This window comes from Paenibacillus sp. J22R3 (assembly GCF_056269305.1).
In genome coordinates this window covers 1,268,771-1,384,113 of sequence record NZ_JBWDNS010000002.1, presented here as the reverse complement: position 1 = coordinate 1,384,113, position 115,343 = coordinate 1,268,771, and the positions used below count along the sequence as shown (strand labels likewise).

General features: G+C 49.4%; 106 protein-coding genes (2 of these 106 running past the window's edge). 12 read left to right on the top strand and 94 right to left on the bottom strand.

What is annotated here, in order from left to right:
• The 19 genes from AC0YN4_RS14180 to AC0YN4_RS14090 form a co-directional block, all read right to left on the bottom strand.
• Positions 1-1,083 carry the 5' portion of a hypothetical protein gene (locus tag AC0YN4_RS14180; RefSeq protein ID WP_475836041.1) on the bottom strand. Its footprint begins 606 nt before the window's first position, so the window shows 1,083 of its 1,689 coding nt (coding positions 1-1,083); its start codon is at positions 1,081-1,083; its stop codon lies off the left edge, out of view.
• A gap of 49 nt (positions 1,084-1,132) precedes the next feature.
• On the bottom strand, positions 1,133-3,199 hold the full coding sequence (locus tag AC0YN4_RS14175; RefSeq protein WP_475836040.1) for a phage tail protein: 2,067 nt from the start codon (positions 3,197-3,199) through the stop codon (positions 1,133-1,135).
• 82 nt (positions 3,200-3,281) lie between these two features.
• Positions 3,282-5,576, bottom strand: coding sequence for a putative baseplate assembly protein (locus AC0YN4_RS14170; protein WP_475836039.1), 2,295 nt, complete (start codon positions 5,574-5,576; stop codon positions 3,282-3,284).
• Positions 5,577-5,621: 45 nt separating this feature from the next.
• On the bottom strand, positions 5,622-8,705 hold the full coding sequence (locus AC0YN4_RS14165; protein WP_475836038.1) for a baseplate J/gp47 family protein: 3,084 nt from the start codon (positions 8,703-8,705) through the stop codon (positions 5,622-5,624).
• A 25-nt stretch (positions 8,706-8,730) separates the two neighbouring features.
• Complete coding sequence (locus AC0YN4_RS14160; protein ID WP_090977953.1) at positions 8,731-9,129, bottom strand: GPW/gp25 family protein; 399 nt, start codon at positions 9,127-9,129, stop codon at positions 8,731-8,733.
• Between the two features lie 32 nt (positions 9,130-9,161).
• Positions 9,162-9,875, bottom strand: a complete 714-nt coding sequence (locus AC0YN4_RS14155; RefSeq protein WP_475780334.1) for a phage baseplate assembly protein V — start codon at positions 9,873-9,875, stop codon at positions 9,162-9,164.
• Positions 9,872-10,972 carry a phage late control D family protein gene (locus AC0YN4_RS14150; RefSeq protein WP_475780333.1) on the bottom strand — a complete coding sequence of 367 codons (1,101 nt, stop codon included), beginning with the start codon at positions 10,970-10,972 and terminating at the stop codon, positions 9,872-9,874. The genes AC0YN4_RS14155 and AC0YN4_RS14150 overlap by 4 nt, the downstream gene beginning before the upstream one ends.
• Before the next feature lie 3 nt (positions 10,973-10,975).
• The gene (locus AC0YN4_RS14145; RefSeq protein ID WP_090977947.1) at positions 10,976-11,602 is read right to left on the bottom strand and encodes a CIS tube protein; all 627 of its coding nucleotides are present in this window, start codon (positions 11,600-11,602) and stop codon (positions 10,976-10,978) included.
• A 30-nt stretch (positions 11,603-11,632) separates the two neighbouring features.
• Positions 11,633-16,012 carry a hypothetical protein gene (locus tag AC0YN4_RS14140; RefSeq protein WP_475836037.1) on the bottom strand — a complete coding sequence of 1,460 codons (4,380 nt, stop codon included), beginning with the start codon at positions 16,010-16,012 and terminating at the stop codon, positions 11,633-11,635.
• Between the two features lie 49 nt (positions 16,013-16,061).
• On the bottom strand, positions 16,062-16,511 hold the full coding sequence (locus tag AC0YN4_RS14135; RefSeq protein ID WP_090977943.1) for a phage tail protein: 450 nt from the start codon (positions 16,509-16,511) through the stop codon (positions 16,062-16,064).
• Between the two features lie 9 nt (positions 16,512-16,520).
• Entirely contained in the window at positions 16,521-16,694 is a 174-nt protein-coding gene (locus AC0YN4_RS14130) for a DUF6760 family protein (RefSeq protein ID WP_256256138.1), read from the bottom strand.
• Positions 16,695-16,714: 20 nt separating this feature from the next.
• The gene (locus AC0YN4_RS14125) at positions 16,715-17,092 is read right to left on the bottom strand and encodes a hypothetical protein (protein WP_090977939.1); all 378 of its coding nucleotides are present in this window, start codon (positions 17,090-17,092) and stop codon (positions 16,715-16,717) included.
• Positions 17,093-17,244: 152 nt separating this feature from the next.
• Positions 17,245-17,679, bottom strand: coding sequence for a phage tail protein (locus tag AC0YN4_RS14120; RefSeq protein WP_090977937.1), 435 nt, complete (start codon positions 17,677-17,679; stop codon positions 17,245-17,247).
• Positions 17,680-17,846: 167 nt separating this feature from the next.
• Positions 17,847-19,589 (bottom strand): phage tail sheath family protein, encoded by a 1,743-nt coding sequence (locus AC0YN4_RS14115; RefSeq protein WP_475780331.1) that lies wholly within the window; start codon positions 19,587-19,589, stop codon positions 17,847-17,849.
• Between the two features lie 101 nt (positions 19,590-19,690).
• Positions 19,691-20,485: a hypothetical protein gene (locus AC0YN4_RS14110; protein WP_475836036.1), complete on the bottom strand. Its 795-nt coding sequence runs from the start codon at positions 20,483-20,485 to the stop codon at positions 19,691-19,693.
• 13 nt (positions 20,486-20,498) lie between these two features.
• On the bottom strand, positions 20,499-21,035 hold the full coding sequence (locus AC0YN4_RS14105) for a Pvc16 family protein (protein WP_475780996.1): 537 nt from the start codon (positions 21,033-21,035) through the stop codon (positions 20,499-20,501).
• Between the two features lie 184 nt (positions 21,036-21,219).
• Entirely contained in the window at positions 21,220-23,436 is a 2,217-nt protein-coding gene (locus AC0YN4_RS14100) for an AAA family ATPase (protein ID WP_475836035.1), read from the bottom strand.
• Between the two features lie 115 nt (positions 23,437-23,551).
• Positions 23,552-25,243 carry a methyl-accepting chemotaxis protein gene (locus AC0YN4_RS14095; RefSeq protein WP_475836034.1) on the bottom strand — a complete coding sequence of 564 codons (1,692 nt, stop codon included), beginning with the start codon at positions 25,241-25,243 and terminating at the stop codon, positions 23,552-23,554.
• A gap of 31 nt (positions 25,244-25,274) precedes the next feature.
• On the bottom strand, positions 25,275-28,460 hold the full coding sequence (locus tag AC0YN4_RS14090; RefSeq protein WP_475780327.1) for a response regulator: 3,186 nt from the start codon (positions 28,458-28,460) through the stop codon (positions 25,275-25,277).
• A 134-nt stretch (positions 28,461-28,594) separates the two neighbouring features.
• Between AC0YN4_RS14090 and AC0YN4_RS14085 the strand changes: the two genes are divergently transcribed.
• Positions 28,595-29,287, top strand: a complete 693-nt coding sequence (locus tag AC0YN4_RS14085; protein WP_475836033.1) for a response regulator transcription factor — start codon at positions 28,595-28,597, stop codon at positions 29,285-29,287.
• A gap of 92 nt (positions 29,288-29,379) precedes the next feature.
• On the opposite strand, the gene AC0YN4_RS14080 is transcribed toward AC0YN4_RS14085, so the two are convergent.
• The 21 genes from AC0YN4_RS14080 to AC0YN4_RS13980 all read right to left on the bottom strand — a co-directional run bounded on the left by AC0YN4_RS14080 (position 29,380) and on the right by AC0YN4_RS13980 (position 44,868).
• Complete coding sequence (locus tag AC0YN4_RS14080) at positions 29,380-31,551, bottom strand: EAL domain-containing protein (protein ID WP_475780325.1); 2,172 nt, start codon at positions 31,549-31,551, stop codon at positions 29,380-29,382.
• Positions 31,544-34,120, bottom strand: coding sequence for a chemotaxis protein CheW (locus AC0YN4_RS14075; protein ID WP_475780324.1), 2,577 nt, complete (start codon positions 34,118-34,120; stop codon positions 31,544-31,546). Before AC0YN4_RS14075 ends, AC0YN4_RS14080 begins: the two co-directional genes overlap by 8 nt.
• Positions 34,117-34,545 carry a chemotaxis protein CheW gene (locus tag AC0YN4_RS14070; RefSeq protein WP_091215065.1) on the bottom strand — a complete coding sequence of 143 codons (429 nt, stop codon included), beginning with the start codon at positions 34,543-34,545 and terminating at the stop codon, positions 34,117-34,119. The genes AC0YN4_RS14075 and AC0YN4_RS14070 overlap by 4 nt, the downstream gene beginning before the upstream one ends.
• A 33-nt stretch (positions 34,546-34,578) precedes the next feature.
• Complete coding sequence (locus AC0YN4_RS14065) at positions 34,579-35,013, bottom strand: hypothetical protein (protein WP_475780323.1); 435 nt, start codon at positions 35,011-35,013, stop codon at positions 34,579-34,581.
• 238 nt (positions 35,014-35,251) lie between these two features.
• Complete coding sequence (locus AC0YN4_RS14060; protein ID WP_475780322.1) at positions 35,252-35,653, bottom strand: DUF2500 domain-containing protein; 402 nt, start codon at positions 35,651-35,653, stop codon at positions 35,252-35,254.
• 38 nt (positions 35,654-35,691) lie between these two features.
• On the bottom strand, positions 35,692-36,453 hold the full coding sequence (gene hisA / locus AC0YN4_RS14055) for a phosphoribosylformimino-5-aminoimidazole carboxamide ribotide isomerase (RefSeq protein WP_475836032.1): 762 nt from the start codon (positions 36,451-36,453) through the stop codon (positions 35,692-35,694).
• Positions 36,454-36,474: 21 nt separating this feature from the next.
• The gene (locus AC0YN4_RS14050; RefSeq protein ID WP_475836031.1) at positions 36,475-37,185 is read right to left on the bottom strand and encodes a YjjG family noncanonical pyrimidine nucleotidase; all 711 of its coding nucleotides are present in this window, start codon (positions 37,183-37,185) and stop codon (positions 36,475-36,477) included.
• Between the two features lie 2 nt (positions 37,186-37,187).
• Complete coding sequence (locus tag AC0YN4_RS14045; RefSeq protein WP_475836030.1) at positions 37,188-37,631, bottom strand: VanZ family protein; 444 nt, start codon at positions 37,629-37,631, stop codon at positions 37,188-37,190.
• On the bottom strand, positions 37,621-38,238 hold the full coding sequence (locus AC0YN4_RS14040) for a hypothetical protein (RefSeq protein WP_475780318.1): 618 nt from the start codon (positions 38,236-38,238) through the stop codon (positions 37,621-37,623). Before AC0YN4_RS14040 ends, AC0YN4_RS14045 begins: the two co-directional genes overlap by 11 nt.
• 39 nt (positions 38,239-38,277) lie before the next feature.
• A complete protein-coding gene (locus tag AC0YN4_RS14035; protein WP_475780317.1) occupies positions 38,278-38,775 on the bottom strand; it encodes an N-acetyltransferase family protein in 498 nt (165 codons plus the stop codon).
• Positions 38,776-38,873: 98 nt separating this feature from the next.
• Positions 38,874-39,353 carry a TcaA NTF2-like domain-containing protein gene (locus tag AC0YN4_RS14030; RefSeq protein WP_475780316.1) on the bottom strand — a complete coding sequence of 160 codons (480 nt, stop codon included), beginning with the start codon at positions 39,351-39,353 and terminating at the stop codon, positions 38,874-38,876.
• A 41-nt stretch (positions 39,354-39,394) separates the two neighbouring features.
• Positions 39,395-39,847 carry a GNAT family N-acetyltransferase gene (locus tag AC0YN4_RS14025; protein ID WP_475780315.1) on the bottom strand — a complete coding sequence of 151 codons (453 nt, stop codon included), beginning with the start codon at positions 39,845-39,847 and terminating at the stop codon, positions 39,395-39,397.
• 128 nt (positions 39,848-39,975) lie between these two features.
• Positions 39,976-40,548: a GNAT family N-acetyltransferase gene (locus AC0YN4_RS14020; RefSeq protein ID WP_475836029.1), complete on the bottom strand. Its 573-nt coding sequence runs from the start codon at positions 40,546-40,548 to the stop codon at positions 39,976-39,978.
• Positions 40,549-40,602: 54 nt separating this feature from the next.
• Positions 40,603-41,214 carry a LysE family translocator gene (locus AC0YN4_RS14015; protein ID WP_475780313.1) on the bottom strand — a complete coding sequence of 204 codons (612 nt, stop codon included), beginning with the start codon at positions 41,212-41,214 and terminating at the stop codon, positions 40,603-40,605.
• A gap of 97 nt (positions 41,215-41,311) precedes the next feature.
• Positions 41,312-41,929: a nucleotidyltransferase family protein gene (locus AC0YN4_RS14010; protein WP_475836028.1), complete on the bottom strand. Its 618-nt coding sequence runs from the start codon at positions 41,927-41,929 to the stop codon at positions 41,312-41,314.
• The gene (locus tag AC0YN4_RS14005) at positions 41,919-42,482 is read right to left on the bottom strand and encodes a pyridoxamine 5'-phosphate oxidase family protein (protein WP_475780311.1); all 564 of its coding nucleotides are present in this window, start codon (positions 42,480-42,482) and stop codon (positions 41,919-41,921) included. Before AC0YN4_RS14005 ends, AC0YN4_RS14010 begins: the two co-directional genes overlap by 11 nt.
• Positions 42,483-42,492: 10 nt before the next feature.
• Positions 42,493-42,654, bottom strand: a complete 162-nt coding sequence (locus tag AC0YN4_RS14000; RefSeq protein WP_475780310.1) for a hypothetical protein — start codon at positions 42,652-42,654, stop codon at positions 42,493-42,495.
• Between the two features lie 28 nt (positions 42,655-42,682).
• A complete protein-coding gene (locus tag AC0YN4_RS13995; protein ID WP_475836027.1) occupies positions 42,683-43,099 on the bottom strand; it encodes a GNAT family N-acetyltransferase in 417 nt (138 codons plus the stop codon).
• A 6-nt stretch (positions 43,100-43,105) separates the two neighbouring features.
• Positions 43,106-43,840, bottom strand: coding sequence for an alpha/beta fold hydrolase (locus AC0YN4_RS13990; RefSeq protein ID WP_475836103.1), 735 nt, complete (start codon positions 43,838-43,840; stop codon positions 43,106-43,108).
• Between the two features lie 5 nt (positions 43,841-43,845).
• Positions 43,846-44,307, bottom strand: a complete 462-nt coding sequence (locus AC0YN4_RS13985; RefSeq protein WP_475780308.1) for an SRPBCC family protein — start codon at positions 44,305-44,307, stop codon at positions 43,846-43,848.
• Positions 44,308-44,343: 36 nt separating this feature from the next.
• Positions 44,344-44,868 carry a GNAT family N-acetyltransferase gene (locus AC0YN4_RS13980; RefSeq protein WP_475836026.1) on the bottom strand — a complete coding sequence of 175 codons (525 nt, stop codon included), beginning with the start codon at positions 44,866-44,868 and terminating at the stop codon, positions 44,344-44,346.
• 313 nt (positions 44,869-45,181) lie between these two features.
• Here AC0YN4_RS13980 and AC0YN4_RS13975 point away from each other — a divergent pair, with 313 nt between their 5' ends.
• Positions 45,182-45,274, top strand: coding sequence for a sporulation protein YjcZ (locus tag AC0YN4_RS13975; protein WP_090977881.1), 93 nt, complete (start codon positions 45,182-45,184; stop codon positions 45,272-45,274).
• Positions 45,275-45,348: 74 nt separating this feature from the next.
• Here the strand turns inward: AC0YN4_RS13975 and AC0YN4_RS13970 are convergent, their stop codons facing one another.
• The 8 genes from AC0YN4_RS13970 to AC0YN4_RS13935 form a co-directional block, all read right to left on the bottom strand.
• The gene (locus tag AC0YN4_RS13970) at positions 45,349-46,149 is read right to left on the bottom strand and encodes a Cof-type HAD-IIB family hydrolase (protein ID WP_475780306.1); all 801 of its coding nucleotides are present in this window, start codon (positions 46,147-46,149) and stop codon (positions 45,349-45,351) included.
• A 27-nt stretch (positions 46,150-46,176) separates the two neighbouring features.
• A complete protein-coding gene (locus AC0YN4_RS13965; RefSeq protein ID WP_475836025.1) occupies positions 46,177-46,941 on the bottom strand; it encodes a pseudouridine synthase in 765 nt (254 codons plus the stop codon).
• Between the two features lie 150 nt (positions 46,942-47,091).
• Positions 47,092-47,880, bottom strand: a complete 789-nt coding sequence (locus tag AC0YN4_RS13960; protein ID WP_475780304.1) for an ABC transporter permease — start codon at positions 47,878-47,880, stop codon at positions 47,092-47,094.
• A gap of 7 nt (positions 47,881-47,887) precedes the next feature.
• Positions 47,888-48,706 carry an ABC transporter permease gene (locus tag AC0YN4_RS13955; protein WP_475780303.1) on the bottom strand — a complete coding sequence of 273 codons (819 nt, stop codon included), beginning with the start codon at positions 48,704-48,706 and terminating at the stop codon, positions 47,888-47,890.
• The gene (locus AC0YN4_RS13950; protein WP_475780302.1) at positions 48,703-49,737 is read right to left on the bottom strand and encodes an ABC transporter ATP-binding protein; all 1,035 of its coding nucleotides are present in this window, start codon (positions 49,735-49,737) and stop codon (positions 48,703-48,705) included. Before AC0YN4_RS13950 ends, AC0YN4_RS13955 begins: the two co-directional genes overlap by 4 nt.
• Before the next feature lie 3 nt (positions 49,738-49,740).
• Positions 49,741-50,199: a DUF309 domain-containing protein gene (locus AC0YN4_RS13945; RefSeq protein ID WP_475836024.1), complete on the bottom strand. Its 459-nt coding sequence runs from the start codon at positions 50,197-50,199 to the stop codon at positions 49,741-49,743.
• Positions 50,200-51,003, bottom strand: coding sequence for a GTP diphosphokinase (yjbM, locus tag AC0YN4_RS13940; RefSeq protein WP_475780300.1), 804 nt, complete (start codon positions 51,001-51,003; stop codon positions 50,200-50,202).
• Between the two features lie 15 nt (positions 51,004-51,018).
• Positions 51,019-52,119 carry a quinone-dependent dihydroorotate dehydrogenase gene (locus AC0YN4_RS13935; protein ID WP_475780299.1) on the bottom strand — a complete coding sequence of 367 codons (1,101 nt, stop codon included), beginning with the start codon at positions 52,117-52,119 and terminating at the stop codon, positions 51,019-51,021.
• On the opposite strand from AC0YN4_RS13935, the gene AC0YN4_RS13930 reads away from it, so the two are divergent.
• A complete protein-coding gene (locus AC0YN4_RS13930) occupies positions 52,097-52,456 on the top strand; it encodes a hypothetical protein (protein WP_475780298.1) in 360 nt (119 codons plus the stop codon). The genes AC0YN4_RS13935 and AC0YN4_RS13930 overlap by 23 nt on opposite strands.
• On the opposite strand, the gene AC0YN4_RS13925 is transcribed toward AC0YN4_RS13930, so the two are convergent.
• From AC0YN4_RS13925 to AC0YN4_RS13900, 6 genes are all read right to left on the bottom strand, one after another.
• Entirely contained in the window at positions 52,453-53,859 is a 1,407-nt protein-coding gene (locus AC0YN4_RS13925) for a L,D-transpeptidase (RefSeq protein ID WP_475836023.1), read from the bottom strand. The two genes, AC0YN4_RS13930 and AC0YN4_RS13925, sit on opposite strands and share 4 nt — an antisense overlap.
• Before the next feature lie 107 nt (positions 53,860-53,966).
• Positions 53,967-55,562, bottom strand: coding sequence for an NHL domain-containing protein (locus AC0YN4_RS13920; protein ID WP_475836022.1), 1,596 nt, complete (start codon positions 55,560-55,562; stop codon positions 53,967-53,969).
• A gap of 20 nt (positions 55,563-55,582) precedes the next feature.
• Entirely contained in the window at positions 55,583-57,469 is a 1,887-nt protein-coding gene (locus AC0YN4_RS13915; RefSeq protein ID WP_475836021.1) for a FecR family protein, read from the bottom strand.
• On the bottom strand, positions 57,466-59,391 hold the full coding sequence (locus tag AC0YN4_RS13910; protein WP_475780294.1) for a CHASE2 domain-containing protein: 1,926 nt from the start codon (positions 59,389-59,391) through the stop codon (positions 57,466-57,468). The genes AC0YN4_RS13915 and AC0YN4_RS13910 overlap by 4 nt, the downstream gene beginning before the upstream one ends.
• A gap of 169 nt (positions 59,392-59,560) precedes the next feature.
• Complete coding sequence (locus tag AC0YN4_RS13905; protein ID WP_090572928.1) at positions 59,561-59,797, bottom strand: ferredoxin; 237 nt, start codon at positions 59,795-59,797, stop codon at positions 59,561-59,563.
• Positions 59,798-59,863: 66 nt separating this feature from the next.
• The gene (locus AC0YN4_RS13900) at positions 59,864-61,150 is read right to left on the bottom strand and encodes a DNA polymerase IV (protein WP_475836020.1); all 1,287 of its coding nucleotides are present in this window, start codon (positions 61,148-61,150) and stop codon (positions 59,864-59,866) included.
• 182 nt (positions 61,151-61,332) lie between these two features.
• Here AC0YN4_RS13900 and cimA point away from each other — a divergent pair, with 182 nt between their 5' ends.
• Positions 61,333-62,949 (top strand): citramalate synthase, encoded by a 1,617-nt coding sequence (gene cimA, locus AC0YN4_RS13895; RefSeq protein WP_475780292.1) that lies wholly within the window; start codon positions 61,333-61,335, stop codon positions 62,947-62,949.
• A 68-nt stretch (positions 62,950-63,017) separates the two neighbouring features.
• Here cimA and AC0YN4_RS13890 read toward each other — a convergent pair whose 3' ends face one another.
• Positions 63,018-63,578, bottom strand: a complete 561-nt coding sequence (locus tag AC0YN4_RS13890; RefSeq protein WP_475780291.1) for a TlpA family protein disulfide reductase — start codon at positions 63,576-63,578, stop codon at positions 63,018-63,020.
• A 136-nt stretch (positions 63,579-63,714) separates the two neighbouring features.
• Here AC0YN4_RS13890 and AC0YN4_RS13885 point away from each other — a divergent pair, with 136 nt between their 5' ends.
• Entirely contained in the window at positions 63,715-65,022 is a 1,308-nt protein-coding gene (locus AC0YN4_RS13885; protein WP_475780290.1) for an MFS transporter, read from the top strand.
• 44 nt (positions 65,023-65,066) lie between these two features.
• Entirely contained in the window at positions 65,067-65,513 is a 447-nt protein-coding gene (locus AC0YN4_RS13880; protein WP_475780289.1) for a M67 family metallopeptidase, read from the top strand.
• Here AC0YN4_RS13880 and AC0YN4_RS13875 read toward each other — a convergent pair.
• The 3 genes from AC0YN4_RS13875 to AC0YN4_RS13865 are packed head-to-tail and all read right to left on the bottom strand — an operon-like array spanning position 65,487 to position 68,702.
• Positions 65,487-66,221, bottom strand: a complete 735-nt coding sequence (locus tag AC0YN4_RS13875; protein WP_475780288.1) for an exonuclease domain-containing protein — start codon at positions 66,219-66,221, stop codon at positions 65,487-65,489. The genes AC0YN4_RS13880 and AC0YN4_RS13875 overlap by 27 nt on opposite strands.
• 18 nt (positions 66,222-66,239) lie before the next feature.
• Complete coding sequence (locus AC0YN4_RS13870) at positions 66,240-67,310, bottom strand: DUF294 nucleotidyltransferase-like domain-containing protein (protein ID WP_475836019.1); 1,071 nt, start codon at positions 67,308-67,310, stop codon at positions 66,240-66,242.
• Positions 67,311-67,367: 57 nt separating this feature from the next.
• A complete protein-coding gene (locus tag AC0YN4_RS13865) occupies positions 67,368-68,702 on the bottom strand; it encodes an ammonium transporter (RefSeq protein ID WP_475836018.1) in 1,335 nt (444 codons plus the stop codon).
• 430 nt (positions 68,703-69,132) lie between these two features.
• Here AC0YN4_RS13865 and AC0YN4_RS13860 point away from each other — a divergent pair, with 430 nt between their 5' ends.
• Together AC0YN4_RS13860 and AC0YN4_RS13855 are read left to right on the top strand one after the other, a co-directional pair.
• Positions 69,133-69,582: a MerR family transcriptional regulator gene (locus AC0YN4_RS13860; RefSeq protein WP_475836017.1), complete on the top strand. Its 450-nt coding sequence runs from the start codon at positions 69,133-69,135 to the stop codon at positions 69,580-69,582.
• Positions 69,583-69,610: 28 nt separating this feature from the next.
• Positions 69,611-70,291 carry a zinc metallopeptidase gene (locus AC0YN4_RS13855; protein ID WP_475780284.1) on the top strand — a complete coding sequence of 227 codons (681 nt, stop codon included), beginning with the start codon at positions 69,611-69,613 and terminating at the stop codon, positions 70,289-70,291.
• A gap of 102 nt (positions 70,292-70,393) precedes the next feature.
• On the opposite strand, the gene AC0YN4_RS13850 is transcribed toward AC0YN4_RS13855, so the two are convergent.
• The 14 genes from AC0YN4_RS13850 to cymR all read right to left on the bottom strand — a co-directional run bounded on the left by AC0YN4_RS13850 (position 70,394) and on the right by cymR (position 84,265).
• Positions 70,394-72,391 (bottom strand): methyl-accepting chemotaxis protein, encoded by a 1,998-nt coding sequence (locus AC0YN4_RS13850; protein ID WP_475780994.1) that lies wholly within the window; start codon positions 72,389-72,391, stop codon positions 70,394-70,396.
• Positions 72,392-72,791: 400 nt separating this feature from the next.
• A complete protein-coding gene (locus AC0YN4_RS13845; RefSeq protein ID WP_475780283.1) occupies positions 72,792-74,042 on the bottom strand; it encodes a peptidase U32 family protein in 1,251 nt (416 codons plus the stop codon).
• 33 nt (positions 74,043-74,075) lie between these two features.
• Entirely contained in the window at positions 74,076-75,020 is a 945-nt protein-coding gene (locus AC0YN4_RS13840) for a peptidase U32 family protein (protein ID WP_475836016.1), read from the bottom strand.
• Between the two features lie 11 nt (positions 75,021-75,031).
• Positions 75,032-76,162 carry an endolytic transglycosylase MltG gene (gene mltG / locus AC0YN4_RS13835; RefSeq protein ID WP_475836015.1) on the bottom strand — a complete coding sequence of 377 codons (1,131 nt, stop codon included), beginning with the start codon at positions 76,160-76,162 and terminating at the stop codon, positions 75,032-75,034.
• Between the two features lie 118 nt (positions 76,163-76,280).
• On the bottom strand, positions 76,281-76,580 hold the full coding sequence (locus AC0YN4_RS13830) for a DUF1292 domain-containing protein (protein WP_475780280.1): 300 nt from the start codon (positions 76,578-76,580) through the stop codon (positions 76,281-76,283).
• A 57-nt stretch (positions 76,581-76,637) separates the two neighbouring features.
• Positions 76,638-76,949 (bottom strand): DUF1292 domain-containing protein, encoded by a 312-nt coding sequence (locus tag AC0YN4_RS13825; protein WP_475780279.1) that lies wholly within the window; start codon positions 76,947-76,949, stop codon positions 76,638-76,640.
• An 8-nt stretch (positions 76,950-76,957) separates the two neighbouring features.
• A complete protein-coding gene (gene ruvX / locus AC0YN4_RS13820) occupies positions 76,958-77,374 on the bottom strand; it encodes a Holliday junction resolvase RuvX (protein ID WP_475780278.1) in 417 nt (138 codons plus the stop codon).
• 31 nt (positions 77,375-77,405) lie between these two features.
• On the bottom strand, positions 77,406-77,669 hold the full coding sequence (locus AC0YN4_RS13815) for an IreB family regulatory phosphoprotein (RefSeq protein ID WP_090983162.1): 264 nt from the start codon (positions 77,667-77,669) through the stop codon (positions 77,406-77,408).
• A 49-nt stretch (positions 77,670-77,718) separates the two neighbouring features.
• Positions 77,719-80,355 (bottom strand): alanine--tRNA ligase, encoded by a 2,637-nt coding sequence (gene alaS, locus AC0YN4_RS13810; protein ID WP_475780993.1) that lies wholly within the window; start codon positions 80,353-80,355, stop codon positions 77,719-77,721.
• 354 nt (positions 80,356-80,709) lie between these two features.
• The gene (locus AC0YN4_RS13805) at positions 80,710-81,780 is read right to left on the bottom strand and encodes an AI-2E family transporter (protein WP_475780277.1); all 1,071 of its coding nucleotides are present in this window, start codon (positions 81,778-81,780) and stop codon (positions 80,710-80,712) included.
• A 139-nt stretch (positions 81,781-81,919) separates the two neighbouring features.
• Positions 81,920-82,117 (bottom strand): hypothetical protein, encoded by a 198-nt coding sequence (locus tag AC0YN4_RS13800; RefSeq protein WP_090983156.1) that lies wholly within the window; start codon positions 82,115-82,117, stop codon positions 81,920-81,922.
• Positions 82,114-82,662 (bottom strand): PRC-barrel domain-containing protein, encoded by a 549-nt coding sequence (locus AC0YN4_RS13795; RefSeq protein ID WP_475780276.1) that lies wholly within the window; start codon positions 82,660-82,662, stop codon positions 82,114-82,116. The genes AC0YN4_RS13800 and AC0YN4_RS13795 overlap by 4 nt, the downstream gene beginning before the upstream one ends.
• 15 nt (positions 82,663-82,677) lie before the next feature.
• Positions 82,678-83,832: a cysteine desulfurase family protein gene (locus AC0YN4_RS13790; RefSeq protein ID WP_475836014.1), complete on the bottom strand. Its 1,155-nt coding sequence runs from the start codon at positions 83,830-83,832 to the stop codon at positions 82,678-82,680.
• Between the two features lie 13 nt (positions 83,833-83,845).
• On the bottom strand, positions 83,846-84,265 hold the full coding sequence (cymR, locus tag AC0YN4_RS13785; protein ID WP_090983150.1) for a cysteine metabolism transcriptional regulator CymR: 420 nt from the start codon (positions 84,263-84,265) through the stop codon (positions 83,846-83,848).
• A 246-nt stretch (positions 84,266-84,511) separates the two neighbouring features.
• Here cymR and mnmA point away from each other — a divergent pair, with 246 nt between their 5' ends.
• The gene (mnmA, locus tag AC0YN4_RS13780) at positions 84,512-85,609 is read left to right on the top strand and encodes a tRNA 2-thiouridine(34) synthase MnmA (protein ID WP_475836013.1); all 1,098 of its coding nucleotides are present in this window, start codon (positions 84,512-84,514) and stop codon (positions 85,607-85,609) included.
• Positions 85,610-85,740: 131 nt separating this feature from the next.
• Here the strand turns inward: mnmA and AC0YN4_RS13775 are convergent, their stop codons facing one another.
• The 16 genes from AC0YN4_RS13775 to AC0YN4_RS13700 all read right to left on the bottom strand — a co-directional run bounded on the left by AC0YN4_RS13775 (position 85,741) and on the right by AC0YN4_RS13700 (position 105,691).
• On the bottom strand, positions 85,741-87,090 hold the full coding sequence (locus tag AC0YN4_RS13775; protein ID WP_475836012.1) for a hemolysin family protein: 1,350 nt from the start codon (positions 87,088-87,090) through the stop codon (positions 85,741-85,743).
• 236 nt (positions 87,091-87,326) lie between these two features.
• A complete protein-coding gene (locus AC0YN4_RS13770) occupies positions 87,327-88,631 on the bottom strand; it encodes a replication-associated recombination protein A (protein WP_475836011.1) in 1,305 nt (434 codons plus the stop codon).
• A gap of 129 nt (positions 88,632-88,760) precedes the next feature.
• The gene (locus AC0YN4_RS13765) at positions 88,761-90,107 is read right to left on the bottom strand and encodes an Nramp family divalent metal transporter (RefSeq protein WP_475780271.1); all 1,347 of its coding nucleotides are present in this window, start codon (positions 90,105-90,107) and stop codon (positions 88,761-88,763) included.
• Positions 90,108-90,301: 194 nt separating this feature from the next.
• Complete coding sequence (locus AC0YN4_RS13760; protein ID WP_475780270.1) at positions 90,302-90,955, bottom strand: YdeI/OmpD-associated family protein; 654 nt, start codon at positions 90,953-90,955, stop codon at positions 90,302-90,304.
• Positions 90,956-91,708, bottom strand: a complete 753-nt coding sequence (locus tag AC0YN4_RS13755) for a tRNA threonylcarbamoyladenosine dehydratase (RefSeq protein ID WP_475780269.1) — start codon at positions 91,706-91,708, stop codon at positions 90,956-90,958. It lies immediately after the preceding gene.
• Positions 91,709-91,805: 97 nt separating this feature from the next.
• A complete protein-coding gene (gene aspS / locus AC0YN4_RS13750) occupies positions 91,806-93,623 on the bottom strand; it encodes an aspartate--tRNA ligase (RefSeq protein WP_475780268.1) in 1,818 nt (605 codons plus the stop codon).
• A 45-nt stretch (positions 93,624-93,668) separates the two neighbouring features.
• The gene (gene hisS, locus AC0YN4_RS13745) at positions 93,669-94,916 is read right to left on the bottom strand and encodes a histidine--tRNA ligase (RefSeq protein WP_475836010.1); all 1,248 of its coding nucleotides are present in this window, start codon (positions 94,914-94,916) and stop codon (positions 93,669-93,671) included.
• A 1,120-nt stretch (positions 94,917-96,036) separates the two neighbouring features.
• Positions 96,037-96,210, bottom strand: a complete 174-nt coding sequence (locus AC0YN4_RS13740; RefSeq protein WP_177186732.1) for a hypothetical protein — start codon at positions 96,208-96,210, stop codon at positions 96,037-96,039.
• Positions 96,211-96,316: 106 nt separating this feature from the next.
• Complete coding sequence (gene dtd, locus AC0YN4_RS13735) at positions 96,317-96,760, bottom strand: D-aminoacyl-tRNA deacylase (protein WP_475836009.1); 444 nt, start codon at positions 96,758-96,760, stop codon at positions 96,317-96,319.
• A 44-nt stretch (positions 96,761-96,804) separates the two neighbouring features.
• On the bottom strand, positions 96,805-98,988 hold the full coding sequence (locus tag AC0YN4_RS13730; RefSeq protein WP_475780265.1) for a RelA/SpoT family protein: 2,184 nt from the start codon (positions 98,986-98,988) through the stop codon (positions 96,805-96,807).
• A 207-nt stretch (positions 98,989-99,195) separates the two neighbouring features.
• Positions 99,196-99,708, bottom strand: coding sequence for an adenine phosphoribosyltransferase (locus tag AC0YN4_RS13725; RefSeq protein ID WP_475836008.1), 513 nt, complete (start codon positions 99,706-99,708; stop codon positions 99,196-99,198).
• On the bottom strand, positions 99,705-102,119 hold the full coding sequence (gene recJ / locus AC0YN4_RS13720) for a single-stranded-DNA-specific exonuclease RecJ (protein WP_475836102.1): 2,415 nt from the start codon (positions 102,117-102,119) through the stop codon (positions 99,705-99,707). Before recJ ends, AC0YN4_RS13725 begins: the two co-directional genes overlap by 4 nt.
• A 44-nt stretch (positions 102,120-102,163) precedes the next feature.
• Positions 102,164-103,075 carry a cation diffusion facilitator family transporter gene (locus tag AC0YN4_RS13715; RefSeq protein WP_475780263.1) on the bottom strand — a complete coding sequence of 304 codons (912 nt, stop codon included), beginning with the start codon at positions 103,073-103,075 and terminating at the stop codon, positions 102,164-102,166.
• 80 nt (positions 103,076-103,155) lie between these two features.
• Positions 103,156-104,088 (bottom strand): protein translocase subunit SecF, encoded by a 933-nt coding sequence (gene secF, locus AC0YN4_RS13710; RefSeq protein WP_475780262.1) that lies wholly within the window; start codon positions 104,086-104,088, stop codon positions 103,156-103,158.
• Positions 104,078-105,340, bottom strand: coding sequence for a protein translocase subunit SecD (gene secD / locus AC0YN4_RS13705; protein ID WP_475780261.1), 1,263 nt, complete (start codon positions 105,338-105,340; stop codon positions 104,078-104,080). The genes secF and secD overlap by 11 nt, the downstream gene beginning before the upstream one ends.
• Positions 105,341-105,430: 90 nt before the next feature.
• The gene (locus AC0YN4_RS13700; protein WP_475780260.1) at positions 105,431-105,691 is read right to left on the bottom strand and encodes a post-transcriptional regulator; all 261 of its coding nucleotides are present in this window, start codon (positions 105,689-105,691) and stop codon (positions 105,431-105,433) included.
• Between the two features lie 205 nt (positions 105,692-105,896).
• On the opposite strand from AC0YN4_RS13700, the gene AC0YN4_RS13695 reads away from it, so the two are divergent.
• Positions 105,897-107,519: a putative polysaccharide biosynthesis protein gene (locus AC0YN4_RS13695; RefSeq protein ID WP_475836007.1), complete on the top strand. Its 1,623-nt coding sequence runs from the start codon at positions 105,897-105,899 to the stop codon at positions 107,517-107,519.
• A gap of 35 nt (positions 107,520-107,554) precedes the next feature.
• Here AC0YN4_RS13695 and AC0YN4_RS13690 read toward each other — a convergent pair whose 3' ends face one another.
• Positions 107,555-108,313 carry a YetF domain-containing protein gene (locus tag AC0YN4_RS13690; protein WP_475780258.1) on the bottom strand — a complete coding sequence of 253 codons (759 nt, stop codon included), beginning with the start codon at positions 108,311-108,313 and terminating at the stop codon, positions 107,555-107,557.
• A gap of 278 nt (positions 108,314-108,591) precedes the next feature.
• On the opposite strand from AC0YN4_RS13690, the gene AC0YN4_RS13685 reads away from it, so the two are divergent.
• Together AC0YN4_RS13685 and AC0YN4_RS13680 are read left to right on the top strand one after the other, a co-directional pair.
• Positions 108,592-108,993, top strand: a complete 402-nt coding sequence (locus AC0YN4_RS13685) for a TIGR04086 family membrane protein (RefSeq protein WP_475780257.1) — start codon at positions 108,592-108,594, stop codon at positions 108,991-108,993.
• Between the two features lie 112 nt (positions 108,994-109,105).
• Positions 109,106-109,972, top strand: a complete 867-nt coding sequence (locus AC0YN4_RS13680) for a phosphatase PAP2 family protein (RefSeq protein WP_475836006.1) — start codon at positions 109,106-109,108, stop codon at positions 109,970-109,972.
• A gap of 53 nt (positions 109,973-110,025) precedes the next feature.
• Here AC0YN4_RS13680 and AC0YN4_RS13675 read toward each other — a convergent pair whose 3' ends face one another.
• The 5 genes from AC0YN4_RS13675 to AC0YN4_RS13655 all read right to left on the bottom strand — a co-directional run.
• The gene (locus AC0YN4_RS13675; RefSeq protein ID WP_475836005.1) at positions 110,026-110,886 is read right to left on the bottom strand and encodes a DUF421 domain-containing protein; all 861 of its coding nucleotides are present in this window, start codon (positions 110,884-110,886) and stop codon (positions 110,026-110,028) included.
• Positions 110,887-111,048: 162 nt separating this feature from the next.
• Positions 111,049-111,381 carry a preprotein translocase subunit YajC gene (gene yajC, locus AC0YN4_RS13670; RefSeq protein ID WP_475836004.1) on the bottom strand — a complete coding sequence of 111 codons (333 nt, stop codon included), beginning with the start codon at positions 111,379-111,381 and terminating at the stop codon, positions 111,049-111,051.
• An 18-nt stretch (positions 111,382-111,399) separates the two neighbouring features.
• Entirely contained in the window at positions 111,400-112,533 is a 1,134-nt protein-coding gene (gene tgt, locus AC0YN4_RS13665) for a tRNA guanosine(34) transglycosylase Tgt (RefSeq protein WP_475836003.1), read from the bottom strand.
• Between the two features lie 22 nt (positions 112,534-112,555).
• On the bottom strand, positions 112,556-113,602 hold the full coding sequence (gene queA, locus AC0YN4_RS13660; RefSeq protein ID WP_475836002.1) for a tRNA preQ1(34) S-adenosylmethionine ribosyltransferase-isomerase QueA: 1,047 nt from the start codon (positions 113,600-113,602) through the stop codon (positions 112,556-112,558).
• A 10-nt stretch (positions 113,603-113,612) separates the two neighbouring features.
• On the bottom strand, positions 113,613-115,343 hold the 3' portion of the coding sequence (locus AC0YN4_RS13655) for a SpoIID/LytB domain-containing protein (RefSeq protein WP_475836101.1). The gene runs 450 nt beyond the window's last position; the window shows 1,731 of its 2,181 coding nt (coding positions 451-2,181); the start codon falls outside the window, past its right edge; the stop codon is at positions 113,613-113,615.

Sequence of the window (115,343 nt, the reverse complement as noted above, 5' to 3'; positions counted from 1 at the left end):
CTTGGACAGTTGGTCTTTCGTGCCAAACGCCCCGACACGCTGCAGCAAAGATGGATTATACACATATTCGCCAAAAGGCACACGCTCGACGCCCTCGATCATATAAGTCGGCCCCATCTGAAGCAAGCTGATCTTCGCCAAACAGATGCTTTGCTCAGCAACACCGTCAATCGCTTGATCAAGCGTACGGTCAAAATAATCACGCATCATCCGCTCAACCGCCGGTTCACTAATAATCTCAACTTCATGTGCCGGGTTACTGTCAATCGGAACGCGCAGGTCGCCAATATTGAGGACGATGCTCTGGCTATCGATACGAAGCGAGGCTTTACGCCCATTCGCCCAATTTGCTGCTTTCACGGAATACGTGTATGTATATTCGGTTTCCTGTCCGTCACCCGGCTCCGAGAACGATACCAAACCGTTCTCCAGTCCAACCGGCGTCAAGCCGTCCGCTTCCACTTGATACTCAAGCGAAATACGCGGTGTTTGCAGCGTTTTCTCAACAACAAGCGTTACATCGACTACCGCTTCCTGCCCGGCATACTTTGACATTCGCTGATAGATGCGAACTTGTCCATCCTGATAGATTGGCGCAATGACCTCAGATAGACGAACATGCTCGAAGGATGCAGGATCCGGCGCCTCCTCCTTGATGAACAAACGGTAGCTCTCCAATACGCGATTATATTCGCTGACATCCTCGGAACGAACCGCAGAGTTAGCAATCGCATGTACCGGTTCTTTCCCTTTCTCATCATAAGCCGCGTAGAGATAGACATTCTTCTTATACTCGTTGTTCGTGAATCCTTCGATCATCGACAGCTTCAGCGTCGTCGGCGACGGAATAACGATTTCGCGGCCGGCATAATCGATTGCCACGCCCATCTCCACGGTAATGGATTTGTCGTCCACCGCCACAACATGCATGCCGGACACGACCCCGCTTCCAACAAGAAGCCGATTCAGCAGACGGCGTTTGTCGCCGACATATTTTTGCTCGGATTCGAAATCCCGAACCGTCAGCAGTTTCCCATAGAAATAACGATTCCGTTCAAACGGGTAATATCTGCTTTTTTTCACTCCATCAGCTCCTAATAAAATAGTCGAGGATCATTCGTCTGTTCAAGCTCTATTCCATCTCTGAATCCAAGCCTAAGCGGGTATGCAGATCAAGCCGTCTATCGCGGTCGACATCGACGATGATCGTATCGCTTGGCATCGAACGGTTCGGATCGATTCGCAGCAGCGACGGCTCCGATAACAGGGTATTGACTTCCAGATACGTATGCATATCAAGGTACATCCACGGCTGAAGCACAATCAGATGCGCGTCCGTAAACGCCGGTTTATGTTCATTCAGCATTCGCTCCAGCATGAGCCGCTGTTTCTCTGTATTCGCCTGCTCCGTCGTGACGAGGACGGAGAAGCTGCAAGGATGCATGCCGTATAGTAAATCGGTCAGCTCGCGGAGCTCCGCGGATTCCCGCATCATGCGATATTGAAAATATTCCACTATGTACGGCTTGCTGCCTGTGTAGATCTCGACCATCTTCTCAATGCCTCGGCGGGTACCTCTGTACCGATACAGCTGCGGCGCCTCGCGAATGAATCGGCGTATCTGCTCATCGCTCCAATGCTCATCCACCTCGATGCCAAGCCAGCTGCCCAGCCATTTCAAAAACGGTCCTTCCGTCAGCTCGCTGTCCAAGTGACGCGGAATATCTTGAACCTGCGTCTCGATACTATCGAACATCGTGCCGAACAAAGCTAGGAATCGTTCCGTAAAACCGGTCGGATCCTCTTGATAGACAGCTGGCAGATGACTCAGATAGGTGGTGCGAGGAAACACAACTCTCAGCTTGGAGAGGCACGGCGTTTTACGCTCGCTGCCAATCCATTCGATCTTGAGCCACATATACCGGCCTTTGGCATCGAAGAACAGTGCGTCCTTCGGATTGGTTACCGGTGCCGACCAGAACGGCTCCAGCGTTCGCGATTTCTCCAGCATGTCACGGTTCTCATCACGTATGAAATCATCCATCGCCATAAACCTGCCGCCGATGATCATCTGCTTCTGATCCGAGCAGAAGTACGAGATTCGCAGCTGCGTTTCATCCGGGATGTCAGCATCCAGCACCATTTTGTGCCAAACGGTTTCTGCTTCCGTGCTGTCTAGTGCAGTTGTGAGACAGATTCCTTCGAGAGCGCCGGTTTCCATTCGTTCCATCGTCCTTGGCTGCAGCTCGAGCACCGTAACCGTACCTTCTTCGGCGTTCAGAATATACATGCGGTCGCGTGCGTCGAACATCAGCTTGTCTGCTTTGCCCCGGGAGCCCGGCACCTTCGTAATGAATTCCCCGGTTTCGCCGAGGTTCAATACGAACCGATCGTCTTCCCCCTCATCTGCGATATGTCTGGAGTCGCCGATGTAGAGCTGGTTCATCGAATCAACAGCCAGTCCGGCAAATCTCAAGGAGGGAAGAAACATCCGAGAGAGCATTTCCCCTTCGGGAGAGAAGCCGCGCAGCGTATGCGCCTCACTATCAAACACATAAACGCTTCGCTCCTTGGATACAGCAACGTAGAAGCGCTTGTATAAATAGTGCAGCTTCACGGCCGTTGGAAGAACCCATTTCTCCTCCGTTACAATGCCTGCACATTGTCCGTTCCGATCGATCTTCACGATCCCAATACCCGTGCCTGCCGGAACGATCAGGTCCCCTTCCGGATTCCGCTGGACCGCAAGCGGTGTTACCACATAGAAGTGATGGTCATCTGAAGCCGCAGCGATGGGATAGAGCTCGACTCCGTTACATTCGCTTAAGCTCCAGTACGTCTGGGAGTTACCAATTGCATAAGCCGAGCATTGCTGCCGCTCCGGATCCGCCACAAGAAGCGTATCACCGATGACTGCGAGCAACGATCGGATGCCGAACAGTCCATGACCGCTTGGAAACAGCTTCTCGTGATGATGGTATTCCGAGTCATATAACCACACGTCACTGGCCCCATCCAGGACATAAAGTCTGCCGTAAGGCCCGATAACGAACTCGTGGACATCGCGAATGCCGTCTAATTCGTTCAGATGCAGCGTGCTGCGAATGCCGTATTTTTGCGTTTGCGTGATGCGCAGCCCGGCTTCCGTCCATTCCAAGTTAGCCTTGCCGCTTAAAGCCCAGTCACTTTCCTTATTCATTGAGAAAAATAACGTCCCCTGCTCCAGTCCGTCTCCCCCCTTACGTTTCCTAATGTCCTGCTCTGCTCCGAGGCAACTCAACTTACAGGTTCGTTCTACTGATTAGTTCGATCTCATGCCCGGCGGAGTACACCAATCCATATGGAGGAAGCTCGATATCGCCACCGGAAGTTTTGGCCCAGCCATGTCCTTCAGCGTCTAACCATAATTCCTGAATATAAGCGACGCCTTTCATCTCATTCATGAGCCCGAACAAATCTCCTTTGTATACCGTTCTGCCAAAAGGCCACCCTTTCGAACCGTCTCGGCCATCAAGCGGCCTTAACAGCCTATTAAGCGCCATGACGATCTGCATGCTTTCATCTACAAAATGAGGCTCGACGACGATAATGGCATGTACCGTGATGCCGATATATTCAGGTGCAATGACATGGACTTCCGTCGTAATCAATCTTCGCTCATCCAGATGCCGTTGCACGCTCTCCAGAAATCCAATGCTCGGAGTCGGCGTAACTGCCGGACTGTATGGCACAACCGCTACGGTCAGTTGGCCCGGCGCTTGGTTACGCGGATAATCCTTTAGCCCTTTCATGTAGAGCGGCAGCGCCTTAACTCTCGCTACCCGAAGTCCTGGCGTATGACGAACGATATGCTCGACATCATCCGCCGTAACGGCCCGAAACGGCTCATGGAGTTCTCTTCGAACGCGTTCGATGCAGGCTTCAAGCGATTCCGCTTCCGTTCCCCCTACAGCAAACTGATGATTCGTTACGGAAAGCGCTCCGAGAAGCTGCTCGCTTGACTCATTTAGCGAGACGATTTCAGTAATTAGATGGGGCTTCACGTTGCCGCGAGTTCCACCTCCCAGCAAACAGGCAATGACCCAAATATTCGGCTCATCGCATGCTTGCGGAACACTTCCGCGCTCATTATCGCCGAATCGAATCTCATGCTCCGCTGCGTCGAACAGGAAATGCCGATCCGTGGATGTCGAGTTGTCTAAGTTGTCCACTTCGGTCCAATCCTCCCACAGCCAGCTTCCGTCTTGAAGCTTCCGCCCGATCTGGAGTGTAAATCGGTTATTCTGCAACGGATAATCGTAGACAACTAACTTCTGTCTCGGCAACCCGTTGCTCTGCCCGATGATACACTGCTCACGGAATGCCTCAGTCTGGGCGATCACCCGAAGGGTTGTCTTATTTTGTTGTGGAAATGCCGGGCTTGGACTTCCCGCTCCGGCAATCAAGGTGACCACCGCTTCACCTGTTTCTATGTTCTGGTGCAGCTCGTAGTCTGTCGTTTCCCACAAATCGCTCCATCCGCCTAATCCTTGCTGGGATTGTACGCGTATGCAGCCGTTAGCGGCAAGGTACGACGAAACGATCACTTCATTGTTCTCTTCGCCGGTTAACTCAGCATGAAACAATTCACTAAATGTATATTGTTGGACGGCTTTTACCGTATTGAAGGCAATATGTTCGATCCGCGGCGGATTCTCGTAGCCCGATTGCTCAACCGTGCAGCAGAACCAATAACGTCCTCTGTCATTAGCCGGATGGACCATGACCGGTTTCATTCCATGAGGTACACGGAACGTGATCATCCCATTGTACATGAGCTGAACCGTATCATCGTGAATGAGCTCAAGCGGCATCCACGCGGATGGACCGCTACCGGCAGCGCCAATCGTACTGTCTTGTTGAATGTGCTCTGCACCGGCGAGTTCAGGAGGCGTACCGTTATTCCCATAAAACTTCCACGATACTTTAGCTGAGGGTACGATTGCCTTGCTTGCGTCGTCCACAGGGATAAGCGGAACCAACCCATCGTCGAATAACGAAATCGCCATGGTCAGCTCGTCCCCCGGCATCAGCTCAAGGTCAAAGGCGATGTACAGTCTGCTGCCTTGACGAGCTTCAGGGCCAAAAGCATAGAATGAAACGCCGACATGGTCGTTAGTAGATGTGTAATCATTCGCTTCTTTTTCTGTTCGAACGATGATGCGATCTATTCGGGCCGGATGCAGCCGGATCGCTTCTGTCGTTTCGAAGGGTTGATCCTGTGCCTGCAGCTTCGTGCCCTTCGGCAGCATGAGGGGCCGATCGGCACCTTGGAAGCTGACCTGCGTATGCGCGCGATGTGCCAGCTGCGGCTTTGCGCCGAGCAGCTTCAGAAACTTAAGTTGATTGCGCTCCGGAACGCGATTGATATAGAACTGCTGCATTTCGCTTAGCCATGCGAACAGCTCAATCATCGTAATGCCGGGATCATGCGCATTCTCGTCCGTCCACTCCGGCATAAACTTCGGAATTGCTTTACGCGCTTCCTCTACGATTTGCTGAAAGCGGCGATCATCTAAATTGGGTATCGGCAGCAAGACGTGCACCTCCTTTCTTGTTCGGTGCCGGAAGGCACGCTGGTATTAGCTCGTTGTTACTTTCACGGTATGCGTGCCGCTGCAGAGTAAAGCATGCGGGTACATGGATTGCTTGGACGGATCAATTTCGATGGTTGTGCCGTCTTCCGCCTTCAGCATGGAGATGTAGAGTTTATCGATATTTTTGATTGCACGAACAGATTTAAGCAGGGAATAGAAGAGCGATTCATGCAAGGTTTCGCCAATCTCCCAGCCTCGTCCGTCCAGCTTACCTCGTATTGGATCCAGAAATTGCGCAAGTCTTGTTTGGCACGCTGCCTCTGTAGGCAGCACATCGTCAAGCGACTCGACTGTAACGGAAACCGTAACAGATACATATAGAAATGCCGGCGCAATGACTTGAACCGACGGCAGATGAGAAACCGTGTTAGCAGCACGTTCGATCAAATATGCTTCGATTTGGCGTTTCAACGCGGGAAACAGCGCGAAACCGGAATCGCCCGGCTCCGATAATGCTACTAATGTAATCGAGCCTAGGCTGCGCTCCAGATGAACGTTCCGATTGGGCAGACATTTCACTTTAGCGAGCCCCGGATACGCCTCTCTTGCCAGCCATTCGAAGTCCTCAGCCGTTACGGCGCGACCTTGATGCTTCAGTCGCTGCGGTCCGCGAAGCAATGCTGCCTCGAGGTGCTCTGTATGGCAGCCTCCACCGGCTGCACTTGGATTGGTTGCACCGGCTATGAACGCGATGGATTGCAGCAATCCTGTAATCTCACCTGCCCCGACATTGCCTTCTGCTCCTGCCGTCACTTTGTAATTCACTCGAATACTGTCCGGACCGCCGCCTGGGACGGCGCGACCTCTAATTCCTTCACCGAAGGTAATGGTTCCTGCAGAACCGTCGAGTACATAATGACGATTCATTGCAGATGAAGTGAGGAACGATTCTACCCCGCTCCATTTAACCCATACGCGCTGCACTTGGCCTTCACTGTCATATAAGACCTCGATATCAGCAGGTACCAGCGACAGCTTCTCTTCTAATTCATGCATAGGCATCGTCTCGGTTTCATCGACCCAAACTTCCTCCGCGATGACCGGCGATCTGGATAATCGATAGACACCGCGAGTTCGCTCCGGCGTTTCTCCGGTAATCGTTCGCTGCTGCAGCACTTGAACGGCGTTCATATCCAGCCGCTTTGCAGCAGGTTTCGCTTGGTCCTCTAAATCATAACAACCGTCGCGGTTGACAGCACGTAACCAATAGCGTTCTCTGCCATAGAGCAGCGTCTGATGGAGCTCCGGCGGGCCTGCAAATTGTACGAGTCCGCTTTCTGTGAATCCGTTCGTCTCATCGATGACGGATAATGGCTTCCAATGTACCGATGTACCTTCGCGAACGAGCGCCTCCCACTCGATCCATGGCCGCTTCGAAGCGTCCCACTTCGCTGGCTGCAGCGAAACCTGCATGGTAATCGGCCCTTTTAGCGGAGGCGAATCAAATCCGAATATAACAGCAGGATAGCTGCAATCAATGGGGTCAAATGGCCGAAACGGCTTGCCGCCGCCGCTTGCTTCTCTCGTCACTTCTCTCATTGCCGCATTATTGAACACGATAGCGGATGCTGCCGGGAAAGTGCGGTCCTCGTAATGGTATCGGAGCTTCAATTCATCCATCCACGGCGTGACATAAATCATTTCCGGTGCGTACATGTTGTCCATCGCGACGACACGTACACGAATCCAATAGTCAAACTGTGCATTGACGAAGGTTTGCTCTAAATCCTGAGGGCAATGCAGGGAAACGTTGCAGTTCAGGTCTTCATGCTCGGGCAGCTCGCTAAACAAGCTCTCATAACGTTCGCTTCCGGGAATTCGTACCCATCCGCTGCCGTTCCAATACTCCCATAGGACACGCTGAATCCGAATTTTCGGCGGATCCTTCTTCTCCAGCTCCGTACGACGCATAATCATGCGCCAACGAATTTCTGGGTCCGGCGCCGTGCGCAGGGCACTCGGCAATGTTTTCATCCTGAAGCTTAGATCAAGCCTGCCATCCCGTTTGCACAATGCTTCCTCACTGCTGATATAAAAGGTCGAATACGGCGCAAAATGCTCACCGAACGGATAAAATCCGTCATGGCTCAGCTCCATATCATTATGAATGAGCATCGTTGGCGGAATGCCGTCAACACCTTGGTTCGGGTCGAAGGCTGATGTTAACGACAACTGATCCAGCTCCAAGTCTTGAGCCAGAAGCGGATTAGCGCTCGCATCCATCACTTTCAGCCTGCAGCGGATATAACGGCCTTCGACGCCGCCGATTTCCACCGGATCGATCGGTCGAACCACTGTTTTATGTAAGGAAACCGTGTTTCCCGCACTCGTAATTTCGTCAAAAGGAACCCATTCGCCTTCGGAATGATACGTCCATTCCAGCAGCTCCGTATCTGCCATAGCAGCAGCCAGCTGAGGCTGTTTATACTTCTTCGCGGAATGGAACAGATTCACACGGATTGTCGCAGGATGGGTCGCTAAGAACAGGTCATCCTCACGGAAGTAGATGGCGTGCTCCTGCAGGTTCATGCCGTAGGCTGCCTGGAAGAGCGGCACTTCACCTTTTCCCTCGGCAAGCTTCTCCGTATACGATTCCGCGGATAACGTTATTGCATCTAGTGCCGGACTAATGCTTATGACATCTGTCAGTTTAGCCGGCGTTACGAGCATGGCCCGCTCACTCTCGAAGAGAAGCTCATCGCCACCGCTTGGTGATGGAGCTGTTAATTGCGTTCCGCGCGGAATCCATACCGGCTCCGTGGCCCCTTCATTAATTCGAAATACAACATGGGTTCGTGCAGGCCGCGCCGACTGAAGCTTCGTTTCCAGCATGTTAAGGAACGCAATAAAGTTCTTCTCCGGCGTCCGGTTAAGCCGTTTCGCATTCTCTTGCAGCATGTTCGCCGCCAAATAGAATAGTGCCGTGCCGGGGTCCGGGTCTTCAGGCGAGAATCGCCACTCCGGGGTATAGAAAGGGGCTGTCTCCTTCATCCAGCGGGCAAGAGCAGCCAGATCGCGCTTATCAATTGCCTGCGGCGCGCCTGCCCCGCTTCGGGTATTGTTCATCATGGTCTCCTGCTCCACCCTTTGTCATCTACTTCGTTCCTTCCTCCAAATAGAAAGGGTAGACCTGATTGAATAGATTGTTCGTGCTCCGGACGACATACGAAATATGGAGCAGCAGCTTGCCGGCTTCAGCACCGTCATGCTCCGCGTGAACCTCGACCTCATGTACGCGCGGCTCCCAGATTCGGATCGCCTCTTGAATGTTTGTCTCCAATAATCGCAGCGTCGTTTCGTCCGTCGTCTCGAACACGAACTCGTGAATGCCGCAGCCAAAATCAGGCCGCATGACACGCTCCCCTTTATTCGTCCACAGTATAATGCGAATGGCCTCCGCGATATCGTCTTCTTTCTCGGCCGTCTTGATTCGTCCCGTGGTGGAGTCGACTTCGATGGGAAATTTCCAGCCTCTACCCAGAAATGATGCCATGACCGCCTTCCCCCTCTTCTGCCTATCGCAGCCTAATTGATTTTGACCATTGCGCCTTTAATGTTGACGATGCCGTCAGACTTGATATCGACGGTGCCGCCGCCTTTAAGGTTCAGTGCTGCACTAGCTTCTATCTTGATCTGCGTCGATTTAATCGTGACTTCTTTCGAACTCGATATCGTCACATCGCCGGTGCCGGATATTTCGATCTTGGTGGACGAGCTCGTTAAGGTCAGCTTTCCCGAGCCGCTTCCCGCGATGGTGAGATTGTTTTTGCCGCTTTTGTCGGTCAGTTTGATTTCCTCGGTGCTGTCCGTAAATTCGATCTTGCTGCCTTTCTTGGTTTGCAGCGTTACTTTCTCTTTGGAGGACGTATCGTCGAAAATAAACTCATGTCCCGCTTTCGATTTAATCTTGCGGATATTGTTGTTCTCATCGCCTGCCGGTGCCGGATTGCTCTTGTTCCACAACGAACCGATGACATACGGCTGATTGAAATCGCCCATATGAAACGCGACCAACACCTCATCGTTTACTTCGGGAACGAACAAGCTTCCTCTGTCTTTGCCCCCCATAAAGGTAAGGCAGCGCACCCAGTCTGTCTCTTGCGTAATTTCGCGATGCGGAAATTTGAGCTTCACGCGGCCGATTTTGTCAGGGTCCTTATTATTCGTGACGACTGCAAGCATAACCCCTTCAATACCGCCTGAACCGCCGGAGCCGCCGCCGTACATGCCGTTACTCATATTGCATTTCCCCCTACCTCAAAGCTTGTCGTATATCCGGATGCGGAGATGGAGTGGCTGACTTCGGTGAGATACATCGGTTGATTGAATTTTGCGCCAAGCCCATCCAGTTTGATATAGCGGCCCGCACGAATTTCCGGAATCCCGATACTCTCGCCTGAGCCTGTGACCAAATCCATTGCCCGTTCATTCATCATCGCATCTGCCAGATCCTGCGCTTCCTGCATCGTCGTTGCATTGGTGTACACATATTCCTTGGTATAGTCCGCAAGCGCGCGCATAATGTCCTTCCCTGTACGGGAATTCGAACCAATGATGTCGACTTGACCGGAATTAGCTTCGATAGCCGTGGACGTTTTCGGATCAAACCCTCTGACGATCACTTGGCTCACCTGATTGGATATATCAACGCTGGTGGAGTAGCTGCGCAAGTTTTTCCCATACATGAGCGTAATGACCGGCGTCTTGGAGTTCTTCGATTCGCGAAAATACAGCGTCTTGCCCACGACAAAAAAATCGTAATCGTTCGACTTAGCCAGCTGTTTCAGAAACTGATAATCCGTCATCCGAATTTGCTCGATGATCGGCCTCATCACTGTCGTTGCATCCACAGACAGCTTCGCGCCATATTTAGCCCCGATTACCTTCACCACGTCGCTGTCCTTCTTCTCTTTCCAGGAGTTCGAGTGGGAGCCCTTCATCATGAGGAAAGAGATATCCATACCCGAGACGCTTACAGTCGGATTGCCGTCTGACGGATACTCCAGATCTACAGACGTAATAATGCCGTAGAACACCGTTTCCAGCTTATCGGTGTAGCCCATCTTAATCTCAACGTACTTGCCGACTGCCAGGAAGCTGTTAATCCATTGAAATTCACGGCGAACCGGATCGAATGCGTTCTGAACCGTAAAATGAAAGGAGTCCGCCTTCTGATTTACCGTCGTATTTACTTTGACCGACGAAATGGCTACACTTTGCCGAATCATGCTGTTGCCATCAATCACAATCTCAAAAGCAGGCGCAAAAAAATTGCGGTACTTCTGCTCCAGCGTGTCAAATTGATAGGTGCTGTTATCAAACTTTACGTCTGCCATAAGCTAGTCCAACCTCGGAACGATAATTTTGCGGCCGGTTCGCAGCTGTCTTGGATTGTCGATCCCGTTCGCTTCCGCAATGGCCCGCCATTCACCCGGATCCTCGTACTCCTCGGCAGCGATCATCCAGAGCTGGTCCCCTTGCTTCAGCGTCTTCTGCTTGGTCCGGTCAGCGGACTGGCGCGGAATATTCTGATACTGCTCCTTCATGCTTTGCAGGGCACGAAAGGTAACGTTCAGCGTTGCTCGAACAGGAAGACCGGAATCCAGAAACATCGTAAACTTCTGCGATACCCGTTCTACTACGCCTTTAAAATCCAACGAGCCCCATACGAATCGGCAGCTCGGAGGTGCATGCAAATCTTTATCGACATCAAGCAGCCTGGATACCTTTGCCGTAAGCAAACGGACATCCGTTGCTTTCTCGTACGTATCGAAGAACAGGTCCATGCTAAGCGTAGTCGCTTCGCCGCTAATAAATTGGGCAATCGGAGTTTGCAGCCCCGGTATGGTCTGCCATGCAAAATTGTTAGCCGATTCCAATGAATATTCGGCGGGATTGAACAGCACTTCAAGCTGCTCTTGGCCCGTGCCTTTTGTGACGATGATTTTTGCTTTCTTCAGTGCCATACCGCATTCGCTCCTCCTATCCCGTTATCGCTAGTAACCACTTCTTCGCTGTTCGAATTTCATTTTCTTCTCGAAAACTTTAAACACTTTATCCGCGATCGCATCCGGCTGCATCTGCGGCATATTCATCAGCATCTGCTGAACCTGCTTCACGTCGATGGTCGGCGCTGGCGGAGGCTTCATCGCAGCAACGCTTTGCCTCACCGTTTCGGCTGCCGCGGCTGCGGCCGCAGCCTTGGAAGCATGATGCTGCATCACCGGCGAAGAGATGCTCCTCGTGAAATCCGGCTCCGCCTGAGTTGAAGGCTTCGCAGCGTAATGAAGCGTAGGCTGAGCCGGCAGTTTCGCAGACTTAGATTGTGAGTCCATTTGCCGCTGAGTTAACGGAGCTTGCGTCGATGGCATCATTTGCTTCGGCACTGCTTGATGATTCACTAGTAAACTAGCAGGTTTGAACGGTGTCATAGCTGTCTCAGTTCGTGCAGCCGTTTGTCGCTGAATGAGAACACCGGCTTGTCTGGCTGCTGTTGCTGCAGTGACTGCCAGTGTCGCGGCAGCCGCTGGCGGGTTCGTTGAAGCTGCGTTCCGCTCTGAAGCCGGAATCCGTGACGTCGCGGCTGACCTCGTTCCGATCACCCTTGGTGCTTGAGCAATCATGCGATGCTGAAGCATTCTCCCCGTTGTTGTTAAGACCGCTCGCTGCAACGGTGCAGAAGAGGCCGATTGGTTTGGCATTGTTTGCTGTGCGCGACCGGCGCTGGCTGGTGATGTAGCTCGGCCGTGGATTATCGCAGCGCCATCGCCTTCAGATTGCGTAGCCGCGCGACGTTGTACCAGCTCATCGCCGCTTGGCTGCGAACCGTCTCTTCGCGTCGTAACTGTCTTCGATTGATAGACAACCTGCGATGCTTTGCTGGCAGCAGCTGCTTCCGTTGAATGCGATTCTATCGAAGCCGGCGCTGCTTGACGGCGCTGTACTAGAATGGAACGTGAGGCTCCATAATCTGCGGTATCTGCTTTACCGTGTTGAGTACTTTGCCGGCGCTGAACCAGTCTGCCTGCGAATTTCGCTGCACCGGGTTGATTTAATCCGTTAGGCTGTTCCCTAATGATAGCTTGTTGCATCAGCTTACCGGATCTATAGATGATTCTCCCTAAAGATCGGGATTCTATGTCAGTTACATTCGATGCAGTCGGTGAAATTGCTCGTCGTTGAACGAGCGGTAGGGCTGGGTCGGAAATCGATAGATTCGAATCCGAAGTCGGCATTGCTTGAGCATTCGTTCGTCCGTCGCTTCTTTGCTGTTCCTTAGTTTGATGCTCCGAAACAGATGCTTGGTTAGTGCCTATTGGTTGAACAATATGACTTTGTTGAACTGAAGCGCCATGTGAATGCCGTTGCTTCGCCGCAATAACAGTTGTGTTCGCACCTGTCTGTGTGATAGGACGACGCTGTACGAGTACCAAGCTTTTGTTTCCGGCGTTGCGAGCGCGCTCAACAAGTGATCCCCTTGCAGATGCTGCTTTTATCTCTCTTCCATCATTGAACTGCACTTGATTCATAGTAGTTCTACTAGTCTTTGATGGAGGCTTCAACTCCGTCTTATCTGCACTGCTGCCAGTTTGGTTTCTCGCTTCTGGCTGCGTAAGATCCCTTGAAGTCGTTTCAACAGAACTGCTCCGTTGAACCAGCATCAATCCCTGATCACCTGCTTTGCGTACTCTTTCGGCAAGTGTGCCGCGGGCTCGCTCCAGCACCTTATCCCATTCTGCGAGATCGTTCTGAGCTTCAACTTTCGGTTGAATCGGGACCCTTATACTTTCCTTATTGCCTGTGAAATCTATGGATGGCGCATCCACAACCTGCTGTTTGTCTCTACGATCGAACTTCTTTGTTTTGTTCTGCTTCTCTGAGAGAGCCGAATCCATATGTGATGATTTCGGTTTCGTAGTGTTCGCTGATAGACGATTGACAATCCGTTCCGTACGAACGCCCCCCGGCGTTGTTGGAGTTGTCACGGTTAATAAGCGAAGGCGATTGACAAACAGGATCGTGCCCCATTTTGCCCCATCCGTTAATGCACCTTTTGCCGAAGGCCCTATGTTTGTTTGTTTGGAAGGTGTCTCATCGGCAGGAAGAGCGCTGGATATTTGTCGTTTGTTGTTGTTCGGTAGATTCAATCTGTCTAATTCAGTTACTCGGCTTGATTTTGCTATAATCACTTGGTTAGAAGGTTTAGTTTCGGAACCGTTTGTCGAAGCACTACTCGATGTCAACTGTTCAAGTGGCCCGGATTTCGCAGCCGGTAACGCTGTATGATCTCGATTGACCGAGAAGGAAGTGCTAGGCCGATCACGATGTAGAATATGCGTTGGAGCTATTATTCTCATTTGTGAAACGATAAGTTTTCCATGAACCGTCTGAAGCTCTCGACGAACTGCGTTGTGAAGTTCTGAATTCGTTCTTAGCGAATTCTTTCTTAGCGAATTCGTTCTGGCCGAAGCAGTTTGAATAACTTGAATTCTCTTCCCTGACAGCGGCAGCGCGATAGGACTATCGAAACCTGCTGCGTTTCTGCGCTGTATCATTGCAAGCACAGGATGAACCCATCTATCAGCAGTTTGATTGTTATTCAATTGCTGAATAGGAGTCACATGAAACTGCTTCACAGACCTGCGAACCATAGACAGCCTCTCAGCCGTCAAGGATGTGTCGGTGGAAACTGATTCCCCCAACCTTCTGCGGAGTGTCATCGTTACCGGTTTGCGATTTAATCGTTGCTCGCGCTTCGCAGTAGAATCTAACGGTCGCCGCTGCAGTGTTTCTGAAAGGGCTATTCCCTCATTCGGCACCGTCTTGTTGGTATCCGTAGATACTTGTCTAGTACCAGCTGGTAGACTGGCGATCGTGTTCTCTGCTCGCGGTAATTCGGAAGATTGTTGCGCATCTTGATGTCGTATAGCTGCTGAACGAGTAGTTCTAGAAGCAGCTTGTTGACGATCTTGCACGATAGGTAGTGCTTGCTTCGCTTTCTCATCACGTGCAGCCAGCGCAGCGGCTAAAGGCAATCCTGCATCTCCGATGCGCCCAAGCAAGACGCGAACTGCGCCTTCCATCCAATTGGGCTGTTGATTGTGCTCGCCGATAGAGGTCATCCGCCAAACCATGCCACTGGCATCACGCTGCCATAACGGCTTCTGTGTCTGCCAATTCAGTTGCCCTCGAACTTTACCAGCCTTCACCTCGGATTCATCCTCGGACTTCATTGTAGGACTCGGGCTTCCTGTTACGATGTTTCGAGGCGCATTTGACATACGCATTCCGGCATATCGGTTTAGCAGTGACCCGATTTGAAGCAATAGAACAGCTGCCTTCCCTTCATCCTCCTGTGCCAGGCGCTGACCGATTACCGGTGAAGCAGCTATTGCTCGGAGTCTGCCTGCCATTCGCTTCGTTTCCGTCCAGTCCAGCACATCACCGAACAAATCAGCTACGCGATTGTCCTGATCTAGCGAAACCTGATTAGCTAACACGCGAACGCTATCGTCACCTCTTGCTCGATTCGAACCTTGAAGCTCAACCTTCGCTGACCCAGCACGCTCTACTGGTGTCGTTTCTGATCGTGATTGCTCCGTCCGTCTCGCATCCGCATGCGCCTGCTCCGAACGCGCTTCATCCAACTTCGCCCGCTCAGACCGTATCACATCCGCACGTGACTGCTCTGTTCGCGCTAGATTTGCCTGCACCTGCTCCGTTCGCGCTAGTTCCGCCTGCGCTTGCTCAGTCCGTGCTTCATCCGCTCGCAGCGACTTAACCCGCGCCTCTTCCGGCTTCAATTGCTCCGTCCGTGCCGCATCCTCCCTGGACAGCTCGCTCCGTTGCTTCGCTCCCTTAGCGTTACCTGCATCCGTCCGCTCCGCTTTAACTTGTTCTGCCTTCGCAGCAGCAGCACCATCGGAGCTGATTTCCTTCCGCACTCGCTCGGACCTACGATCCAGTGTTCGAACATCCAATCTTGTCCCGATCGAACCCGTAATCAGCCGTTCGTTCGCTTCATGATTGGCGATCGCCTTTCGCTCAGACTCCTGCCTAACTTGCACAGCAGCCTGGCGGATGATCTTCTGCGCCAGCGTCAGCCATTCGCGCTCTTTCGCTTCCCATTGCACGTTGAGTGGCATGAGCAGCTGCAGTTTCAAAGCAATTTGCTGTAGAATCGTCGGCGGTAATTGAGGAAGGGTCTCTCCTCCGGAATCAGACTCGCGAAGCGTTAACGGTAATCGTCCCCACTGGTCACGGCGTACGAAACGATACTTATCACGGATGGAAGCTCCGAAAGCCTGATTTGCCTCTGGCCCGTCCTGTCGCAATTGCAGCGGCTTCCCTATTCCCCCGTGTTGTCCTCGTCTCATTCGCTCGCCCCCTTCCGGTCTGTACGCACTGACTCTCTTCCATTACGATTTACTTCTTATAAATGGTCTTCAGCCCGTTATGAACTAGCTCCAACGTTTCAATCGCCACATCACTCTGCGATGCATTCAATGTAGGTCCACTCCATTTCACCGGATAGGCATCAAAGAAATTCCATCTACAAAGCTCTTCACCCGACAAATGCTGCAAAATAATGGAACCGCTCTTGCGAACCACTTTGCCTGCCATGACGCCCGCATACCAATCCCATAAACTGCTGGAGCTTGTAATGCCTCGTCTTAGCATAATAGGTGAGAATCGGGTCGATTTAGGCAGCTTATGAACAAAACCGTTCTGACCGCCTTCGCGAAATTCTTCAATTTCAACCTCAGCTTCCAAACCGCTGACCTCGGTGAAACCGCCTGCAAGAATCCCGTCCAGCTCTACCCAGAAACGAAACACGCCTCCGACGACATTAACTCCATGCGCTGCAGCACTCAATCGCTATCGTCACCTCTTCTTAAACACATCAAATACGTTCGGTTTCTCGGAATCGTCATTCAGCTTCCGGTTAATTCGCGAAATTTCCTCACACCATCGCCGCCGCTCCCGATGCTCCATATTCATGATGTCATCATGCGGCCAGTGAAAGTAATACGCGATAAAACCAGATTCCTCATACAACTTCTCGATCGGATAGCCCGTTAAAGGCTTTCCGTTACGGACAAAAAATCCACATCCACCTCAAAATCATGCTCGCATTTCGGGCAAGCGGTATGCACCTTCGGTGCTTCCATGTCATTGATTTGGCGGTATACATGCTGTAAGTAAGCGAGATCAGCCGTGAACAGCCGCTCGATAATTTTCGTATCAATATGCTTCAAATCACCTAATCGCGTGATGACGCGAGCAAGTAAAATGACAGTCAAGTAACCCGGGTTTTGTTGAACGCGCGGATCGCGCATCGGTAAAATTTCATCAGCTGCAGTAGCAAGCCGAATGACGCCGCGCTTGTGCAGCGTGCCATTATCGTCTACGTAGCCCCGAGGGAGCTCAAATTCATATTCCGTTTGAAACGCCATGCTTGGTTCCCTCCGTTATCTTTCATCAAATTGCAAATTACCAAGATACACCATGAACGAGGCAGAAGCGGAAAACAAGAGATGAGCGGAGCTTATATACGCCCGCATCCATCCCTTGTTCTCGTCAAAAAGCTTCTGTATTAGCGTTGCTGTTATGCTGTGCGTGTCATGCCTTCATGCGCCAATTCCACGAATTCAATCGCTACTTCAGCGCCAGTACCGTTAAAGCTTGGAGCGGAGTATTTCACCGGCCATGCTTCAATAACCTGCCAAGTAGCAACGTCGCCGCCTTCTTCATCGATGGCGATAATCGTTACGGTTTTGCGCTCAATCGTTCCTTCGATGCACTCCTGCATCCAATCGTACAGATCCATGGAATCTGTCGAGCCCCATTTAAGAGAAATATTGCCGTATTTCGCTAGGCCCGGAAGTTTGCGCGGAGTGATGACTTCATTGCCTTCACGGTATTCGATTACGTCAAGAGACGCTTCAAATCCGGATACTTCGCTGAAGCCGGCTTGTTGAATGCCTTCAATTTCAATTCGGAATCTAAAATTGCGGTATGGATCATTGCGTTCGCCTGGCATGGTTATCCCCTTCCATCAAAATGATCTGAACTGCTCTCACTCAAAGTGCCGTACTGCTATAACTGACGAATGCTGCATGTCCGATCTTTGGATCGTGCACGCAAACCAATCGTCAACTGACGAATGCTGCATGTCCGATCTTTGGATCGTACACGCAAACCAATCGTCTATTCGGAGCCGGTTTTCTGAGTGATGCGGAATATAACGAACTCTGCCGGTTTCACAGGTGCGACACCGATTACGCAAACAAGTCGGCCGTTGTCGATATCATCCTGCGTCATCGTTTCGCGGCCAATGTTAATGTAGAACGCTTCCGATGCACTGTTCCCAAGCAAAGCGCCGTCACGCCAAACGCGTGTCAAGAAGGCGTCAATTGTCCGTTGTACACGTGCCCACAGCTGATCATTGTTCGGTTCAAAGACGACCCAGTTCGTGCCGTTCTTGATGGATTCCTCCAAGAAAATAAACAAGCGGCGTACGTTGACATATTTCCATAAGCCATTGGACGAACAGGTGCGTGCACCCCATACGCGCGTGCCTTGACCTGTGAAATGACGGATCAAGTTAACGCCAGCCGGGTTCAGAATGTCCTGCTCCCCTTTGTTGTATTGCACTTCCAAGCCCACTACGCCGCGAAGCACTTCGTTGGCCGGAGCTTTCTGGACGCCGCGCGTCTGATCGGAACGGGAGTAAATCCCCGCAACCGTACCGGATGGCGGAATGAATATATTGCGTTTGTCCAGCGGATCAAACACCTGCAGCCAAGGATTGTACATCGCACAATAGCTGGAATCGAAGATATTCCGGTGCGTCATAACGTCCGCTACTTTTGTTTTCTCACGCGGGATATCAAGAATGGCAAAGCGGCTGCCAAGATTCTCACAATGGGCAACGAGTGCCAATTGTACGTTAGGATCTGTTACACCTGGTACAGCCATAATGCTGACAACGTCGTTATCGATGAATGCCTGAATACCCGTTCTCTTACCAGGACCACGGTCTTCACCCATAAAGTCGCCTGCGCTAAGATTAGCAAGGGAGCCGTCGCTGCCACCGCCGAAGATTACATCGTATTTGCCCGCTTCTTCAGGCAATCCGCTGATGACAGTGAAAGGCGCTATCGCTTCTCCTGCAGTACCTTGGCTCAAATCTTGCGCCGTTACGATACCGGAACGGGCCAGAATTTTGACTACATGGTTTGCTGCGGATACGTTCAGCGACAGCTTCTCGAAGGTCTCGATTTCGTCGCCGGAGAAAATATGAATCGTAAACTCGCTTGTCGTAAGCACTTTAGTCGGAAGCAGCTGGTTGTCTACAACATCTGCTTCTCCGGAAAGCGGTGACTCAAGCTCGATTAGGTTGTCTTGTGAGGAGAGGATGCGATTGTATTGCTTGCCTGTGCCGTCATCGAATGCAACAACATCGCCGGGGTTAAAGCCAGCATTGTTCTTGACGCGGTAACGCTTCGACTCGCCCGGCGTACCGAGCACTTCATAAATTTGTGTCTTTGCTTTGCTTGACGGAACGATTCCGACGCGAATCTGATTGCCCCACGCACCCGGGTTCTTAGCCGTAAGCGCAAGAACTGCCGATTCCGGTGTAGTGTTGCTGGCTGGCTTAGCATCCGAAGGTGCTACGCGCATGACATAACAACGTGAGCCCCCGTTCGTAAAGAACTGATCCACTGCGTAAGCTAGAAAACGATACGATCCGAAAGCATTCTCGGACAAGTAAGAGCCGAACACCCGCTGGAATTCAGCGATACTTGTTACGAGCTGCGGCAAGCCTTCCACGGCACCGCGTTGCGCAAGACCAATAAATCCGGCCGTGCTTGTGCTTGCCCCTTCAAGCGGCTGAGCACCACTCTCAAACTCTTCGACATACACTCCAGGCGACAAATATTCTGCCATATGCCCCTCCCGCTTACTTTACTTTATTTAAGATAAACTGATACCCCGCACCTAAGGCACTGGACGGCATCAATGAACCTACACACAGGTCAGATGTTGCTCTATGTAAGAATTAATGGATCTAGAATTGGATTTCGTCCTGCTTGAAGGTTATGTACGCTCTCATGTTTGAGCCGTTGACTGTTGACGCTAACCTCAACCTTAAGCGTCGAACTAGCCATCGGATGACGAAACACGATACGGAACTCACCTGAAGCATCACAAATTGCGGTTATAATCGGCAGCAGCAAGCTTCCTCTGGGGACGGAGGATTGAAGCGGATTGGATAACTTAACTTTACGTCGATCCGCACCGAAGCCTCCAATTTCACATTCTTCTATTACTTGCCCATCTCTGCTGCGAATCTCATAACGATCGCCTTCGGATACCTTTCCGAGTATCGGAGCCGTTTCAATTTCGGTTGAACCGGGTAATGCATCAGCAGTAAGTCTGGCCTTCGCGCCGCGCTCGTCACAGAGAGCGGCCCGCACCGCAATGCCTTCAAGGGACTTCCCTGCTGCACTATGCAATCGCCCTGTCAATACAGTGGCATCAGGAGGCAGCGGATATGAACGTCCGGGAAGCAGAGAGACCGTAACGATCGGATCAAGCGGATTAAGCTCTGCCAGATTAATCGTGAGCACCTGCTTGCTATAGATCGTCGAGTTAATCGTGATGATTGCCGGATCCCGCACCAAATCGGTAAATACCCAAAGCCCTTCTCCCATCTTCACAATCGGTTTGGTCAAATGAGCGCCTTCCACTTGAAGCGAAACAGAAGAAGGAACAGGCTTCAAACCTGTATAAGCATCCCGCAGCAGAAGCACTACAGAGCAGCGCGTCTTGTGTATTCCCAAAGAAACGCCCTCCTTACCCTTTCTCTTCGAGCTTGATATGACGCTCCACGACACGTGTAGTCGATTTCAATCTGGTGGAGTCCACGTTCACCGGTCCTACCCGAATCGGCAGTGACATCTTATAAGGCATATCGCCGAAGTTCCAAAGCCCTGTCAGAATATCTACGGGAAGCGATTCCACGACAACCCTTAATTCCTCATTGCTTTCTGCCAGCGACCCTTGCAAGTAGCCCCCGCGAACGATTGCATTATCATGCAGCACCTGCATGGCACGTCCGATTATGACATGTTCGTCAAGCGTCCTAGACTGCAAATCTGCGCTGGAATAAGGAGTCAAGATATAGTGCAAATCTACTGCCATAGGAGGAAATTGCAGCATACCGCTTCCCCGAGCTTGCATTTCGTTGCGCCTAGCCTCGCTGTTCTCCGTAATTCGATAGAGATAGAGCGATAGAACAAGATCGCCTTTATCTGCAGGCGATGCCATTCCGATCAGTTCGGATTGTGCTACAGGTTCCGGTGTCATATTCTCTCGCAGCAGCTTAAGCAGTGACGCACCGGCATCTGCGATCGCGGAATAAGTCCCGATAACTATCCCTCCGTAGCCGCCAAATCAGGCAATATGTAATTCGTCAATATTCAACAAAGTTCATCAAAATATACCAAACTATTTTCCTATTATATCGCTTAAAATGTCGGATGACCACGGAAATTTGCTAGATTGCTGCCAATTATTAAAAAAAGCTGTCCCACTCACTGTTTACAAGTATTTTCCCTGTTTTTTTCAGTTCTTGTCGTGCGGAAGCGACCAGTTCTCGCATGCCGACGGGGCGACCTGCAGCCGCCGCCATGAAGGCTGCCGTAAGCACAATATTCTTGATATTTCCGCCTGCGACCTCGATTCTGGCAGCCAGGGCAGCGAAATCAACATCGCTCGCAAGCGGCGTCGCTGCTGGGAACATCGTACGCCACAGCTTCTCACGATGCTCGGCGTCCGGAAACGGAAACTTAACGACTATGTTGATTCTTCTAAGGAAAGCATCATCTATATTTTGCTGGAAATTAGTTGCCAGTATGGAGACACCCTCGTATTCTTCCATCTTCTGAAGCAGGTAGGCGGTTTCCACGTTGGCATATTTGTCATGTGCGTCTTTTACCTCAGATCGTTTGCCAAACAGGGCGTCAGACTCATCGAAGAATAGGATGGCATTCGTTCGCTGGGCCTCCTTGAAAATTTCATGCAGGTTCTTCTCGGTCTCCCCGATATATTTGCTAATCACTTGAGAGAGATCGATTTTGTATGCCTCAAGTCGCAGTTCATTGGCTGCAACCTCAGCTGCCATTGTCTTACCTGTTCCGGGCGGTCCGGCGAACATCATACTGAGTCCTTTGCCATAGGACAGCTTCCGGTCAAATCCCCATGTTCCATATACATCGCGCCGGTACTTCATCATATTGCAAGCCTGTCGCAACAAATCGAGATGCTCATGCGGGAGGATCAGATCCTCGAACGTATAACGCGGATTCAGCTTCTTCGCTTTCTTCTCTAGTTCATGGTTCAACTGCACAGCTGCCCCCCGCTCGAAATGCACCTCTTCCGTATAATCCGCACCTTCATGCTCGGCAAGCCGCTTCGCCTCATGAATAGCACGATTAATTTGCCCGGGAGTGAGTCTGAATTTATCCGCCATCGCTTCCGCTGATTCGGATGCTGCAGCGCTTTCCTCTCCCCAGATCCGCCACAGCATTCGCTGCTCTTCAATCGTTGGCGGCGTCAGCTCCACCTGGTAGATAACGGACTGTTTCGGCACAGGCAATTCGCTGTAATGAGCACGTTCCCGCGAAAGCCACAGCAACAGTCCGCCGCTTCGGCGGATCCATTGCTCGATAACAGTACGATACATCGCCAGCTTGCCATCCGGAGCCATGAAGTGATCGCCTCCGGCAATGCCGACAATGGCATCTGTCAGCTTCGCCTCACGAAACAATTGATGCAGAACCATGGACGGCTTGAGGCGCTCGGCTTCCAGGCTATCCCCTTGCAGCAGCAGCAACGGACGATTCAATGCGGCAGCCAAATGCTTGGCATGCAATTGCTTCCCTGATCCGCCGGCACCATACAAATGCAGTACGGCCGGTTTGCCTGCCTCAAGATGCAGCTCCGCAAAGCGGCGCATCTCACCTTGCTTGGATGCGCCGATAAGAAGCGGTTGAAGCTCTGCGACTTCACCACCACCATCTATTTCGCGGTCAACATCACCTTCAAAACGATTGACCCACCCCTCAAGCCGGCCATCACACGACTCGGCCTCAAGCAAGAATGAAACGATACGTCCATCCAGCCGCAGCGGCCGCGCAAGCGTTGATATTCCATCGCCCTCATCGGCCATGAGCAGCCAGCGCTGCAGCGGCTGATCCGCTTGGAAGGATGACCTTGCGGAATAACGCTCCGATTCACTGTCGCATAACAGCCGAAGTGCCAAATCAACTGTCGGCAGCTTATTTGTCACATCATCCTGCAAATACCCGTACAGCTTCTCGTATTTGCGGCTATACTCCGGCGCAAGGGCCATAACGACAACTGCTTGCTCGAATCGATTGAGGTTAAAGCGCCTCACAAGCAGCGCTAAAGCAGGCTGCCAGCCATCAGCCGTTTCTTCGGCTAAGCGGAGCCGTTCAGCTATAACCTCGCTAAGCACAGTAATTTCGTCTTGCATTCCTGCAAGTGACGACGGCAGCTCCCCAATAATCCCCGCTTCACCATTGCCATTAGTCCGGAGCAAACGCTGCACTTCATCATCCGTAATGAGCAGCCCTCGCATCGGATCCAGCGGGTTCTCATCGCCCTCCAGTTCTATCTTGCATTGCAGCTTGAATGCTATCATGAGGTCGAGCTTACGAAGCTCGTCGCTCCAATGCTCCAAGCCGCTCGTATAAGGTTGTAGCTTCATCGCTCTTTATCGACTCCATTCGTGCAGTTTCGTCAACATTCTGCTTCTATCTTACACTGAAAGAGAGCTCTCTACGAGAGCTCTCTTTCAGTCGTTTATTCCATTCTGCCGGGCATCAGCTAAGCTTAAATCCGTTTAGAACGGCATGCAGATCGTCAGCCAGCTTCGTCAGCTCCAAGGAAGCAGATGAAATCTCCTCCATCGTAGCCAACTGCTCCTCAGTTGCTGCCGAATTGTTCTGACAGGAGGCTGCTACTTCATTGCTGGCTGCAGCAACGGTCTCCGCCATGCAAACAATACTGCGGCTAGATTCCGCTAGTTCGCTTGTTGTCTCAGACGTATTCTGAACACGCGTAGATACAGCTTCAATGCTGATTTCGATCGATTGGAATAACCGGTCAACTTGTGTTGTTTTGATAAGCCCGCTGCTTGCTTTCTTCGATACATTGTTCATGCTCACAACAGCCTGATTCACGCGGCTTAATATCTCTTGGATCAGTTCAGTAATCTGCTGTGCCGACACTTTCGACTGCTCTGCCAGCTTGCGGATCTCCAGTGCGACAACGGCAAATCCTCTGCCATGCTCCCCGGCACGAGACGCTTCTATCGATGCGTTAAGCGCGAGCAGGTTCGTCCGGTTAGCCACTTCAGAGATCATGCTCGTTATCCCGCCAATCTCTTGGGACTGCTTCTCTAGCGATAAAATAACTCCTGAAGCATCCTGTACGTGCTCATGGATATCTTTCATTTCATGAAGCACTTCTTTAATAGAATGGGTCCCCTGCGTCGAAGATTCGGAAGCGGCGGATGCAAGCTTGGCTACTTCCTCATTGGCTTCCGATACGCTGCCGATACCCTCGGACATGCGAGAAATGGCATGGATAGCAGATGCCAGCTGCTCCTGCTCCCGCTCTGCACGAATGGCAATAAACTGCGTCGCCTCTACGATATTCTCCGTCGCTCGCGTGGTCTGTTCCGCGCTCTCACTAAGCTGCTCGGAGGAGAATGACACTTGTTTGGCCGTCCCCATTGCTCTGGTAAGAATCGATCTTAAATTTGCAATCATGAGATTGAATGATGATGCCAGTTCGGCCAGCTCTCCTTGCGTGCGAATTTCAAGATCGCGGCTTAAATCGCCGCGTCCATCGGCAATTTCACGGAGCTGGTTATTAATTACTTTAAGCGGTCTTGTAATGGAGCGAGTGAGCAGCAATCCCAGAATAATAGCGGCAAGCAGCGCTGCTACAAATAGACTCAACATCCATAGATTTTGAGTTTTCTCCTCTTGATCGCGGTCAATGACATCAGCAGCCATCTCAGAATCGATGCTGGCTAGCAGCGCATCATTAATCGTCTCAATGTCTTTGCGCTCTGACCGTTCATCGCCCAAATGCAGCTCCAGCGCTTCCTTGCTCTTACCCGCATTCATAAACGTCAACGATTGCGTACTGGATTGATAGAATTTCTCAAACATCACTTTTATTTGTTCAATGGCTTCTTTATTCTCTTCATCTAAAGTCGGGTTAGCGAGAATCTTCGCAAGCAAAGCTTCAACTGCTTTGTACTTATCCGCGATTTGACTTTCAAACTGCTTATCTTTAGACAATAGGAAGGCACGCTCATCGTTAGACATTCCGGTAATCGTATTCTGCAATGATTTGAGCTGATATCGAATATCCCCATCCTGCAGCATCTCTGTATACGCCGACTTGGTGTGAGTCATATGCGTATAAGTAAGTAAACCAAGCGTGACCATCAGAACAATAACAATTGCAAAAGACCCAAGCAGCTTCGTACGAATATTCATACCAAATTACCCCCTATTGTTGACTGACTGTTTAGCATTGTACTTCCTCAGGAATGGAATCTAAAGTCTGGCGTAATATGCGTTGAACCTCCAGCAATTGATTTTTGCAGTTTGCTGTGTCTTCGATCAACACCTCCTCGAAGTGCGCCGCAGCTTGTGCAAGCTCATCCGCCATTAAATTGCGCGCAACTCCGATTAACGTATGTACATCCCGCTTCACTTTCGTAATATTTCCTTCTTCCAAATCTACTAAGGCATGTCCTGTAAAATGTTCATACTCCTTCTTAAACAGCTTCAGCACATGATTCATGATGGCTGTGTTGCCATCCAATCGCTCTCGTAGTTTATCCAGCGGAATTCCCGCAGGAGCACTCTTCATCGGCAGCCATTTCTGAATGACGGTCAGCAGCTGGTTAATATCAAGCGGTTTAAGTATCACTTCGTTCATACCTGACGCCATGTACATCTCATGATCTTCTTTGAGCACATTAGCCGTTAGAGCCACGATTGGAATCGTTTTGAATGCATCATTGCAGCGAATCTGCGTCGTTGTCTCCACGCCATCCATTTCCGGCATGAAAATATCCATCAGAACCAGATCCACCTTAGTCGTCTCCAGCAGCTCAAGCGCCTCATGTCCGGAACTTGCCACGGTGACTTGAAATCCATGCATCAGCAGTGTTTCACGCGCTACCTGCTGATTAATGAAATTGTCTTCAACGAGCAGCAAATGGATCGACTTGCTCTTTACGATGAATGAATCACTAAGTTCTGATCGATGCTTGAGCGATGGATACAGCAGCGAATTTAAAGTGCGGAACAGCTCCTTGCGGCTAATCGGCTTAATGAGCATGTCATCGGGATAATCGTCCTTCATCATCGAAAGCAGCTCTTCTCTCGCATAAGCTGTCGATAATGTAATGATATGTATGCCTCGTTTTCTAGTAATGCGTATTAGCTCTTCCCAAGAATAATGACCGTACATATCGTCAATTTCCATATCCAGAACGATGCAGGATACCGGTCCAAGCACCTCATTCTTCTCTTCCAGCTGCTTGAACATACTGCTCCAATTGTTCGCTGCAGAGACCAGGCACGAGAAAGACTCCAGCATCTGGCTCAAGCTCTCTTGCGCAACTTCATGGTCCTCGACTACAAGCACATGAAGCGGTCCGCCGATCAGGGTTAGATCCCAGCTGTCCGGGTTACAATTTTGCACGATCGGAAACTCCAGCGAGAACGAAAACTTGCTCCCGATTCCCCACATACTCTCAACTTGCAGCTCACCGCCCATCAAGCTGACAAGCTGATAGGCAATCGACAAGCCGAGTCCGGTTCCGCCGTGCTGATTCAAATAATTGCCCTGCCAGAACGGTTCGAACAGCCTGCTAATCTGCTCCTCCGAGAGGCCGATTCCGGTATCCTCAACAAGGAAACGCAGTGACAACGCACTGTCTGTCTGCTTCTCAAGCTCCACTCGAATGCGAACATACCCAAGCTCCGTAAACTTAATCGCATTGCTGCACAAGTTCAGCAGGGTCTGCTTCATGCGAAGCGGATCACCAAGCACAAGGTCAGGAAGCTCAGCTGGGGTATCCAGTATTATTTCAATTTGCTTCTTGTCCATTAACACACTGAGCGTATTTGTAATTTCACAAAGCATGTCGTCCATATTGAACGAGATTTGCTCCAGCATCATCTTGTTCGCTTCGAGCTTGGAAAGATCCAATATATCGTTAATCAATCCGAGCAGCAAATGCGAGGAAGAAATGATTTTGTCCGTGTAATCCTTCTGTACGAACGACAACTCCGTATTGAGCAGCAATCGTGAAAGTCCAATGATTCCATTAAGTGGTGTTCGGATTTCATGGCTCACTTTGGCCATAATTTGGCTTTTTGCTTTATTAGCTTGATCGGCTTCTTGTCTTCGCTTTAATGCGGATAGGTCATGCAGTGTCGCCGTAAGGCCGACAACCGTTAGATCAGATCCAATAATCGGTGAGAGCGTGACATAATAATCGATCGTTTGTCCTGTTTTCACTCTGATCGTCGCCTCAAACACTTCTACCTGCAAGTTGGAGAGCGCGCTTGCAAACTTCGCGTCCCACCCTGCCCAATCCTCGATGTTGAGCACCTCATGCACATTGCTGAGCTGCGGCATTTCCTGGCATTCGAATACGCTCAAGCCTTTTGCATTAATGGAAATAATCTCGCCTTGCGGGGTCAAGCTTACGATGCAATCCTGCGAGCACTCTACAATGACCTTGTAACGCTCCTCACTCTCCTTGATGCGATCTTGCGCGGCTTTCAGCTCAGTAATATCAGTGACCGAGCCAATCACACTTGTAACAACGCCATTGGTATAGACGGGACACAGACGTGTCATGAAAATCCCGCCTTCTATGCTCAATTCATAACTTTGCATCCTTCCCTTCCAGGCATCGATATAACGTTCCTCTAGGAAACGGTTTGTTTCCTGAGAGAGCGCTGTTACTTCTTCTATCGATTTACCAAGAAAATCGGATGGCTTCATTGCCATATGCGGCATCAGCTGTCCCCCCATGACGGAGAATACGAAGCTGTTTTTACCGCGTATTAATTTAAAAGAGAATCCGGGCTGGTTGGTCAGCATTTCGGATAAATCGGTTTTGACCCCTTGAAGCTCCGCCCGATAGGCATCTGAGCTCAGTAGATATTGCAAGAAAGCGGCAACAAGCGCACCACCTAACAAGACATAACAAGACCAGAGAATTAATTCAGATTCAAACGTGATTGCATCAAATAACAAATTATAAGTGAGGATTAAAAGAAGGGGGGATATAATCATCAGACACCATCGTGCCCAATAATTTGCGACAAATCGGTTCAGAACGGCGCAGATGAAGAGAATTAAGAAACCGATACTCGTAAAGTGGTAAAAGTAGATAGCATTATGCATGGCTCGGTACACCATTATCGAGATAAAAGTAATAATCGCTCCGAACGGTCCACCAAGCTCAGCAGCTATGAAGATAGCAATTGTCCTCAGATCGACTGATATCCCATGTCCGATGTCATAGCCGAACTGACCTAAGAGAATAGCAGCCAAGCCGTTAGATATACCCATGACGATTATGAGCCGCAAGCGGGAGCCCGACTTTAGTTTGACATATAAGCGCGTAATGAGGAATACGCACAGTCCCAATAAGGTAAAATTAAACAATAAATCCTGATACATGTAATTCCCTCCTCTTATTCGACGCGAAAGGAGATAGACTGACACGATTCGACATTATATAATGATAGTTACAACGATACTTAACCTGTCCGAAAATTACAAGACTATGTTTAAGTGCAAGGGGATGTTATTGTTTGACGAATTTGTTGATTGTTGAAGACGATATCATTTTCGGCGATATGCTCTCTCTTTATTTAAGGGAAGAAGGCTATAACGTGACGCGGGTGTCGACTGCCGCAAGTGGAATTGCCTCCCTTCAGTCTGAGCCGCCGGATCTCATTGTGCTGGATCTGATTCTGCCAGACACCCAGGATGCTAACCCCTGTATTTTGTTTAGACAATTTACGACTATTCCCATCATCGTCATTTCGAGCGAAACGAAAATTTCTATGAAGATCCATTCGTTGACCGAAGGGGCCGATGATTTCATATGCAAGCCCTTCAGTTTGCAGGAATTGAAAGCCCGCATCGAAACCGTGCTGCGCCGGACCGCCCCTAAGCCGGTAGAGTCAGACAATGAGCGTCTGCCGAACGATGCCTCCAAACGCATTAACCTGGATATGGACAGCAGACATATTCTCATACACGGTGATATGATCGAAACCACTTTCTCCGAATTTGAAATTATTCGTCTGATGTTCCACTCTCCCGGGAAAGTCTTCAGCAGAGAGGCCCTCGTGAATAGCCTTCGCGGATACGATTCTTTCATCAATGAACGGTCTATTGATTTCCATGTGACGAATCTGCGTAAGAAGATCGAAGAGAACCCGAAGCAGCCCGTCATTATTAAGACTGTATGGGGCGTCGGCTATAAACTGATCATGTAACCGGATGAATTCGCTATTGTTCTCCTTAAAACAAAGAATCCAGTAACTTGCTGTTACTGGATTCTCGTGTTCGATCTATACATCTTCCGCAGCTATACAAGCTGTTCTGTAGCCAGCAGCTCCGATACAGCTCCGGATTCCATCGGATGACCAAACAAATAGCCTTGCATGGTCATGCAGCCGTATTGGAGCAACAGCCTGCATTCCTCTTCCGTTTCGACCCCTTCAGCTATAACCTGTAGATTTAAGTTCTCCGCCATTGTAATAATGGTATTCACGATAGAGGCATTTACGTTGTGCAAGTTCATCCCTTTAACGAAGGATTGGTCAATCTTCAGCTTGTTGATCGGCAATTCACTAAGATAGCTAAGGGAGCTGTATCCTGTTCCGAAATCGTCGATCGCAATCGAAACACCCAGCTTCTTCAGATTTCGCAAGAGCGTCAAGGCATGATACTTATTCATAGTCATGCTCTCTGTAATCTCGATTACCAAATACTCCGCTTCCAAACCGGTCTCATTCAATATATTCTCAATTCGTTCGATGATTTTGCCATCGTTAAATTGCCGCGTCGATAAGTTGACCGCAATCGGAATTTTAGGCAAACCGTCATCCTGCCAACGTTTATTCTGCCGGCAAGCTTCCAGCAGCACCCATTCCCCAATTGAATGAATCAGTCCGGTTTCTTCCGCAATCGGGATGAATTCAGCCGGTGACACCCGGCCGAGCTCCGGGCTTTGCCAGCGAATCAAACATTCCAGGCCTGTAATAACGCGATCTCTGCCATTGAGGATAGGTTGATAATGCAGCAAGAACTCCTTGCGTTCAATGGCTTTGCGAAGCCGGTTCTCAATATCCATTTTGCGATGGATTTGTTCATGGAAACGCGGCTCATAGAATTGAAGACGGTTGCCGCCATCGGCCTTTGCAATATTCATTGCCATATGGGCATAACGAATGAGCATCTCTTTGTCTCTATGATCTCCGGGATATTGGCTGATTCCAATACTTGCCGTCATATGAATCTCTTGACCGTCAAGCATAACAGGCGTATGAATCGTATCCAATAAATTCTGAGCCTTCTGATAGGTTATTTCCGCGGAGGCATCACCAATAATGCAAATAAATTCGTCGGTTCCCGCCCGAATGATCATCGTATTCTCATCTGTTATCCGCTTCAAACGTCTTGAGAACAGCTGAAGCAGCGAATTACTCTTCTGATGGCCAATCGAATCATTGATCAGCTTAAAGTGATCGAAATTGAAATACATCACGGCAAAACGGTCATACAGCGTATTGACACGATCCATTTCTTCATAAAGCTGATTCCGGTTAGGCAATCCTGTAAGCTGGTCATGATTAAGCAGGAAATGAACCTTCTCTTCCATTCGCTTCTGGTCCGTCACTTCGAAACAAACGCCGATAAGCTCCTTCACGACCCCATTAACACGCAAGGGCCGCAACACGAGCAGGAAACAGGCTTTCTTCCATTCCATTTCAAAGCTGATGCATTGCTCCCCATCCCAAGCCCGCTGAAACTGCTCATTCAGTTTCAAGGCATTCTCAGGCTGGAACACGCGATCAATCGGCTGCCCGACAAAGCATTGACTGGATTTTCCAAAACGGTACAGCAGTTCGCCCTTGAAGTCCATGAACGTAAATTGTCCATCAACCTTAGTCACTGAAGCATAAATTCCATTCATCAGTCTCATCGTACGGTTCAACTCTTCATGAATCGTATTCTCGCCGACAAGACAGCCCGTCATAAACTCCAGCAGCAGCTTGAATTCGCGATTCGTCAATTCATCCTGTTCAAGTTTCTTCCAGAACGGTTTCGCCTCAATCGCCGCATGGCAGCGAAGCAGAAACTCTTCCTCTACCTGCTCATTGTGAGGGAATTGAAACAGCGTATCTTTATGAAAAAAATCTGCGGCACCTTTCGAAAGTGCCGCAAGCGCAGGCGAGGACCCTTCATCCGTATAGCTGCTAAGCATGATGACAGGGATCGGATAATGGATCATCAATTGACTCAAGGTTGTAAGCCCATCCAGTACAGGCATTTCGATATCCATCGTCACTAGGTCAGGCTGGAGCTCAACCAGCTGGTCGAGCGCCTCCTGTCCGTTTGCGGCTGTGCCCATGACCCATAATTTCGGGTCTTTCTCAATTAACATCGTGATCATTCGCCGCATTACGGCAGAATCATCAACGACCAATACACCGTATTTCTCCGGTCGTTCCATCAGACCCAAAAATTTACGCATGGATTAGATCCCAGCCCCTCGACCTCAGCATTCTATCGAGTTTCAAGATGATAACAAGTTGGTCATCGGTTTTACAAATGCCGCCAATATATTGTTCCGATATCATCGCGAAATCCTTTGGTGCTGATTCTATCTGGTTATGACGCACATGCAGAACTTCCTTCACGCGATCAACCAATATACCGATATCGCGTCCATCCTCGTTCAAGATAATGATGCGAGAATGCTGATCAGGCTCAGTTGGATACATACCCAGGCAAGTTTTGATGTCTATTACCGGTAACAGCTCACCGCGCAAATTCATCAAGCCGAGCACCTCGGAAGGAGCATTAGCCATTCTAAGGATCGAAGGTACCTTGATGATCTCTTTCGCCCGGTTAATATCCAGCGCATAGTGCTCTTTCTCCAGATCAAAGGTGACTAGTTTTACCTTGCGGCCGGAAGCCTGCTGTTCACTGCTATCACTCTTCCTTATCGTAGCGCCGGAATCCCGAATGACGGCATTGATGTCGAGAATTAATGCGATTCGTCCATCTCCGAGAATCGTCGCACCCGAAACATAAGCGACTTGTCCTAAATACGAACCCAATGATTTCATGACGATTTCTTGATTGGCAATCAGCTTATCCACATAGAGGCAAACCCGCTTCTCAGCCAGACCAATCATGACTGCATACCCTTTGGCATTGCTATCATTCTCAGAGGTGCCTAAGCGACGATGCATACGAACGAGCGGCAAGATTTCACCGCGAACGACGCAGACTTCTTCACCGTTCACGATCTGCACATCACTTGGTGTTAATCGGAAGGTTTCCACAACGTTCGTTAACGGAATTGCCAATGTATGTTTGCCCATCTGTACAAGCAAGGAACGAGAGATTGCTAAGGTAAGCGGCAGCTTGATCGTAAATACAGTGCCTTCACCCGGTGTTGTCTCTATATTGATAATACCGTTCAGTTTCTCAATATGGGTACGAACGATATCCATGCCGACGCCGCGCCCTGACAGCTCTGTCACTTGTTCCGCAGTGGACATGCCTGAGTGGAAAATCAGACTGATAATTTCTTTATCCGACAGCCGAGCTGCTTCATCTTCGGAAATAAACCCTTTCTGAATCGCTTTCTGCTTGATTCGATTCAAGTCAATCCCGCGACCGTCGTCCGCGAGCGTGATTACGATGGCATTCTCTTGATGACCAGCACGAAGCAAGAGATTCCCTTTGCGGTTCTTGCCGAGCTTCTCTCGTATTTCCGGCGTTTCCAAGCCATGGTCGATCGCATTGCGAATGATATGAATGAGCGGATCGCCGATTTCTTCAATTAATGTACGATCCAGCTCGGTTTCTTTTCCTTCTAGGACAAACGATACTTCTTTCCCGGATTGATCCGCTACGTCACGCACCAAACGAGGGAAACGATTAAACAATTGCTCGATCGGCATCATTCTTGTCTTCATCGTGCCTTCTTGCAGCTCAGCGATCACTCGGCCCAGATGATCCGTAATTTCGCCTAATAACAAAGTCTCCGGCTCTTGTTTAAACCGTTCCTCGAACCGTCTGCGCACTTCCCTGATTCGTGTGTTGTCGATAATCAGCTCGCCAACCAGATTGAGCAGATGTTCCAACCGGTTGACATCTACGCGTACGGTATGTTGAATCTGCACCTTGGTATCAGACTGTACGCCTCCGGCTGCCGACTGATCACCTGTGGAGGATACGCCAGATGCTGCAGTTTGCTCTATACTAAGAATCGGCTGATTCACGATCTTCGTCGGAATTGCAGCCTGTGCACCTTCTACCATCAACGACTTCACGCTGAATTCGGAGATTTGAGATGCCTCTTCAACTTTACGAATAATATCCGATTCAGAGGACAGCGTTGCAAGCAAGAAATAAATCGGTTCCGAGCGCAGCAGATCCTCTTGCTCCCACATGCCGATTGGCGGGGTAGTTCCAAGCACTTCGCCCAGTTCCCCGAGATTTCGCAGGATAACCATCGCTTTCACGGTTGGCATGTCCACATGCTCAGCCAATGTGATATTGACCTCGTATGATGGTATACCTTCATTTTGTTTCTCGTTACGAAGTGCGATTTCAGTTTCGCTCCACCCTTGGAAAAGCTGCGACTTCACTTCATTCCCCGTGTTAATACTGCCGAGAGCTCCCTGAACCGTTTCAGGCTGGTCGTTCATAATGCCGTCAAGCAGCTCGACCAGTGTTTCGATCGGTTCATCATTGAAGTCTCCTTTGCGCAGCGTTTCTTTCTTTGCCTTCAAGTAATCGATGCATTGGAATAATACGTTGATTAACCTCTTGCTGACCAGAAGGCGATTCTGGCGCAGCAATTCGAACACACTTTCAACCTTATGCGTCACTTCTTTCATGGAGTGGAAGCCCATTGCGGCGGATGAACCTTTCAAGGTATGCGCTGCACGGAAGATCGTTTGAATCGTCTCAGGTGAATTGCCGCCATTCTCAAGCTCCAGAATCGACTCATCCAACACCTGCAGCTGTTCTTCCAATTCATCCAGGAATACGCCTAAATAAGTCAGTGCAAAAGATTCATTCATCCTAGTCCACCTCCTGTATTTAGGATGGCCGGCAAGTGGAGGATGCTGACCAATTGATCGTTGATTTTGCCAATCCCGGATAAATAGCCGGCGTTGGCACCGCCGATACCGTCAGGCGTTGGCAATATTTCCGAGAAGAAAGCGACTTGTTCGACACGATCAACATAAAGTCCAACCGGTTCCCCATCCGGTGTTTGCACGATTACGATTCTCGAAGCAGCTGAAGGAGCACTCTCCATCATACGGAATTTGGATCGTAGCCCGATGACCGGCACTATCGTCCCTCGCAGGTTAATGACCCCTCTGACATGCGCCCTCGCAGCCGGAATCTCAGTAACTGGCATATCCTTAATGATTTCTTGAATAGCTGTGATCGGAAGTGCAAACTTCTCTTCATTCAACCCTACTACGATATAATTCGACACCGTCTGGACCTCCTACTGGTTATTATGGGATGCTTATGGAATGTATCTCTCGGATTCTTTCATATGAGCGACGTCTACTGTCAATATGGCACAATCAAATATATTCATAATCTCGCTTCTGGCACGATGCACAAAACCCAATACGGAATGCTCCATCTTACTTGTACATAACGAAGCATTGACCCAAATCTTCTGGTTCATGATGACGATCGACATCTCATTGTGCGTCGGGTAGCGGTACACTTCATCAAACACATTCGTTTCGGCATACATATCGGGCAAAGCAACCGAGAACATGACAATCGGCGGTTCATCCCCCATATCCGTAATGCGAAACTGCTCATGAATCGGGTAATTTTCTTTGGTCCATCTGAATCCATGTGTATAATCTTCGTCGACTTGCCAAACAGGTTCAAATCGACTCGTAGCTTCATCAAACAGGTCTTTGTAGAAATCCAGCAGCTTCATAACTGTTCACCTATACGCATGCTCTTTTGTGTCAAGATTGCGTACCTCCTTCGAATGACCACTATCCTGATTATAGAACCTAAATATTTGGTAAGTTCTTAATCGTCGTTTGAATTGTGTGATATTACAGCGATTTTATTTGGAAAGTGTTAGTATGCGGCCCGCGAATCCAAAAAAGCCCGAACCTCCTATGAGAGGTTCGAGCTTAATCAATTGATATCGTTACATCATGCCTGTATTAGCGTTGAAATCCCAGGTACCGGGTACCTTGAAAGGTCAGCCTGCCAGAGTCACCTTCAGCCAGCAAACCGGATTCTTGGCCGCTCACTTCGAACTCCATGCGATCGCCGCTCTCCACTTGGAAAGTAATGTAGTAGTCCGTGCTCGTGCTGGATGAGTGATTGATAATGCCATCGTTGTTGTGATGATGGGTTGAACTGCTTCTCACATTCGTCCGTTTATTGACGATATTCGCTTGAACGGTCAAGATCGGCTGCTTGTTATTGCGCTGCGATTGACGAATAGAGGCAATGACGCCGTAGATGATCAAACCAAACACAAGTAGAAACATCAACGGAAAAATAATACTCATAAAGCTGAACATACGATCGCCTGCCGTAAAAGGATCCATCGAACCCATTTGATCACCCTCTCCTCACTTGTAAGAACATACCTCTTTTACGAGTGATTCCCGCAGAAGGTTACAACTTCATCGTACGATAAATTACCGCCAAAAATATCAAGTGCACTGCCGATTGTAATATCAAGCTTGCCCGAAGTAAGCGAACGGAACAGCTCCAAATCCTCAAAGGACCTGGCTCCACCGGCATACGTCGTAGGAATGGTCACCCAGCTTGCAAGCTGCTGCGCCAAGTCTGCCAAAATACCTGTACGTTTACCTTCAACATCTACCGCATGGACCAAGTATTCGTCGCAATACTCCGCCAGCTCGCGAAGATGCGCTTCATTGACGCGGAATTCGCTGAACGTCTTCCACTGATTGGTTACGACAAACCATTCGTCATCCCGCTTCTTGCAGCTTAAATCAATAACCAGCCGCTCTTTGCCTACTTCCGAGACGATTCGCTGTAAATTGTTCATATCGAGCTCTCCGTCTCGGAATATATACGAGGTCACGATGACGTGAGTAGCCCCTGCTTCCAAGTATTGAGCTGCATTCTCAGCATGAATGCCGCCGCCGATCTGCAATCCCCCTGGATAAGCGCGCAATGCGGATACAGCCGCTTCCTCGTTGCCGCCGCCAAGCATAATTACATGACCGCCGGTCAGCTTATCGCGTTTAAACATCGCTGCATAATAGTCCGAATCATGCTCGGATACAAAGTTCTCGACAACCTGCTTATTGCTTGCTCCGAGCGTTTCTCCGACGATTTGTTTTACTTTGCCATGATGCAAATCAATACAAGGTCTGAATTTCATGACTGTCCTCTTCCTCTCTCTCTACTGCTCGTTTGGTACTGCTAATAGCGCATTCAGCTCATATAAGGAATGAATGGTAAAAGTCGGTCGGATCTCCTTATCCACTGATCCTCTTGCGGGATTGAAGTAACAGAAATCGATGCCAGCATTCTGCGCGCCTATGTAATCATCGGTTAATGAATCACCGACAAACAGCACCTGCTGCCGGTTCACACCAAGCGCTTCAATGGCCAGATCAAATATTTGCCGCTCCGGCTTACGGCATTCCACTTCATCCGAGATGAACAGATGGTCAAAGAAGTGCGCGAGGCCGCCTGCAAGCAGCCGTCTTCGCTGCGCTTCGCCAACTCCGTTAGAAATGACACCGAGCGGATAACGGCCGTGCAGCGTGGAGAGCAGTTCTACCGTTCCATCCATGAGGTGACAGTTGGAGCAGAAGAACTCCCAATACGTCTGAGCCAAATCTATCGACATGGTGTCGTCATGACCCATTTGCACGAGCGTATCGCGAAAGGAATAGGTCAGCACTTGCGAGATATGAAGTTTTCGCTCCATGCGCTCGATCCAATACGTCCAATTAATCGAAGCATACAAACTGCAGAATCGTTCCCATTCAAATCCGGCAAGCTCAGAGAGCCGATGATGCATGATTGTGTTCTGCATCGACTCGAATTCGCTGGTGTTATAGTCCAGAAGGGTTTGGTCCAAATCGAACAAAATCGCTTTATACACGGCTAATTCACCCGCCTTCGAATCATGCTGTAGAATCCCGCCCCGACAAGCACTCCTACCGTATTTAACAGAATATCGTCAATGTCGAAGCTTCCTCGATGAAGAAGCAGCTGCAGCAGCTCAAGTATGAACAACGCTGCGATGCTGAGCAAATTTAACCGTAAAATTTGAACACGGTATAAATACGGTATGGAAAGTCCGAATGGGACAAACACCGCCACATTGCCTACGATATTGACGAGCCAGTGGGTAGGCGTAAAACTGTCCGCATGATCGAAATACAGTCTTATTGTACGCATCGGAACAAGATTGTAACGGTAGCCGGACCACGGAGTTCCTGAACGGCCAAAGCCGATAAACATCCAATACAAGAGCAGCAATAAATAGAGTAGAGTTATAAGGCCAATCAGCTTCTTCACCCTAAGATCCGTCCCATTAATCGACATCGTCAATCTTCCAACCGGCTTGATTCACATTCGACAGGACGTAGGCGTGAACTCGTTCATCTGCCTTGATCGCATTCACAATGATGATGCGATTTGTTTTGCCCGGCTTCTTGTAGATCGTCTCTCCTTGAAACATTAGCTTGGTATACGAGAGCTCCGGTTGTGATAGGATGGTTTCGATAAACCACATGGTTCTCACGCGATCGGCAAAATAATCGCCCCATACTTTATCTGTTGCTTCCGGCTTTAATTGAACCGTATGTATGAAATCGAATAGAACCGCAACGGCGTCAGCTGGAATTCTCTTATCAACCAAAGCTGCTTGTTCACCTTCATCGGTAAGCCGTTCTGCTTGCGCGGTAAGTTCCTTCGTCTGCGCGGATAGCTGATCCTTCTCCTTCGCTAACGCTGCAATTTCACCTTCCGACTCCTTCAGCCGGGCAGCGAGCTTGTTGTTTGATTCCTGCAATTCCGAAAGCTGCTTCTGTTGTGAAGCCACCTGGAGCTCCAGCTGCTTTGATCTGTCGCTGCAGCCCGCGGCTATTAAGAGGATAGCGGCTATAAACACCAGCCTGCCTGCGATGCTCATTCGATTGCCAAGTATCATACAACATCCCGCCTATATCTATCATTTTCAAGACACGAGTTATCTCAATATCTTCTGGAAGGACGCCAAGTCGAGCCAGCGGTCGAATTTGTAAGCAATTTCTTTATAACACGCGACTTGCTCGTAGCCTAACTTCTTAAACAACGCCATACTGCTGTCATTCTCGGTACAGATCAGGGCTACCAAGGAATGGAATTTCAACTCCCTCGCAACACTTTCAATAAACGCCATTGCTTCTCGGCCAATCCCTTTACCGGTATAATCCGGATCAAGATAGATCGTTACATCCGCGGTTACATGAAATGCCGGTCGCTTCTTATGCTGCGTGAGCAGAGCATAACCGGCGTATTGCCCATTCAGTTTCACGATATAAGAACGGTAGATATCAGCCGTCGGCTCGATCAACTGTTTCATCTGCTCCGAAGAATAAGGAAGCATATCGAACGAAACCGTTGTATGTTCCACAAAATAATTGTACGTCCTGCGCACTTGTTCCAAATATTGGTCCGTATAATTCTCAAACGCTAGTTCTCTCATGATAGTTGCACCTCGTAGGTTCATTCGTATTTAGTTGCAAGGAAGGCAGGCATACCGCTCGGTTGGAGCCGTCGCCTGCCCGCCTAATGAATGGCACTCTATTCCCATCGTTCTATACTGTAAACCTTGTACGACTTATTGCTTATGTTCTCAGTGACCGTGTAGATCCAATTGTACTCATTAATAGAGGAGCGGCCATCCGAATAGTAGATGCCTATTTTCTCGATAATATAAAACTTGAATTCACCGTTGATCTTCTGGATATTCTTAATTTGATAACGAATGAGCTTTTCTTTAATATTCTTATCGCTTAGTCGCCTTACCAGGCTTTCTTGCTGTTTATAGAGGGGTCCGGCCGGGTCCAGCAATCCTTCCACCAAGGAAAACCGATTCTTATTGATAGCTTCGACCATCGATTCCTCATAGGCGTTCATGACGCGATTGGCGCCGGTCTCTTGATAGTCGATTGGTTCTCCGGTAACCGGGCCTTGATCATTATCAGGTTCGTCTTTGGCTGTACAGGCACTAAGCAGCAGAAGAAAGCTTAGCAGCAAGCAAAGCGTCGCCGTTCTGTACATGTCATGTGTGCTCCCGTCTTCTAATTTCTTGGTTATCCATCTCAATCGACGGTTCGTTCATAAATCATAATGTCTTTACCATCAGGCAGCACTGCAGGTTTGACTTGTATGCAGCCATTACGCTGCCAGAAAGCATGAGCCGCCGCATTCGAAGCCAATACACCCAGCCTGTGTGAAGTCACGCCGCGTTCGCGCATAATGGAATCGAATAGAGCCAGTGCTGCATTCCCATAACCGCGCCCTTGGTATGATCCATGAATAACTAGCAAGCCGATCCACGTGCAGGAATCCTTAGGGTTGTTCATGAGAAACTCAAGAATACCAATATCGTTTCCTTGCTCGCGAATGATATATCGCTCAGCCCCGACATCTTCGGCATCCTTCAACTCAGCAGCAATGTCTTCAACCGTCAGCTGTTCTTTATCTTTGGAAATGACATTAAAATACGGATTAGAGTTCAGAACCGCAAGCTCGCGTGCTATATGTTCATGCATAGATTTCATCAGTGAGAGCATTTCTACGATACCTTCGCTTCCTATATATCCAACTTAGACACGCAATCTATTTTACCATGAAATCCGCTGCAACTGGAATGCCCTTAAGTTGCATTCTCGCACAACCGTTATTGCTCCTCCCAGTAAGGATTAAGCAGCACCATATGAATATGGTCCTCCCATTCCCCGTTTATTCGGAGGTAATCCTTCGCCAGCCCTTCATGCTTGAAACCAAGCTGTTCCACTACTTTGAGAGAAGCGGCATTGCGCGGCATAATGTTCGCCTCGATGCGGTGTAAATTCAACTCTTCCCATGCATACGAAATCGTATGGGCCAGCGCTTCTTTCATATACCCCTTACTGCGTTCCGCAATGTCCATCCGATACCCTAGGTGACAGGATTGGAATGCCCCTCTGACGATATTGTTAAGCGTGACGGTCCCGATGAGATTCCCATGCGGCTGATCATTCAAGCATATCCAGAACTTTACGCTTTGTCCGTTATGAATGCTTTGTATATCGCTTTGTACAAGCTGTTGCTGAAACTCCATTGTATAGTATTCGTCACTTCTGGCTGGTTCCCACGGGATCAGCGCTTCTTTATTCCGCATGACAAAATCATAGACCTTCGTCATGTCGGATTCGTCAATCATCCGCAGCATAAGGTGTTTCGTCCGCAGTGTTACAGTTCGTTTGTTCATTCGTCCATCATCCCTCGGGTTGCTTTGTTCGCTTACATGGAAAGTGTCGTAATCTTACGACGAGAACACCTGATAAAGTGAATATACCCCGAATGCCAGTAGAATGAATGCCGAGATTCGATTAATCACACGCATCCCGCGAGCATTCAACGTTTGTCTGATAGCGCCGATCATCGCACTTAACAACAACCACCAAAGCATGGAGCCCGCAAACACCCCGAGTACAAGTGTTACTGAGTCCGCAGTTGAAGACTGCATGATGTTGAGCCCTGCAAAAATTCCAAGGAACGACAAAATCGTCATTGGATTCGTAATGGTTAGCAAGAAGGTCGTGATGTAAGCAGCCGTAGCATTGCGACTCATTCGCGGTTCCACATTGGCATCTGCCGCACTTGCTCGTAAGGATTGATACCCCAAATAACAGAGAAATAACCCGCCAATCAATCGAATCCACATCTGCTGCGCGACTAACCCGCTAGTAATCGCATCGAATCCGAAAGCAGCAATCAGCCCATAAATGCCATCGGCTGTCGCCGCTCCCAAGCCGGCAACCGCACCATACAGGCGCCCTTGATTAATCGTTCTCTTCATGCACAAGATGCCGATTGGTCCAACCGGAGCCGCAATCGATAATCCGATCATAATCCCTTTCATCACCATGCTCATTTGGTAAGACCCCTGTATCTATCTGGATGTATATATTAAAAGTTATTCTTATTGTAACCGAAAATCATACCTTCTGAGCATCCGATTCCCATTTATCTCAATCTACAACGATTATCTTCGGCCATAGCGTGCGCCATGCTTTCCGCTCAATACGCTCCAAGTAATAGGCATGATCTTCAAAATAGGGACTTCGCCTCACCTGCATCTTGAATAGATCGGATAAACCATTCGGGCAGCACAGCTCCAATTGACCGCGATTATTCAGCTGTGCGCCAATAGAAGTGACAGTTTCCGGCCAGCGCATGAGCGCGTCCTCAGTTGAGAGATATGGTTCAATACCATTGCGAATATGCATTCTGGCTTGGTTCTTGACCGACCATTTCGGATTACCGGTGCTGCTCACTAATTGGCGCTCGATTTCGCGATCCTTCTCTTCATCGAGATGCTCTGGATCAAAGTAGACGACATCAATATCGTCATGTGTCGCCCGATAAGGATATTCATGCAGATAATCCCAAACCAAATTACGCAGGTAACCTGCTGCAATGTAACTTTGAGGAAGCTGCAAGCTCGAAACGAGCTGAAGATCACGCATCAAGGATTCGTTCCCGCGCAAAATCAGCTTCAATTGTTCCGCGAGCGCAGCCTCATCAACCAATCTGACTTCATCTTGTAGCTGACTATCGCTTTGGATACTCCTGTTATCACTCTTCATCTGCCGAGAGCTCCACCCCTATCGGTGTCAAATAGCCATCCATGCTGGTACTGTTCTTGTTGGCACGATACTGCACCAGCTTCTCTTCTCCTTGGTTGACCGCCCATTTAAGAAGCAAATCCCGTTCGCCTTCATAGGAATAATACGGAATGCTGAAGCCGCACGATGTTTTCACAATATCAATATCGGCCACGATAATTTGCCTATAGCCCGGATAGAGCTGGAACGGCGCTGATGCCTCCTCCCACTCCGGGGAGCTTGGAAGAACAACACGTCCCGTGCCATATAACCTTAGAATAAGCGGCTTTCCTTCAAAAGCTACGAACATAAAGGTGATTCGTCCGGTAGCCGTCAGATGCGCACTCGTCTCGTTCCCGCTTCCGGTTAAGTCCAAATAAGCCACTTGATTAGGCGACAAAATGCGAAAGGCATCATGACCTTTGGGCGATAGATTCACATGCCCTTCAGTGGCGGCAGTGCCGACAAAGAACATTTTCTGATTCGCGATAAACTCGGCATGCTCGGGAAGAATGGATGAATAAGCTGTGCCCATAGGATCACCTCTATAATTTATGGTCCTCTTGCTCTTGCTTTCTCCTTGCTCGCAGATCCCGTTTCAAGACTTCTTGTCCCGGGTCACGTTTCGGACGTTTCGGCAGTTTGCTATTCATTTCAATTAACAAGATAACAATGAAAATGAGTAAAATGACTATAATAACGTTCACATTACCGCCTCCATAACCCTCACCGTCGTTAGAGCTCCTTCACAAAAAAGAGTTCGCCAACGCCGCCATCATTGATGCCGCTCAGAATGCCGCATTCCGTAAAGCCCATTTTGCGATGCCACATTTGCGGTGCGGGTTCATCGGCTTGCGAAGAGCTATAAAGCTTCGCCGCTCCCTGCTGCTTGAGATGGGCTTGCGCGAATTGGAGCATTTGCATGCCGATTCCATTGCCGCGCAGCTCCTCTTTTACTTTAATTAAACCGATATAGGGAAACTGTGACCATAGATGCTCCAGCTTCATGTAGCCTACACATCCATTCAACTGCTCTGCCAAAATAATATCCTCGTGATCAAGCTTCCATGACAGGATATGCGCTGGCGTATGGCGATCCCAGCTCACAGCTTCATCCAAGTCACCACGGTTACCGAATCTAATCGTAAGCATCCTATTTTACCCCTTTACTGCATCTAGTGCATCCACAAAACCACGAATCGCCAAGTAACAACCGTCCCTCTCGGTACCCATAAGATCATGGCCCGAGCGAAGAAATCCCTCGACTTTAAGATGCTGGAACTTGTCATGATAGCGCTGCAAATCTGAATCGTTAATGAGCGATCCTTCTAATTTCCCTCGCAAAATGAGTGCCGGCAATAAAGATGGAGAGTCGAGGGAGACAGACTTGGATTCGCGTTGAATGCCCAGCACCGCTTCTGTTCGTATATTCGAAGTTCGCTGAAACGGGATCAAATAATTATGGATATAGTCGTCGGCCCAGCCGCTTGGCATTTGACGATGCTCCGGTGGATAGTCGCTTAATAGTAATGAACGAATATGGTGTTCATTCTGAGCGGCAGCGTAGCCAAGCGCATAAGAGACACCTCTCGAATGACCGAACAGATGGAATTTCTGTATATCAAGCTTATGTATGACAGCTTCGATATCACTCACATGCTCATCTAAATGATAGCCGCTCTCCGGCGTATCGCTATTTCCCCTTCCTCTGAACGAGAGGACAACACATCGTCTGGGCAGCAGAAATGCGAGTAAATCCGCATATTCTTCTGCCGTTTCCGATAGGCCCGGGCAAATTAGCAGGGGCTCAGAATCCGGGTCTGCTTGGTTGATTGAATCATAATAATGAATGCGTACACCTTCGTTATCAGCAAATCCGGACGTGAAGTTCATTTTGTTCACCCCTTGCGCTCTTCTGCAATACGTTTCACCTGAAGATTCCGATCCTCCAAGAATCGACGCATGTATCGTTTCAATACGAGTCGTTCCACTGCCCAGCCGAGCGGACCAAGCGGAGCGGCAAAGGTTAGTCTATCTTTCATAAGCGTCTTGCCTTCTTGGGATTCAAGCATATGCTCATGACGCAAATACTTGAAAGCGCCGCGCTGCGTCTCGTCCACAAAGTAATACGGAGCTCGAAATTCCGTAATCTTCGATGTCAAACGCTGTCTCACAAAGAAGTGAGTAGCTTCGAAGGTGACCGTCTCGTTTAGCCCGATCGGACCGCTGGTTACACCCGCGACTGCTTTCTCCTTCGTATGCTGCCATACGGTACGGGTATGTACATCGATATCTCTCGCTAAGTCAAAACACACCTCAATTGGTGCGTCGATAAGCACTTCCGTCTCTACAGTTACCACTGCGAAGTCACCTCGTTTATGAATACCGGGTTGCTGCTAGTTTTCGAAGAAAGCATCAGGATATCTCAATTCTCCACCTTGTAATACCTGTAATGCTCCATCGGTTAATTCTACTGCCATATACACTTCATCCGATACTTCAAATTGCTTGAGCACAAGTCCGAAAGTACTTGCAGGCCGAAACCCGAAACGAGGGTAATATTCCGGATGTCCAATAAGAAGCACACCTGGGTATCCAAGCTCACGGCAGCGTGTTAAGCCCTCTTCGATCAGTTTCTTACCAACACCTTGCTTCTGAAACGCGGGCAGAACCGCGATCGGCGCTAGCACGATGACTTCATGGTTCGTATCACCGACAACAATGTAAGCTTTACTGAATAATGCATGGCCAATAATACCCTGCGCAGATTCGGCAACTAGGGATAAGGAATCGATAAACGATTCCGACAGTCGAATTCGTTCCACAAGCTTCGCTTCATATTCCCTCTGGTCGAAGGCTTCTAGATTCACCTGCCGTACTGCTCCATAATCGGCTTGCTTTTCTGTACGAATCGTATTCAAATCGTATGTTCACTCCTCATTCTTAGTAGCTAAACCTTTTTCTCCCATTCCCACTTATTACCTGATTTTCCTAGCATACTTGACCATTCCGCAAACGTCTATAGGCATTATAACGCCTTCATCTGTCTCTGGTATGGCTGTCTTAAACCAAAGACATTCTACCTACGGCAAATGCCCAATTGTGAGAGAACGCGGGCATCTGTCCAATCGCTGTGCCTTAGATTTCATACAATACTGTATACCGAGTGCCAAGAAAACCAACCACAAGTTGCAACATTTGGCAACGGAAATCACCTTTAAGGGAGGAAATTGCATGTCCGGTATGCACGGAGGTTTTACTTCTGCTGGCGTAATCCTGGTACTTTTCATACTGCTGGTCATCGTATCCCGCGGGTTTATGTACTAATCCTGTAGGAATATAGCCACAATCTGTTATGCAAAAACCGTCGAAGGGCTTAACCCCTTCGACGGTTTTTCATGTTATACGAACGCATACGTTTGCAATGCTGCGGCAACGCCATCTTCTTCGTTCGATAAAGTAACGACATCCGCCGCTTCCTTTACACCATCAGGTGAATTGGCAACCGCAACGCCGAGACCCGCAAACTTCAGCATGCCCACATCGTTGAAATAGTTCCCAATTGCCATAACCCGGCTTGGATCGACACCACGCACTTCGGCCAGCTTCCGCAGCGCCGTTCCTTTGCTCGCTTCTTTGTGCTGAACATCAATGAAATAGTCACCGCTGCGGATATGCTGCAGCCCATGCTCCCAGCCATTCCATTCCGCCTCGATGAGATTGAGATCTTCGATGCCGCCGAACAATGTGAATTTAACGAGTCCATCCGGCAACGGTTCTTTCGGATCGCGCATGACCGGCTTGGCTTCGTACTTTCGGTACATCTCCGCCGCCTCCGGGCTTACTCCTTCGACCAACATATCAAACGCGGTATTAATGTCAAAATGATGGCCGCCTTGCAAGCTATAATCGCGGAACCGAGCGACTTCAGACGCGTCAATGCTATACTGATGCAGCACTTTACGCTGCGCCGCGTCAATGGTCGCAGCACCATTATGAGTAATCATCGTACCCGATAATCCAAGTGCATCCAATACAGGCAGCGCATTAGCCGGCCCCCTGCCTGTGCATAAGACGATTTCTGCGCCTCGCGCGTGAGCTTCTCTAACCGCCTCTCTTACGGCAGGCGTCAGTACATGATTGTCCGTTAACAGCGTTCCATCAACATCCAGTGCGATAATATCGTAGTTGATCTTTCCCATCCTGTTGTCAGCCTCTCTTTGTCTTTGTTATTCTTCTGATGCATCCGCCTTCTTATGGACGGATTGCAGCTGCAATAATTCATCTTCTGTAAGCAGACGATAGGAGCCAAGAGGCAATTCAGGATCGAGCTGCAGCGGTCCCATCGCATTGCGCCGAAGATAGACCACCTTCTTGCCGACGGCTTCGAACATCCGCTTGACCTGATGAAATTTCCCCTCATGAATAGTCAGCGTAATCCGGCTGTATACACCGTCTTCCTTCGTTTCCTTCTCACCGATGACAAGCTCAGCCGGCATTGTCTCATAACCATCGTCAAGCGTCACGCCGGCAGCGAACGCCGCTTGATCACGCGCATCCACGTCACCGTGTACTAGTGCCTCATATAGCTTCGGTACATGCTTCTTAGGGGATAACAGATCATGTGCCAGCTTCCCATCGTTTGTCAGCAGCAGCAATCCCTCTGTATCCTTATCGAGCCGTCCTACCGGAAAAGGCTGCAAAACCCGATCATCGGGATCCAGTAAATCGATAACGGTACGGTCACGCGTGTCCTCGGTTGCAGATACGACTCCTTGTGGTTTATGCAGCATGACATAAATCGTCTCGCGATAGATGACTTCTTCATCATCGAAACGAACTACCGCTGCCTCCGGGTCAAGCTGCAAGCCAAAATCTTTCACCACCGCACCATCCACGGTCACTCTGCCAAGCTTCACAGCTCGTCTAATTTCACTGCGCGTTCCAAATCCCATATTAGCCAGCAGCTTATCCAGCCGCATCCGTTTCGCCATTCCCTTTACGCCTCCAACATGCTTTATCTTCACCCATTGTATAATAAAGCCGCTAGCTTGACCAATACCTGCCACATTGCTTCCGAACAAAACAAAATAGTCCCCGCCGGCTATCAGCCGCAAACGGAGACTATTCTCAAGTTATACACCTTAACTGCTGGCGCTCGTATAAGCCCTTAAAGCCCGCTTCCATAACATGCGAGCTGCCAGTAGAAACACCATTGCCAACAGCAGCGCGCCAATTGCGTGTGAGGCATCGAAACGACCGATCAATGCCTCAGCCGGAACCGTCGTCACGAGTCCGATTGGCATGACATACAAGAGTGCCAATCGAAGCGCGCCTTTATAAACGCTGACTGGATAACGTGATGTTTCGAATAACGAACCGAACAAGAACGCCAAATTATCGACCTTAACCGCCCAGAAGGACATCACCATCATGCCAGTCCAGAGTGCATAAATAATGACAAGAGACGCTATGAACAACAAACCAAACATCACTACACCACCAATGCTGGGAAGACCCATTACCCGCCACACGGCGTAGCCGGTCAATCCAAGACCTAAACCAATATCGGCGAAACGCCACAGCACGAGATGCCTGAAGCTGACGAAGAATTGGCTGTCTACAGGCTTCAGCAAGACGAAGTCGAGCGTTCCTTGGCGAATATGCGCGACCAGACGCGACATATTCGGCTGTAGAAACAGCTCCACGAAGCCATGCAGCGCATTGAATACGCCAAGAAGTGCAAGCACCTCATCAAAGGACCAACCCCCAAGCGAAGGCGAACGGTAGAAGAATAATATGACCGTCAGTATCGACATCGCGAGCGAGAACAAGGTGGAGCCTAGGTTTGCCGCGAAATTAGCCCGATACTCAAATTCTTCTGCCAGACACGCGTGGAAGAATGTCCGAAACAATCGATAAGCTCGCCTCATGTCCCCATCATCCTCCCGACGCGCCGTATCGTTTAAGTCCTTGCCGCCACATGACACGGAACAAGAGCAGCAATGCGAGGAGCCAGCCTAGCTGCTGTGCAAATCCAACTATGATTTGCTGCGGCTCACCTTGCAATCGACCTGTAAGCAAATCGACTGGGAACGCCACCGTTACATAAAAAGGTAAGTATTTGGCCGCATAAGCAACCCAATCCGGAAACATGGACAGAGGTGCGATTCGGCCGGATAGAAACAGATGAACGCCTTCATATAAGGCATATACCGCCGTTGCTCGATTGCTCCAGAACGCGAGCAAGCCGAACATATATCCGATCAGAAACCGCAATGCCGATGAAAGCGCAATGGCTAGCAGCACCAGACCGAACGTCCCAAGTCCCACTGTCGTACGCATCGAAGGAACGAATAGGGCAAGAACAAGCCAGGACGGGATCATGAGTGCCGCGAAAAATACTTTGTAAACGAGATTCCCATTTATACTCCAATGAATCGGATGAAAAGGCCGAAGCAACTTGCCGGAGAATGTGCCTTGCCGGATATCATTATCCAGTTCGTAGACATCCCATGATCGCGTGAGACGGTCTACGACCAGCACCGCGCAGAAATAGAGCACATAATCGGATGCCCGGTACCCGGCAATGGAGCCGCTGCCGCTAAGTGATGTCCATACCGCCAAGCTTACGAGCGGCTGTACGAACGCACCGAACATCCAGATCAAACTCTCACTGCGATAGGCCATCATAATTGCCCAATCCGCCTTGAAGACGACCGCATACTTACGCCAGAAAGCCCCTGCCGCAAGCATCATACACCAATCTCCTTTGGCAGATGAACCTGCTCCTGCCGCTGCGGGTCTTCAGCTTTGGCATAGGCCATCCCGATGACCGATTCCAGGGAAGGATCCTCGATCGTCAAGTCGACAACCGGCAGCGAGGTGAGCAGCTTAGCGGATAAGCCGGTTACATCCTCTCGCGGCGCTTCCACTTCGAGCTGCGGGTATGCATACGATACTAGCCTTCCACCGCCGCTATGTACCGCCGCCTCAACCGTTTCAGCCGCTACCGGATCACCTAATACGAGAGCAATCCGTTTATAAGGCGAGAACCGATCGATGAGCTTGCTAATCGCCCCATCATAGAGCAGCTTGCCGTGGTTAATGACCAGCACCCGCTCACATAACGCAGAGACGTCTGCCATATAGTGGCTGGTCAGTAGAATCGTTGCTTTATATTCGCGGTTATACGAAGCGATGAACCTGCGCATCGCTTCCTGCATATTCACATCAAGTCCGATCGTCGGCTCGTCGAGAAACACCAGATCAGGCCGATGCAGCAAGGCAGCGACTAACTCGCACTTCATTCTCTCCCCGAGTGACAGCTGCCGTACAGGCTTATCAATCACCGCCGATAGATCGAGCATTTCCGTAAAATAATCAATCCGCCGGCGGTAATCTGCAGGTGCAATGTCGTAGACTTCCTTGTGAATCAGAAATGTCTCAGAAGCCGGAATATCCCAGATTAGCTGACTTTTCTGCCCCATAACGAGGCTCACTCGTTTCTTAAACGCATTTTGCTGCTGAAACGGAATAAAGCCGCCTACTTTGATCTGACCCGAAGTGGGATGCAGAAGACCTGTTAGCAGCTTCATTGTCGTTGTTTTGCCCGCCCCGTTCGGCCCAAGAAAACCAACAATTTGTCCCTCCGGGATATGAAAATCGATTCCGTCAACCGCACGCACCTCACGATATTCCCTGTGCCACAAGCTTCGAAGAGATGCAGCAAAGCCGGGCTGCCTGACGTGAACGCGGTACACCTTCGTTAACCCTTGAACATCAATCATTTATTAATCCTCTCCATGAAGACGATTTTCAATCGGAATTTCCGCAAGCGCTTTCGTAAGTTCACGCAGCTGAGCATCGAGCACAACGAGGCGGAAAGGAGAAAAGGCAGGCGGTGACTCGCCGGAAGACGCAGTCCCCTGCTCCAGCCACGTACGAAGCGGTTCCAAACTGGTTGCGATATCAGCCCGAAGCTGCTTTAAGTCCAATCCCATCAGCTCGTCCGGATAATGGACAAGCTTATTCTCCGCCTGCGTGAACAGCTTTACCGCGCCGGAGAAATTGTCATTGCGGAAGTGGTGCAGACCAACTGCCGCCTGCAGAAGCCCTTGATAGAGGACATTGCGGCCCTCCTCGAGCCACAGTTCCTCCATCACTTCATGGCATTCAAAATAATCCTCGTCTACATTAAACAACACGACAAAGTGTACGAACCGCTCATCATACTTATGATCCGTTCCCACTTAGTTCGTGCCGCCTTTCTTCGCCCGATTGATCGCTGTACGAATTTCATCAGACAGCATCCGGATACCGTAGGCGTCTTCCTGCTCCCACAGCTCGTTAAACCGCAGCTGGAACTGCACGGCTTCACGAACACGATGGAAGAAATAGAGCTCCTGAATGTCGCTAAGCACGCTTGATACCATATTCGATTTCTCTTCAAACTCCCGCTGAGCGTTAAGAATTTCTTTGTGAATGCTCGACATTTCCGTATCCAGCACAGATGCCGCTTCAGCAGCTTTCTTCAGACGATCGCGCACTTCATCCGGCAAGCTCTCTTTATATTTATAATTGAGCGAGTGTTCAATCGTCGCCCAGAAATTCATAGCCAGCGTCCGTATTTGAATCTCAGCCAGTACATGCTTGAGCCCGATTGCCGTTTGAACCGGGTACTCCACAATCATATGGTAGCTTCGATAACCGCTGTCTTTGAAATTCGTAACATAATCCTTCTCATAAACAAGCTTCAAATCTTTGCGTAACCGAATAAATGACGCTACACGATGAATATCATCGACGAATTGGCACATAATGCGGATCCCCGCTATATCTTCAATACCCGTATCGATATTCTCCATTGGCACCGACAACCGCTTCGCCTTCTCCAATATGCTGGAGATTCGTTTAACCCGACCGGTTACAAACTCAATCGGCGAATAAGCTTCCCTGTTCTTCAGTTCGGTGCGCAGCGTCTTCAGCTTCACCTTTAATTCTTCTACCGCTTGCTCGTAAGGCTGCAAAAAAAGTCCCCAGTCTCTACCGTCCATCCGGCCGCCTCCTGTCTAAGACCGATGATCTGCTCCTACTGCTTCATTAATTGATTTAAATCCATCTCGGCGCAAGGCATCCTTTAGCCCGTCCGCAAGTTCACGCAGCAATTCCGGCCCTCGATAAATGAGTGCCGTATAGATTTCAACAAGACTTGCACCTGCGCGAATTTTATCGTATGCATCTGCAGCAGTAAAGATGCCGCCTGAACCAATAATAGGCAGTTTGCCGCCGGTTTGTCGATATACTTCGCGAATAACCTCCGTCGATCGGTCCTTCAACGGCTTGCCGCTTAGGCCGCCGGTTTCCTTAGCATTCGAATGCTGCAGGCCATCGCGGCTAATTGTCGTATTTGTAGCGATAATGCCGTTCACGCCGCTCGCTTTAATCGTATCGACTGTATAGCCGAGCTGCTCGTCCGTCATATCCGGCGCTATTTTGACCAGAACCGCCTTGCGAGTACCGCCGTTCTTCTTCGCTTGAGCAGCCATTTCTTCCATTACGGTCGATAATAGAAGTCGCAATTCATCGCCATGCTGCAGTGCCCGTAAATCCGGAGTGTTCGGCGAACTGATGTTGACGACAAAGAAGTCGCCATATGTATATAAGGCTTGCAAGCAAGCACGGTAATCCTCGTGAGCCAGTTCATTCGGTGTTGTTTTGTTCTTGCCAATGTTAACGGCTATCGGTATCCGTCTGTTCGTATCCAGTGCCAATCTTGCTGCCATCGCAGCTGCACCTTCATTATTGAAGCCCATTCGGTTAATCAGCGCTTCATCGGAAGGCAGCCGGAACAAACGCGGGAGATCATTGCCGATCTGCCCTTTGGGTGTTACGGTTCCTACCTCTGCAAATCCGAAGCCGATATTGGCAAACATATCGACAGCCTTTGCATTCTTATCCAGTCCTGCAGCTAGTCCAATCGGATGGGCAAAATGCAGGCCAAACAGATCGACTTCAAGCTCCTTTGCTTCCGGTACACCGTACATCCCACGCATCAGTGCCGGTATTCCCGGTACACGGCTTGCGGTATGAAGGCCATCAATGACCATATGATGGGCTTTCTCGGGGTCCATTCGGAAGAAATAAGGCTTGGCCAATTTTGAATACAACAACGTAACTCACTCCGTTCTTCGTGTTAGCTCTACCGAACAGTTTAACGTGTTAGAAGGGAAAAAGAAAGAGCCTGCCGCGGCTTTCCTGCGTGCAAGCCTCTTATTTACAAGCGGTGGAGTAGTTGTATCTGGGCAAGAAAACGATTACAATATAGGTACAAACCCATTTAAAGTAAAAGAAAGGTTGATCCGCGTGAGCCAAGCCAAGAAAAGACCTCCCATTATGAAGAGCAAGCCTAAAGAACAAATCAATAAGAAGGCGCTCGTTTGGATTGGATCAATTTTCAGTGTTGTCGTCATCGTGATGGCTGTACTGCTAATTCTTGATAATAACTAGGTTAACCAGCGATAAACAACAGCGGTGTTCGTCTCGTCCTGCACCGGCTTCAAGCGGAAACGCTCAGCAGCCGGAGTCGCAGCGCCGGGAAGAACATCGCTTTTTATTTCTACTTTAGTTCCGAGCGGTACCAGATCATATAGCTCCTCCAGATCCTTCTTGTTCATCCGCACGCAGCCATGCGACTCATCCTTCCCGATACTTTCCGGTTCATCCGTACCATGAATCGCATAAAGGGTATTGGAGAGCGTCATGCCCCGACTGCCAAATTCGCTGTCATCGCGACCATTCGGATTTTTCACTTTCTCGCTGATGAAGAACTGACCTGATGGTGTCTTCTTCCCACCTAGACCCACTGTATAGCTGCGTACAATAACATCGCCGGAGACGACGGCAAGCTGATGACTGTCCTTATCTACAATAATGGATAATGGTTCATCGGAGAGTCGCGTCTCAGAGGAACTTGAAGACGCGGATTGCGAGGCCGAAGTGGAATTGGAGCTTCCACTTCCTGCTTTTCCTCCACTTGAATTCGCCCCATCACTTGCGGGTTTATCGGCCGATCGTTCCTTCGCTGCCTGCAGCAGCCCAGGGAATAGCTTCTTCATCTGCGGTGATGTTCCGGACAGGACATTATTCGGATAAGAGCGGGTCAGATCATCCATGCCGGAAGGCCAAGATTTCGTTCGTTCGTGATAGTGTGTAATCGCACTCGCCAGCGTCCAGCGCATTTCTTGCTCACGGCTCCACTCGCCGTAAGCTTTGTAGGCTGCGGATGCATTTCCCGGCTGACAATCGCAGGTTTGACCGTCCAGGAGTCGAACTGCTGCAGCATCAGCTTTCCCGTCCCGCTTCGCCTCAGCCAATATCCGCGTCTTCCCGGTCCATTTGCGCCATTTCCCGTCCTGCTGCAGCATAACCGCTAATCCTGCTTGCGAGGTACTTCCTTCGCCGGATAATAGAGTACCCAGTGCATTTCCCAATGTTTTCTGCCCTGCTGGTTTAATGAAGGAAACATTGAGCCCCTTCTCAGTAGTTGCCGCCTGATTTACATGGTCATTGCCGCGATCTTGTTCTGCCTCATCTTTAGCCATGCCGAAAGGTGCTGCCAGTACAATCCCAAGAAAAAGGACGGAAGCAACGGAGATGCGGAACAAGAGCCGCCTATTCCTTCGTTTCTTGTTCCACTGCTCCAGGATAACGCTCGGATCATGAGCCAGCTCATGCTGCTTGCGTTCATAGGCTTCATACACGCTGCCCGACTGCAGAAAACAGTAGTTGGCCTTCTTGTCCTTGCCTTCTTCCATATATTGTTTGCCTAGTAGATACCACGCCATTCGGTTAGTTGGATGGTTCTGTACGTAGCGCTTCAAATAGGATTTATCATTCTGATCCTCGAACATGAAACTGAACCTCCGGTTATTCAAACTGTTGTAGCTACTATATCGGCAAAAAAAGCTGTACGGTTTGCACCGCACAGCTTTTTTGTGAAAATTTTAATGTAACTACCCTAGAACTTCTTATCACGCAGCAGTACCGCCTGAGCATCGGATAACCATTGTACATCAAGTCCAAGCTCCTCCGCGAAGAAGCGGACCGGCAAGAATAATCTGCTGTCAGACGTGAATGTTGCCGAGCGAAGGGTCAATGTTTCAGCTGCTCCGCTTGAACGCTTCTTCATGATTTGAGCTGAACCGCTCTTCACCGTATAGCTGACACCATTAAGCTCCAGAACAGCCGACCCGCCTGCATATTTCACTTTGAAACCAAGCTTCTCCGTTAACACTCGAAGCGGTACGAACGTTGTTCCAGCCTTGATGATCGGCGCCACATCGGCGTCCAGCACGTTCTGATGATAGAGCAAATGGATGCTTCCATCTGCCTTCACTTGCTCCGGAACCGCATAGGGTACCACAACTCTTACCGTGTTGCTTCCAGCATCGGCAATTGCGAATGCGCCTTGTCCCATCCAAACCACATCGGTCGGCCGATTAAGCGTCGCACTTCCCGCAATTCCGCTGGTTCTGCCCTCTTCGCCAGGCGTACCCGCAACCGTTGTGACCACACCATGATTCAAATAACGGATAACATGATTAAGCGAGTCCGCGATAAGCACGCCGCCCTCAGGCGTAACGGTCAAACCACGAGGTGTTTGAAACTTCGCACTCGCTGCCTTTCCATCCGCATACCCGCCTAATGAATAGGGGGCATTGGATTCATAGTTGACAGCGGTACCCGTTATGCCACCTGCAACCGTTGTAACCGTCTGCGTTTTGAAATCAATATAACGAATGCGATTATTGCCTGTATCACTTACGTATAAATTGCCTTTCGCATCTAAAGCAAGGCCGCTCGGTTCATTGAACTTAGCCTTACTGAGCGGACCGTCCGCATAATCCCCGACTCCTTCAACTACGCCGGGGAAATACTCGACAATACGTGCCGAAGCCGCGTTCAATGTCGTCACTTTACCTGCTTTAATTTGACGAATGACATGATTCAGTGTATCTGCTACATAAATGACACCATCGCCCGTAACGGCTACATCCAATGGATGATAGAAGCGAGCTGCTTCACCATTACCATCAGCCAAACCCATAACTCCATTCCCTGCAATCGTTATTACTTTGCCTTCATTCGTAATTTTGCGGATTGCATGGTTCTCGGCATCTGCAACATACACGGCACCGCTCGCATCTTCAGCCAAACCGGAGGGACGATTAAATGCAGCTTCTGCCGCGGAACCATCAAGCAAGCTTCCAATCGGTGAGTGAAGCTCATCGTCTCCGATGTATATCCCAGCTGCTGTTGCAGTCTGCGATGGTGTCACAACACGCAAATTCTGATTACGGGAATCTGCAATCAGAAAGGCATCTGCGCCGGAATCGTATAGCAGTGAGGTCGGTTCACGAAATGCTGCAGCGGCGGATTTGCCATTTGTCAATTCAGAAGCACCCGTGCCGGCTGCCGTATACACCTCATAAAGCGGTTTATTACTAAGCACGGTATCAGCCGTGGACGAAGCAGCATTTACGCTGCCGCTGAATGAACCAAGCAGCACTGCCGCGGCAAGCGTTAGCGCAGCGGTATTCTGTTTATTGATCATGAGATGCTTTTCCCCTTACGTTAATTATTGGCGGGTTTAACTTGGAGCGTTAACTCCGGCCCTTTAACCGTTGCCACCGGAACACCGGCTGCATCAACAGCGGTAATGGACTTGATCCGGAAATGAACCGGCGTTGCCATTGTATCTGGGCCAATCTCTTCATTAGCAGGCAGTATCGCTCTGACCAGGAACGGCAGCTTCAACACCGATGTGGCATTAATGATTTGAACCGAATCGCCTGAGAATTTCGCCACCGTATAAACTAACGTATTGCTGGTTTCGCCTTCCAGGATCCGGAAGTCGTCTACACTATTTGCGCCTGATACTTGCTGTCCTTCAGGCTCTACTACGAAGCCGCCTCCACCGGAACGGTAGTTCAGCGAAGTTGAACCACCATCAAAGCTGCTCGTATTGAAAGTTGCAGCTAAAGAATCATATTGGATCTCAATCTGATACCCTTTGATTTTGCGAGAATCGCTAAAACCGCTAAACTCAAGTTCGAGATCGACTGCTCCGTTAGAACCCGAAACAATAAGCGGCGAGGTAGCGTATGCAGCTTGACTGAATTTCAAGCTGGCAAGCGCATTTGTTGTTGTTGGAATACCGCTGTTATTGCTGCCTTTGTTATCCTCTTTAATCGGCGCTTTCTCGATCTCTCCGCGGCTTGCATTAAACTTATCCTGCTCGGCCTTAGTCAGCTTCTCGAAGTAGAGCAGCTCCAGCTTCTTGGTAAGCTCGTCCAATGCCTTCCGATTCTCTTCGGCTATCTTCGCCTGTTGCTCCTTTGCCTTCTTTACGGCCTCAGCTAGTTTTTCCTTCTGTTCCTGAAGCTGCTTCTCTTTGGCTTCGCCGAGCTTCTTCTGCTTCTCCTTGAGCTCTTCTGCTGTTTTCTGCTTCAGCTTATCCGCTTCAGAGAGCTTCAGCTCTGCGGCAGTGTCGAGGTCCAGCAGCTTCTCTTTGGCATCTTTATTGATCTGATCGATCACAGACGAATCGACCTTCTTCAGATTCACCGCTTCACGAGCCATAATCGACAACAAGTTCGTCAGATTATCGGTCGCAGCCTGGAGATCCTCAGCTGATTTAATCGTTCCCCCGAAATTATCCTTGCTCGCCGGACCATTTAGACTGTCTTCGGCTTTCTTCAGCATTTCATCTTGCTCCTTGCGAATATTAGCTGCGTCCTCTAGGATGGCTTTGATAATGTCCGGAGAAGCATTATTAATGAAGTTTGTAATATCCATAATCGAAACGGATGTCATCAGCCCTTCTCCGTCCGCAGTGTTTGCTTCATCAAGCTGCTGAGTCGGATACAAGGTGACGGTATCATCTTGCTCCGTCTCTCCATCTGCCTCAAGTCGAATTCCGCCTGTAATCGCCTCAATAACACCTGCTGCCAAGAACACGCTCGTCAAACCCGTTCTCGGATTGACGCCGACAAAGAACTGCGTTCCGCGCACACCCATGATCGAGGTTGGCGTTTCCACTTCAAATTGATCATTCGCATTGGATACGGATTTCACTTTCACCCACAACGAGCCCGCCCACACACTCATTTTGGTTTTGGTGCCACTGGATTCCTTGAGCTTCGTAAATGTAACTTGCGAGCTTGGACCGATCGTAACGCTATCCTTATCTGCCTCATCGCTCGCCAGCTGGAGTACCACGTTTCCATCATTACTTGTGGCAATTTGGTCGCCTTCATTTAAGCTCATGTTTTTGAACGCCGCGAATGGCTTGGCTCCGCCTGATTTAAGTACCGTAACGGTACCTTTCATCGAATTTACGATGGCTACGCGCATCACTTGAGCTGAAGCCTTACCGGCACCTGCAAAAAGCGATGCCGGCCCGAGCGCGAGCAGCAAGCATAACATCGTGAGCAGCCTGCGGTAGTTGGTGCTGATCATGTTCCTACTCTCCCTTTCAGCTGATCATTCATGATCGCTTCATTATTCGTCGTAACCAATTCGGAATGTTCATCAGCCTCGCCTAACACTTCCGTAACTAGGACAGGCAGCTCTTTCCCCTTCACTTTCACTTCGCCTATGGATTGCGTAATGAACTTCCCTTTCACCCGAGCGAGTGTTTCTTCACTGATCAGAATTTGCCCCGGCTTCGCGTTGGCTTCCAGTCGCGCCGCCAGATTCACGGTGTCCCCTATCGCCGTATAGTCAAGTCGCAGCATCTGAGAGCCGATATTGCCGACGACAGCAGGGCCGCTGTTTACACCGACGCCGAAACGAACGGGAACACCGATCTCACGCAGACATCGTTCCTCGAGCTCGGCCGATTGGCGCTTCATCTCCAGTGCCGCACGAACAGCGAGCTCAGGATGGTTCGGTTGCGAAATCGGTGCGCCGAAGATGGCCATAACACCGTCTCCGATAAACTTATCTAACGTACCGTTCCAGTTGAACACGGCCTTCGTGCATATATCCAAGTATTCATTGAGCACTTGAATGACCTGCTCCGGCTCCAACTTCTCCGACATTGGGGTAAATCCGCGAATGTCGACGAATATAACGCTGATGTCGCGGCGTTGACCGCCTACGGTCACTTCCTCACCGGATGCGAGCATTTCATCCACGACCGTTCGCGGTACGAATCGGCCGAAAATATTCGTGACTCGGCTGCGTTCTCTTCGTTCCGCAACATAATGATTGACGACGGACCATATAAAGACCGTTGTTAAGGCCAAGAACGGGTATGTAAACGTAATAAATAAGGATTTCAGCTGATAGAGCTCGATCCATGCCAATATAAGCACAACTGCAAGCAATCCATATACCGCAAACGCCTTGCCACCGGTAAACCGTTCAAACAATAGTGTTGAAAGGAGCGTCAGCAGAATGATTAATACGTAGTTCACAACCGGACTTGCTTTCGTCGAAAATTTACCGGCAACCAGCGATTGAATCATGTTCGCGTGAATCTCAACCCCGTACATCTTCAGCGTCGTGCTGAGCGGAGTAAAGTATTCGTCCTGCAAGCCGGCTGCGAATGGTCCGATCAGAACAACATCACCTTGATAGTAATCAGCTGGAATATTGCCTGACAGCACATCGAAGAAGGATTGCGAATCATACCCTGTTGCAAGGCTCATCTCTTCACGAGGCTCCGTGTAGAATTCCGTGGCGATCTGGTTGCGACTGTCCGCCGGAATTCGCTGCTCCCCGCGATACCATTCTTTCTTGTCCTCATTCCATACGATCTGATGCTCTTGATCCAGCAAATAATTAGCCAACTTTACACTGAACGCCGGAATCACATGACCTTGATCATCCTTCAAACCGATCGTAAGCTTACGAACTGTACTGTCTTTATCCTGCAGGACATTGATATGTCCTAATTGATCAGCCCCTGCTCCGATCGTTTCGGCAGGATAGGAAATCGATTCCGTCTCAAGCTCACCGGCCTCATCTTGTCTGGCCTTGAAGTTAAATACGACAGGTAAAATGACATTGGGGTACTTCTTCATCGTCTCCGCCATAAGCTTGTCGCTCTCCGGATCATTCCCCGGCTCGGCCAGCACGACGTCCAGCGCGATTGCTTTGGCACCCGCTTCAGCTAACATCGAGATTAGCTGTGCATAGAGTCCGCGATCCCATGGAAATTGTCCTAAATTGTCGAGCGAGGCCTGGTCGATTTTGATAAGCTTGATGTTCACATTCGGCGCACGATCCGCATCTGCTTTCTGCATGATCTTATCTTGCAAAACGGACTCTACCTGCCCCAGTGTGCCGCCTGTTCCCAAACTGCTTAGAAACGACCAGAACAAACAGATCAGCAGCCCTACGGCTGTTGTTATCAACCACTTTCGCCTAAGCATATTTTCCCCCTAGTTCCGCAAAAATCAGTAAATTTTTCCTAGTAATCTTCCTTCTATTCTAGTTCACTTTCAGAAGATATGGCAATATAAACATGTCGAAACAACAAGAAAAATCCCACCTCTTGTCGAAACAAGAAATGGGATTATTCTTCGTTCATATTTAGCAGAATTAGTTGTTAAAAGCTGTGTCTGCGATTTTGATGGAATCCGTCGGGCAGCCGTCTGCCGCGTCTTGCAAATCATCATATAAATCCGATGGGATTTCTGTGTTGCCGTGGTTACCGTCGCTGCCGAAAATAACCTCTGCTAGACCTTCATCGTCGTAGTCGTAAATGTCCGGTGCCGTTGCCCCGCATGCTCCGCAAGCAATGCACGTATCTTTTTCAACCCAAGTAAACTTCGACATCGTATTCCCTCCTATTAATTGTAAGCCAAGAAACTTACGATTGTGTGGTTTTTTAGCGAACAACCCTCACTCATCACTATATAACATATGCTCGTCAGTTTGCAAGGATGTCCCTCTAATTCGTTTGTTACGAATTAATGCCGAAGGATCGTCTCCAAGCATGCCTGCTGTCAGTACGGCATCCTCGCCAAACTTATCGCGAAGCATATCCATAGCCTTTGTTAAAGCAGCCTTGCGAGGCTGTTCTTCAAATTCGAACAAGTCTAGCTGAACGGCCGTTTCATCCTGCAAAGATAGATTCTGCAGTGTAATTCCCAGTAGTCTGACAGGCTCGCCTAGCGGCCAATGTTTATCGAATAGTTTACAAGCTTCTTTATGAATATCTGCAGCGGAATCTGTCGGTACAGGAAGTGTAATCGATCTGCTTACAGTGGTCATATCCGGTCTGCGGATGACGATTTGAACGGTGGATGCCATCATCTTCTGATGGCGCATTCTGCGCCCGGTTTGATCCGCCAAATTCAGCAGGATACGATGCACTTCCGTGCGTTCCTTCACATCCTTGGGCAGTGTCGTCGTATGACCGACCGATTTGTTACGTTCTCTGGCTGCATTAACCGGTGCATGATCATACCCATACGAAGCGGACTTCATCCATGTACCAAGTACGCCAAAATGCTTCGTCAGCATGACTTCATCGGCTTCCGCCAGTTGCCCGATTGTGCGTATATTCAGTTTCAATAGTTTGTCTGCCGTCTTCCTGCCGATACCGAACAGCGAGTCACAGGGTTTATCCCACAACAGCTTCGGAACGTCGCGAATACGCAGCACGGTGAACCCGTTAGGCTTCTGCATATCGGAGGCCATCTTGGCCAGCAGCTTATTCGGCGCTACACCAACCGAGCATGGAAGATTCCATTCATTACGGATTCGATCCTGAATGGCATGCGCAATTTCCAGCGGTTCTCCGAATGCGGAGGAACCTGTAATATCCAAATAGCATTCATCGATGGACATCGCTTCAACTAAAGGCGTATATTGCCTGGCGATCGACATAAACCCGCGCGAATAAGTGCGGTACAGATCAAAATCAGGGCGAATGAGAATCAAATCCGGGCAGCGGCGCATGCCTTCGCGAACCGTCATCCCCGTCTTCACCCCTTGCTTGCGGGCCGCATAGGAAGAAGTGACAATAATGCCTTTGCGCAGCTCCACACTGCCGGCGACTGCTGTAGGCTTTCCTTTATATAGATGCGGTTCTTCCGCTTCATGTACCGAGCAATAGAATGCATTCATGTCTAAGTGCAAAATAATACGGTTCTTGGCAGCCGGTTTCTGATGATCCGTGGACATTACTGACTTCCTCCTATTCCGCTAAATTTGCTTCTAACCTCAGCATACAATTGCCGATAGAGCCAGTCAACTCGCGGCTTTTCGGTGACCGCAACCGAACATTTACGCACTGGACAAGTAATGCTATAATAAAAAATTATGACTACGCATAGGATTAGTAGTGAAGGGGGCTTCTGAAAATGATGGCAAACACAATCTCCATTTTCGACACTACGCTGAGAGATGGCACGCAAGGCGAAGGAATCAGCCTCTCCGCAGACGACAAAATAAAAATTGCCCAGAAGCTTGATTTACTTGGCGTTCATTATATTGAAGGCGGAAATCCAGGCAGCAACAGCAAGGATATCGAGTTCTTTCAACGTGTCAAGCATTTGAAGCTGGGTGCTAAGATCACCGCTTTCGGCAGCACAAGGCGCAAGAATTCTTTGGCAGAGCAAGATAGCAGCCTGCTGCGAATTGTTGAGTCCGGTGTTCCTGCTGCTACGCTGGTCGGCAAGTCATGGGATTTCCATGTACATACCGCTCTGCAGACGACGCTTGAAGAGAACCTGGCAATGATTTACGATTCCTTTGCCTTCCTTAAACGCAATGACGTTGAAGCCATCTTCGATGCGGAGCATTTCTTCGATGGGTACAAGCATAACCCTGAGTATGCACTCTCCGTACTGCGCAAAGCGCAAGATGCAGGCGCGGATTGGATCGTGCTTTGCGACACGAACGGCGGCACATTGCCATCCGAAGTACATGATATCGTTACACGCATCCGAATGGAGCTTAACGCTCCGATCGGTATTCATACGCACAACGACTGCGAGCTTGCCGTAGCTAACACTTTAGCTGCTGTACAGGCCGGTGCCCGTCAGGTGCAAGGAACAATCAACGGTTATGGCGAACGCTGCGGCAACGCGAATCTGTGCTCGATCATCCCGAATCTTCAAATCAAAATGAATTATCGCTGCGTGAGTGATGATCAACTTCAGTCCCTTACGAAAACAGCCCGCTACATTAGCGAGATCGCGAATGTTCACATGCCTGTTGCACAGCCTTACGTCGGTAACGCTGCTTTCGCACATAAAGGCGGCATTCACGTTTCCGCGATCATGAAAGACTCTAAGACGTACGAGCATATTCGCCCTGAACTGGTTGGCAATAAGCAGCGTGTACTCGTCTCTGAACTTGCCGGTCAAAGCAATATCATCTCCAAGGCTCAAGAGCTCGGACTTGATATTAACGCCAATAACGACAAGACCAAAGAAATCATGGAACGAATCAAAGACCTTGAGCATCAAGGCTACCAATTCGAAGGTGCCGATGCATCGCTCGAGCTGCTGCTGCGTGATGCCTTTGGCGAAATGAAAGAAATTTTCAAACTGGAATCTCTCAAAATGATCGTGGAGAAAACAAACGGCAACGGAATGAATGCCGAAGCGATCGTAAAAGTGAAAGTTGACGATCAAACCGTCTACATGGCGGCTGAGGGCAATGGTCCGGTTAATGCACTTAACAATGCGCTTCGCAAATCACTGGAGCAGTTCTACCCAAGCATAAACGACTTCCACCTCTCCGACTATAAAGTTCGGGTCATCGATGAGAAGGACGCAACGGCTGCTAAAGTCCGTGTCTTAATGGAATCCACCGACTTCAAGAATACTTGGAACACGGTCGGCGTCTCGAACAACGTAATTGAAGCGAGCTGGGAAGCGTTGGTCGACAGCATCCGTTATGCACTGCTCAATATGTCCAAGATCGATAATGCCATGGATGAGCCTCGCGAACAGTTCGGATTGGTTAATCACTAAACGGCAAGAACGCCGTATCCGCCATAATTGGCGGATACGGCGTTCTTTATTTTACGCTGCGGTAGTAGTTATGTGCCTGTATGCTGCTCTTCTTGAACATCAATCCATTTGTCGATAATCGCTTCCCACTTGCTCTTGGAAATAACCCCGCCTATCCGCTCTCTCACAATTCCGTTGCTGTCAATCAAGAGGGTCGTAGGGAATGTGTTCACTTTGTACAAGTCAGTCGCTTTGCCGTCCCGATCCATCAGAATGGGGAATTTAAGCTTCTGCTCCGTGACAAACTCTCTTGCCTGACGCTCTTTATCCAAGCTTGTTGCATTAATGCCGTAGAGCTCCAGCTTATCGCCATATTTCTCCGAAAGTGCCTGCATATCAGGCGCCTCCATCTCGCAAGGCCAGCACCACGAAGCCCAGAAATTCACCATAAGCAGTTTCTCGCGTTTACCGCCGATAGGTGTTGCCTGATCTGTTAAGTCAGGAAGCTCAAGTGTGGGGGCCGTATAGCCCGGCTTGGGCAGCATGTCGCTGGAAGCGGCAAGCGCTTCGTTATGTTTTCCTCTATTTTGGTAGACTGCGGCACCGGCCAATACCAGCACGATGACGATCAGCACGATCGAACGTTTCATCCTTGCGCCTTCTTTCTTCTATGCAATATCTGTTTCGGACAACCTCCCTACATGTTACCACGCTTGGGAATGGATGCTCAAGTTCGTGGGAACATTACCGTCGAGATGACACAATTTCGCCATGGGAGCTGTTCTAATGAAACAAGCAACTAAATCCGGATGGGCCGCAAGGAACCCAGGCAAGCTGCGCACAAGCGGTTCGAGCGGCGGCAGCAAGAATAAGGCTGATCAAGGTGAACAGGGCAAGGGCAAATGGCTGCAATACTGCGCGCTCGCAACTGTCCCGCTCGTCCTCGTATTAGGCAACTCCATGCTCGTCCCGATCTTGCCGGATATGGAGAAGGAGCTTGGCATTTCAGGATTTCAAGCAAGTCTTGTCATTACGTTGTTTTCGGTGGCAGCCGGCCTCATCATCCCGATCTCCGGATACTTATCGGATCGTTTCACGCGTAAAGCCGTCATTCTGCCTTCTCTCGCTCTCTATGGAATAGCAGGGATAGTGGCAGGCATCGGAGCAGTTATGCATGCCTATTGGCTGCTTATTGCGGCACGCGCGCTTCAAGGAATCGGTGCTGCCGGCACTTCCCCAATCGCAATGGCACTTGTAGGTGACATGTACAAGGACGGCAGTGAAAGTGAAGCATTAGGGCTCATAGAAGCTTCGAACGGCGCAGGTAAGGTCGTAAGCCCGATCATCGGTTCGCTGCTCGCCTTAATGGCTTGGTATGCCCCTTTGTTTGCCTTTCCATTATTCTGTGCAGGGTCATTCTTCGCCATGATGTTCTTAATCAAAGAACCGCCCAAAGAAAATAAAGAGAAAACACCGGTTAAGCAGTATATTGCGGGCATCGCAAAGGTCTTCAAGGAGAAGGGGCGCTGGCTCATCTCCGCATTCGTTTCCGGTTCACTGGGGCTCTTTATTCTGTTCGGAGTCCTGTTCCGGTTATCTGATGTCCTTGAAGAAGCTCCTTACAATATTGACGGTGTAGCTAAGGGGGGCGTTCTCGCGATCCCGCTCCTATTCCTAGTTATTACAGCTTACTTGACCGGACGCAAAATCAAAAACAACGGCGCACTCATGCGCCGGCTCATGATCATCGGCTTATCCGTGATGGGCTTGGCATTGGCCGCGGCTGCTTTCATCCACAACAGTGTGTATGCGTTAATCGGCTTCGCAGCGCTCAGCAGCGCCGGCACCGGACTATTGCTTCCCTGCCTGAATACGCTCATTACCGGCTCCGTAGATCGCGAGCATCGGGGTATGGTCACCTCCCTCTACAGCAGCTTGCGTTTCTTCGGTGTCGCCTTCGGACCTCCTTTATTCGGCTGGATGGCCAAACGTTCCGATACACTGTTGTACAGTGTTGTCGCGGTTCTCTCATTTGGTGCCTTGCTCATTATTATTTTCTTTGTTCATCCCCCGAAGACAGCTGGTGATGCGTAGTATAATGGAACAATGACCTTCGAAACGAAAGAGGCATTGTGAATATGAACAAAGTGACAATTACATCCGATGCCTATCAATCCCTCGTGGAAATCTGCCTCAGAGCATTTCCAGAAGAGGCATGCGGGATACTGACCGGCACCGACACATCCAGGCAAGCACAGCAGCCTGAAGTAACCGTAACAGGTATCCAGGCCATACGTAATCGATCGCAACAGCCGCTCAATCGGTTCGCATTCGATCCCGAGGAGTGGATTCAAGCCTATTTCAGCATGCAAAAAAACCGACAATCGCTTGTCGGCTACTTTCACTCCCATCCATCGTCCATGCCGATTCCAAGCACTGCAGATTGGAATGGTCTCCACGCGACGGAATCGGGCATAAACTATTGGATTGTTTCGCTTCAACAGGTGGACAAGCCGCTCATCCAGCCCTATTGGGCAGAGAACGGCCGCTTCACCCCATTAATGCTGACTAAGATAAGCATATAAGTCCTCAAGCGTAATTACATTTCGATTATGCATTTGCTGCAAATAATGTACCCACAGCTTCGCTGTCATAAGGGAATCCTCCAGCGCATGATGTCGCTGCGTGATCTCAATCCCGCTTAATGTCAGCATATCGTCTAAGTTATACGTGAGCCGATTGGGCTCCAGCCATTTCGCGACCAGCATCGTATCAAGCACGCGATGCGTCAGATTGACTTTCGAAGTGCGCCATAGCGCCGCATTCAGAAACTGCTTGTCATGACCGCTGGCGTGCGCGATTAGCAATCTTTTACCGACGAATTCCATGAAATCATGAAGCACCTGCATCAAATCCGGCGCATCCTGGGCCATTTCATTCGTAATTCCGGTTAACTCCGTGATATGCTTGGGCACTTTTCGTTTAGGATTAACCAAGCTGTAGAATGTTCCGCCTTCTACAAGCTGATCTCCTTTCACGAGCACAGCGCCAACCGATAGGATCTCATCCCCGTTCGTCGGATAGAATCCGGTCGTCTCCAGATCAAAGACAACGACCTCCATATCTTGCAGCGGCTGATCCATAATCGATTCCTTGCGCTGCTCCTTTGACATCGAACGGATAAAGGCCATTTGCTGTGCGTTTTGAGCGCCCATCATCGAAGCAATCGCCGGTGTAATTCCGCCCATTTTGTATAAATGCCACATCCTGCCTACACTTTTTTGCTCCTTCATGGTTCTCCCTCCGCTGCCCTAGAGCCTACCCGCCGTCTGCTTATGAACGAAGCGTTGCAGCTTCTTAACTCCCTTGAGTCCGGATTTCAGCTCATCGATTAATTCCTTTGTCAGCTTCACTTGCGGCAGCTTCCCATTGTTCGTGTAAAGCCCATCTTCCCGTTTCTCCGTACTCATCAGCCGAAGACGCATGAACAAACGAAATATTCCGGAATACATGACACAGTCTTCTTCGGTTAAGACGGCTAGTTGACGCAACCGGTTTATCCGCGCAAGTGTCGACGTTTCTCGTACGCCTGCTTGAATGCTTAACAATCGCATCGCATTCACCATTGGGATATAAGCACCGTATTTCAGATCCAAGCTGCCGGCGTCTGTGCCGTATTGTTCTTTAAGCAGCTGACCGAATACGCCTATCAACACCTTATGACGCATCGTATTATTAAGCATGTGATGAACGATAACACGGTGATTTAACATATCGGAATAATAATGATCCTTCATCGCTGTAAGCAGCTGGTTCTGACCATAAATGATTCGGCTGTCAGCAATGATGAGAAGATACCTGACACACTCCCAATCCGGATCCTCAAACCAACCGTCTAACTTCGCTTTCCACTGCGAGAGTGATTGGCACCAGATCGGATTAGAGCTGATTACCTCTCCTTCACATGGCGGATAACCGAGCTTCTGAAGCATATCGACAATCGTTTCGGCGAAGATATGAAAATAAGCCGTTACTCGCTCACGCTTCGACTCTTCCTCCGGATCGTCGTAAATCATGCCGCTGTCTTGGTCGCTTGACAGCGTTTGTTCCGCCCTGCCTCCGCTGCCGAACAATAAATACGCGTATGGCACGGGTGGGGAACCGTGCCCCAGCCGTGCCATTTGCGCTTCTGATAATGAGATCGCCCGACGAATTAACGCATCATGTACCTCATTCAGATCCGTATTAAATTGTTCAATCGGCTGCTTCATATGCAGAGCTTCCATTCGCTCGTGGATTTGATCCCGCAAGCCGCGCAGCGTCACCACATCATCGGTAGTCCCGATGCGTGTAAGCAGCTTCGCACGAACCGGATCGCTCATGCTGTGCTCACCCCTATGTCAGTATATCGAACAACTTTTTAAGGCTGCTTTTGCTGCTTACATGTTTTGTTGTGCTTTTTTCATTTGCTCCGGGTAACCGAAAGTACCATGCTCGGAAAGGTCAAGACCGATAATCTCTTGCTCTTCCGTAACGCGAAGACCCATAACTACTTTCATGATTCCAAGCAATACGAAGGAAACGAGGAGGACGTAGCCGCCGCAAACGAGTACGGATTCAAGCTGTACCCACATTTGATGCCAGTTGCCTGTGTCGATAATACCGCCTTTACCAACGTTAAGCTTCGTTGCCAGTTCATCTGTTGCAAAGATACCATTCGCCAATGTACCCCAAACCCCTGCTGCACCGTGAACAGAAAGTGCATAGATTGGATCGTCGACTTTGATTTTCTCGAAGAACTTAGCGCTGAAGAATACGAGTACGCCTGCAAGTAAACCGATTACTACAGCTGCCCAAGGATCTACGAACGCACAGCTTGCAGTGATAGCAACAAGACCGGCAAGAGCACCATTCAACGTTGTAGGGATATCTGCTTTGCCGTTTACAAGCCAGGAGATCAGAAGTGCTGCTACTGCGCCGCCCGCTGCGCCGAGTTGCGTGTTGAATGCAACGTAACCGAAGAACCCGTCGCCTACACCAAGAGCACTACCTGCGTTAAAGCCGAACCAGCCAACCCATAGTATAAGTACGGACAAAGCTCCAAATACTTGGTTATGACCTAGAATTTCATTTGCCGAGCCGTCTTTATTGAAGCGGCCGATACGCGGCTTCAGAAGTACGGTTGCCGCAAAGGCTGCAAGAGCACCGGTTAAATGAACAACTGTGGAGCCGGCATAGTCTTGCGCGCCTTCAGCGAACAACCAGCCAGTTGGGCTCCAGATCCAGTGGGAAATAACCGGATAGATAAGTGCTGTAAACAATACGGTAAAGACGAGGTATGCAGATAGCTTAGCGCGTTCTGCGAAACCGCCCCATGCGATGGAAAGTGATACTGCTGCGAAAGCTAATTGGAATACGAAGAAGATTGTCGAAGGAAGTGCTTCGCCTTCTGCTGCCGATACTGCAGGAGCGAATAAGTAGCTGCCCCATCCGATAAATTTACTGATTGAATTCTCAGCGTTATCTGCACCGAAAGCAAAAGCATAACCTACAGCCCAGTAAACCAAGGTACAAAGTCCCAATGTGAAGATTGTTTTACCGGCAATATGCCCGGCATTCTTCATGCGTGTCGAACCGGATTCAAGAAGAATAAATCCACCTTGCATCAAGATTACCAACACTGCTGCGACTAGAACCCAAATCGAGTTCAACCCCATGTTCAGTGTTCCTGCAGACGGGTCGTCTGCGAAAGCCATTGCTGGAAATAACAACATAAGAGCACCTAAAGACAAAATCAACTTTTTGACCACTACGACCACTCCCTAATGTAATGTTTCTTGACATGCTAGGAAAGACTTAATGTCATTATAGTCAGAAGTACCACTTTTGACAATACAGTTTTTTCATTTTCTCGAAAAAAATCTAACATTCGCTTCTTCGAACGATTCGAATGTTAAGTTTTTTCACAATTTTAACACCGAAACGGCCTTTTTACCGCTTCATCCTTCGCGTTTTGAACGTTTTTCTATCCTATTCTATGTCACACTCTTCCTATAAATTACGAAATTCCTTTCTAGTAGCTAAGTCTCATGTTAGGTTTTATACTTACATATTTCGTCAAAGCATTACGTTTGACTGTATGGTTATAGATTCTGTATCATAGGTACTAGAAGAATAAACGCCTATACCCGTTTAAAGAGAGAGGTGATTCCATTGTCCGACCATGCGCTGCACCGGATTGGTGAATTATCGAAGTTAGCCGGCGTAAGTCCACGTACAATCGATTTCTACACATCAATGGGTCTGATCGAACCCGAACGGCGATCAGCCAAAAATTATCGTCTCTATAGCGATGAAACCTTGAATCGGCTCAAACGTATAGTACAGTTGAAGAAAGACAAATATACGCTCGATGAAATCAAGGCTAATTTGGCAGGCTGGCGCAAAGTTTCTACTGAGGATCAAGTGTCAGGCAGGCTGATGGATCTCCAGCTTCATCTAGAACAGCTGCAACGCGAAGTACAGGAGATTGAACCAGTCCTAAACCAATTGAAGCCTCAGCAGGCCAAGCAGGTGTTTAAACGGCTTGCGCCCCAAACAGCTGCATGCGTTGAAGCCTTAATGCTACTCATTAACAAAGGCGGCTTAATGTAGGATTTCAACACTAATGGAGGGAACTATTATGTTTTTTCACCCAATGGATTTTCTAATCATCATCGCCTTCCTATTATCGTTATGGGCACAATTCAGAGTTCGCGGTACATTTAATCGCTGGTCAGAGGTTCCGATCAACAGCGGTCTTACTGGTTATCAAGCCGCTAGGATGATGCTCGATCGCAATGGACTACATGATGTACCGGTTGAACCGGTTCCAGGAACGCTTTCTGACCATTACGACCCGATTCACCGCATTGTAAGGTTGTCAGAGCCGGTTTACTACGAGAATTCAATCTCAGCGGTTTCTGTAGCCTGTCACGAGGTCGGCCATGCGATTCAGCATAGTGTGCATTACCCGATGCTGACGCTGCGCCACAAAATTTTCCCAGTCGTTAACTTCGCCTCCGGTGTGGCGCCTTTCTTGTTAATCGCCGGTTTTCTGTTTCAAGCCACTGGATTGATTGGAATTGGCATCTTGTTCTTCTCTTGTGCGGTTGCCTTCCAGCTCGTTACACTGCCTGTAGAGTTTAATGCAAGTAGTCGTGCTCGTGAAATCATGATCTCCGAAGGTTTCATTACGAACGAAGAAGAACGCGGGGTAGCGAAAGTCCTTAATGCTGCAGCATTGACGTACGTGGCGGCAGCATTGATTTCATTGCTTGAGCTGGTCAAGTACATTATGATCTTTACGCAAAGCCGAGATTAATAACAGGTTGAAATCGTAAAGAGGCGGGGATGCATCCCCGCCTCTTTCTTGTTCTGCCCATGTAAAAGGCTGACATCCATGATGTCAGCCTTTGCTCTTTCCTTACGTACGGAAACGACTAAGCGTTTCTTTGAGCCCCGTTGATACCGTCTCAAGTTTATCGGACAGTCGAACAAGCCCTTCGCTAATGCTGTTTTGCTCATTGCTCAGCGATGCCACTTCCTCGGAAGTAGCGGATGACTCTTCGGCTACTGCACTGACATTACCCATCGCTTCGGAGAGGACCACTTGCGAACGCTCCAGCATGCTGATGGAATCCGTAACCGAGCTTAAGCTGCCAACGAAATCGCCCATTTGACCTTGAACGGTCAAGAAGATTTGATTTGCTTCTTTAACCGATTGAATTTGCTCTTGGAAAATCGGATAAGCATCAGACAAGACGTGAACGGTTTCGTCGATTTCCTTCTGGATGGTCTCAGTAATCTGACCAACGACATCGATGGACTGACGGGATTGATCCGCCAATTTACGAATTTCATCCGCCACAACCATGAAACCTTTACCAGCCGCACCTGCACGAGCAGCCTCAATTGTTGCATTCAGAGACAAAATGTTCGTTTGTTTCGTCATATTATTGAGTACATCTAGAATTTTACGAATCGAACGCGTGCTTTCTTTGAGACGATCAACCTTCTCTACCATTGAACGTGTCATTTCTTCTGTCATTCCTGTTTTCTCGATCAAGCTGTTCATATAGGCCGTACCTTGGCGGCTGGCTTTCTCTACTTCGCTGGCTGCTTGGCCCATATCTTGATTTGCATTCATAACCTGCTGCATCTGTTGGCTGATCTCAGAAGTAAGGTCGCTGCCTTTCTCCGCTTCCATCGCAAGGCTCGTAGCGCCGTTAGCGATCTCTTCCGTAGCAACTGCGATTTCACGCGCAGATACGGCAGTTTTCTTCGAAGCGTCGGACAGCTCGCCGGCTGTTGCCAGCACGTCCTGCGCAGATTGATTCGTTTGGGCGACGAGTACGGTAATTTGCGTCATCATCTGGTTGAAGCTTTGCGCCAGTTGACCGATCTCGTCTTTCTTATTAATCGTCGAACGTACAGTCAAGTTGCCGCGTTCGCCTTCGTTCATCAGATTGCGCAAGCTAACAAGCGGCAAGGCAACCATGCGAATGACGAGCAATCCGATGCCGATTGCCAGCAACGCTGCAATCCCTGCAATAATATAAGTTGCATTGCGGATTTGCTTCGCGTCCTTGACAAGCTCATCTACCGGAACCGATCCGACCAGCTTCCAATCCACCGTTGAGAATTGGTTGTAGATGGCAAGAACTTCTTCACCGCCTGCAATTGTCTCTGTTGTTGATCCTGACTTCTCTTTGGAAGATAGCGTAATCGGGGATGGTTTCCCGATTAGTGCCAGATCTTTGGTGAAAACTAAATTATTCGCGTTATCAACAATCGTAATATCGCTATTGTCTCCGAGCTTCAGATCTTCAAGCTGCTTGGAGAACTCTTTCAAATAGATCTCAACGATCATAATGAATTTGCCTTCATTCGTTACCGTGTTCTTCATAACGCGGCCCATCGCAATCGTTGGCTCCGATGCACTGCCGCTGTAGCCTTTCACTTGAGCGGGCAGCCACATCAACTTACCGCCGCCGTCTGCGATCGTCTTCATCCACGCCGTATCCTTTGCATCTTCCGTACTGATGCTTGAAGATCCGACAGTTACAGATGCCGAATCACCGCTCATCGGGATAATTGCAGCTCCGACAATGGTAGAGTTGCCGAGTATGTAGGATTGAATGGAGTCACTTAACTTCTTCATTACATCGAAACGCTCATAATCGTCTGTCGTTTGATCGTATTTCATCAGATTATCTTGAACCGTCTTGTCGAGCAGAATTTGCATGGATAGAGCCTCATAGTTCTTAAACATCAAATCAAGCTTGCCTTTGGATTGTGCAATCGCCACCGCGCTGGAATCCGCAACTTTCTTCTTAATGATGCTCTTGGAGGTCGAGTAGGAGAATAATCCGACTACAAGTACGCAGACAAGAATCGCGCTGAAGATAATTAGGAATAACATGAGACCGACTGACTTTATCGGATTCGTCAGCTTGACATTCTTGATCCCATTTATGGAGGAAGAATATAAGGCTTTCACATTCGCCCCGCTACCTTCACCTTCTGTTTGCGTTTTCAGCTTATCTTTCTTCGAGTTCAACTTCAATTTCACTTCATGACACCACCTAATCTGAGGATAATTTCCGTGTGTGGAGCTGGTGCGTTTGTGTGGGTATGTGTCTGTTGACTTACACTAGATGCTAAATGCCTACGTCACGCTAATCCATTTATCGACAAAATACACGCAATAAGCTTAATATCGGCTTAACATCACCGTAATGTTAGGGAATTAGGGAATATTTTCTCAAAAAAAATAATCCCAATCGATCGCTCGATTAGGATTATTTGGGTCCAATTGCTTATTAACGAATACGTTTACGCATCATATCCATCGCTTTCACCGGATGCTCCGTCTTCAGTACAATGTGCTGAAGCGGATGTCTTGCGGCATCCAGTACATTACCGCTCTCGTCCATGATTTCGCCGACAGTTTGTGTGAAGAAGGTACCGTTAGGTCCGAAAAATTCCACGACTTGACCCGGCTTGAAATGATTCCGCTGCTGAACAACAGCAAGTCCGGTTGTCTCATCATAAGAGATGACAACACCGGCAAAATCATAGGGAGCTGCTTTATCTTCCGGCCCGTAGATATGGTCCTCAGGACCCGGAGTATCGTAGAAGAACCCCGTATTAACCGGACGGTTAGCCGCCTTCTGAATGTCATCCTGCCACACTTGTTTCAGCTCATAATTGTCCGGATCCGCCATATAGGAATCAATCGCTTGACGATAAGCATTGACGACTGTTGCTACGTAATGCAAGCTCTTCATCCGGCCTTCAATCTTGAAGCTGTCTACGCCAACCTCGATTAGGTCCGGAATGTGCTCGATCATACATAAGTCTTTGGAGCCCATCGTAAATTTATCCGCTTCAGGACCGACCATTTGCAGGTCATCTTCGTAGATATCATACTTCCAGCGGCACGACTGGCAGCAGCCGCCGCGGTTCGAATCCCGGTCCGTGAAATGGTTCGAAAGCACGCAGCGACCTGAGAAGGAAGAACACATTGCGCCATGAATGAACGCTTCAATCTCAATATCGACATGTGCTTTAATTTGCGAAATTTCTTCGAGGCTCGTCTCGCGGCCTAACACGACACGCGGCAATCCCTCTTCTTTCCAGAACTGTACAGCCTGCCAATTCAGTGTCGACTGCTGCGTGCTCAAGTGAACCTCGAGCTTAGGAGCTACCCGTTGCGCCGTCTCGATAATGATCGGATCAGCAGCAATAATCGCAGCAATTCCGGCTGCTTCGAGCTCACGCAAGTACTCTTCCAGGCCGCCAATATCTTCATTATGGGCATAAATGTTGGTTGCAACAAACACTTTGGCGCCATAACGTTCCGCGAACTCCACGCCTTCCTTCATCTCAGCAAAAGTGAAGTTATCGGCATTGGAACGAAGGCCGTACTTCTGCCCGCCAATATAGACCGCATCTGCGCCATAATGGACCGCAAACTTTAGTTTCTCCAAATTACCTGCCGGGGCAAGCAGCTCCGGTTTATCTAGACGATTTCTTTTCCCCGTAAAGCGGGGGGATGTTTTTGTGGTCACCTGCTTCACCTCCACAACTTCTTTAGGTGACAATTAATATACTTGTTCCTTATAGAAAAATCCGTACGAAAGCTCACGGGACGGATCCTGTACATTCACAATGCTATCCAACCATTCTTCGTTGAAGGCATAACCTTCCGGATCCTCGCAATAGGCATCAATTGCAGCACGATACGCTTTAACGACCGTTTCATTGTACTCCATTGATTTTAACAGCCCTTCAATCCGAAAGCTATCGATATTAACTTCCATTAGCTCATGTAAGTTCTCAATCATGCATAGATCATCAGAGCTCATAATATGGGTCCCGCCAGCATCCTCATAGATCGGGAAACGTTCATCCGGCCGCTCCGTTTCCACTAAATACAAGCCATCTTCCCGCTTGCCGTGAACCGGAACCTCCTTTGTTTCTCCATCCTTCGTCTGATGCTGGAAATAATTTTGAACAAGCGGACGCTTGGAATGATAAATGTTCGTTAAACCATGCACCTGTACCTGTACTTCAAGCGTCGTATTGGTTTTCACATCGATAACTTGATCCATATTAAGCTCACGTGCCAGAACGAACCTTGTTGCGCCGCGTCGTCCCCAATAATTCGCTGTCGCATAGTTCGTCGAAGTCATCTCCGCGTTCCAGTGCAGCTTCATGTTTGGCGCTTCAACGCGCGCAACCATCAAAACTGCTGGATCGCCGAACACTAAGCCGTCTACACCCGCTTCAGCCAAACTACGAATGTAGCCCGGCAAAGCGTCGACGGTTTCATTATCCATTAAGTTATTGACTGCTGCATATACGGAAACTTGATGGGAATGGGCAAGCTTTACTGCTTCCGCCATAAGTGCCAGGTCAAATTCACCCGGCAAGCGCATGCCGTAACGGGATTCACCCAGAAGGAATGCATCCGCACCCGCAGCAATGAGCCGCTCCATATCAGCAAGAGAACCCGCATCAACGAGCAGCTCCGGTTTTGTTGCCATTGTAAATCCTCCTATTGTCCAGCCGTTTGATTGCTCTTCTCGATGTTACGGTTATGCTCCTTGAGCGTTTCCGCAAACAGATGCTCGTGGCTGCCATCTTTCTTCGTCACATAGAAATAGTATTCCGTCTCTTTCGGGAAAAGCGCAGCTTCGATCGATTTCAAGCTCGGAGATGCGATTGGCCCAGGAGGGAGACCATTAACTTTGTACGTATTGTAAGGGCTGTCCACTTGCAAATCGTCAACAAGCAGCCGTTCTTTCTGTTTATCAAGCAAATATTGCACGGTCGCATCAATTTGAAGCGGCATGCCTTTCTTCAGTCGGTTGTAGATAATGCCTGCAACGATTGGACGTTCTTCATCCACGACAACCTCACGCTCGACGAGCGAAGCGATGGTCATCATACCATGAAAATCAATCTTATTAGCTGCAAGCGAATCCTCCCAATTCTCGGGAAGCGTGTCCAGCTTATGATCCAGCTCTTGAAGCAGACGTTTAATGATATCCTCCGGTTTGCTTGCAGTCGCAAGCTCATACGTGTCCGGGAATAAATATCCTTCTAAACGATGACGAAGGTCAGGATTCTTCGGAATATTCTTCACTGCATCCACGTCGCTCCACACTTGATCCTTATCTGCAAGCGCCATGAAATCCGCTTTCTTCGCATAACCTGCTTTATCTAGTGTTTCCGCTATTTGCTCAACCGTAAACCCTTCCGGTATCGTGAAACGCATGGTTTCTTCCTTTAACGTCTCTCCGGCATTTAATTTTGCAATAATGGCATCCTTATCCATCCCCGGTGACAGCTCGTACACACCGGCTTGAAAACGCGGTCCTTCGTTCTTGTAGCGCAAGTAATATTTAAAAATAAATGCATTGCGAATAACCCCTTGATCTTCGAGCACTTCAGCAAATCGAAATGGAGATGTCCCTTTCTTCAGCTCTACTTGAACAACATCGCCTGACGAAGCAGGCCGCAAGCCATTCCATATGTAGAGATAAAGACTTCCCGCAGTAATAAGCATTAAGCTGAGTATCGACACAATAACCCAGAATGTAATGCGTCCGCGTCTTGGTCCGGAGGGCCGCATGGCTCCCTCATTCGGCAAATCTTCTGAATTCTGATGCTCTGCTCTTCTCAAGCGACCTATCCTCCATTTCTATATCAGCGCGGAAAAAGGGCGACCCGGCGCCGCCCCATCCGAACTCCTATAAGTAAAACCGGGCTCTTGCCGCCCTGTTTAAAGCTAGAGGTGCATGTTAAGGCTGATCTTCGCCTTCGAACAACAAATCGTCATAAGCTTCAGAAACAAGCTCCCACTCTTCATCGCTTTCAATGGATTCCAGCTCCGGCTCGGCGCCATCCTTGAATGTTATGCGGAAGAATGCGATTTCGTCTTCTTTCTGCATGTCATGCGATTGCAAACCGGCATAGGATTGGTCTCCCATTTGGAATTCGGCGATAATTTGGAATGGTTCCGTAGCGCCTTCTTCTCCAATGAGATCCACTTCCGTACCGTAGATGTCCTTCAGGACGGAAATACGTTTTATTTCAGACACGCTTTAAGCTCTCCCTTCGACTATGGACATCATATGAATCCAACAGATTCACGAGTCCTAGTCGTTATCGTCGATTTCGGCAAGAAGTGTGTTAAAGGTTTCTTCCACCATGTTCCACTCTTCTTCATCCTCAATGGTATACAGTTTCAAATCATCGCCGTCTTCTTCATAACGGAAAGCGTAGACTTCATCGGAGTCTTCATCTTGCTCGTCTTCGGAATCCACGTTGAGCGGAACCACCATCATATATTTCTGATCAGAGCCGTCTACCTCGAACTTCATGACTACCTCGAATTCTTCTTCGTTGCCGTCTTCATCCGGAATGTAGATGATTTCCGGCTCTTCAAACTGCATGTCGTCCTTTGTCATCGTTACCCTCACCTTTTCGTTTTAGAATCGAGATAATTTTGCAAAATTAGCGCTGCCGCCATTTTGTCCACCACTAACTTTCGCTTCTTACGGCTAACGTCAGCCTCGAGCAATGTACGCTCTGCGGCAACCGTCGTTAGTCGTTCGTCCCAAAGGTGTACGGGTACATTTAGCTTTTGCTGTAAATGTTGTGCGAATGCGATGCAAATTTCGCCACGCGGCCCGATGGTGCCATTCATGTTCTTCGGTAAACCGACTACAATCTCGGATACTTCGTGTTCAACCATAAGCTTGGCAATGGCTTCGTCTTCGCTGTTATCGCGGCGTTTCTCAACGACGCCTAAACCTTGCGCGGTCCAGCGGAATGCATCACTGACGGCAACGCCGATTCTGCGGTCACCGTAATCCAATCCCATAAGACGCATACGACAGATTGCCTCATTTCCTTGAAGGTAATTATTTGCTGTGCTGACTCAGGTAGGAACGGACCAGTTCTTCAATTAGCTCGTCTCGCTCTTTCCTGCGAATTAAACTTCTAGCATTGTTATGCCGTGGAATGTATGCGGGATCTCCGGACAATAGATAACCCACGATCTGGTTAATCGGGTTATAGTCCTTCTCGAGCAGCGCATCGTATACAGACAGCATAATTTCCCTCGAGGAAGCTTGAAGCCCTTCCGCCTTCACGTCGAATTTCATTGTCTTGTCCATCGAATTCATCGCCAGCACCTCACTTTCCAAGCCGCTTAACAGCCGTTTAATACTCTTATCATATCACACTTGATTGTGATAGAACCAGTTCTTCGGCAATTTGGAGCGCTTCACCCAATTTAGAAGGATCTTTTCCTCCGGCTTGGGCCATATCCGGCCGTCCGCCGCCGCCGCCGCCGCACGCCGCGGCTGCTTCTTTAATGATTTTGCCGGCATGGAAGCCCTTCTTCACGAGCTCTGGCGAAACAGCCACAACAAGGTTTACCTTGTCTTCTGCAACAGCGCCAAGCACGATTACCGCATTGCCCAGCTTCGTTTTGAGCTCATCCACGATACCGCGGAGCGCATCCATCGAAGGAGCATTAACTTCTGCAGCAAGCAGCGTGACGTCGCCTACTACCTTTGCCTTTGATTCCAAGGAACCCGCTTCGATACGGCTCAGCTTGCTTTGCAACGACTCATTGTCGCGCGTCAGCTCTTTCACTTGACCGTGCAGCGCTTCGATGCGTTTAGGCACATCTGCGAGGTTTGTCTTCAACTGCGCAGCTGCTTGCTTCAACAGATCAAGCTGACTCTCCATGTACAGGTATGCATTACGGCCTGTTACAGCCTCAATACGACGTACGCCTGAACCAATACCGCTCTCGCTCACCAGCTTGAACAAACCGATTTGCGCGGTGCTTGTAACATGGCAGCCTCCACATAACTCAAGGCTGTACTCCCCTACGCGAACGACACGCACGACATCGCCGTATTTCTCGCCGAATAGTGCCATAGCGCCCATCTCTTTCGCCTCGGCAAGCGATTTGTAATCGATTTGGAGCGTCGTGCCCAGCCAAATCTGTTGATTGACGCGGCGTTCGATCTCCGTAAGCTCCTCTTGGCTGATGCTGCCAAAATGCGAGAAGTCAAAACGAAGACGATCCGGTTCTACTAGGGAACCCGCTTGATTAACATGCTCGCCGAGCACATCTTTGAGCGCACGGTGCAGCAAATGCGTTGCCGTATGGTTCTTGATCGTATCCTCGCGCGTTTGCGTCGAAACAGCCGCTTGAACCTGATCACCGACAGATACGGTACCGCTTGCTACAACTGCATGATGCACCGACTGTCCATGAGGAGCTTTGGTGACATTCTCGACTGTAAGCGTGAAGCCTTGGCCCGTAATCGTACCGCTATCGCCTACTTGACCGCCGCTCTCTGCGTAGAACGTTGTACGATCCAAGATAACAAGCACTTGGCTGCCTTCAACAGCTGAATTCACAAGAGCATCGCCACTCACGATCGCAATCACCTTAGCGCCTTCGAGCGTCAGATCCTGATAGCCCACAAATTCCGATTTCACAGTGAAGTCAGCAAGCGGTCCGCCTTGCACATTCATGCCGCCGGTGTCCTGACGAGCTGCACGTGCGCGTGTACGCTGCTCTTCCATCGATGCATCGAAGCCGTCACGGTCCACAGTCATGCCGTGTTCAGCGGCATAGTCTTCCGTCAGATCGAACGGGAAGCCGTACGTATCGTAAAGCTTGAACGCATCTGGACCGCTGATCAGCGTTTGACCGCCGGCCTTTGCCGTCTTCACAAGCTCACCCAGCAGTGCCAATCCGTCAGAAAGCGTTTCGTGGAAACGTTCTTCCTCTGTACGGATCACCTTCTCGATAAACTCGCGTTTCTCGACAACCTCCGGATAGTGGCCGCCCATAATGTCGCCAACTACTTTCACCAGATCATGCAGGAACGGACGATCCACACCGAGTGTTTTGCCGTAGCGCACTGCGCGGCGAAGCAAACGGCGGATGACATAACCGCGTCCTTCATTTGAAGGCATTACGCCATCGCCAACAGCGAACGCTACTGTACGGATATGATCGGCAATGACTTTCAGGGCGATGTCCGTATCCGCATTCGTATGGTACGTTACGTTTGCGATTTGACTGGTCCTGTCGATGATCGGACGGAACAGATCCGTATCGAAGTTGGAGTCTACGTTTTGCAGAATCGACGTGATTCGCTCCAGACCTGCGCCTGTATCGATGTTTTTATTCGGAAGCGGAGTATAGCTGCCGTCTTTATTATGATTATATTGCGAAAATACAAGGTTCCATACTTCCAGGAAACGTTCGTTTTCTCCGCCTGGCCAGCATTCCGGATCATTCAGATCGCCGAAAGCTTCGCCTCGGTCATAGAAAATCTCGGTACAAGGACCGCAAGGGCCTTCGCCGATGTCCCAGAAGTTATCTTGCAGACGATAAATGCGCTTCTCCGGAAGACCGATTTTCTCATTCCAGAAACGGAACGCTTCTTCATCTTCAGGGTAAACCGTGACGGAAAGTCGCTCCGGATCGAAACCGATCCACTCTTTACTGGTCAGAAACTCCCATGCCCACGTGATTGCTTCTTCTTTGAAGTAATCGCCAATCGAGAAGTTGCCCAGCATTTCAAACATCGTTTGGTGACGACGCGTTTTGCCGACATTCTCAATATCATTCGTACGGATACACTTCTGTGAGTTCGTAATCCGCGGATTGTCCGGAATAACGCGACCGTCAAAATAGGACTTCAGCGGTGCCATCCCTGCATTAATCCATAGCAAGGAAGGGTCATTATGAGGAACTAATGAAGCGCTGGGCTCAATCTTGTGCCCTTTGCTCTCAAAAAATGCAAGCCACTTGGAACGGATTTCACTTGCTTTCATCACGGTTCAGCCTCCAATTATAGAATAAAAACAAAAAAACGCCCCCAAAAAACAGGGACGAATCATTCGCGGTACCACCCTGGTTATCGCCCTAGCCGCCAAGAATGAGCAGCATAAACGATCTCCTTAGACAGACGTTAACGGGTCTGATCCGGTGAAGTTCATTCACACTCCGAAACCAGCCTTCAGTCATCCTTCACCCCTAGAATTCTCTCAGCCAACGCGGGCCCAATCGGCATACGCGAAGGAATTCTTTCTCTGCTTGGCGGTCTATGACCTACTACGGTTTCATCAACGTTTTTATTGATAGTCAGGCGTAATTGTCATAAGTATAGCGACTATTGGCATGGTCTGTCAAATCGTCTTTCGCCTAACATAATACGCGAAGATATGCTGCACGATGACCTTCACCGCGGCAAAGATCGGCACAGCCAATATCATCCCGACGATACCCGCCAGCTCCCCGCCAACCAACAGGGCGAAAATGATCGATAACGGATGCATATGCAGCGTTCTTCCCACCACCTGCGGCGAGATGATGTTCCCCTCGAGAATTTGGCAGAGGGTGTTCACGATTGCCACGAGCAGCATCATTTTGATCGACACAGTAGAAGCCACGATAAGCGCAGGTGCTGCGCCGAAGAACGGTCCAAGATAGGGAATAATGTTCGTAACCGCAACAACGCTTGCCAGAAGAAGCGGATACGGAATGCCGATGATCAAATAGCCGACATAAGCCAGTGTACCGACAATGACACAAACGAGAAATTGTCCCCGTATATAGCTGCCAAGCGCATGATCGATATCCTTGAGCAATCGAACCGCATGCTTCCGATGTGGTTTAGGCACATAGGTAAGCAGCGTCCGTTCAAACACCTCGAAATCCTTTAAGATGTAGAACGCCAGAAACGGGATAATAAACGCGATAAAAATCACATTAATCATTTCACCGATATTGTTGATGAAAGCAAAAATCGCATCAGATCCCTGCTTCTCCAGCTTATACAGCGACTTCTCTATTCCTGATCGGATGCTCTCCGGGAGAAAGGAGGAGTTGTTCAGGTCGTTGACCATACTCCGCGCCTGCATCGTGATATCCGGCATATGCCGATTCAGTTCCTTGAGCTGATCCATAAACATCGGAATGGCGTTCACAAGCACAACCGTAAGCGACGCGCAGAAAACAGCATATATAAGCAGTACCGCAATCGTACGAGGCACTTTGCGTTCATTCAGAAGGCTGACTATCGGATTGAGCACATACGATATGATCATCGCAATCAGAAACGGTGCCAGAACAGCACGCAAAAAAACGTAAATGTGGATGATGATCGGTTTTATCAGCAGCAATAGATATAGAGCCGTCAATCCCAAAATGAGATAGACAAGCCATGTAAACAGACGGTTGTTCGTAAACCGTTCCACGGCTTCACTCCCCCTCGACTCGCGATACCCTTTACTGTCAGTATATGTACAAGTTGTTCAATTCATCCTTCCGTTTATTCCGCTACGCCTGAAAACATAAAAGAGGCGACCTTGGGCAAGGTCGCCTCTTTTACTCCGCTTAGTTTGCATGAACCTGCGGCATTTCGTCTTCAAAAAACAGATCATCCAGTGAGCTTAATGTACCGTCTTCTTCTACTTGATAGACCGACATCTTGTCACCGTTAACTGTCAATTCAATGAAGCAGCCCCAGCAGTAATACTGGTGTGATCCGATCTTTCCGATATCCTTCGAACTACAATTTGGGCATTTCATCATACATTTCTCCCTATATCCGACTCAGAAACTGCGACCGGTGAGAGGAAAGCCTCACTTCCGGCCGGTACTATGATTACATTTTCACCAAGCATAACCTCATCAGCTTGCCGTGGAGCAGGAAGCCACTTGCGCCCTTCCATAATATCCGCGATAAATCCGTCAGTCAGCTCATATCCTACTATTTGTGTACCCTGTATCTCGTCAAAATAAACATCAGATACACGACCAAGTTGTTCTCCATCCACCGTAATGACGGGTAAATCCTTCAATCGGATCGATCCGGTATGAAAAGAGCGCTGAATTTCGGCTTGTTTGGTCTTCCGGACGGACGCTTCATTCATAATAATGACCGCATCCTCACCGCAAACCATTACTTCCTTCCAGATCACTGATTTCATCGCAGTCAGAAACCGTCTGCCGGCGTCCAATATGATTCCGCCAAGCTGCCAATGCTCATCAAACCATGCATCCTTCACATGTCCGACTTGCTTGCCGGCACTCATTTCGATGACAGGAAGACCAATCAAATGCTGTAAACGCAACATCGATGGCAGAGCCTCCTAGGCATTAGTACGAACGCGCTCCATAAAAGTTGCAACTTTCTTGGCGGCCAGTTCGAGTTCCTCCATAGTATTTCCCAAACCAAAGCTGAAACGTACAGCGGAAGCTTGTCTTTCTTCCGAAACATTCATCGCTATAAGCACATACGAGGGTTCGATGGCTCCTGATGTACAAGCAGACCCTCCGGATGCCGCTATCCCGGCCAAATCCAGATTCATCAACATCGACTCTGTGCTTATTCCTACAAAGCTCACATTCAGAATATGAGGAGCATAGTGTTCGGCATGGCCGTTGACGATAAGTCGATCTGCACCTGTAATCTCACGCAACCGCTCTATCCAAGTATAACGAAGTTTGTCCAAGAAAAGTTTCCGTTCTAACATCGAATTCACAGAAAGTTCAAACGCTTTGCCGAATCCGACAATGCCGGCGATGTTTTCGGTCCCTGCGCGCCGTTTGCGCTCTTGCGAGCCACCGCTTAGGAGCGGTTCCACAGCCGTGCCTTTACGGATATATAAAGCACCAATGCCTTGCGGACCGTTAATCTTGTGAGCCGAGAAGCTCATGAGGTCAACCGGAAGCTTACGCAAATCGATAGGAATGATGCCTAACGCTTGTACGGCATCAACATGTACAAGCACACCACGAGACCGGGCGAGTTCACCGATCTGTGCAATCGGTTGAATCGTACCGGTCTCATTGTTGACATACATGACGCTAATAAGCGCCGTATCAGCTTCGATCGCTTGTTCTACATCCGACACACTCACTAGGCCATGCTCATCTACCGGCAGAATCGTCACGCGAAATCCTTCGCGCTGTAACGCCTTGCAGGATTGGAGCACCGCTTGATGTTCCGTTGCGGACGTAATGATATGGGACTTGCCTTGTTTGCGGGCAGCTCTGGCAGCGCCAATGAGCGCTGTATTGTCACTTTCTGTTCCACCGCCGGTAAAGACCAGCTCAGCGGCCGTGCAGCCGATCCCGTGCGCAATGATATCGCGCGAACGGTTCACGAGCTGCCTTGCCGCACGACCGAAACTATGCGTACTTGAAGCATTGCCGGGAGTACCGGTCATAACCTCAAGCATCGCTTTCGCTGCTTCGGGATGCATAGGTGAAGTTGCTGCATGATCATAGTAAATTCGATCCATTATACAATCATCCTTAAATATAGAACATGTAGGAGTCCTGAGGCTCCTCTTCTTTATACGTTACGAGATCAGCGAGCGTTGTCGAATCAAGCACTTCAGCAATGCTGTCACGAATTCTGAGCCACAAATTCCGCTTGGCCGGGTCATCCTCTTCCGTGAAATCGACAGGAGAAATCGGCCCTTCCAGGATACGAATGACATCACCTGACGTGATTTCCTGCGGTTCCTTCGACAAAATGTAACCGCCGTAAGCGCCGCGAATACTCTTAACCAGACCCGCATTGCGTAGCGGTGCAATAAGCTGCTCGAGGTAATGCTCTGATAGATGATTCCGCTCTGCGATGCTCTTCAATGATGTTGGACCTTCTCCGAACTTACCTGCGAGCTCCATCATAATGGTTAGACCGTACCGGCCTTTGGTTGAAATTTTCAACTACGACACCTCTTCCCGGGCTAAACTGTATCTTATTTTAAATGCTGGAGCGATCATGGATTACAATTCATGGTATTCCCATATCATATCTATGTTAACATAATGGAAACAGAATTTGTTGAAAAAACGATGACACTTTCATGAAAATCATACGCAATCTATGCTACAATAGATGAATTGAATCGGTCGCACGGTGGAAATGATCCTCCGCAAGCGACTTTGAACTATCAAGGCGGTGGTATTAAGATGAGCAATTCTTCTATTCGAGTCGTTGTTGGCATGTCCGGCGGTGTGGATTCGTCCGTTACCGCATTGCTGCTCAAACAGCAGGGTTATGATGTCATAGGCATTTTCATGAAAAACTGGGATGATACCGACGAGTTCGGCCATTGCACGGCTGAAGAAGATGCGGAAGATGTTCGCCGCGTCTGTGACCAAATCGGCATTCCTTATTATACGGTAAATTTCGAGAAAGCTTATTTCGATAAGGTGTTTGCTTATTTCCTCGATGAATACCGTAATGGTCGTACGCCAAATCCGGATGTCATGTGCAACCGCGAGATCAAATTCGGCGACTTCCTGCAGAAAGCGATGGAACTTGGCGCTGATTATTTGGCTACCGGCCATTATGCTCGCTTGGAGCGGACAGCTGACGGAGAAGCTAAACTGCTCAGAGGAGTAGATTCCAATAAAGACCAGACCTACTTCCTGCACGCGCTTCGTCAGGATCAGCTGGCCAAAGCGATGTTCCCCATCGGTCATCTTCCGAAGCCGGAGGTTAGAAGAATTGCCGAAGAATTCGGTCTTCATACGGCTAAGAAGAAAGACAGCACAGGCGTCTGCTTTATCGGTGAACGCAATTTCAAGGAATTCTTGAGCGGCTACCTTCCTGCTCAGCCCGGTCCGATGATTGACATTGAATCAGGTGAAACGAAAGGCCGTCACGATGGACTAATGTATTACACACTTGGGCAGCGGCAAGGGCTTGGCATCGGCGGCTCCGGCAATGGCGAGCCGTGGTTCGTCGCTGACAAAGATCTCAAAGAAAACATTCTGTATGTCGTGCAAGGCGATCAGCATGCAAGCTTGTATTCCACAAGCTTGACCGCAACCGGAATCAATTGGATTTCACCGCTTAAACCGGAAGGCTCACTTACGGTTACGGCGAAGTTCCGCTACAGACAAGCAGACCAAACCGTCACATTGACGCTGCGCGAAGATGGCACAACTGGCGATGTTATGTTCGAGAAACCGCAGAAAGCTATTACTCCTGGGCAAGCCGTAGTCTTCTACGACGGTGATGTATGTCTGGGCGGCGGTACAATTGATATCGTGAATAAATAAGTTCGCATCTACATGAAGAAGCATCTCCGATCTGTTGATTTCGGAGATGCTTCTTTTTTATGAAATCAAACAAAAGCTGCCCCAAAGTCATCTTGCACTTTTGGGGCAGCCTATTATGCGTATAATGGCGGTTAGCCGGTTTCTGCTTGCAATTCGATACTTTCTTCTTCGATTCGGCTTCCTTGCTTGCGGATGATGATTCTGGATATCCGTAAGTGGTCGGTCTCCTCAATCACAAACTCAAAGCCGTCCGGATGCACGACACGTTGGCCTTTAGACGGAGGATTCTCGATTTGTGCGTAGAACCAGCCGCCGATCGTATCGTAATCGTCGCTTTCGATTTCCAATCCGAAGTAGCTGTTTACCTCTTCAATCAGCATCATGCCGTTGATCGAATGGGATTGGTCATCTCTTGGCTCGATATCGGGGCGTTCTTCATCAAATTCATCCTGAATTTCACCGACGATTTCTTCCATGATATCCTCAAGCGTTACAAGTCCGGACGTTCCGCCATATTCATCGATAAGAATGGCGATTTGGGTCTTCTTCTTCTGCATCAGCTTAAGCAGGTTGCTGATTTGCATGGAATCAGGCACTGTAGTCATTGGACGTGTAATCGTGCGAATATCCGGCAAGCCTTGATGTGTTATTTTAAGTAAGTCTTTAATGTGGACAAATCCGATGATATTGTCCTTGTCGCCGTCGCAAACCGGATAACGAGTATGCATTTCTTTAAGCGCAATGGCCTGGTTCTCGTCGAACGACAGATTGGCATATAAGCATATCATTTCGGTACGTGGAATCATAATCTCCCGCGCATGGGTTTCGGCAAAATCAAATATATTATCGACAAGCGTTAGCTCCGTATTATCAATTAGTCCGGATTTATGACTTTCTTTCATCAGGATGCGAATTTCTTCTTCGGTGTGGGCGGATTCATGTTCTGCCGCAGGCTCAATACCAACGCGCTTAAGCAACCAGTTGGCTGTACCATTAAGCAGATAGATAAACGGATACATGATTTTGTGAAAACCTATGAGCGGCATAGCCGTCCATAATGTTACCGTCTCAGCTTTGCGAATCGCAAACGTTTTGGGGGCCAATTCTCCAAGTACAATGTGTAACACCGTAATGATTGTAAATGCAATAATAAAGGCAACCGTATGAATGGCCACTGGGCTAAAATGGAACTTCTCCAACAAAGGCTCAAGCATCGCTGCAATGGCAGGCTCACCGACCCAACCAAGACCAAGTGATGCCAACGTAATTCCAAGCTGGCAGGCCGATAGATACGCATCCAAATTACTAGTTAGTCTGGATGCAAAATGGGCACGGCGATTGCCGTCCAGCGCCAGTGAATCAATCCGGCTGCTTCTTACTTTCACCATGGCAAATTCCGCAGCTACGAAAAAACCATTCAAAAAAACGAGAAAAACGATTAAAAGTAAGTTCAAAAATATGGGTAACGGGTCACTACTCAACGATTCCCTGTTTGCCGCAATTGCGACGAACAGGTGCACCTCCTTCTGGGACTTAAAATTATAAAGAAACGTTATAATACTAGAGTAGTCGATGAAGCAACTTTACGTCAAATGCCGTCATCCCACCTTCTGGCCCGTATTCGCGGTTCTAGTTATGTTTATTCCATAAAGGTCGGCCTTTATGCGCTATTTTCTAGCTCCTGCTTACGTTTTTGAGGATTCAGCTGTTATTTTGGTCATTTCCGCCGCTCCTGATTTTGTCGAATCTTGTCCTCCATCCCCTGATTGGTGGCATGGTAGAACGTTTTCTTCGCTATCCGTTCAGGCAAATACACCTGTTTCACATAGTGGCCAGGGTAATCATGCGGATACTTATAACCAACATGCCCAAGACGTGCAGCACCGCTGTAGTGTGTGTCTCTCAAGTGATGCGGTACTTCGGCTGCTCCAAGCTGCTCGATAGCATTCATCGCGTTACCGATCGCGACAGCCGCGGCATTGGACTTCGGACTTTCCACAGCAAACAGAATCGCCTGTGTAATATTGTATTTCGCTTCCGGCCAGCCAATCTTATGATACGCATCCATGGCCGTCACCGCTTGAACCATCGCCTGCGGATTCGCAAGCCCGATATCCTCGCTGCAAGCCACGATCAGCCGCCGTATGAATGTCATCGGATCCATGCCCAGCTTCTCGACCGCATACAGAAACCAGAATAAAGCAGCATCGCTGGATCCCCGAACACTCTTATGGAAAGCAGACAAGACGTCGTATTGTGTCGATTCATCTGCGCGAATGGTCGGCTTACGGATGGACTCCTCCGCCACTGCCAACGTTACAATAACCGAGCCATCCGGTTGAGACGGCGTCGTCACGGCTGCCAGCTCAAGCGCATTCAGCGCGCGGCGAATATCTCCGCCTGCCATCGAGGCCATGTGCTGCAGTGCTTCATCCTCGACAGTTAAATCCATGAATCCAAGTCCACGATCTCGGTCTGCCAGTGCACGGCGCATTGCAGTGAGTGCATCCTCGCGCGTCAGCGATTCCAGCTGAAACAGCGTTGATCGAGATAGGAGCGCTCCATTCACATAATGAAATGGATTCTCCGTAGTAGCCCCTATGAAGATAATGATCCCCTGCTCCACTGCCGGCAGCAGCGCGTCCTGTCTTGCCGAGTTGAAGCGATGCACCTCGTCTAAGAACAGTATTGTTTTGCGGCCATACATCGACTTGGTGATCCTTGCCTGCTCGATTACTTCCCGTACGTCTTTGACGGACGCATCCACGGCATTCAGCTTCACAAACTCCCCTTGCGTGCGTTTCGAAATGATATGTGCCAGGGTCGTTTTGCCGCAGCCTGGGGGGCCATACAGCAGAATGGATGTAATTTGATCCGCTTCAATCGCGCGTCGAAGCAGCTTGCCGGGTCCGACAATATCGGACTGGCCTATATATTCTTCAATCGTTTGAGGGCGCATACGATCTGCAAGCAGCTTCGCTCGCGGTGCTTGTTCCTCATTCTGATAGGTAAATAAATCCATCGCTCACCCATTCCTTTCCTGCCTATCATAGCACACTAGCACAAACGTTCGCTATCAAGGTGCGCAGCTGTTATACGCAAGAAGACCTTCCCCTGTACGGAGAAGGTCTTCTGAATCGGTTAGCGATGATTAGCCAAAAAACGTCTGGAAGAGCAAATAGATGTTCAATCCGGCAATGACGATGGCAACAAACCACGCGAGTATTTTGAGCCAAAGCGGGTTAGCAAACTTACCCATCTTCTGTTTGTCGCTTGTGAATTTAACAAGTGGGATGACCGCAAATGAGAGCTGCAGCGACAAGATGACTTGACTCAGAATAAGCAGCTGCGCTGTTCCGCTTGCACCGTACAGCCAAGTTACGATAACGGCCGGGATGATTGCAATGAGCCGCGTAATCAATCGTCTCAGCCATGGAGCCAGTCGAATGTTCAGAAAACCTTCCATGACGATCTGACCTGCGAGCGTGCCGGTCAAGGTGGAATTCTGGCCGGCTGCGAGCAGCGCTACCCCGAACAATACACTTGCCGCCGTTGTTCCCAGCATCGGTGCCAGCAGGTGATAAGCTTCGCCAATCTCCGCGATCTCGGTATGACCTGCCGCATAGAAGCTAGCCGCAGCAATAATGAGAATAGCTGCATTAATGAATAATGCGAAGAATAATGCAATTGTGGAATCCCAAGTCGAATATTTAATCGCTTGGCGTTTACCAAGCTCCGTCTGTTCGAATTGACGCGTCTGTACGATAGATGAGTGCAAGTACAGGTTATGCGGCATGACTGTCGCGCCTAGTATGCCAATCGCGATGTAGAGCATCGCTGGGTTCGTTACAATCTCCGAGCTTGGAATAAAACCCTTCATGACTTCGCCGACTTGTGGCTGCGACCAGAAGATTTCAACCAGGAAACAGCCGCCGATGGTGACGATCAGCACGATTACAAGCGCTTCTATATATCGGAAACCCTTATTCTGCAGCAGTAGTATGAGCAGTACATCCAGTACCGTTATTATGACCCCTGCTATAAGCGGTATGCCAAACAATAAATTCAGAGCGATCGCAGTTCCGATAACCTCTGCAAGATCACAAGCAGCTATTGCAAGCTCACAGAGCACCCAAAGCGACATTGCGACAGGTTTGCTGTAATGGTCCTTACACGCTTGCGCCAGGTCGCGTCCTGTGACGATGCCAAGCTTCCCGGCAAGTGCTTGAAGCAGAATCGCCATTAGATTGGATAATAAAATGACGGATAAGAGCGTATAGCCGAACTTTGAGCCGCCCGCTAGGTCGGTCGCCCAATTGCCCGGATCCATGTAGCCGACGGCTACGAGGTAGCCCGGTCCGGCAAAAGCTAGAAATTTGCGAAACCACGAACCGTTCTTCGGAATCTTCATGGAACGGTACACTTCAGGAAGTGTATTCGACGTTCTTTGATTTCGCCAGCCTTTCTCAGCTGCCAGCGGAGTCGATTGTTCACTCATTGTTCTCACCTCATGTAAACACTAATATGTCGTATATCACTTACACATATGCAGGACTGAAACTGTTGTTGCCTAATTACATTGTACACATACAAAAAAGTTTGTCAAAGGCAACTTTTGTTGACTAGGACAAAACTCCGCGCAAAAAAAGCCCGAATCTTCAGGATCTACCTGCAGATTCGGGCTTCTGATTATTATTTATCCGATGGGCGTTTCAACTGTTTTTCCAGCTTTTCCGCCATTTCATTAATGCGTTTCGTACGTGTCACTTCTTGCTTTGCTTCATTGATCCAGCGAATGTACTCTTTGCGATGCGAAGGAGCAAGCTCTGCGAAGAACGCTGCTGCTTCAGGCTTTGTCGCAAGTGCTTCCGTGACGTCATCCGGAATAACCAGTTCTTTCACTGCAGTAGTCGTCGTACGGCCGATATCAGCAGCACGGCTAGCTCTCGCTGAGGTTTGCACCATACCTACAGGACGGAAGCGCATAGCTGACCAAGTCTCATCGACAGACACAAGTGATACGCCTTCCCAGCCTTCTTCCTTGACGACTTTCCAGCCGCGGTCGCGGTTAATGTCTGTCCGAATTTTGGCCGTTCCTTTCGGGTAGCAAATCCAGAGTAGACCTTCTTTCTTGACCGCTTTAAGCGCCTTAGGTGCATGTTCATTCAAGCTTGCAATGTCCTTTGCGAACAGCATGACAAAATCATAGGTACCGCTGTCCATTTCATCAAAAGCCTCGTGATCCTCAACACCCAGCTCTTCCTCATAAGAAGGAGCAGGCGCTTCCAGTACCGCAATGCGCATATCGAGCGATAGACGTAATTTGTTAACGAGTTCCGCATTCATCTAGGAAATACCTCCTTTAGCGAGCAAGTCTTTCACCACTACACTCACCATAATTAGTCCCGCAACCGGAGGGACAAAAGCATTGCTGGCCGGCGGCTGCTGTGCCTTGCGAATTTCAGGCGCATTCTCAGGCACGATACGCTGCGTGACATCCTCACGGGGCTTCATCGGCTCTTCCGTCGAGAATACAACCTTAACGCCCTTCTTGATGCCATCTTTGCGCAATTTCTGGCGAACGACGCGTGCAATCGGATCCATCGAGGTTTTGGAAATATCCGCTACCTGGAACCTAGTCGGATCCATTTTGTTCGCTGCCCCCATACTGGAGATGATCGGGATTTGGCGCTCCAAACATTGTTTGATCAGATGGATCTTGTAGGCTATCGTATCCGAAGCATCCACAACGTAATCCAGCGGATATTCGAAAAGCTTCTCATACGTTTCTTCCGTGTAAAACATCCGCAGCGAAATGGCATCGCATTCCGGATTGATCAGCTTAATGCGATCGCGCATGAGGTCTGCTTTGGGCTGGCCGACCGTCGTTGTGAGCGCATGAACCTGGCGGTTAATGTTCGTAATATCCACCACATCTTTGTCGATGAGTATAATGCGGCCAACGCCTGTCCGTGCAAGTGCTTCTGCGGCAATCGCACCGACACCGCCGATACCGAGCACCGCAACCGTGCTGCCCTTCATCAGCTCCAGACCTTCTGGACCGATGGCGAGCTCCGTTCGTGAAAATTGGTGCAGCATAATGGAAATACACCTCTTGGCTTAAATTTGTTCCTGCTCTATAAACATAAAGAATCCGGCTCTCGCCGCTACACGCGGACGAAAGCCGGTTGTTGGATTAGTTAGTTTGCTGTGCGGAAGCACCGGCTGCTGCAGCCTCAGGCTGTTTTGCAGGCTTTTGAATGGTACGGATATGCAACTGTTGCAGCTGAGAGATGTCCACTTCGGATGGCGCATCGCTGAGCAGGTCTGTTGCACTTGCTGTTTTAGGGAACGCGATCGTTTCACGAAGATTCGTGCGTCCGGCCAGCAGCATCACAAGGCGGTCAAATCCGAATGCAAAGCCGCCGTGCGGAGGCGTTCCGTAATCGAAAGCATCGAGCAGGAAGCCAAATTTCTCATGCGCCTCTTCAAGGGAGAAGCCAAGTGCTTTGAACATAAGCTCTTGAACGTCACGTTTGTAGATCCGCATCGAACCGCCGCCAACCTCGTAGCCGTTAAGAACAAGGTCGTATGCTTGTGCGCGGATAGCGCCCGGATCTGTTTCGAACAGCGGTAGATCTTCTTCGTTTGGACGTGTGAACGGATGGTGTTCCGCTACATAACGTTTCGCTTCTTCATCGTAGCCGAGCAGCGGGAAGTCAACAACCCACTCCAGCTTGAATTTGGACTCATCGATCAAACCAAGCTGTTTACCGATCTTCAGACGCAGATTGCCCAGTACATCCGCAACGACTTTCTTCTTGTCCGCAGAGAACAGCAGCAAATCGCCTTCTTCTACGCCAAGACGCTCCGTCATCGCCGCGATTTCTTCAGGCTTGAAGAATTTCACGATCGGACCGCGCCATTCGCCTTCCTTCACTGTCACCCAAGCCAAACCCTTACCGCCGTAACGCGCTGCGAACGGCTGCAGATCATCAAGCTCTTTACGGCTCCAGCTTGCACAGCCCTTCGCGTTCAGCACCTTAACGACGCCGCCGCTTGCGCTGACGGATGCAAATACTTTCACGTCACTGCTGGCTACGATATCTGTAATGTCTTCCATCTCCATGCCAAAACGCAGGTCTGGCTTATCGGAGCCGTATTTGTTCATCGCATCTGCATGCGTAATACGTTGGAATGGCGTAGGAATTTCAACGCCAACGGTTTCACGGAACAATTTAACGACAAGCTCTTCCATCAGGTTCAGCAGTTGATCCTGCGACAAGAAGGAAGTCTCGATGTCGACTTGCGTGAACTCCGGCTGACGGTCTGCACGAAGATCCTCATCGCGGAAGCAGCGCGCGATTTGGTAGTAGCGCTCTAGGCCACTAACCATAAGAAGCTGTTTGAAAATTTGCGGCGATTGCGGCAGCGCGAAGAATTCGCCCGGATGAACACGGCTTGGAACCAAGTAGTCACGTGCGCCTTCCGGTGTGCTCTTCGTCAAGATCGGTGTTTCAACGTCGATAAAGCCTTGACCGTCCAAGTAGTCGCGGAACACTTTTGCCGCTTTGGAGCGAAGAAGAAGCGTCTTCTGCATTTCAGGGCGACGCAGGTCCAGGTAACGATATTTCAGACGAAGCGACTCATCGACTTCAACACCATCCTCGATTGGGAACGGAGGCGTCTTCGCAGCATTCATGATTTCGATTTCCGTCACGCGGATTTCAATTTCACCTGTCGAGATGTTTTTGTTTACCGTCTCGGCATCACGTTCGACCACTTGGCCGCGAACGGCAAGCACGAATTCATTACGAGCACGGTCTGCAATTGCAAGTGCGTCGCCCGAGAAATCAGGGTTGAATACGATTTGTACGATACCGGTACGGTCGCGCAGGTCGATAAACAATACTCCGCCAAGGTCGCGGCGGCGTTGTACCCAGCCGTTCAATGTAACCGTTTGTCCTACTTCCGCTTTCGTCAGTGTTCCACAAGAATGAGTTTTCAACATCATGATAGGTTAGAGGCTCCTTTTATAATGGGATTATAGGGCAATGCCTTATTTCAAAATTTCATCAGCAAGCTGATCAAGTGCAACCGATTGTTGTACGCCGGTCGTCATGTTCTTCAGCATGATTTCACCGCGGCCCAGTTCGTCGTCGCCGAGAATGGCTGTGAAGCGAACTTGAAGGCGGTCAGCAGACTTCATTTGCGCCTTCATTTTACGACCTTGATAATCCCGCTCCGCTGAGATGCCGCGCATTCTCAGACCGTGCAGCAGACGCGTCACTTCGCGATCAGCCGCCTCGCCAAGTCCTACCATGTACACATCAACCTGATGCAGGTTATCGAGCTGTACGCCTTGACTGTCAAGCAGCATAACCGTACGCTCCAGACCAAGCCCAAGGCCAACGCCCGGTTGATCCGGTCCGCCGATATCGGCTACAAGGCCGTTGTACCGGCCGCCGCCGCCAATGGTATCGATAGCTCCGATACCTTCAGCTTTGTACTCAAATGCCGTGTGCGTGTAATAATCAAGACCGCGCACAAGACGCGGATTGATGTAGTACGGAATATTCATTCCCGTCAGATGCGTTTGCAGCGCTTCGAAGTGCGTGCGGCACTCCTCGTCCAGGCTATCCAGAATGGAAGGCGCTTCTTCAAAACGATGCTGATCTGTCTTGCAATCCAGCACGCGCAGCGGGTTACGATCCATACGCGATTGGCAATCCTTACACAGGATCTCGCGCATTGGCTCTAAGAAACCAAGCAGCTTCTCGCGGAATACTGCACGAACAGCCGGTGTACCTACGGAATTGATTTCAACGCGAACGTCCTTCAATCCCACTTCGGCGTAGAAGGTATAACCCAGTGCAATGACTTCCGCATCCAGCGCAGCATCTACAGCACCAAGCGCTTCGATGCCGAATTGGTGAAACTGACGGTAACGCCCTGCTTGCTGACGCTCATAACGGAACATTGGCCCGATATAATACAGCTTCGTCAGGTCAGGCTCGCCATACAGCTTGTTCTCGACATACGCACGAACAGCGCCTGCCGTACCTTCCGGACGCAGCGTTAGACTGCGATTACCACGGTCGGTGAACGTGTACATTTCTTTCTCCACGATATCCGTCGTTTCACCGACACCGCGCTTATACAGCTCCGTCATTTCAAACATTGGCGTGCGGATCTCACGGAAGTTAAAGCGACGGCAAATCTCACGCGCTTTGCTCTCGACAAACTGCCATTTCTCTACCGAGCCCGGCAAAAAGTCCTGCGTGCCCGGAGGCTTCTGAAAGCCCATGTCCATTCCCCCTAAAAAGTGATGCTATCCAGGATAATCATCAAAAAAAGCCCTCGTCCTCCGCCTCAAAAAAGGCAAAGGGACGAGAGCTTGTTAGATACAAAGCTACCGTGGTACCACCCACATTCCGAATCAATGCAATTGATTCGCTTCAATCGGTTAACGCCCGACTACGCAATACAGCTAATGAGCAAGCATATAGCCTGCAGGTTCACCGCATGTCCTCTGGGAAGTCTGTCCGCTCAAGCACGCCAAGGATTCTTCCAGCCATGGAATCCCTCTCTGAATCGGTGCGGGTAGAACGAATCGGTCCCTTCAACGGATCGACATAATATAACCTTTATTGTATCGTTCACATCACCATGTGTCAATAGATTAACACACAATCATTTCCACTCCATTATGCCCACTCCACGCCGCTGCATACCTGCTCTTCGCTTTTCGCACACGATCTTGCTCTAAGGTCGCGATAGCGGCCGTCTCGATCCTGCTCTTCGCTGTTAGGTCACGCAGTGACCAAAACTAACTTCCCCGCGGGCTACGAGCGGGCCTCCAGGTTACCGTGCGATTGGCAAAGCCGCGAGCACCTGGTAACCATCCCGTCCCTTCCGCGCCGAAAGTAAAGCGTGTCCCGTATGGGACGAAAGCGAGCCTAAGCACATACCTGATCACATGCGCCTCTGAGGCGGCAACGTTATGATGGTCCCGTGAGGGACACCAGGTCGATAAACCCCGCCAAAAGTTAAGCGTGTCCCGTATGGGACGAAAGCGATCCTGCGCACCAATTGATACTCGCGAGCGGTACTCTGTAACTCCGACGTTATTCCAATTCCGGGTGTCCAGAGGGACGGGTCCCTTGGGGTCCCCCTTCTAGGGGGATTTAGGGGGTCAGCCAGCCCAGCAAAAGAAAAAGGACCTACAAACAAGTTGTAGGTCCATCAAAGTAATATATTCAAAAAAGGGGGTCGAGGTTCATTATAGCCCAGCTTTGTTAGAGAATCATTTTAAACACATTACAGTTTAGTTACAAAAAATAAAGCGATTTCTTATGTTTCTTTCCATTTCGGACAGCAAAGGACGGGACGCTTCGACAAGGAAGCGGCCCGTCCTTCCTGTTCAGCTACATATGCTCGCCAACCGGAGAACGCCTAGGCGTTGCAGCGAAGCCGCCAAAGTCAGCGGATGCTTCAATATTTTCTTCCATTTCTGCGAAAATCAGCGCTTCGCGGCGATCCGCATGAAGCAGCCTCCGCGAAATCCGTTCGACACTCTGCTCCTTGCGAGACTGATGCATAACGAGAATCCCTCCACCGTTGTCGTGCACGAATAGAGCTGTGCACTTCTAAGGCTAGTGTTCCCGTTCGAACCTATTCTAACACTCCAACCAAGAGAGTCTTGGCTTAAGCTTTACTGTCAATAATCAAGGTAACCGGTCCCCAGTTGGTCAATGCGACATCCATCATCGCACCAAATTTGCCGGTTTCCACAGCTAGTCCACCTAATTGGAGCTGCTTATTGAATGCGTCATATAGAGCTTCTGCTTGTTCCGGTCGCGCAGCAGCCATGAAATTCGGTCGTCTACCCTTTCGGCAGTCGCCATATAGAGTAAACTGCGATACCGAAAGAATCCCCCCGCCTACGTCTTTGACGGAATGATTCATTTTACCTTCTTCGTCCTCAAATATACGTAAGCCCGCAATCTTCTCCGCCATCCAGCGGATATCGGATTCATCATCCTCATGGGTAATGCCTACGAGCAGCATCAATCCCATATCGATCGAACCGACCGTTTCCCCATCTACGGTAACGGACGCCTGTTTGCTGCGTTGAACAACTACTTTCATAACCGAACGAACTCTCCCTGCTGAAACAAGATCAATAGCTTCTGTTATTGCATAATCCGCTGCACGGAATAAATATCTTTCACCCGTTTAATACGTTCCACCACGGACTGTAAATGCTCGATATTACGAATCAGAACCGTCATATGGATCATGGCGAGTTTGTTCTTGTCCGAACGTCCGGAGACGGCGGAAATATTCGTTTTGCTCTCCGACACGGCTTGCAGCACTTCGTTGAGCAATCCCGGACGATCATGACCGGTAATTTCGATATCAACGCTGTAGTTCGCCTCAACGGATTGTTCCCAATCCACCTCGATAACGCGAGCAGCCTCTTCACCATCCGCATTTGGGCTCACATTCAAACAATCCAAACGATGGACCGATACACCGCGTCCGCGTGTAATGTAACCGACAATGGCATCGCCCGGTACCGGGTTACAACAGCGTGCGAACCGGACAAGCAGATTGTCTACCCCTTTGACAGACACGCCATGCGTCGGACGGGTTTTGCGAAGCGACGGAGAGGATTTCATCTCCTTCATCTCGTTCGTAAGCTCGATCTGATTCGCCTCTTCGGCTTCCTTGCGCATTTTCTCTGTCAGCTTCGTCACGATCTGTGCAGCGGTAATCCCGCCAAATCCAACAGCAGACAGCATATCGTCGATATCGTTAAACGTAAATTTATAAGCCGCTTCCTGCAGCTGTGAATCAGACATGAAGCTCGATGCTTCAAGACCCAGACGTTTGAGCTCGCGCTCAATGTTGTCACGGCCTTTTACAACGTTCTCTTCGCGTCTTTCTTTCTTAAACCACTGCTTGATTTTGCTGCGCGCATGAGACGATTGTGCAATCTTGATCCAGTCCTGGCTTGGGCCGTACGAATGCTTCGAGGTCAAGATCTCAACGATATCGCCGGTCTTCAGCTTATAATCGAGCGGAACGATTCGGCCGTTAACCTTGGAGCCGATGGTACGATTCCCAACCTCGGTATGAATTCTGTAGGCAAAATCAAGCGGCACCGCGCCAGCCGGGAGCTCGAATACTTCCCCTTTGGGCGTAAACACAAATACAAGATCAGAGAAAAAGTCCATCTTCAGCGATTCGACAAATTCGGAAGCATCGCTGGCTTCATGCTGAAGCTCGATGATTTCGCGGAACAAGGTCATTTTCTCCTCGAACGAACCACCTGGTACGACGCCGCCTTCTTTGTATGCCCAGTGGGCAGCGATCCCGAATTCAGACGTACGATGCATATCCCATGTCCGAATCTGCACTTCTGTCGGCTCACCGGTAGGTCCGATGACCGTCGTATGGAGGGACTGGTACATGTTCGCCTTGGGCATCGCAATATAATCTTTGAAACGGCCGGGCATCGGTTTCCATAAAGTATGAATGATACCAAGCGTTGCGTAACAGTCTTTAATATTGTCAACGATGATCCGAATCGCCAGCAGATCGTAAATTTCTGTGAACTGCTTGCTGCGTGCGGTCATCTTCTTATAAATGCTGTATAGATGCTTCGGACGACCGGAAATGTCGCCTTCGATCCCCATATCCTCAAGCTTCTCCGTGATTCGGGTAATGACATCTGCGATGTATTGCTCCCGCTCCGCACGTTTCTTCTTCATGAGATTGGCGATGCGATAGTATTGCTGCGGATTCAAATAACGAAGCGCAATATCCTCCATCTCCCACTTGATGGCCGAGATCCCTAGCCGGTGAGCGATCGGACAGAAAATTTCCAGCGTCTCGTACGCGATACGCCGCTGCGCTTCCTCGGATTGATATTTCAGCGTCCGCATATTATGAAGCCGGTCAGCCAGCTTGATGAGGATAACCCGCATGTCCTGTGCCATCGCAACGAACATCTTGCGGTAATTCTCGTTCTGTTGCTCTTCCTTGGAGCGGAATTGAATCTTCTCCAGCTTCGTGAGTCCGTCTACGACAGCCGCGCAAGCTTCACCGAAACGGGTTCTGACCTCTTCAAGCGGGACAGTTGTGTCTTCAACGACGTCATGAAGGAGCGCAGCGATAATCGACAACACGTCCATCTGCATGTTGACGAGAATTTCAGCTACGGCGACAGGGTGTAAAATATACGGCTCTCCCGATTTACGCACCTGCCCGTGATGAGCTTGATCGGCAAATTCGTACGCTTCTTTGATCCGTGTCAAATCTTGCTCCTTCATATAGGTCGATGCTTTGTCGAGTAACTGCTCTATGCCCATGAATGTCCCTTTCCGGAAAAGCACGCTGCCTCGCGTTTTGCTTCCCAAATCAATTAAAGTGATGACGCCCGAGTTTTCCTATTATTATGCCTGTTTCAAAGCCTTTCCGTCAACCTCTCGCTATGCAGCCATATAGGCAGGTATAGAGAACGCCGGACCACAGAAGGATTCCCCTTCCGAGTCCGGCGCCATGGTGTGCAGCAGCGATTAATACGTCATTAGTGAGAAAATGTCGATTCCATCAAGCTTCTTGCGGCCATCTAGGTAACCGAGCTCAATCAAGAATGCGGCTCCGACCACTTCGCCGCCTAGCTGGCGAATAAGGTTGATCGTAGTTGCAATCGTACCGCCTGTAGCAAGAAGGTCGTCTGCGATCAGCACGCGTTGACCCGGTTTGATCGCATCCGTGTGAATGGCAAGTTTGTCATTGCCGTACTCCAAATCGTAGCTGGCTTCGATTACTTCGCCCGGCAGCTTGCCGCTCTTACGAATGGGGACAAAACCAGCTCCAAGTGTTACAGCGAGTGGCGCACCGATGATGAAACCGCGGGCTTCCGGTCCAGCAACCAAATCGATTTGTTTGTCGGCCACTGCTTGACGAATAGCATCAATTGCATGTGCGTAGACAGGTCCGTTGTTGGTCAGTGTTGTGATGTCCTTGAAGCGGATTCCCGGCTGTGGGTAGTCTTGAATGATGCGGATGTAGTCTTTGTAATTCATGAAATAACGACTCCTTCATTTAGGTGTAATAATGAGTTCTGAACTTCTTTGATAATCCAATCGGTCAACCGTTTAATCGGTGCGCTGATGATTTCGTTCCATTCTGCAACACGCTGCGCATCGCGATATTCCGCCGAATGCGATAGCTCTCTCTTAACCGTGACAGGGCTAAGCTTTACTTGCCCCTCTTCCGTGTGAATAAATTCCAATTCCGTAAACACCTTCAACATGAACGTAATCGTCGATTCACCGGTTCCGCTTAGCTTAGTTACCAATTGTTTACTTATGCCCTCTTCATTAAGCGGGCATTCACGACGCAACAATTTATACATGTCTCCGAACTGCTCCCGGGTTGGGAACGACGGCCTTGCAAGGTTTGTGTCGTAATGAAGATGGACGGCTTCCAGGCCTTCACAAGCTGCAAGGACATAAGATAGTTTCTCAGCGGATGGAGGACGGCCAAATACGAATAAGTGAGAGCATGAGATCTTCTGCTGCTGCACAAATGCATCATAAGTCATGAATGAGACATCTGCCCTTGCTTCCTGCGAAGTTTGAGCCGCAGCTTCGAGCCAAGCTTCACTTGGAACCAGTACAATCGGTACTCTGTAACTGCCTGCAGCAAGTTGTTTCTTAAGTGAAGAAAGCGATTCACTGCCGGCATCCCCACGTTTATCGAAGATTTGAATATGCGGTACTCGCAAATCGTTCACCATAAACTGCGCTTTTCGCTGACCGTTCCACTCGTTAACCGAAAGCTCCCCAACCAGCTCGATGGAAGCGCCATGCGAGAGATGCTCAGTGAGATGCCCGCTGCCGAAGCAGATCGCATCGAGCATTTTACCTTGTCCGCTGATCGACAGCTTCAAATGCTTGCTTTCTTTCCCCATCGCTTTGCGATCGGCAAGTGTAACGCCTGTGAGAAGCAGCTTCGGTGCTTCATTGCCGATACCGAATGGTTCCAAGTGAGCGAGTTGCTCTCTAACGCGCAATGTTGCATCTTCCATTTTGCAGCTCAGGTCGATCATTGTTTTGGGAATCCAGTCTTCCTCCGTTAGCCAGCTGTCAGCAAGAGCACCGAGCTGCGCTTCAAAGGCTTCCAGGTTGTCACGGTGCAAGGTCATCCCGGCCGCAGCTTGATGGCCCCCGTAATGATCCAGCAATGCATCACATTCGGTTAATGCCGCATGCAGATCATAGCCTTCAATGGAACGAGCAGAGCCTTTGCTTTTGCCCGTCACGGTGTCGATTCCGAGAATCAGTGTCGGTTTATAGTATTTTTCAATAAACTTGGATGCTACGATGCCGACAACACCAACGTTCCAACCTTCACCTGCAAGCACGATAACAGAAGGCTCCGGAACGCCTGCTTCTGCGGCAGCTTTACATTTAGCCGTCCACATTTCCTGCGCTTCTTGCACGATCGTCTCTACAATGAGCTGCCTTTGACGGTTTAACGCATCCAAGCTGATTGCACTCGCTGCTGCGGATTCATGATCGGTTGAGGTAAGCAGTGCCACAGCCTGCTGTGCATGCTCTAGTCTGCCCGCTGCATTGATCCGCGGCGCCATCCCAAATGCCACATTCGACGATACCAGTGATGCCAGCTCGATGCCTCCGACCTCGGCCAGTGCTCGGAAGCCCGGTTTCTCGGTTTGACGAAGCTGCTCCAGACCCAGTCTGACAAGTACGCGATTCTCATCCTTAAGCGGCATAAGGTCGGCAATTGTGCCGAGCGCGACTACATCTGTCCATTCAATCGGTGGCTCGTCCAGCAGCGCCTGCGCAAGTTTAAACGCAACTCCGACACCAGCCAGTCCTTTGAACGGATATCCGCAATCCTCCTGCTTCGGGTTAACGATTGCGTAGGCTTCCGGAAGCTGATGCGGCGGCTCATGGTGGTCGGTGACCACAATATCAATCCCAAGCTCATTCGCATAGGCAATTTCTTCTACTGCACTAATACCGGTATCGACGGTCACGATAAGTGTAATGCCGATATCGGCAGCGGCGCGAAGCGCAGCTTTATTGAGTCCATACCCCTCCAACGTTCGGTGGGGAATATAATAATCGAAATTCAGTTCCAGCCGCGTGAAGAGGTAGGACATGAGTGTGGTCGACGAGACGCCATCACAATCATAATCGCCATAAATCCGCACCCGTTCGCCGCGCTGGACAGCCGCTCGTATTCGCGTAACGGCTTCATTCATGCCCTTTAGCAGAAAAGGATCATGCAGACATTCGATGCCCCCGTTCAAAAACTGACGCGCTGATTCAACCCGGTCGTAGCCGCGCTGAACCAGCAGTCTCGCGACAAGCGGAGAAAGGGACAAGCTGCGTGCTAAACCGGCTGCACGCGCCTCTCCCTCCAAATCAAACGAAGCGAGACTCCAGCGTGTTTTGGATTGCATCAATTGGCTGACACCTCTTTTCTCAAAAAAAATCAACGCTGCTGCTATTGCAGTAGCGTCGGTAGTTGTTCCTGACTTGGATCATGATTTGTTTTGTACGGATATCCCGGATCATACGGTTCTACATGTACGGTAACTTCCGTCATATGACTGAACCGCTTCATCAGAAAGTATTTCACGCGTTTCGCGATCTCATTGCCTTCCAGCACCGAAATGCGTGGATTGACGCTGATGACCACATCAGCAACCGCGTAATGACCATGCTCTCTGGCGCGAAGCACCTCGACACCGATTACGCCTTCCATACGAAGCACAACTGCCTTAAGCTCCGACATATCTGCCGGCTCGACTTCCAGGAATCGACTGCGCATGACGGAAGCGGAAGCGACTCGGTACCCGCTGGAGAATACAATTACTACGATGATGAGCGATGCCGCCGGATCCAGGTAATACATAACAGGCATGCCAAGCGGCTTGCCCAGCATCGCACCGCCTGTTCCTACAAGCGCCGCAAGTGAAGCATATAAGTCCGCTCCCCGTTCCTTGATTGGGAAGCGAACCTCTTTCAGAATAAATGCAAGAAATACGACAAGGACTGCCAGCCAGCCTGGTGCTTCGTCAACACCGTCTGCGATGGATTTGATGGCCGAGATGCCAATTTCCAGACCTAGAATCATAAGCAGAATGGATGCCAATACGCCGGTAGCTGCCTCCGTTCGCCCTCTGGTAGCCGGCACAGGCGCATGTGGTGATCCCAGCTGCCTGCATCGACGAACACCTGTTAAGGAGACGAATGAGGCCGCTGCATCCGAAGCGGAGCGGCAAGCATCAGCCATTAACGCTTTGCTGCCTGCCAACATGCCGATTCCGCCTTTAATTACTGCTATACAGACGTTACCTATAAGTCCGGTCCATGCGGCAGACTCGGCTTTGGCATAACGTTGGGTCGCTGTCATGGACGCCTCCTGTTCAAGCATACTCGCTTAGGTTGTGTGCACGTGGATGAGCCTGGTTCGGTCACCCTCTACTTATCATACTACGATGCAGCCGGAGACTTGACTGCTGCTTTTGGTTTTTGTTTCTTCTTCATGACAAGCCACAGCTGACTCGCAATAAAGATGGACGAATACGCTCCGCTTATTAGACCAAACAAGATTGCCAGTGAGAACAGTCTGATAGACTCGCTGCCGAAGATAAGCAGGCAAAGCGCAGCCACGACTACGGTCATAACCGTATTAATGGAACGCGTCAACGTCTGCCAGATACTCTCATTCACCAGCTTGGCGATATCCGCTGCATTCTTGAGTTTAGCGAACCGCAGATTCTCTCGAATCCGGTCAAATATTACGATCGTATCGTTGATGGAGTAACCGATGATGGTCAAGATCGCCACGATGAATGGGAGATTCACTTCGAGCTTAAAAATCGAGAACAAGCTGATTACGATAAAGGCATCATGCAGCAAAGCTACGATCGCTGCAATCGCGAACCGCCACTCAAACCGAATACTGACATAGATAACAATCCCGATACTTGCTACGAGGATCGCATACAGCGCATTCGTCTGAAGCTCTTTGGCGATTTCAACGTCTACCGTATTCACCTCGGCGGAAGCATCCTTGTCGAATTTCTCGGCAAAGCCTGCCTTCAACGCCTTCTCCTTCGCATCTGTCAGTACATCGTCGAAACGAAGCGTGACACGGCTTGTACCGACCGTTAAACCAGGCTCACCAAATTCATTTTCCTTTAGATACTTCTCAATCTCTTCTTTCTGACCCGTCAAATCCTTCTTCACGGCAATATCAACGCTGGAGCCGGCACGGAAGTCGACGCCATAATTCAAGCCATGGATGCCAAGCGTGATGACACCAAGAACTGTAATAATAATCGAGAAAATGAAGAAGTATCGAGCCTTCTTCACGAAATCGAACTTACGATCCGAAATCTCTGCAAATCCACTAAAGCGCACGTACTTCACTCTCCTTGACACCGAAGTAAGATTTCTTCTTCACAATGCCGCTGCGGATAATCAAAGTAAGGAGCAGGCGAGAGAAGAACACGTTCGTCAATACACTGATGATGATACTTAGAAGCAGGATTACCGCAAAACCTTTAACGGAACCTACACCGATAAAGAATAGCACGAGTGCAGCGATTGTAGTCGTAACATGCGCATCGATAATGGTGCGGAACGAATGTTTGGAGCCTGCTTTCTGTGAAGACAGAATGCTCTTGCCGCTGCGCATTTCTTCTTTAATCCGCTCCGCCATAATGATATTGGCGTCAACCGCCATCCCGATTCCGAGAATGAAGGCTGCGATACCCGGCAATGTCAGCGTGGCATCAATCAAGTTGAAGCCGAGCAATAGGAGCCAAATGTATACGATGATACAGAAGCTCGCAATAAGGCCAGGCAACCGATAGAACAACATCATGAAGAGCAAAATCAGCACAGTACCGATAGCACCGGCAACAACCGTCTCTTTCAGGGACAATTTACCTAGTGTAGCACCGACACTTTGTGTGTATTTCTCGGTCAGCTTAAGCGGCAACGCACCTAAGTTGATTGTATTTTTAAGGTCATTCGCTTCTTCACGCGTGTAATTACCCGTAATAACCGCTTCGTTTTGGTTAATTTCAGCCGCAACATTTGGCGCAGACAACTCCGTCTCATCCAAATAGATGGCGAGCTGGTTGTTCGGGCTCAGCTTAGCAATTTCGCGTGTTACTTCAGCGAACTTACTAGCGCTCTTCAGCTTAATTGCAATTTCATAAGCATTCAGGTTCGTTTGATGAACGGAAGCTCCGTTCTGTTTGAAGTCGATGCCTGTAAGCTCGACTCTACAGTATCCTTTATCAGCGGCGCATCCGCGCGCACTGCGGAATGTCAGTTCTGCAGGTTTCTTGAGGACATCCCTTACTTTGTTCTCGTCAGAAACTCCGGCAATCTTGACGCGAATCCGATTGCTGCCTTCTGTCGTGACTTCCGGCTCTGCTACACCTGTTGCATTGGCACGTGCCTCAAGGCTCTTAGCCGTCTCAATCAGAGACTCCTTCGTCACTTTACCGCCAGCCTCAATAGGCTGAGCTTCATACAGGATTTCAAATCCGCCTTTCAAATCAAGTCCTAGTTTCACGTCGTTGAAAAGCCAAGAGCTTGTTCCCGCTACTACGCCGGCAGATAGCACGACGATGAGTACGAATGCTAACAGACGATTCATAATACCCTCAGTTCCCCCTTAAATTCTCTTGTGTCAACATTCCTATTATAGCGATGCCTCAAAAACGAGTCAAAAAAAAGAGCCCACTCGTTAAAAATGGGTCCCTTTATAGGCACTTACCGTCAAAAAGTTCATAAATTTTGTCACTTTCAGCGACAAAATATCGTTGACGACCTGATGCATGGCCGGTTCGCCTGTTTTGGTATACCGGTCCTTCACACACTGCCATATATCATTCCCAGTTACATGCTCGTAGCCGATCAAACGAAATTCTTCAGCTTTGCTATCACATAAATGTTCGATGGTCGCGATCCATTCTTCATTCGTTAATGGTACTAATTCGCCCGTCATACTCACGACCTCCTCACGTTACTATGCCCTTTATCCTATATTCATTCGCTACCCGCTTACCGCTTTCCTGCTTCTCGTAACCGCATTTGAAAAAATGACATGGATTCGGACATGCTGCGCATAAGCATAAGGATAGAACAGGACAGGTCTTGCTGGTAAGGGAAGTGAAGGAAAGGGATCGAACGTAAAGGGAGAGGAACCGACTGTGACCAAGCAATCTTTTATTAAAGGCGCATTAATTCTGCTGCTTGCAGGCATTGTGAATCGAATCCTAGCCTTTGTACCGCGTATTGCGCTTCCCCGCATTATCGGTGCTGAGGGAGTAGGTTTGTACCAGCTCGGTTACCCGTTTCTGATCGTCCTGCTCACCTTGATTACCGGCGGAATTCCATTGGCCGTTGCCAAATGGATAGCTGAAGCGGAATCCAAGGGCGATTCTAAGCGGGTTAAACAGATATTCCGTTCAGCGATGGCACTTACGGTGCTGCTGTCACTCCTGCTTACCGGCTTATTTGTTTGGCTCACGCCATGGATTACGACGCGGCTGATGACTGATCCGCGCGTTTATCAGACCTTCCTCATGATGACTCCGCTTCTGCTCATCATTGGGATCTCCTCGGTATATCGGGGTTATTTTCAAGGGAAGCAAAACATGATTCCAACTGCACTTTCGCAGACGCTCGAGACCGTGATTCGCATTGTATTTGCCCTGTTATTCGCGAAATGGCTGCTGCCATTCGGACTAGCCTGGGGTGCGGCGGGAGCGATGCTCGGCGTGGTCGTGGGTGAAATCGGAGGGCTTGTTGTGCTGCTCTGGCAATATGCGAGTGATCGTAAACGAGTGAAGCTCGCTATTATTAGAGAGAATCCTGTAGCTGAGCTCTCATCACTGGATACTACGCATGCTTCTGTCAAACCTCAATTCCACATCCCGTTTCATAAACGTCGTGTCCCGGTCATGCGACGATTGATCAGTCTCTCTGTACCGGTAACAGGCAGCCGAATGATCGGATCCTTATCTTATCTAATGGAATCCATTTTGACTGCACGAGCTTTGCTCGCGGCAGGGATCGCTGTCGGAATGGCAACTTCACAATATGGCGCACTGCAAGGGATGATCGTCCCTATCCTGCTTCTTCCCACAGCACTCACTTACTCCCTTGCCGTTTCACTTGTTCCTTCACTCTCAGAAGCGGCTGCCAAAGGTGACCGCGCAACGATCCATAAACGTCTCCATCAATCCATGCGCCTCTCCCTTGTTACAGGAGCTCCGTTCGTAGTGGTGATGCTTCTGTTCGCGGAGCCGCTGTGCCGTATCCTCTATAATCATGTTGAGATCGCCCCCATGCTGCAATGGTTGGCCCCTGTCGGCTTATTCATTTACTTACAGGCTCCTCTTCAAGCAGCGCTGCAGGCTCTCGATAAACCTACTACCGCTCTCATGAACACCTTTATCGGGGCCGTTGTAAAGCTGGTACTCATTGTTGAGCTGGCATCTGATCCGTCCCTTGGGATCTACGGAGCCATCATTGCTATCAATGTCAATATCGTACTTGTCACGGCATTGCACTGGATCGCCGTTGTTCGCTCCGTACGTTTCAGCATGAATGTACTTGATTTCCTTAAAGTCGGAGCCGCAATGTGCATCATGGGTGCTGCTTCATTATGGGTGATGAACCTGCAAGCATTGCCTGCCTTGTGGCATAACTTGTTTGCAGCCTGCACAGCCGGCATCATCGTCTATCTCATTCTAATGGTAATGATGCGCATTATTGACCGCTATGACGCGGAGCGCATTCCCCTTCTCGGCAGATGGTTCAAATCCTAATAAAACACCGGCTTGTACAAGCCGGTGTTTGTCGTTTACTTATGTGGATTTCTCCCCCGCCTTGCATCGAGAAAGATTTTGCCACGATGATCAATCGTGAGTAAGAATACTTGCTTCACATCTGTAACTCCGCGCTGCCGCAGCTGATTATTCAACCAGAAACGGTCTTTGCCGAGCTGCTCCAAATTCGTTTTCTGAATTTCGCCATCCATGATGAGTGGAACGGGCAGCGTTTCGAATCGGTAATTTTTAGGAAACGGCTTGGGGAAATGGGAATCATTCCCTTGTCCTTGTCCTTGTCCTTGCCCGCCATGTTCACCTGATGCCCCCGGTTGGCGATGCTCATGCCGATCCTTCTGAATAATGGATAGTTTGCCCGTCGTCTCCAATATGGCAAACTCGACGTCAGCGATATTCGTTTTGTTCTCCCTAAACTGCAGCATCAAATCATCTAAATTATATCGTTGCTTTCGCATCGCTTCACGATTGAGCTTGCCGCGCTCCACGAGTACAACCGGTTCACCATCGAACAAGATGCGCAGCTTCCGGTTTTTCAACGAAATGACGGCAATGACAATCTGAATGACGAGCAGAAACACCATTGGTAATATTCCATCCAGTAGCGGACGCTGCGTATCCTCAATAACGAATACGGCAATCTCGGCAATCATGACGGAAATGACCAGGTCAAAAACAGACAGCTTGCCGATTTCCCTCTTCCCCATAAGCCGCATAATGAGAAACACGATAAAGTAGATGAGAAGCGTCCGGAACATCAGTGTCAAGTATTCCACATGAGCCGCCCTCCTTGGATGTTGTGCGAGGTTGGTTGGTACTGCCCCGCATTCGCATCTGGCTGTTTTATCGCTGCCGGCTGTAGTGATTCATGCCAGCACAAAGTACAACTATTGTCACCTGATGCAAAGTACATCATACGAAATGACGATGTTCGAATATTTGGTAATCACGCGGAATGCCTGCTGCTAATGGCCAACTTGTACTATTCTGATCAGCTTGACCATATCTTGTAATAATCGTGAACACGAGCGCAAATAATTGGAGGGATAGCGATATGAAACCAATCAACGCCATGAAAAATGTTCCTAAGGTACACATGGCTTCACCGATGCTCGCTGGCATTTTGTATGCATCCATTTGGCTTGCATTAGGGGCTATTCTGCTCTCAACAATGCTGAGGTGGGGGAGCATGCAGGAAACGCAGCTACCGCTTTACAGTTTGATCGTGCATGGCTGCTCATCACTTGCAGGCGGTTTCGTATCCGGCAGAAGATCCGGGATGCGCGGATGGTATTACGGCGGCATGCTCGGCATCGCCTACGGCCTGTTGATTCTGCTTGTCAGCTTTCTTTCTACAAACACCGGCATTAGTGGCAGAACGTTCACAATGCTCATCGAAACCTTGCTTTGCGGCGCATTTGGAGGCATGATTGGCGTGAACACCAAACGGTCCTGACAGCTTGTCCCGTTTGTGAACACTTTTGGAAATGGTCTCACTTAGGTATAGTTTGTGATATACTAGATCGAGCTGAAATAATGAAGGTGCTTTTAGGAGGAAATAACGTATCATGACTTTGTTTGACAACATGACGACGGTCGCGATCTATTCGGCCATTACGGTGACGCTTCTGATCTGGTATGGAGCTGCAACGAACCCGTTCAAGGTTGGTGGATTGTTTCTCAGAGAGATGGTACTAAACCGCAAATATATGCTGCATTTCGGCGCTTTAATGTTGATTCTGTTCATCAACAAGCTTGAGATGCGCATCGAACATCATATGACCTATACTTATGATTTCGCAACGTTCTTCCAATCGATCGAAGGAAACTTCGTCGCCAATCTTCAACATATGTTTGAGAATCGTTATTTGACTGTTTTTCTGGCTTTCATGTATGTGGTTGTCTTTCAAGCGATGCTTATTGCATCCATCGGAATTTATTCCAAACGCAGCAAAAACAAACGAATGTTTTATGCTCTATGTTACGCGATTATGATTAACTACTTAGTCGCGATCCCGTTCTACTTGTTCTTGCCGGTCAACGAGGTCTGGTATCATGATCCGACGAACGTTTCATTCCTCATGTTGAACGTATTCCCGGATTTCGAGAATCAGTATCGTGCATTATCGGGCCTTGATAACTGCTTCCCAAGCTTGCATACGTCGATATCGGTTACGCTCGCGATATTGGCCGTACGCTCCGGCATCAGACGATGGGCATGGTTCTGCTGCATCTGTGCCGTAATCATTATCTTTGCGATCTTCTATCTGGGGATTCACTGGTTGATTGACATGTGTGGTGGACTGGTGCTTGCTACATTTGCTTCCACGATGGGCATGCGTCTAAGTGCGATGAACCTATCGCTCCGCCGTGGTCGCCGCAATGGTTCCATTACCCCGGCGAATATTACTTATTTGCGCGAGGATGCAAAATAAACAAAATAGAGACAGCCGGTTCATGATGTTCTGAACCGGCGGTCTCTTCTTGTTTATTGATAAATAAGCGGCCTGACCTCGTCAATTAAATGCTGGAGCTGCTTGGAGCAGGCAGCATACTTCTGTTTCTCGGTTTCGTCTGCCGACAGCAGCCCGTACATCTCCATGTCCGCTTCACATTTCTTCAATGCCGCAAGCAGTGTCGCTTGATGCTGGCTCTTAGGCTGCTTGACCTTGTCATCGTACAGATCGATAGTCAGCGTCCCGAAATCATCCAATTGAGCCAGAAACACATCCTGAACGCGAAGATGCGATTTCTTGAGCTCTTTGACCAACCAAGCCTCGTTAAACCCTCTCACTTGAAGTGGATCCACCAGCACGACACCATCCATGATGACTGCGATCGGCTCTCGCTCAGGTGTCACTTTAATGCCGAGCTGCTTCGGGGTAACTGGTAAATTCTCAGTCTTGAGGAGCACATTAATCGCCCCGCTCGCCTCCATGATCGCAAACTCGACGTCAGCCGCTTTGAATATATCTTTCATTCGAAGCTGCTGCAACAGTTCATCGGTTGTCAGGCGCTCTTTCTTTAAGTTCTTCTCTAGTATTTTACCCTTCTGAATCAATACGGTCGGAGTCCCGTCAATCCAGTTTCGGACTCTCTTGCTCTTTAATTGTAGCATCTCGATGCCGAGTGACACCGATACCCAGACACCTAAAGACAAGAAACCTAAGTACCATTTCTCATCCGTATCCAATGAAATATACCCCGCCAAGTTACCTATAGTGATGCCTGTAATATATTCAAATACGGACAACTCGGTAACTTGGCGTTTCCCTAGCAGCTTCGTCATCAAGAGCAAGAAGACAACAGCCATTAACGTCCGCCACGTGATCTCCATCCAATTGCCCATTATTCTCCACCTCCATCGGCGCCTGGCATGTACGTTCATTATGCGCGCAAATGCTGGAAATTATGAGCGAGTTCCGACTTATGCCATGAAGCTAACAAAAAGAAGCCGAAACGAATAGGACTCTTCGTCCACATTCGTTCCGACTTCTTTTTACTAGTTGGATTAAGCTTTAATATTCTCTGCTTGATCTTCTTTCTTCTCTACTACAGGCGCAGTTGGTGCTGCAGATACTGCGGCGCTTGTTGTAATCGTGTTAATCGCGCTGCGGTCGAATGTAATCTTCGTTGCATCGTTGACACGAAGGACAACGACATCATCCGAGATTTCCATGATCGTTCCGTGCATACCGCCGATCGTTACGATTTTATCGCCTTTCTTCAGCGAGCCGAGCATCGAGTTGCGTTGCTTGGATTTACGCTGCTGCGGACGAATCAGAAGGAAATAAAATACCGCAAACATAAGTACAAACGGGAGTAAAGATGCTGCTGATCCCATATTAGTTCACCCCTTTCCTTAAAATCCTTTATTGTTCTCGTGCAAGCCGTACTTATTGAAGAAGTCATCACGGAAGTCAAGTAATCTGTCTTCCATGATTGCTTGTCTCACGCCCCGCATCATCTCTAGAAGGAAGTGCAAATTGTGAATGGTAGTCAATCGAATTCCGAACGTCTCGTCAGCCTTGATCAGGTGACGCAAGTACGCACGGGAGTAATTCGTACAGGTATAGCAGCTGCATTCCGGATCCAGCGGACCGAAGTCCTCGGTAAATTTCGCATTGCGAATGACCAGTCGACCGGAGCTCGTCATCGTTGTACCGTTACGAGCAATTCGAGTAGGCAGCACGCAATCGAACATATCGATTCCGCGAATAGAGCCTTCGAGCAGGGCATCAGGCGAACCTACGCCCATTAAGTAGCGGGGTTTGTTAGATGGCAGCAGCGGAACCGTACAATCAAGTACATTGTACATGAGATTCTTCGGTTCTCCGACGCTTAATCCTCCAATAGCATACCCCGGGAAATCCATGGAAGTCAACTCTGCCGCGCTCTGACGGCGCAAGTCTTCGTACATGCCGCCTTGCACAATCGCGAACAATCCTTGATCCTGCGGACGAGCATGAGCAGCCAAACAACGCTCTGCCCAGCGAGTAGTACGCTCCAACGATTTCTTGACATAATCATAGTCGGCTGGGTATGGCGCACATTCATCGAATGCCATCATAATGTCCGAGCCGAGCGCATTTTGGATTTCCATCGCCACTTCCGGAGACAAGAACAGCTTGTCGCCGCTGAGATGACTGCGGAATTCTACGCCTTCTTCTTTGATCTTACGCATGTTGCTTAAGCTGAATACTTGGAATCCGCCGCTGTCCGTCAGAATCGGGCGATCCCAATTCATGAATTTATGCAGACCGCCTGCTTTGCGGACGATTTCATGTCCGGGCCGGATAAACAGATGATAGGTGTTGCTCAGAATAATATGAGCATCCATCGTCTTCAGCTCTTCCGGGCTGATCGTCTTGACAGTAGCTTGCGTGCCTACCGGCATGAATGCAGGTGTTTCGATAATTCCGTGAGGCGTATGTACGCGTCCGAGACGCGCCCCTGATTGCTTGCAAGTCTTAATTAACTCATATGTGATTGCCACTCGTGCACTTCCTCTTTCTGTCCTAGTAAATAAACATTGCGTCTCCGAAACTGAAGAACCGATATTCTTGTTCAATCGCTTCCTTGTACGCATTCATAACTGCCGTCCGTCCGGCTAATGCACTGACGAGCATCACCAGCGTTGACTTCGGCAGGTGAAAATTCGTGAGCAGCGCATTAACCAGCTTGAACTCGTAGCCTGGGAAAATAAAAATATCTGTCCAGCCGCTGCAAGCCTGTATACCCTCATACGTAAACCGAGCCGCAACGGTTTCAAGAGTTCGTGCAGATGTTGTGCCAACGGCAACAATTCTGCCGCCTCGTTCCTTCGCGGAGCGAAGCATGGCTGCTGTTTCTTCGCTTAATTCGTAATATTCCGAGTGCATGGTGTGCTCCTCGATTGTATCCACTGACATCGGCCTGAACGTACCAAGGCCGACATGAAGCGTAATATATCCGATATGTACGCCTTTAGCCTTCAACTGATCGAGAAACGGTCTTGTAAAATGCAATCCAGCTGTAGGTGCCGCAGCTGATCCTTCATGCTTGGCATACACGGTTTGATAACGCTCGCGATCGCCAAGACGTTCTTTAATATAAGGCGGCAAAGGCATTTCTCCGAGTCGATCCAGCAGCTCAGGGAAGATCCCTTCATAATGAAACTCGATCTCGCGACCGCCCATTTCACCTTCCCCTACCACGGTTGCTCGCAGCAGCGGCTGACCGATACCATCATCACCGAAAGAAAGCTGAGCGCCAACCTTTAACCGTTTGCCGGGCTTCGCCAGCGTATCCCATCGATCCCCTTCGAGCTGCTTGAGCAGCAGCAGCTCGACTTTAGCGCCCGTATCGGACTTAATCCCCATCAATCGTGCCGGCATGACACGAGTGTCGTTGAGGATTAAGGTGTCTCCCGGCTGAAGCAGCTCGGCCAGCTTCGTAAACGTATGATGCTCCACTGCGCCCGACTCGCGATTAAGCGTCAACAGCCGGGAGGACGTGCGGTCTGTAAGCGGAGTTTGTGCAATCAGATACTCCGGTAATTCAAAATCAAATTCATTTACATTCATCGACTGGTTCTCATTCCTTAACGATCGTCACGTCTTTGTAATAGTATTGCATTATATATTTATAGTCATACCCAAGCTCTGCCAACCCGCGCGCTCCGTATTGAGACAAGCCTACGCCATGTCCATTGCCGGAACCGACGAATCGGAAACCGGGATCTTTCGTTGCCGCTCGCACTTTGCCATCGCCATTCAGGATGAAGACATTGCGATCTTTCAATTCTTGCGTTTGTCCATCTCCACCGATGAGATACATCGTACCATTATCGGATATAGTCGGACGTTCACGTACGGCTTGATCTCCGCCTGCTATGGTCATTCTGGCTGTTTCATCGATTTGGAACAAGGTACTTGGCAATCCTCCGAATGCAGCGCGATAAACATCCGGATATTTGACCTGCATCTTCTGTCCATTCACTAACAGCTCAGTAGGACGCCCCGACGGACCGCTCTGACTGACTTCCAGCGTCGCGATCTTGCCTGAGATAGGTTTCTGCAGCTTACCGTTCGTGAATGCCAGTATCTCTGCAGCCGTATACGTGCCTCGTACCCATGACATCTCATTGGATTGCGGCACTTTCTCCAATTGGACAGCCATCGTTCCGCGGTTAGCCTGATCCACGACAGGCACATTGTCTTGAATAAGCGGTATTGGACGCAGCTTCGCTCCATCGGTATTCACGCGCAGAAGAGGTTGTCCGACCTTTGATTTCTGGTCGGTAACATCCAGCAAATCCTCACGCATGTAGCCTACTGATCCATTCGAAAGGGCGATCCGGTACCACTGAAAAAGCCCTTTCTCTGAGGAGGAATCCGGACTCTGCGCACTCTTCAAATAAGTGATGCTATTGCCCCATATCTCACTAGAATCGGCTGTAACGCCGCCGGCACTTGAAGAGAATACAGCCTCGATGACCTTGCCGTTGAACATGGCCACTTCGCCGTTAGTCGCATCTACTGCTGCAATCGTGGACGGCTTCTCGGAACCGAGGCCTCCGTAGGCTTGACTGAGCGTTGTATCTACCACATGCGCAACTTGAAACCCAAATCCCTGATAGATTGCATATGTACGTGCCGCAACCGCCTGCGACTTCAATGCTTCCGCGGGCCAAGATGACGGCATCTCTGCGCCGACGACCGCATACAGATACTGCTCGAATGGTAATTCATTAATGACAGCAAGCTTGTTGTTTAATCCGCTTACTTCAAACTGCCCGCGATAGCTCCGATTATAACGTTCCATCAGCTTAATCCCTGAAGGAGCGGAAGTCGAAAGCCATAGTTTCGCTCCGGTAGTTGGCACTGAATAAAGCGAAACCGGCGGTTTGGAAGCAGAATCAACCGTCGTATAATCATCCCGAATAACAAAATAAGCGGAGGTCGCATCCGTCTGCTGCAGCGACAAAGCACCATTCACCTTCTGCGCCTGGGCTTTAACCTGACCAAGCGCCGTCTGATCGCTCTCTGAGCCGACCACGACGGTAAACACGCCTGCATCCATTCCGGTCTGTTTCATAGCGGCATAAGCCTCTACTCCGCTTGCGCCGAGAGACTGCGCTGCTTTCAGAGCTTCATCCTTGGAGGCATAGACCAAACCGGTATCCAAATGAAGCGGACCGATCAGCTCTGCTTTACTTGATTTGCCGGCATAACCAGCCAGCGTTGCATCCTTCAACCACCGGTCGCCGGCAGCTTTCGCTTCTGCAGCAGTGGCATAAGAACCTTCTTCGATTTGATAAACCTT

Excerpts from the sequence above, each read along its gene's own strand:
- AC0YN4_RS14175 (WP_475836040.1), bottom strand. The coding sequence starts at position 3,199 with ATGAATAAGGAAAGTGACTGGGCTTTAAGCGGCAAGGCTAACTTGGAA.
- AC0YN4_RS14165 (WP_475836038.1), bottom strand. The coding sequence starts at position 8,705 with ATGATGAACAATACCCGAAGCGGGGCAGGCGCGCCGCAGGCAATTGAT.
- AC0YN4_RS14160 (WP_090977953.1), bottom strand. The coding sequence starts at position 9,129 with ATGGCATCATTTCTGGGTAGAGGCTGGAAATTTCCCATCGAAGTCGAC.
- AC0YN4_RS14155 (WP_475780334.1), bottom strand. The coding sequence starts at position 9,875 with ATGAGTAACGGCATGTACGGCGGCGGCTCCGGCGGTTCAGGCGGTATT.
- AC0YN4_RS14150 (WP_475780333.1), bottom strand. The coding sequence starts at position 10,972 with ATGGCAGACGTAAAGTTTGATAACAGCACCTATCAATTTGACACGCTG.
- AC0YN4_RS14145 (WP_090977947.1), bottom strand. The coding sequence starts at position 11,602 with ATGGCACTGAAGAAAGCAAAAATCATCGTCACAAAAGGCACGGGCCAA.
- AC0YN4_RS14140 (WP_475836037.1), bottom strand. The coding sequence starts at position 16,012 with ATGAGACGAGGACAACACGGGGGAATAGGGAAGCCGCTGCAATTGCGA.
- AC0YN4_RS14125 (WP_090977939.1), bottom strand. The coding sequence starts at position 17,092 with ATGGCGTTTCAAACGGAATATGAATTTGAGCTCCCTCGGGGCTACGTA.
- AC0YN4_RS14120 (WP_090977937.1), bottom strand. The coding sequence starts at position 17,679 with ATGCCAGGCGAACGCAATGATCCATACCGCAATTTTAGATTCCGAATT.
- AC0YN4_RS14115 (WP_475780331.1), bottom strand. The coding sequence starts at position 19,589 with ATGGCAGAATATTTGTCGCCTGGAGTGTATGTCGAAGAGTTTGAGAGT.
- AC0YN4_RS14100 (WP_475836035.1), bottom strand. The coding sequence starts at position 23,436 with ATGAAGCTACAACCTTATACGAGCGGCTTGGAGCATTGGAGCGACGAG.
- AC0YN4_RS14095 (WP_475836034.1), bottom strand. The coding sequence starts at position 25,243 with ATGAATATTCGTACGAAGCTGCTTGGGTCTTTTGCAATTGTTATTGTT.
- AC0YN4_RS14090 (WP_475780327.1), bottom strand. The coding sequence starts at position 28,460 with ATGTATCAGGATTTATTGTTTAATTTTACCTTATTGGGACTGTGCGTA.
- AC0YN4_RS14080 (WP_475780325.1), bottom strand. The coding sequence starts at position 31,551 with ATGCGTAAATTTTTGGGTCTGATGGAACGACCGGAGAAATACGGTGTA.
- AC0YN4_RS14075 (WP_475780324.1), bottom strand. The coding sequence starts at position 34,120 with ATGAATGAATCTTTTGCACTGACTTATTTAGGCGTATTCCTGGATGAA.
- AC0YN4_RS14065 (WP_475780323.1), bottom strand. The coding sequence starts at position 35,013 with ATGAAGCTGCTGGATTTCTACAAAGACCTGTTTGATGAAGCTACGAGT.
- AC0YN4_RS14060 (WP_475780322.1), bottom strand. The coding sequence starts at position 35,653 with ATGGGTTCGATGGATCCTTTTACGGCAGGCGATCGTATGTTCAGCTTT.
- hisA (WP_475836032.1), bottom strand. The coding sequence starts at position 36,453 with ATGAAATTCAGACCTTGTATTGATTTGCATCATGGCAAAGTAAAACAA.
- AC0YN4_RS14045 (WP_475836030.1), bottom strand. The coding sequence starts at position 37,631 with ATGTCGATTAATGGGACGGATCTTAGGGTGAAGAAGCTGATTGGCCTT.
- AC0YN4_RS14040 (WP_475780318.1), bottom strand. The coding sequence starts at position 38,238 with ATGATACTTGGCAATCGAATGAGCATCGCAGGCAGGCTGGTGTTTATA.
- AC0YN4_RS14035 (WP_475780317.1), bottom strand. The coding sequence starts at position 38,775 with ATGAGAGAACTAGCGTTTGAGAATTATACGGACCAATATTTGGAACAA.
- AC0YN4_RS14030 (WP_475780316.1), bottom strand. The coding sequence starts at position 39,353 with ATGTACAGAACGGCGACGCTTTGCTTGCTGCTAAGCTTTCTTCTGCTG.
- AC0YN4_RS14025 (WP_475780315.1), bottom strand. The coding sequence starts at position 39,847 with ATGCATGAACATATAGCACGCGAGCTTGCGGTTCTGAACTCTAATCCG.
- AC0YN4_RS14020 (WP_475836029.1), bottom strand. The coding sequence starts at position 40,548 with ATGAACAAACGAACTGTAACACTGCGGACGAAACACCTTATGCTGCGG.
- AC0YN4_RS14015 (WP_475780313.1), bottom strand. The coding sequence starts at position 41,214 with ATGAGCATGGTGATGAAAGGGATTATGATCGGATTATCGATTGCGGCT.
- AC0YN4_RS14010 (WP_475836028.1), bottom strand. The coding sequence starts at position 41,929 with ATGAAGAGTGATAACAGGAGTATCCAAAGCGATAGTCAGCTACAAGAT.
- AC0YN4_RS14005 (WP_475780311.1), bottom strand. The coding sequence starts at position 42,482 with ATGGGCACAGCTTATTCATCCATTCTTCCCGAGCATGCCGAGTTTATC.
- AC0YN4_RS13995 (WP_475836027.1), bottom strand. The coding sequence starts at position 43,099 with ATGCTTACGATTAGATTCGGTAACCGTGGTGACTTGGATGAAGCTGTG.
- AC0YN4_RS13990 (WP_475836103.1), bottom strand. The coding sequence starts at position 43,840 with ATGAACTTCACGTCCGGATTTGCTGATAACGAAGGTGTACGCATTCAT.
- AC0YN4_RS13975 (WP_090977881.1), top strand. The coding sequence starts at position 45,182 with ATGTCCGGTATGCACGGAGGTTTTACTTCTGCTGGCGTAATCCTGGTA.
- AC0YN4_RS13970 (WP_475780306.1), bottom strand. The coding sequence starts at position 46,149 with ATGGGAAAGATCAACTACGATATTATCGCACTGGATGTTGATGGAACG.
- AC0YN4_RS13965 (WP_475836025.1), bottom strand. The coding sequence starts at position 46,941 with ATGGCGAAACGGATGCGGCTGGATAAGCTGCTGGCTAATATGGGATTT.
- AC0YN4_RS13960 (WP_475780304.1), bottom strand. The coding sequence starts at position 47,880 with ATGAGGCGAGCTTATCGATTGTTTCGGACATTCTTCCACGCGTGTCTG.
- AC0YN4_RS13955 (WP_475780303.1), bottom strand. The coding sequence starts at position 48,706 with ATGATGCTTGCGGCAGGGGCTTTCTGGCGTAAGTATGCGGTCGTCTTC.
- AC0YN4_RS13950 (WP_475780302.1), bottom strand. The coding sequence starts at position 49,737 with ATGATTGATGTTCAAGGGTTAACGAAGGTGTACCGCGTTCACGTCAGG.
- yjbM (WP_475780300.1), bottom strand. The coding sequence starts at position 51,003 with ATGGACGGTAGAGACTGGGGACTTTTTTTGCAGCCTTACGAGCAAGCG.
- AC0YN4_RS13925 (WP_475836023.1), bottom strand. The coding sequence starts at position 53,859 with ATGTTCGAGGATCAGAATGATAAATCCTATTTGAAGCGCTACGTACAG.
- AC0YN4_RS13920 (WP_475836022.1), bottom strand. The coding sequence starts at position 55,562 with ATGATCAATAAACAGAATACCGCTGCGCTAACGCTTGCCGCGGCAGTG.
- AC0YN4_RS13915 (WP_475836021.1), bottom strand. The coding sequence starts at position 57,469 with ATGATCAGCACCAACTACCGCAGGCTGCTCACGATGTTATGCTTGCTG.
- AC0YN4_RS13910 (WP_475780294.1), bottom strand. The coding sequence starts at position 59,391 with ATGCTTAGGCGAAAGTGGTTGATAACAACAGCCGTAGGGCTGCTGATC.
- AC0YN4_RS13905 (WP_090572928.1), bottom strand. The coding sequence starts at position 59,797 with ATGTCGAAGTTTACTTGGGTTGAAAAAGATACGTGCATTGCTTGCGGA.
- AC0YN4_RS13900 (WP_475836020.1), bottom strand. The coding sequence starts at position 61,150 with ATGTCCACGGATCATCAGAAACCGGCTGCCAAGAACCGTATTATTTTG.
- cimA (WP_475780292.1), top strand. The coding sequence starts at position 61,333 with ATGGCAAACACAATCTCCATTTTCGACACTACGCTGAGAGATGGCACG.
- AC0YN4_RS13890 (WP_475780291.1), bottom strand. The coding sequence starts at position 63,578 with ATGAAACGTTCGATCGTGCTGATCGTCATCGTGCTGGTATTGGCCGGT.
- AC0YN4_RS13885 (WP_475780290.1), top strand. The coding sequence starts at position 63,715 with ATGAAACAAGCAACTAAATCCGGATGGGCCGCAAGGAACCCAGGCAAG.
- AC0YN4_RS13880 (WP_475780289.1), top strand. The coding sequence starts at position 65,067 with ATGAACAAAGTGACAATTACATCCGATGCCTATCAATCCCTCGTGGAA.
- AC0YN4_RS13875 (WP_475780288.1), bottom strand. The coding sequence starts at position 66,221 with ATGAAGGAGCAAAAAAGTGTAGGCAGGATGTGGCATTTATACAAAATG.
- AC0YN4_RS13870 (WP_475836019.1), bottom strand. The coding sequence starts at position 67,310 with ATGAGCGATCCGGTTCGTGCGAAGCTGCTTACACGCATCGGGACTACC.
- AC0YN4_RS13865 (WP_475836018.1), bottom strand. The coding sequence starts at position 68,702 with ATGTTGTTATTTCCAGCAATGGCTTTCGCAGACGACCCGTCTGCAGGA.
- AC0YN4_RS13855 (WP_475780284.1), top strand. The coding sequence starts at position 69,611 with ATGTTTTTTCACCCAATGGATTTTCTAATCATCATCGCCTTCCTATTA.
- AC0YN4_RS13850 (WP_475780994.1), bottom strand. The coding sequence starts at position 72,391 with ATGTTATTCCTAATTATCTTCAGCGCGATTCTTGTCTGCGTACTTGTA.
- AC0YN4_RS13840 (WP_475836016.1), bottom strand. The coding sequence starts at position 75,020 with ATGGCAACAAAACCGGAGCTGCTCGTTGATGCGGGTTCTCTTGCTGAT.
- AC0YN4_RS13825 (WP_475780279.1), bottom strand. The coding sequence starts at position 76,949 with ATGACAAAGGACGACATGCAGTTTGAAGAGCCGGAAATCATCTACATT.
- ruvX (WP_475780278.1), bottom strand. The coding sequence starts at position 77,374 with ATGCGTCTTATGGGATTGGATTACGGTGACCGCAGAATCGGCGTTGCC.
- AC0YN4_RS13815 (WP_090983162.1), bottom strand. The coding sequence starts at position 77,669 with ATGAATTCGATGGACAAGACAATGAAATTCGACGTGAAGGCGGAAGGG.
- alaS (WP_475780993.1), bottom strand. The coding sequence starts at position 80,355 with ATGAAAGCAAGTGAAATCCGTTCCAAGTGGCTTGCATTTTTTGAGAGC.
- AC0YN4_RS13800 (WP_090983156.1), bottom strand. The coding sequence starts at position 82,117 with ATGATGAAATGCCCAAATTGTAGTTCGAAGGATATCGGAAAGATCGGA.
- AC0YN4_RS13795 (WP_475780276.1), bottom strand. The coding sequence starts at position 82,662 with ATGTTGCGTTTACAGCATTTGATTGGTCTTCCTGTCATCGAAATGAGT.
- AC0YN4_RS13790 (WP_475836014.1), bottom strand. The coding sequence starts at position 83,832 with ATGGATCGAATTTACTATGATCATGCAGCAACTTCACCTATGCATCCC.
- mnmA (WP_475836013.1), top strand. The coding sequence starts at position 84,512 with ATGAGCAATTCTTCTATTCGAGTCGTTGTTGGCATGTCCGGCGGTGTG.
- AC0YN4_RS13770 (WP_475836011.1), bottom strand. The coding sequence starts at position 88,631 with ATGGATTTATTTACCTATCAGAATGAGGAACAAGCACCGCGAGCGAAG.
- AC0YN4_RS13765 (WP_475780271.1), bottom strand. The coding sequence starts at position 90,107 with ATGAGTGAACAATCGACTCCGCTGGCAGCTGAGAAAGGCTGGCGAAAT.
- AC0YN4_RS13760 (WP_475780270.1), bottom strand. The coding sequence starts at position 90,955 with ATGAATGCGGAACTCGTTAACAAATTACGTCTATCGCTCGATATGCGC.
- AC0YN4_RS13755 (WP_475780269.1), bottom strand. The coding sequence starts at position 91,708 with ATGCTGCACCAATTTTCACGAACGGAGCTCGCCATCGGTCCAGAAGGT.
- aspS (WP_475780268.1), bottom strand. The coding sequence starts at position 93,623 with ATGATGTTGAAAACTCATTCTTGTGGAACACTGACGAAAGCGGAAGTA.
- hisS (WP_475836010.1), bottom strand. The coding sequence starts at position 94,916 with ATGGGCTTTCAGAAGCCTCCGGGCACGCAGGACTTTTTGCCGGGCTCG.
- AC0YN4_RS13740 (WP_177186732.1), bottom strand. The coding sequence starts at position 96,210 with ATGCATCAGTCTCGCAAGGAGCAGAGTGTCGAACGGATTTCGCGGAGG.
- dtd (WP_475836009.1), bottom strand. The coding sequence starts at position 96,760 with ATGAAAGTAGTTGTTCAACGCAGCAAACAGGCGTCCGTTACCGTAGAT.
- AC0YN4_RS13730 (WP_475780265.1), bottom strand. The coding sequence starts at position 98,988 with ATGGGCATAGAGCAGTTACTCGACAAAGCATCGACCTATATGAAGGAG.
- AC0YN4_RS13725 (WP_475836008.1), bottom strand. The coding sequence starts at position 99,708 with ATGAATTACAAAGACTACATCCGCATCATTCAAGACTACCCACAGCCG.
- recJ (WP_475836102.1), bottom strand. The coding sequence starts at position 102,119 with ATGCAATCCAAAACACGCTGGAGTCTCGCTTCGTTTGATTTGGAGGGA.
- AC0YN4_RS13715 (WP_475780263.1), bottom strand. The coding sequence starts at position 103,075 with ATGACAGCGACCCAACGTTATGCCAAAGCCGAGTCTGCCGCATGGACC.
- secD (WP_475780261.1), bottom strand. The coding sequence starts at position 105,340 with ATGAATCGTCTGTTAGCATTCGTACTCATCGTCGTGCTATCTGCCGGC.
- AC0YN4_RS13700 (WP_475780260.1), bottom strand. The coding sequence starts at position 105,691 with ATGACGGGCGAATTAGTACCATTAACGAATGAAGAATGGATCGCGACC.
- AC0YN4_RS13685 (WP_475780257.1), top strand. The coding sequence starts at position 108,592 with ATGAAACCAATCAACGCCATGAAAAATGTTCCTAAGGTACACATGGCT.
- AC0YN4_RS13680 (WP_475836006.1), top strand. The coding sequence starts at position 109,106 with ATGACTTTGTTTGACAACATGACGACGGTCGCGATCTATTCGGCCATT.
- AC0YN4_RS13675 (WP_475836005.1), bottom strand. The coding sequence starts at position 110,886 with ATGGGCAATTGGATGGAGATCACGTGGCGGACGTTAATGGCTGTTGTC.
- yajC (WP_475836004.1), bottom strand. The coding sequence starts at position 111,381 with ATGGGATCAGCAGCATCTTTACTCCCGTTTGTACTTATGTTTGCGGTA.
- queA (WP_475836002.1), bottom strand. The coding sequence starts at position 113,602 with ATGAATGTAAATGAATTTGATTTTGAATTACCGGAGTATCTGATTGCA.